Source organism: Brucella rhizosphaerae, from assembly GCF_002252475.1.
Lineage (GTDB): Bacteria > Pseudomonadota > Alphaproteobacteria > Rhizobiales > Rhizobiaceae > Brucella > Brucella rhizosphaerae.
In genome coordinates this window covers 225,483-326,053 of sequence record NZ_NNRK01000025.1, presented here as the reverse complement: position 1 = coordinate 326,053, position 100,571 = coordinate 225,483, and the positions used below count along the sequence as shown (strand labels likewise).

The window sequence follows — 100,571 nt, the reverse complement described above, 5'->3', positions numbered from 1 at the left end:
ACAGCCTCGCATCCAATGCAGAGCGGGTTATCGCGCTTGAAGGTTGTAGCGGCTTTGTCCCATCGTGAGGTGTAACCCCGATCGCGAGCGCTACCTCGCCTCACCTCATAATCAGCCTGTGCTTGTTTGACAGTGCCAAGATGTGCAGGCCTGAAGGATCTGGGCTTGGAAGCCATAGGCACCCTCAACAGCGTTTGCCTGAACTCATCACACAAGAAGTGAAACTCGATCAGATGGGAACTTGATTGATTGTCTGACGTTAGATTTGCAGGAGGACATCATCATGTCGGTAAGATTTCAGATTGCAGCGCTACTCAGCCTCATGGTCAACGCCGTTATTTTTGGTATAGGCGCAATCACGGTGCTTACCATCCCATCGCTTAATGCGGATGCAAAGTTCTGGTTGCCTGTCGCAGTCATCGCAAGCATTGTGCTCAGTCCGGGTATTTCGTGGTTTCTCGCCCCACGCTTGCGCAACCGATACTGGCAGAAGCGAACTGCCTCTAACTAGCAGTCGATAACTGGTCTGGTGTCGACATGTTGGATTAACTCAAAACTGAATGTTATGGCATTTCATGTTGCAAATCCTCGATGACAGGCGTTCAATTGAGCCTGGATAAAGGGGGAGTTAGCAACATGCCATTTCGTTCAGCAGGTATTCGAGGTGCCTATTCACCATCTGAAGTCCAAATCATGCGGGCAGCATATGATAGCTGTGTCACACAAGTTGGTCATTCTTCGGTCACAGATGAAGAGTTAGAGGATTTCGCTCGCATTATCATTCGTTTGTTTGAAGATGGAGAGCGAGATCCCGAAACAATTGCAGAGCGCTGTATAGACATCAGCAAGCTTATGCCGAGATGACGTGAGAAATGAATGCCTTTCCGTGCACATTCCTTTGTTGGCACCTACAATCCCGATCAGCTCAGAGCTCTACAAAGGGCATATCGTGAAACCTGCAATGTGCTCGGCAGATCATCTCTAACGGAACGCGAAGCTCAAACGCTCGCGAAGCGTGTTTACGGTATCTATGATAGCGGCATTGAAAACCCGAGCGAGATTGCGCGTATAATACATCACGCAGAAAGCATCTAATAAAAGAGCGCCTCAAAGGGCGCTCAAATTGTATGGTGAATTCCAGACATAGCTTACGCTCTGCACCTGAATCGGTGTCTCGTGATTGAGACTGTCAGGGCGGGGTCCGAGCGTGGGCACCTCAGGAGCTTCGCTCCCCACGTGCTACCGTGTATTGAGGATCACTATCTAAACCGGATCATCCAGAAGCCGATTTGAGTCATAGCGGCGATAGAAAAGCAAGAGGCATAATCATAGGAGTCGGCTGCCCAAAGATCTTGATTTCCACGACAGCAATCCCTTTTCCCTTGCCACCACCAGACACCAGTTCACCCTCGACACCTGTGAATACACCCTCGCGGATCCGTACTCGTCTCACGCCCGCGAACACAGCGTGCGGTACTTCATGATCAAACTCACCTTTTTCGGCTTTATTATTGAATTCATTAATCTTTGTTGCCTTGACGACATATGGCTTTTCATATCCTCCGAGGATAGAAACCACATGCTCGAAACCTAATAAAGTTGCATAATTATCGTCATTCATTACCACTCGCACCAGCACATATCCGATCATAACGGGTTGCTGTTTAGGAGCAATTTCACGCCCTTGACGCCTGATTTTTGGCCCCATTTTCATTGGTGATAAAACTTCGATATTCACAGCTTCAAGTGCAGCTTTTACGGAAAGCTCACGTCCAGTCATCACTCGAAGCACCAACCACGGCGAATCACTATTGGTACGAATAGCGGCCTTTTGAATCGCAGCTCGTCTGCGCTTGCGCTGATCCATGAAGCGATCCAGCTTTGCATAGCAACGTGTGAGGTCAATTTCTTCTGCCTGCTCAGTGAGACGCTTATCTGCCATCATCATCACCAATTCCCCTCAAAGCTGTTTCAAAGTCCTTCATTCCATCTGGGCCACCTGATGGGAAACAAACCCATTTCAGCCAGTCAGGGGATGGATACCAACGCCAGCCATGCTCTTCGTGGTATGCCTTCCATGCAAACCAACGCTCACTGCCGACGCTAACGGATTCCATCCGCTCGCGTAGTGGATCAAAGCGAGCAGACACAACGGCTGAACGACCCGTCACAGCACGTTCAAACATGCCCTCAACAGCGGTCCAGCCTTGTTTCACAAGCTTTTCGCGATAGATTTCGCCTTCGGTTCTCTCACCACGCTCGATCTGTGCACGCTCGAAAGCCGTAGGCGTGGAGATCATGCCCGGCGATGCGGTCAAGAAATTACGATAGACCTCGATACCGAAGAGTTTGCCGAACGGCTTAGCTTCAAGGCGAGTTGGAGCAGCACTTGCAGATACAGATGCATCAGGCACCTGTTCCCAAAGCTTGTTTTCGAAGTAAGTGCCGGGAACATGGATATGATCGCGACCATTCGAACGGAGTAACTCCACCCACCCATCGCGCTTCTCAGCAGCTGCAATGCGTTCTTCAGCGGATAGCGCCAGCCAACTATCAAACCACTTGGACTGCGGAGTGCCTTTAAGGTTCGGCCAGCTTCGAACGAGCTTCCAGTAAGCCAGTTCTATTTTCTTCCGATCTTCAAAATCGTTCGCGCTTGCGCCTCTCTCAGATCTATTATCAGTATTTTCTAGATTATCAGTTATTACTAGGGGGTGATTTACCGTCGCCGGTTTTTCCGTTGACGGATTTACCGTCGACGGTTTTTCAGTCTGCGGTAAAGATGCAACACTTTCAGTCACTTCGATTGCAAACGGCTCATCATAGATGACAAGTGACAAGGCGCTAAAACGTCCGCCGTCCCTCGCCTGCTCTTTTTGCGCATAGCCAAGCTCGACGAGCTCAGCAACCATTCGACGCGCCTTGTCACGACCGCAATTGCCCTTATTGATGATGTCGCGCAGCACAACGGTCCAATTGTCCGGCTTTGACAACAGATAGCCAAGAAGCCAGCGAGCCTCCATCGAGAGACGCACTTCTTCGAACACATGATTTGGAATCGCCGCATAACGCGCGTTTCGAGCGCCACGGCGGATTGTTGCCTCTTCCTTCATTCCGCGGCCTCCTGATAAGGAGACGCGCCATGGTGTACCGGCTGCTTAATGGTGCGCAATTCGGCCAGCTTGCGCTGATATTCGGCTTCGTCAAACAAGGCATCCATCTGGCGTAGTTGGTGATGTCTGCCGGTAATCGCGCCCGCGTCACGCTGCGCCTGACAAACCGCACTGGAAAGCGACTGGATGCTATTAACGCCGCCCTCAAACAGATTGCCAAATCTATTCACAAGACGGCGGATGCAGGTTGCCGCCGCATTGCGGCTTGGTAAAAGCCAGCCTACCGGCGTCAGAACATAGCCGCTGTTTTCATGGACGAGGATTAAGCCAGCCGTGACTTGTTCGCCGGGACGCTCGCCCCTGCGGCCACCATCAATCCAGCGCGCTATCGCTTGATCAGTTTTCAGTTCGTCAACGATTTCATGCTCAACGATAGCCAGTCCATTGCTGACATATCCCTGCATGATGCGCCGACCAGTGGATCTGGTTGCATCGCGCACGCTGACAGACTGGCGAATAAGCATATTGCTCATGCGTCACCCCCATCATTTTGTGTAAGAAGAAGAAGCGTTTGGCGTGCTTGATCGAGCGCCAGATTGACCAGCTCACCATTGCGGCGCGTCTGGTTCATGGCAGCGTAAAAGCACGTTAGATACTCGCAGCCAGCCTCAAAGCCATACTCAGAGCATGAACGCTCCAAGAATGGCTGATACTGGATCATGATGCGAATAGGACATACCAGCAGTACCAACGCGCGGTCAGCATCAGTTACACCGCTGATCATGGCCTGTAGGATTGGCAGAATATTATCGTTCATTCCGCCGACAAGGGTTGGGCTTGCGATCACAGAAAGCCCTCCTGTTTTGGACGCTCTGGTAAAGATGGAGCGACAACGAGCATGTCAAACTGGGCATGGGCCTTGCGGATCCGCTCACACGCGATCTCAAAATAAGGCTTGTGACGTTCGATGCCGATGAACGAGCGGCCAGCGGTTACGCAGGCAACGCCTGTCGAGCCGCTGCCCATAAACGGGTCAAGCACCACCTGCCCTGCAACGTTGCAGATGATCTTCGACATGACGGCCTGCGGCTTAACCGTTGGATGCGCGACATCGCTGTCTTGGCCATTCTTGGCGATGATGAAGCGCTTTTTCTGCTGGAGATCACCAACCGGATGAAAGCCGCTATTCCAGGCATGAACGTAAATTTCGATGTCAGGCCGATAGTGCTTATTCGCCACCGGCATGGCATTCGGCTTCATCCATGGGATGATTGCATAACGATCATACTGCGATGCGAGATACGGCAGTAGATCGGCCCACTGATCATTGTGCGCGAAGAACACCACGGAGCCGAATTGCTCGCTGGTAAAAACTCTATGATCAAAGCCTTGATCAAGACCGACTGCCGCAATTTGATCCATGTTTGGGCGCTTCGAGCGAAACTTGCCGCCGCCTGAAGTTTCGAACTCATAGGGCGGGTCAGACACAAGCGCGTCGATCATTCCGAGCGTGGGAATAATGGCATTGCAATCGCCGAGATAGAGCGTGCAATTGCCGATGACGACCTTGCGCGCATACGGATCGCGTTGCGGCCAATGCGTATCGCCACGCTCGCGCTTCACTTGGACAGCAAGGTCATAGCATTTTTTGGAATCGTCAGCCGGATCGTACTCACGCATGTCAGCGCTCTCCTGCGAACCAGATGATGTAAACGAGGAAAGCTGCGACTGGCGTTTCAGCCAAAACAGCGATGATGATGATCAAAATAGTTTCGCGTGGCGATAGACGATCATTCATCGTGCGCGCCGCACTGTGCGAAGGAAGCGACCGCTCTGCTGGCGCTTTTTGCGATAGTTACGGACGCCATAAATAATTGTTGAATGGTCGCGTCCGCCAAGCCTCACGCCGATTTCGACACTGCTAAGTGGGGTCAAACGAAGCGCCCAGTAATAGATCGCCTGACGAGGCAAAATGAGATCAACACGACGCGATTTTGAAAGGACATCGCGGGGCGATATGGAAAAGGCGCGACATATGCGGCGAACAATGGTTACGAGATCGGGGCGATATAGATCAGCAACTGGTAATGCACCCGCTTTGGCCACCTCACCAAAAAATCCAACCCACTTGTGGTTCACTCGACGAAGGATCACGTCATCGGCGATGGCATTGCTCACCTTCTTACGAGGAGTTTTCGTTGGGGTCGGTGCTTCAGCGATAACGACTGGTGCGACCTCAACCGGTGGTGCCAGCTTTGGCACAACCGGAGCTTTGCGTGCTTCCTCGCGCAAGCGCTGCGCGCGGATAGCTGCGGCAGTTATCGGATTGCTTTCTGTGCGGCGTGAGGAAGCGTAAAACATCAGCGTTCTGCCGAGCCTTCGAAGAATGGAAGGCCGGTTTTTGCAGCGGCTTCTGCAAGATCGCGCTGGACCTGCTCACGCAGCACGTTCTCCCAACGATAAAGCTGATAGAACCAGACAATATCGCCGCACTTAATGCGATACCGCAGGCGCGCCGGAATACGAACCTTGTCACCATCAACGAAGGCTGGCACAGAAATCATAAAGATGCCCGGAATAACGACCGGCTCACCCTTGGCATTCTGATGCTCTTCCTTAAATTCGACTGTACGTTCGCCGGTCTGCAACCGCGTGCCTTGCTTCACTGTTGCGCTGACAAATACTTCCAGATGACGGGCGAGCATGACCAGCTCGGAAGGTGTGGCCATCTTTTCGTTGAACAGGCGTTCGCACTCAGTCCGTTCGCCATCGGTCGGTGCGCACAATTCAACGGAATGCTCTTCAAGGAATAGCGAAAATTCTGCCTGTTCCATCGGCTGCGCGTTGTTCTTCACCCATGCGGTGAACTCTTCTGTGACCGGAAATGCGTATTCAACGCGATGCTCACCAAAGCGCGGCTCATTATCGAGATCGTGATAATCAATGATCGAGGTGAGTTTCGGGCTTGGCCAACTGGCCTTGCCGAAGATAACCGAGCCATCATCCTTGTGACGGTTCGTGAGATCAATGAAGCTTGCCAGAACATCGGTATGCGCAGTACCGCGTCGGCGTTCTGGCGCATTGCGATGCTCTTCGAGAAGGTTTTTGACCGAGGCAAACTTTTGATTATTGCGATCAAACGCCAGCGGCACTTCGTCGGCCAGCCCTTTGGCTAAGCCTTTCGTGGAAACGCTGATGATTTCCGGATCACTGGCCTTATTGGCCAGCCCGGTTAGTGTGAGAATTGCGGCATTGAGGCCGACAATGGATTTCGTATCTTCCATGGTTTTACTCTCCGGTTAAAAAAGATCAGCCTTCGGCGGCGGCGCTTGACGTTGGCCCGGCGTCACGAAGGAACATGTCAACTTGGCTTGGATGCTCGATGCTCAAGGCACCGTCCAAAGACCAGAACGGTGTTTTCATAAACTTGGCAGTATCGGGCAGCTTGACTTTGACCTTTGGATCAATGTCAATGCGACCCAGCTCATAGTTAAAATCGATGGTCACGGTCATCGTGGCCTTGCCCTTGTCACCGGGCATGTTTTCCAATGCCTCGATTGCAAGCGCCATTTCTTCATCAAGCTTGCGCGTGAAATCACCACGCGAAAGCAGTCCAAGCATTTCCCGGAACGAACGCATAACCCGGCTCATTAAAGTCCTCCTAAGACAGTGGGTGTTTGCTTTTTGGTGAGAGGTGAACCCGCCTCGACAGAACGGCGCGCAATGCGATCGGACTGATCGGGGAAGCGGGAAATCAGGTGGCGCGACCTATCGCAGCCGTAACGTGAAAACGGATGCCGCCAGCGCAGTGGCTGCAGCTTGCCGGTTTCATCGACGATGAAAAATTTGAGGACTTGCTTGGCGGTCATTGGTTGACCTCGCGTGCCTCAGCGGCAGCAAGGCGACCATCAATATCGGCATGGATTTTCGCAATCTGACGTGAAATCTTGCGCAATTGCTGCGCTTCCGATGGCGACAAAAAACCATCAGCCTTTGCGCGCACGGTTTCGACCATCATATTTCCGGTCAGCTCGACCAGATCAGCGTTGAGGGCAGACAGACAGGACGAAATCGAGTTGTTGACGACCGAACCGCCAACCTCTAGTCCCAGAAACTCGACCATGATGCCCGAAACGATCGGACGCCCGACATAGCCTTCCAATGCCATAACAACCGGCGTCGGCATGGTGTCGCGATCAACACCCCCATACCAACGCCCGACCTGACTTTTTGAAATGGCGAACTTTTCGACCACACGGCGACTGCCGCCATATGCGTCGATCAGATCCGTCTGAGCTGCCAGAACCCGCATACGCCAGCGTTCTGTAAATTCACGAGGTTCGTTGTCAGCCATAGCGCGCAGTCCTCAAGACAAAGCTTTCCCGCGCCGGGAAAACCCAGCGTCGTTTCCCGTGGTGGGAAGGTCAAAAATTTGAGAGTTTCAAACCGTCAAAACGGTATTAGGAAATTGAAATCATGGATCGCAACCTCGCCAGATCATCGAGCCACCTCCTCCGAATTAATCGCCATGGCGCGCTGACGGACTTCACAGCGCGCCATGGCTTCGCCCGATGGGAGGACTTCAGGCGAATTAGAATTATTGGCGGGACGCAGGGCAATTTCAGGCCACTCCTGCGCCCCTGTTTCGCAAGCGCCCTCGGTCACCTGCGAATTAGAATTACATACCGGAGCGCCACTTTGGGCGGGGGGCGTAATAAGCGCTCCGGCATCATCGCCCGCAGAGGAACTGACGGGCAATTGGGCTGAGTTCGAATGGACCGCATCTGTTGCAAGCCCGTAAATGTCGGGCCTCAGCTCGTGTCGAGAAATGCCAGTCACAACCTCAACAGTCAGCACATGCTTAGCAGGCACTCTATCCCATTGAGAGACAGCGCCTCGTGTGATTTTGCATTGCCGGGCAATCTCAGCCAGCTTAGCAGACTCTTGAAGAGTGTCCGTGAGTTTGATCATCGCTCTTTTTATCAACGTCAAATTATTCGTGGTCAAAACGTATAGTTTAACTAAACTTACGTCAAGTGAGACTAGCGACGATTTTCCCGTATCGGAAAGTTATGCTATGCATATGGACCTAAAAGATAGAATTTTATCGGCACGTGAAGCCGCGAACCTCACCCAGCAGGATCTGGCTGACGCCACAGGAAAAACACGTGGCGCAGTAGCTCAATGGGAGTCTGGCAAAACTCGCCCCCGTCACAACGTTCTTGTTGCGATAGCTTTGGCGACAGGAAAAGATATTACTTGGCTTGAGAGCGGGATCGACAATCTACAGATTGCGCCGACTAAGCCCAAACCTAATGCGAGCTTCCCTCCCCGCTATCAGTCGTTCCCTCAAGATCAATACATACCGTTGCTTGGACAAACAGCAGGCGGTGCAAACGGCAGATTTATTTTAAATGGCGCCGAAATAGGTAGAGTATTCTGCCCGCCAATGCTGGAAGGCGTCGAGGGCGCATATGCTGTTCTTGTATATGGCACTTCTATGGAACCACGGTTCTACGCTGGCGAAACAGTGTGGGTAAATCCACATCTGCCAGTCCGAGCAGGAGACGACGTTATAGCTCAAATTCTTGAAGACGGGGACGAACATCCTATTGAAAGTTATATCAAAAAATTCGTCTCTAGGTCTGGTAAAGTGCTTCGCCTTCAACAGTTCAATCCAGATGAAGGCGAGAGCAAAGACTTAGAATTCGATACTGATAAGGTTTTCTCGGTACACAAAATCGTATTTCATGCGACCGTCTGAACTACCTCATCGCAGCGCCAAAAGGGTCGGATTGTAAGATTACGGGCGTGAGGCGGCGAACGTGGACACTCGCCGCACCTTAATTTCCTACACAACTCTCGGTAACTTTGTACTCCGAGATCAGCAGCCCTCTTAATGTTATCTACCCCTAAATTTCTCGAATGGCCGCAGTCATCGCATGCTATGTAGATCGAGGACAATTCTACAATCAGCCTCTTACCATCGTCCTCAGCCCCCATATTCACCCGCATTATGTACCCCTGATACGCACTAAACCTGAGACAGGATGACTGATAAATTAGAACGGAACAAGAACTTATTTCCTTAAAAGTTAATATGGTCGTGACGTAACAACATCTTGTATAAGAGTCCATTACATAGCCCAGAGGTTGATCGTAGGACGCCGCAGACGCAACCCATGGCCTAAAAGGTGATTCCAATATCCATCGCCTACAAATTTTGTTTTGTACAGTTTATCTAAACTAGTTCATTTTTTGCTATTGCGGTATGTTTAGTTTAACTATACGTTTTCAGTCAATAGAAATGGCATTGGGTCATTCTTTGATGGAGAACTGATATGATACGTCTTAAAAAAAATACGAATATTCAGCCCAATCCCACCTGCCGTGAAAATGTCATCGCGAAGATGGCAGACGCTATGCGTGAAATGGCATTTGCTGGCGAAAGCGTTTCACCTGACACTCTTGCCTACCACGGGTTCACTCGTGACGTCGTAGAGAAATTTGGCGAGAGCGCTGTCGCACTTGCCCGCCGCTTATCTGTTCGACAGGTGGCCAATCATGCTTGATGAGCCAAAATTCAAAACAGAGGTTGATTGCGGCGGCTCTCATCTGCCCGCAGCTTATACTTCTCACAATCGGCGACTGAATCAAAAAGTTGCCATAACCTCTCTTATTGCAAGTGTGAGTGTAGCCGCCATTTTGGGCGCGCAGATCGTGGGCTTGATATGACCACACTTCGCAAAATCGTATCAATTATCCTTACCCTGCCATCTCAGTCTGTAGCCGTGAAAGGCGGATAGTAACATGCAAACCCAACACTCACCCGCTCAACACAGAAATCTTGACCACATTCAAGTGCCCCGGCTCCTCGATGTTAATGATGTTAAGCGCCTCACAACTCTGGGAAAAACGACAATTTATCAGTATGTGAAAGATAGTAAGTTTCCGAAGCCATTACGGCTGGGAGCAAACAAGATCAGATGGCGCGAGGATGAAATTGTTGAATGGCTGCAATGTCTTCCACGCGCCTAATAACCTATCGTTTTGGCCCTAGTAAGAGTTCTTCTGCTGGGGCCATTTTTTCAAGCAGCATATCAGCCCAAATCTGTGCCAGCTCACGCCGCCGCCCCATATGCATCGCTCGATTGTACGCGGCCTCAACCTTATCTTTCGGGACATGCGCAAGCATCAGATCAATTATGGCTCGATCGTTGGGGTAGTTTTCGTTCATGACTGTTGAGAAAGTTGACCTCCAACCATGCGGCACATGCTTTCCAGATAAATGCGCTCGCTTCAGCAGATAACTCAGTGCGTTTTCCGACATTGGCTTAAAACGGTGACGAACGTTTGGGAAAACATAGGTCGCTCCCCACGATTCTTTCTTAGCCGCTTCAATCACCTCAATTGCCTGCTTAGACAGAGGCACAAGATGATCGCGCCGCGCATCTCCCTTATGCTCCAACTTTAACTTCATCCGACTTGCCGGAATATGCCAGACTGGATTTTCTTTATCCAGATCAGCAAATTCCGTCCAAGGCGTCGTAATGAGCGTTCCGGGCCTTACAGACGTCAAAGCGAGAAGGCGCATTGCCAGCTTAGTAACTGGATGAGCCGTTTCCGCTTCAGCCCTGATCAGAACATCACGAGCATCTTTGAGAGTAATGACAGCGGGTTGCTTGTTTTTTCGCAACGGTGCCAGTGCGCCTTTTACAATATGGGCCGGATCGTTCGATGCTTGGCTTGATGATATGCCGTAAACAAAGATTGCTGAAATACGCTGCCTCACGCGCTTAGCTGTTTCAACGGCTGTCTTTTCGATCTCACGGAGCAGCTTCAACACGTCAGGCGGACTAATGTCGTCTGGATGCTTTGTACCGATAGAGGGAAAGACCCGTGCTTCTAAACTCTCAATCACATCATCAGCGTGCCGCTTCACCCACATTGGCCTCTGAAGCTCAAACCACTCACGCGCAAGCGCTTCGAAGGTAAGACCTTTGGAAGTTGATAGCGGTCGATTCGTTACGGCTTTAGGATCTCCACCGCTCTTAACGACCTTACGCTTTTCATCACGTAGATCTCGCGCATCTGAAAGAGAGAGGTCGGGGTATGAACCAAGCGACAGCAGATGCTCTTTGCCGTCACGCTGATAACGAAAGCGCCAGAGCTTCGAACCTGAGTTCGATACCAACAAAAAGAGGCCCTTCGAGTCGCTCAGTTTGTAGGGTTTCTCAGCCGATTTGGCTTTCTTTATTTGCATTTCAGTTAGCATGTCTACCGCCCGCAATCTTAATGCGCGAACGGATAGGGATTACGGTATCCGGTTTTCGTTTTTACGATATCCGGTACGTATCCAACTTGTTGCCGACTTCTAGCAATCATGCCCGAACGTGCTTGAAAGGAAATGTACACGCAAACTCAGGCTTTACAACGGTTTTTGAACGACAGCGAACGAGTGCGTATCTGCCTGAAAGCATAAATGGCGGAGGGGGTGGGATTCGAACCCACGGTACGGTCTCCCGCACGCCGGTTTTCAAGACCGGTGCCTTAAACCGCTCGGCCACCCCTCCGCATCTGCACGAAGCAGACTTGAACGCCTCTTTATCGCTATCAATTAGCAGCGTCAATCTGCCACTTGCTATCATCCGCTATTAAATCGCTGAAAGTCTTGCTCTCATTGTTAATGAAGTCTAAACTTGAGAATAATAGTCATAAAGAAAAGGGAACTCATGAGCCTGGAATCGGTCAAGGCGTTTTTCGCGGACAAGGCACCAGAAATCGAAGTGATCGAATTGCCGACCAGTACCGCGACGGTTGCCCTAGCCGCTGAAGCACATGGTGTGGAGCCAGGGCAGATCGCGAAAACGCTTTCCTTCGCGACGAAAGACCAAACCATTCTGATCGTTACGCGCGGAGACGCACGCATTGATAATCGTAAATTTAAAGACCGCTTTGGAACCAAGCCACGTATGCTGGATGCCGAAAGCGTGTTGAGCGAAACAAGCCATCCAGTTGGCGGTGTTTGCCCTTTCGGATTACCGAGCGCCCTCCCCGTCTATTGTGATTTATCGCTTAAGAATTTTGAAGAAGTGGTGCCAGCCGCTGGCGCCACAAATAGCGCAGTACGAATAACACCGCAGAGAATTGCCGAACTTGTTTCGGCGGAATGGATCGATGTTTGTCAATAAGCGCAATCATCGTCCGAGATAGCTGATCGCAATGACGTGATGGTTGAAGCGCTTTTTTTGCTCTTTAAAGGTGATAAAAGACTTCATATATTTTAAGAATAGTTCTAAAGTGGATTCGAAGCAAATGCATTCGCTTGGCACACAACCCTGAAACCCCGGGCATCCGGATGGGATTGTGACCTAACCAAAAGCAGAGTTTTCTGATTGGAAAATCAATCTGGAACACTTGAGGATGTATTGAAAGGAATAGTCGATGCGTCTTACTCGTCAGACAAATTATGCCATTCGCATGCTTATGTATTGTGCCGCCAATGATGGCAAACTGAGCCGCGTTCCGGAAATTGCCCGCGCTTATGGCGTATCGGAGCTTTTTCTCTTTAAAATTTTGCAGCCGCTTGTTGAAAACAAGCTGGTGGAAACAGTGCGTGGCCGCAATGGCGGCGTACGTTTGGGACGCGAAGCGCAGAATATTTCTCTGTTCGATGTTGTCCGCGTCACCGAAGAAAACTTCGCCATGGCGGAATGCTTCGAGAACGATGCCACTGAATGCCCGCTCGTTGATAGCTGCGGCTTGAATTCTGCACTGCGCGAAGCTCTGAATGCGTTCTTTGGCGTTCTGATGAAGTACAGCATCGCAGATCTGATTAAGGCACGTCCGAATGTTCGTGCCCTGCTCGGCATCGATGAAGTTGAAACAGAACGTGTTGCCAGCTGATCTTTGGCTGCAATCTTAATACAAAAAGGCTGAGAACCGGATAGTTCTCAGCCTTTTCTTGTTGTAAGAGCGTTTTATTGTGCTGCTGCATAAGCAGATTGCGGCAGAACGAACGGAACACCTTGCGCTGGCGGAACGCCCACTCGCAACGAACATTCATAAACGCGTTCAAGCCGATCATCGGTGAGAGCGTGTTGCGGTGTGCCGATAGTATCGAGCCTGCCCTTGTGCATTACAGCAATGCTGTCCGCAAACATCGCTGTCAGATTGAGGTCGTGAAGAATTGCAATCACGCCTCCACCAGATGCCGCGAAATCGCGTGCGATTTCCATCACGGTGATCTGATGCTTGATATCGAGGCTGGAAATAGGTTCGTCCAAAAACAGGTAACGTGGCTTACCGTCGACAACAGGCTTCCAGACCTGACACAACACACGCGCCAACTGCACGCGCTGCTGCTCACCGCCGGAAAGCTCCTGATACAGCCTGCCGCTGAAGCCCGCCAGATCAACTTTCTGCAAAGCAAGATCAGGAAGAGCTTCCTGTTCCGGGCCGGTTACACCGCTAAAACCACCGGTCAGTCCGATATGCACGATCTCGCGTACGGTGAACGGAAATGACAAAGCGCTGGCTTGTGGCAATACCGCACGACGTGCCGCCATGCGCCAGGGCTTGATCCTGGCGAAATCCTCACCATCCAGATAGGCTGAACCGGTATAGGGGAGATCGCCCGAAAGTGCGCGCAACAAGGTGGTCTTGCCGGAACCATTGGGACCGACGATTGCCGTCACTTCGCCCGGACGAGCAACAAAATCGATGTTCTCGATGATTTGATTGCTGCCGATGGAAACGCCAAGTTTTTTGGTTTCAATCATTCTCGCACCTCACAGATCAAGAACGCCGCGCTGACGCAGCAATATCCAGAGGAAAAACGGAGCGCCGCATACAGCCGTGATGATGCCAATCGGCAACTCAGCAGGTGCTACGATCGTTCGGCTTACAGCGTCTGCCAGTAGTAGCATAATGGCGCCCAGAAGTGCTGCGGAAGGTAGCAGATAGCGATGATCCGGCCCGATGCTCAGACGCAACATATGCGGAACAACGATACCGATAAAACCAATGCCGCCGGATATGGCCACAGTTGCGCCGGTCGCTGCCGCCACCGTAACAATTGCTACATTCTTGATGCGCTGTACGGGGATGCCAAGGTGCCCGGCTGCGGCCTCGCCTAAAGCCAAAGCATTAAGACCACGCGCCAAAAATGGCGTTGCGACAAGGACAACCGCGATGATTGGACCAGCAGTGCCGATCTTGCCCCAGGTCGCGCCGGCTAGAGAACCCAGCCCCCAGAATGTCAGGTCGCGCAACTGGCGATCATCAGAGATATAAACAAGTGCGCCTGTTGCAGCACCTGTAAGTGCTCCAAGGGCGATACCGGCGAGCAGCATTGTTGCAACAGATGTGCGACCACGTCTGGTCGCTACCCGGTAAAGAAGAAGTGTGGTGACAAGTCCACCCACAAACGCGGCCAGTGGCAGGGCATATAGGCCCAGCAGAAGATAAAGCGGCGCGAGAGTCGTTCCGCCTAGCACGATCATCGACACGGCACCTAGACTGGCACCGGCAGACACGCCAACCAGACCCGGATCAGCAAGCGGATTGCGGAAAAGTCCCTGCATAACCGCACCCGAAACAGCAAGTGCGGCACCAACCAGTATCCCCATGACGATACGTGGCAAGCGTATTTCCATGATGATCAAATGATCTCGCCGAAACGCTTCAACGCTTTCCTGAGTACCAAAAACAAGTGCACGCATAACACTCACAACAGAAGCGTCCGAAGCGCCCGCTGTAAGGCTGAAAAGTGCTGTCAGGCAAAGGGCTATAGCAAGAACTACAATAGCCAGACGTGCCCGCACGGAGCGATCTCCGGCATGCTTGCTGGCGGCTTGATCACGCACGGCAAAGCCCCCTGGTTTTGCCACGCGATCCTGGCTGGTCATTTCGATATGTCCTCATTGCGGGATTCCGCGATATGCCTGCTCACCAAAAATTGGAGCCGCCCACCTGATTTAATCAGATAAAAGCGCGCTCTAAGCAGGGATGCGTTTTAGTTTGCGGCCTGCTTGCCGTAGAGCTTTTCAGATAGCTCACGGCTGGCAGCCCCCGTGCGTGGACCAAAGCCAAGCAGATAGAGCGAATCCATCTGGACGATGTTACCGCTGCGCCCCGCTGGAGAATTGGCCAGAACCGGGTTCTTCAGAAGATCCTCTTTCTGAACACTGTCCTTGCCAATATTCATGGTGAGGATCAGATCAGGTGCTGCCTTTTCAACGGCTTCGTCGGTGAGCTGCTTGTAACCCGGATAAGAGTCAATAGCGTTCACACCACCAGCCAGCGTGATGATGCCGTTGGCACCCGTGCCAGTGCCAGACGCCATGATACGCCCTTCCTGTGCAGACATGATAAACAGCACGCGCTTACGTGGATTCTGGTTTGCAGAGATTTTCTGAGCTGCTTCGAGATCGCGCGACACATCTGCTGCAAGCGCCTTGGCTTTGTCTTCCAGCCCGAGTGCCTTGCCGACCGCTTCGATCTTGGCAATCACTCCCTCGCCCGTATGCTCCTCAGGAATCATGACGATAGGAACAGAAGCTTTCTTAAGAACCTCCAGCGCTTCCGGCGGTCCACTTCCTTCCGATAATAAAATGCCAGTCGGATTGATCGAGAGAACGCCTTCTGGCGACAAACGTCGCATATAGCCCACGTCGACCAATTCCTTTGCCTGTTCCGGATAGGTGCTGGTCTGGTCACGAGCAACCAGCTTATCGCCCGCTCCAAGCGCGTAAACGATTTCCGTTACTGCACCACCAACGGAAACAAGTCGCGATGTATCGGCGATTTTTTCAACTGTATCGGCTTTCGCGCTTCCGCCAAAGGCAACTGAAGCAGCCACGACAGCCAAAGCCGCGCAGCGTCCGATGCTTGATGAAATGATTGACATGTTCTGTTTCCCTAAAGCATGTCTCGGAAAATTGGGAACCGGCGTCCCGCTGGAGACATGCGTAAAAACTATGGTTCCGAGTGCATTCCGGAAATGATGACATTTCGGAATGCACATCAGAACAAAAAGTTAGCCGATCGTTTCTTAAGCAGCGGTCGACTGTGGCAGGCGCGGAAGGTTTTCAGCAATCATGCGCCAGTCAGCGAGTTCGACCTCACCTTCATGACGTTCACCGAAGAACTGGATGATCAGCTCACCATTGGCGTCGTAAGCCTCAAGTGACGTGACATGGCCGTCCTTCGTTGGCTTGCGAACAACCCATGCGTCTGCAATGTGATCCGCACGCAGATGCAGGTGGAACGTCGGATCAAGCACGTTGAGCCATGGACCCATCATCTTGATTTCCGCAATTGGTCCCGTGTGAATCTGAATACAGCCACGGCTGCCGACAAAGCACATGATTGGAATCTGTTCCTGAACGGCGTGGTTCATCATGGCTTCAACTGCCGAAAGATCAACACGCCACGCAAAGTCCTGACCGGCAAGATGCACAGCCTGATGACGATCGACACCAAAGTCCTTCAATAGTCCAACAAACTGGTGCACATCGGTCAGGGAACCCCAGCGCTCACGGAATGCATCGCCGTCAACGGTCGAAACGTCAGCTTTCGCTGCCTTTGCAGCAACTGGCTTCGTTTCAATTGCAGCGGTCTGATCGTCGAGAAGCAATTCGGAAACAAGCTGCTCATAAACTTCCAGATCAGATGCCGGACGCAGGTGAATTTTATGAACAGCTTCGCCTGATGCATCAAAGAACTGAAGGCTGCGGCGAACATGTTCACCATCAAGCTTTGCCACAGCAAAGCCGTGCACCCAATGCTTTGGGAAAATGCGAAGATCGATCTGCTTACCGAGCGTCAAAGACGCGTGTGGGCCCCATATCGTTTTCTCGAAAGGCCCAATCTTTTCATGCACAGCGCTTTCATTGCGCGTCAGCGCCATGACTTCGCCGAGCGAAGGCGCGTGTTTGAGCAAGGTTTCCACATCAGCGCGGATGCGGCGAGCGGAGATTGAGCTGTCATCACCGGCACCGGTGTAAGCCGCTATAAAGTCGGCTTCTGATATCCCGAGGCTTTGAGCGAAATCACGCTCGCGCATTTTCGGGTTATCTGCCCGTGCCTTGAGTATCTGCTCTGGGGAGGGCTTGGTCTGGGTCGTCATCTGTTGTTTGCCTATTTGTTCAGGATGAGCTTGCCTTGACGGGTGATCTTCAAACGATAGAGAGAGCCGCCATGCTCTATCGCCACTTCGCGGGAACCGTTGAAGAGTTCACGGCTGCCATAAGTCTGGAGCTGCGGCTCTAGCGGAGATTCAGAAGTGCGCGCTTTGATTTGTCCGTCCGCTGCAAGGCGGGACTGGATTTCGGGCATGCGGCTGGAGACGCGTTCCCGCGGCAACCGCACCTGCATGTCGATGTGAATACGCCTGTTCATTTTTCTGCCTCTGCGCCAGTTATGGAGCCGTCTTGTTAACTGACCGAATGTCGACCAAATCATTAGTTGACATCTAAAGTCATGTTTAATAATCACTGCCTTACTGGATTAAACGAGTCAAGTTTAATTCTTGTTTTTTCCAGAGCAAGCCCGAAGGTTTCCCCTTCCAGCCAGCGTTGACACTCCCCTCGGGATGGGGAGGTTGTAACCTATTGAGAAATTTAACTTTCTCACCTCCGACGGGCGTGAGAATTTTGCTTTGTCCTTCAGGAGAAACTAGGCAATGCGGGCAATAAACGGGGAACAAAAGCGGTCATTCTTGGCGAGCACAAGTCTTGCCGTCGTAATTTTGGCGATGACTTCAAACGCATACGCGCAGGAGCAAACTGCAGCGACCGATAATAATGGCGTTGAACTTAAGCCGATCGTTATCAAGAATACGCGGACAACCAGGGGCTCAGTTTCTGATACCCCACTGGCCAATGTCACAACTGCAGATGATATCCGCAAAAAAGACATCGATTCTGTCACCGATTTGAGCAACACGCTGGAGCCAGGTCTTGCCGTAAATACGACAACTGGCAGCGTAAATATTCGTGGCCTTCAGGACGATCGCGTACTGACGACTATCGATGGCATTCCAATTCCTTATCTTGATGCGGCTGTCCGCACGGATGTAAATGGCGGCGGAAGCGATGCATATGACATTTCCGCTCTCTCCGCATTTGACGTCTTATATGGCGCTGATGCCAGCCGCCTTGGTTCAGGGGCTATGGGTGGCGCAGTTGCGCTTAAGACATTGGAACCTGAGGATCTGCTCGCCCCCGGCAAGGCCTTTGGCGGTCTCGTCAAGCTCACCTATGATGGCTCGGACAAATCTTTCATCAGTTCGGGTGCTGTTGCACAAAAAATTCAGAACACATCTGTTCTGTTTCAAGGCTCGTACAAGCGCGGCCATGAAATTCAGGGCACTGGAGACATCGGTGGATATGGCGCAGCACGCACCGAGGCCGATCCAAAAGATTATGATCGCAGCAATCTCATGTTCAAGCTGCGCCAGGAGCTCGAAGGTGGGCACACCATCGGCATAACGGCTGAACGCAATCGTTATGACTCTGATACCAATCTGAATTCTGATGCTGGAACGACCTACGACAATCGAAACTATAATCAAAGTCGCAAGAACGATCGTGATCGCGTATCGCTGGACTATCGTTATGAAAGCCAGAGTGACGGCCTGGTAAACAATGCCTGGGCAACTGTTTACTGGCAGCGGATGACGCGCTCTTATGAGACAGACACAGTGCGTCGCGGGTCGGTAGCTGGGCCTTACAGCCGTAGCTATAAGCTAGAGGATGAGCGGTATGGCACCAGCGGTTATGCAAATCTCGGCTTTGACACCGGTACATTGTCTCACTCGCTGACCATTGGCGGCGATTTCAGTATCGGTAAGAACACGCAATCCATGACCGGCGACGACGCTTGTATCCGTGGCACCGCTACGCCTTCTGATTTGCAGCGCGTCTGCCCATTCCTGCATATCAATCAGGCGGACACACCAGATGTCGATTCCTATCGTCTGGGCCTGTTTGCTGAAGACCGGATCGAAATCGGGGACACGCCTTTCGCAATCACGCCGGGCGTACGGTTTGACTGGTTCAAGTATGAACCAGATTCAATAAGCGGATATGCCAACAATTCAGACAGCCGTATTTCGCCAAAGCTTCGCTTCTCGTGGCAGGCCACACCAGGTCTTGAGCTCTTTGCGCAGATATCAACGACTTACAAAGCCCCGGAAGTTGATCAGCTTTATGTCACCTACCTGTCTGCCGGGTATGGCACGATCGGCAATCCTGACCTTAACCCTGAAAAGGGATACGGCATTGATGTTGGCGCAAACTTTGGCGATCAGAATTCGGGCGGCAAGATCACCGCATTCGTGAACCGCTACAGTGATTTCATCGATACCGTGACCACCCGTACAACCCAATTCCCGCTGGGTCTGACCGAGTATCGTAACCTCGACAAGGCACGGATTGCCGGTATCGAAGTAAAAGCGCACCATAACTTCGTAAACGGCTTCAACGTGCATGGTACGTTGGCTTATGCGAAGGCTATGAACCTGGATGACAATATTCCATTGGCATCATCACAGCCTTTCAAGGGTGTGTTCGGTGTAGGTTATAACACCGAAACCTGGGGCGTTGACACCAGCGTTGTTGCAGCAGCCTACGTCAATCAGACCATTTCAACCCAAACCGGGACACAAACACGTCGTTTGCCAGGCTATGGTCTCGTCAATTTGACGGGGTGGTGGGAGCCAAAACAACTGAACGGCACACGTCTCCAGGCTGGCGTCTACAACGTATTCGACAAGACCTATTACAACGCTATGAACGTCAACAGCTTAGCTAACGTGACTGAGCGTTACTCAGAAGCAGGCCGTTACTTCAAAGTATCGCTGACGCAGAAGTTCTAACACTTTTCGGGAGGCACAGGACTCCCGAACACCAATCGTCGTGTCTACGAAGTCCACCCATCTCTGACCGCGGTTGTGGCCTTCATATCCCGAGATACGACGCGGCGAGTGCGGGCCCTACCACCGCACTCGCCGGAAAACCAGCGGGACACAACACAGCTTCTGTGCAATGGTCCCAGTCAATATCTGTAGCCAGTCCATCTTTGCAAGAAAGGATCAGCAATGTTCATCGCAATGAATCGCTTCAAGGTTCTCATCGGTAATGAAGCCGATTTCGAGACCGTTTGGCGGAACCGCGATTCCCAACTCTCCGAACTTCCGGGCTTTGAAAGCTTCAATCTGTTGCGTGGCGCGACCAATGAAGAGGAAGGCTATACGCTCTATTCTTCTCACACGGTCTGGCGCACGCGTGACGATTTCGCCTTCTGGACGAAATCTGAACAGTTTCGCAATGCTCACCGCAACGCTGGCAACAACAAGCCACTTTATGCTGGACCGCCACAGTTCGAGGGATTCGAAGCCGTCGAGGGTGTTTGAGCCATCGCAGCCTGGTGTTTTCCACATCATGCGGCGAAATAGCGCATAAGTTTAAAGCAGGGCAAAAGCTGCCCTGTTTTAACCCATGTAAAAGCCTATTTAACGTTTAAAGATGGGTGCTTAACTCATATTTAGAATAATTCTAAGTTGTTGATTTTTAGAACGTTTCAAAAACATAAAATTTGACAGAACCGCCTCGCCCCAGCCATAACCTGACTTAAATTGGTGGGTTTTTAAAGACTTGCCTAAGACTACCTTTGATGTTCGGGCCTTTAACCCCTGCGATTGGAGGAACCTTTGTTCGGTTCAACACGGTATTATGCCAATATTGAAGTAAAAATGAGCGCGATTAGCGGCATTTTTAATGTTGTTGATAGCAACGAACAAAGTGCGTCACTCCGCATTGTGAATTTTATACGATCACAGCGCATTGCAGATGCTGGAGTTTACTTTTCATGCTAGTCTGCAGCTGCAATGTTATTACCGAAAGAGATATTGAGATCGTCGTTACGCAGCTTCTGGATGAAGATTGCTGGCGATTAATCGTTCCTGGCACCGTCTATAACGCCATGTCCAAGAGCGGCCGCTGCTGTGGCTGCTTCCCAAACGTCGTAGAAACAATCATAAGGGTGACTGAAGAATATCATCTTCGTCACAATCAAATGGACGAAAACGTGATCCTGTTCATGGATCGTGTGCGTTCTCTACGAGACAAATTCGGGAGTTCTTGGAATGAAAGGCGAACCAAAGGTCATCGAGCGGCTTAACGAGGCACTGTTTCTCGAACTTGGCGCTGTGAACCAGTACTGGTTGCACTATCGTCTGCTCAACGACTGGGGTTTCACGCGTCTTGCTAAGAAAGAGCGCGAAGAATCCATCGAAGAAATGCAGCATGCGGATAAGATCATTGACCGCATCATCTTCCTTGAAGGCCATCCAAATCTGCAGCAGGTTGCGCCACTGCGTATCGGACAGGACGTCAAGGAAGTCCTGGAATGCGATCTTAAGGGCGAATACGACGCTCGCGCGTCCTACAAGAAGTCGCGCGAAATCTGCGACGAACTTGGTGACTACGTTTCCAAGCAGCTTTTTGATCAGCTTCTGGCTGACGAAGAAGGTCACATCGACTTCCTCGAAACACAGCTCGAACTGCTTGGTAAAATCGGTGAAGAACGCTACGGTCTGCTCAACGCAGCACCTGCCGACGCAGCCGAATAAGTTCGGTTGAGCGAAACTTTAAGCCGGGGCTTTGCTCCGGCTTTTTATTTGTTTTGGCTTTCGTAATGATATGCGAACGCATAGGCTTGTTTTTCAGAACCCAAGCCTGTGGAAGTTTCTCATGACCGATGCTCCTATGTCTATTCGCAAAGCCGTTCACGCCGATCTTACGGCAATTGTCGCCATGCTTGCGGATGATGCGCTGGGGTCCACTCGCGAAGACAGCAGAAGCCCGCTGAACCAATGCTACGCTGACGCGTTCCAGGCCATATATAGTGATCCAAACCAGTTGCTTGCCGTTGTCGAACATGATGGGAAAGCAATCGGCTGTTTGCAGCTCAGCTTTATTCCGGGACTATCACGCAAAGGCATGTGGCGCGGGCAAATCGAAAGTGTCCGCATAGCCAGTGATGCACGCGGCGGCGGCATAGGCAGGCACATGATCGAATGGGCAATTGAGCAGTGTCGCGAACGCAGCTGCAGTCTGGTGCAGCTTACGACTGATAAATCTCGTCCCGATGCTATACGTTTCTACAAGTCGCTCGGCTTCGTTGACAGTCATGAAGGTATGAAATTGTCGCTTTAGAGCACAATCCGACCGGAGTGAAACGAGGAGCGATAAGATTATGCTTCAAGTAAAATATATCAGAGTGCCGAACTGATTCAATCAGATCGAAACGCGCACTGAATAGCAAAAAGGGCGCCTGAAGCGCCCTTTTCTCTTTTAGGTGTCACAGCTTATTGCGGCAGTTTATCGTCAACGCCTGCAACATAGAAGTTCAGGCCGAGCAATGTCGCATCATCAGCCTGTTCGCCTTCCTTGAGCCACTCGGAGCCGTCCTGCTTCTTGATCGGACCGGTGAACGGCTTAAGTTCACCCGACTTGATCCTGGCTTCGGTTTCCTCGGCCATTTTCTTAACATCATCCGGCATGTTGGTGTAAGGCGCCATCTTCACGAGGCCTTCCTTCATGCCCCACCAGATGTTCTGGGTCTTCCACGAACCGTCAAGAACAGCCTTGGCGCGGTCGATATAATATGGGCCCCAATCGTCAACGATAGCGGTAAGCTGGGTTTCAGGGCCGAACTTGATCATGTCCGAAGCCTGACCAAACGCCTTGATGCCACGCTCATGCGCAACCTGAATTGGTGCGGTCGAGTCTGTGTGCTGGGTGAGAATGTCTACACCCTGATCGACAAGTGCCTTGGCAGCATCAGCTTCCTTGCCCGGATCAAACCACGAGTTAACCCAGATGACCTTGACCTTGAAATCAGGATTAACCGACTGTGCGCCGAGCATGAATGCATTGATGCCCTGTACGACTTCTGGCACGGGAACCGAAGCGATGTAGCCTGCAACGCCCTTGGTGGACAGCTTGGCAGCAATCTGGCCCTGTACATAGCGACCTTCATAGAAGCGCGCATTGTAGGCTGACATGTTGTCTGCTGTCTTGTAACCGGTTGCGTGTTCAAACTTCACATCCGGGAACTTGGCAGCAACCTTGAGTGTCGGATCCATGTAACCGAAAGAGGTTGTGAAGATCAGCTTGTTGCCTGCGCGCGCCAGACGTTCGATCGAACGCTCAGCGTCCGCACCTTCCGGCACATTTTCGAGGAAGGTTGTTTCAACCTTGTCACCAAGAGCTTCGATCATCTCCTTACGAGCGACGTCGTGCTGGTAAGTCCAGCCGAAGTCTCCTGGAGGTCCGATATAGATAAAGCCGATCTTCAGCTTATCTTCTGCATGTGCCGCTCCACCAAGCATAAAGCTGGCCGCGGTGGCGATTGCCAACAGCGTCTTTTTCATGTTCCCTGCGCTCCTTTTTCACCCTCAAAATAAAACGGCAGACCGTGGGAGCCGGGCCGCCGTTCAAAACCTGTTACCTGTCCGGCACGAAAGACTTGCCGAGCGACGCTGGCGTGTTCATCATCGTCAAACGCCTGTTGCGCGAGATGATGACCAGAACCACAATGGTCGCTATATAGGGCAAAGCCGACAGAAACTGCGATGGCAGCCCGAAACCAAGCGCTTGTGCATGCAGCTGACCAATTGTTACCGCACCAAACAAGTAAGCGCCGATCAGCACGCGCCACGGACGCCATGAGGCGAACACAACGAGCGCAAGCGCTATCCAGCCACGCCCTGCCGACATGTTCTCGACCCATTGCGGTACATAGACGAGCGAAAGCTGGGCACCAGCAAGCCCGGCGCAGGCACCACCAAACAATACGGCAAGATAACGGGTTCGCACCACATGCACGCCGAGCGCATGTGCCGAGCTATGGCTGTCTCCAATAGCACGCAATTGCAGGCCCGCTCGGGTGCGGAACAAAAACCACGTCACGCCAATGACCAGCAGAATGGAGATGTAGAAGATCGGATCCTGACCGAACAGGAACCGTCCTGCATAAGGAATATCGCTGAGATATGGAATGTCGATAGCTTCGAGCCGTACACCCGGCATTCCAACAAAGCTCTCACCAAGCATAGCCGAAGCGCCAATGCCAAGAATGGTCAGCGCCAGACCGGTCGCAACCTGATTGGTCACAAGCGTCAGCGTCAGGAATGCAAAGATGCCTGAAAAGAGACTGCCAACAAAGATAGCAGCAATCATACCAAGCCAAGCTGATCCGGTGAACTGGGCAGCAGCAAAGCCCGAAACCGCCCCCATCAGCATCATGCCTTCGACGCCGAGATTCAACACACCAGAACGCTCAACAACAAGCTCACCAATGGCTGCAATCAGCAAAGGTGTTGCAGCGGTTGCGATGGTAAGAAGGATTGCCTGTGTTAAATCCATTACTCAGGCCTTTCCTGCTGTGCGTCCCGCCACAAAGCGGATGCGATAATGGATGAGCGTGTCGCAGGCGAGTACGAAGAAAAGGATCATGCCCTGGAAAACACGGGCCGACTTTTCCGATATTCCGATGGCAACCTGAGCAGCTTCTCCGCCGAGATATGACAGCGCAAGTACAAAACCTGCTGCTATGGCGCCAAGCGGATTAAGCCTGCCAAGGAATGCAACGATGATCGCAGTGAAACCATAGCCGGGTGAAATGACCGGGCGAAGCTGACCGATAGCACCAGATGTTTCCGCAATACCAGCAAGACCGGCAAGAGCTCCCGACACAGCGAAAACGAAGAAGACCAGTTTTCCAGAGCTGAAGCCAGCAAAACGCCCGGCTCTTGGGCTCTGTCCGATGACCTTGACCTCGAAGCCTTTCAGCGTTTTGGCGAGAAGAAACCAGACCGCGACAGCTGCGACGATTGCAAAAACGAAGCCCCAATGAGCGCGACCTGATGCGCTCCAGATTTCCGGCAACACGGCACTCGGATTGAACTGACGTGTTTCGGGGAAATTATAACCTTCGGGATTACGCCAGGGTCCGCGCACCAACCAATCGAGAAACAATTGCGCGACATAAACCAGCATGAGGCTGGTCAGGATTTCATTGGTGTTGAAACGAACTTTCAGCAATGCCGGAATGGACGCATAGGCGGCACCGCCTGCCATGCCCATCAGCATCATCAGCGGCAACACGATCCAAAGCTGCAATTGTGGAAACATGACCGGCAAAATGGAGCCGGTTATCGCACCCATGATGAACTGACCTTCGGCTCCGATATTCCAGTTATTAGATAAGAAGCAGACGCAAAGACCAACAGCAATCAGGATAAGCGGCGTCGCCTTGACCAGCAGCTCATGCCACGACCACACATCGAGTAACGGCTCTACAAAGAAAACATAGAGCGCCTGAAATGGGTCCTTGCCCATCAGTGCAAAGGCAAGGCCGCCAAACACCATCGTGAGCGCCAGCGCCAGCAAAGGCGAAACTGCACTGAAGGTTTTCGAAGGCTGTGGCCGTTTAACGAGTTCTATCCGCATTATGCTGCCCCTGCCTGATCCGCACCGGAGATACCGCCCATGAGAAGGCCGATCTTTTCCAGCGTCACTTCGGCGATGGGCATGGGCTCAGAAAGCGCACCATGGTTCATGACAGCAATACGGTCGCTGATTTCAAGCAGTTCATCGAGGTCCTGACTGATGACGAGAACGGCAGAGCCGGAACGCGCCAGATCAAGCAGCGCCTGACGGATATGCGCCGCAGCACCAGCATCCACGCCCCATGTCGGCTGGTTCACAACCATGACAGAGGGAGCGCGATCAAGTTCCCGGCCAATAATGAATTTCTGAAGATTACCGCCAGACAGTGCAGAGGCTGGCGGGTTTTCAGCACTTTTGCGAACGTCCATCGTCTCGATAATGCGCTTCGCTGCGGCACGCAGAGCGCTTTCGGCGATCAGCTTCAGTTTACCGCCGCGCAAAAACGCCTTCGCATCAGTCTTATAGCGCGACAGGAAGAGATTATCCGTCAACGGCAAGGATGGCACCGCACCGTGACCAAGTCGTTCTTCGGGGACAAAAGCTGCGCCCAGCAAACGTCTTTCGCTGATACCAAGCTTGCCTGCGTCCTTGCCGCGAATGCTGACGGCAGACGCTGACGATTGAAGAAACTCCCCGGACACAGCTTCAAAAAACTCGCCCTGCCCGTTGCCCGCCACACCGGCGATACCGACGACTTCACCAGCCTTTACCGACAGAGAGATATTGTCGAGAGCGGTCGAAAACGGGCCGCGCGGTGCCTGAGACAGGTTCTTGATTTCAAACAGTGCTGTAGACGTGGTTTCAGCGACTTCAATCGGGCTGCGCGCTACGACTTTGATGTCATTACCAACCATCATTCGTGCCAGCGATGCCGCTGTTTGCTCTCGCGGGTCGCAATGCGCGACCACCTTGCCATGACGAAGAACAGTCGCGCGGTCACACAGCCGCTTAACCTCTTCAAGGCGATGACTGATATAAAGGATCGATTTGCCTTCTGATTTCAGGCGCTCCAGCGTCTCAAACAGCCGGTCAGCTTCCTGTGGTGTCAGCACCGAGGTCGGCTCATCGAGAATGATCAGATCCGGCTCTTGCAGGAGACAGCGCACAATCTCGATACGCTGGCGTTCGCCCACCGACAGATCACCAACATGCGCCTGCGGATCAATCGGCAAGCCATAGGCTTTTCCGATCTCGCGCGCACGCTTGGCCACATCGGAAAGCGACAGTGAACCATCGAGAGACAGCGCAATATTTTCGGCAGCAGTCAAAGAGTCAAACAGAGAAAAATGCTGGAAAACCATACCAATGCCCAGCTTTCTTGCTATGGCAGGCTGGGTGATCGTAACGCGTTCACCTTTCCAGACAATTTCACCGTCCAGCGGCTGCAGCGCACCAAACAGCATTTTAACAAGAGTGGATTTGCCAGCACCGTTTTCGCCCAGAAGCGCGTGGATTTCCCCTTCTGCAATGACGAGGTCTACCGCGTCGCAGGCTCTGAGTTGACCAAATACTTTCGTGAGCCGGCGGACATCTAAAAGAGGCCGGTCGGATAATGACGCTGACATTGTTCCCCGATTTTATTTTTTTAAGACCTTATCCAGCAACATCGCAATTGAAAAGCCAAAAAGAAAACGGCGGGGCACATATGCACACCGCCGATATTCTTGAAGCATGATCCCGCACAATTATGGAAGCAGGATGCTCGCGCCCGTCGTCTTGCGCGCTTCCAGATCTTCATGCGCCTTACGCACATCTTTGAGTGCATAAGACTGTTTCACTTCGATCTTAACCGCGCCACTTGCCACAACGTCGAAGAGATCGTTTGCGGTTCTCTCCAGGTCGGGTCGCTTCGTCACGTAATTGAACAAAGTAGGGCGGGTCGCGAACAGTGAGCCCTTCTGCGCAAGAACATTCAGGTCAAACGGTGGAATTGTACCCGAAGACTGGCCAAAACAGGCGAACATGCCTCGGGGCTTCAGCACATCAAGTGAACCCATGTAGGTATCACGACCAACCGAGTCATAGACAACATCCACGCCCTCGCCGCCGGTCAGTTCTTTGACACGTTCGACAAAATTTTCAGTGCGATAGTTGATGACATGGTCATAGCCATGTGCCTTGGCAAGCGCGATCTTGTCTTCAGAGCCCGCTGTTCCGATAACCGTCGCGCCAAGGTGCTTGGCCCATTGGCCTGCAATGAGGCCAACGCCACCCGCAGCCGCATGAAACAGTATCGTGTGGCCGGGCTTTACGACAAAGGTCTGACGCAGCAGATACTGCGCCGTCATGCCTTTGAGCATCATCGCAGCCGCAGATTTCAGCTCAATAGTTTCAGGAACATTCAGCAGACGATCCGCCGACAGGATGCGCTCATCGGCATAAGAACCCAGTGTCGCAGCATAGGCAACGCGATCACCGACCTTGACGTTATCGACGCCAGCCCCCACGGCAACAACAATGCCCGCGCCCTCGTTGCCCGGGATGAACGGCATCTGCGCGGCCTTGTAAAGTCCCGTGCGGAAATAGACATCGATGAAATTCAGACCAATAGCCTCGTGACGCACTTTCGCTTCACCTGGGCCCGGCTCACCAATTTCAATCTGTTCATATTGCAGAACGTCGGGACCACCTGTCTGATGGACACGAATTGCATTGATCATGGTGTTTCTCCAGTCGCTGTTTTCTTGGCACTCGCAGCCTCGGCAGCAATCACTGAGGCAGTTCGACCGAGATTGGGGAAGAACTGCATGATTGCGCCGATGAAGTAGATATAAAGCCCCGTCACCGTGATGCCGACGCGTACCCAGAGCGGTGCATCCAGCATATAATAAAGGCCAGCCGCGCCAAAAGCGCACCAAAGCAGGAAGACAGTGAGGTTCAACGGACGCAGACGCACCACGCGCACAGGATGCAGGAAGCTGATCGGCAGGAAGGAAAGGATCGCTGAAGCAACGACGATGGCAAAAGCCTCCCACTCGCCGGGTCTGACGATGAAGAGCGTGAACACCACCATATTCCAGACAACAGGGAACCCCTTGAAAAAGTTCTCTTTCGTCTTCATGCCCGTGTCAGCGTAATAAATGGCGCTCGAAACGACAATGATCGCACCAGATATGAAGGACAGGTTCGTCCCCATAAACCCGCTTTGGTAAAGCGCGAAGGCCGGTATCAAAACGTAAGTCACATAGTCGATGATGTTGTCGAGCAACTCGCCGGACCAGTTGGGCAGCACGTATTTGACTTCGAGCTTGCGCGCGATGGGGCCATCGATGCCATCGACAAAGAGAGCCAGGCCCAGCCACCACCACATTGCGGTGTAGCGACCATCGCTTGCCGCAACAATCGACAGAAACGCCAGAAACGAGCCTGATGCTGTGAGAAGATGCACAGAAAATGCCTTGGCCTGCGGCGCGGTCACTTTCTTGGCTTTGAGTTTTCCGGTCAGTCTGGTTTTCACGCCGTTCGCCATTTCTCTTGAAGGCCGCCCTCAATCTTCCAGCATTCTTCCTGCCAGGTGTGGGTCAGCCAATATGACTTTGAGGCCTTAAGCCACAAAGTCGTGATCTTGCGTAAAGCTTTCCCCGAATAAGGCGAAAAGAGCAAGTAAGTCATGAGACAAAACCGCCCTCATTCCACCAAAGATTAGGTTTTAATTAACGGGACATTGGCCTTTTCAGCCTATTTACGCTTAAGTGCGTGTGAACCAGAACGGATAAGAATCGCTTTCGGCCGGCTTTTTGGCCAAGGATAGAATACGATGAATGACGTTGTTGTCGATAAGCCCCTCACCGAGATCGTCATCAGCGGCGGTGGACCAGCCGGGATGATGGCAGCGCTTGCATTGAGTGCGAAAGGCTATCGGACGGTATTGCTTGGTCCCGAAACAGACAAGGGCGACCGTCGCACGACTGCACTTATGATGCCCGCAATTCGTTTTCTTGAAGAAATCGGCGTTTGGGGCGATATCGCTCCCGAGGCAGCTCCTCTCGCTTCCATGCGTATTGTCGATGCAACTCAGCGCCTCGTACGTAGCCCAGCGGTTACATTCCGTGCCGGCGAGATCGACGAAGTGGCTTTCGGCTACAACATTCCAAATGCAACGCTCAACCAGAAGCTCGCGGAAGCAGTTGAAAAAAATCGCGCGATTGAGCGTGTAACGCTTCCAGCCATCGAATATCGAAACAATAACGACCATGTGACGATCACACTTGCAGGTGGCGATACGCTACACACCCGTCTTGTTGTCGCTGCCGATGGCCGAAACTCGGCTGCACGCGAAGCCGCAGGCATTCGCACCCGGCGCTGGAGCTATCCGCAAACAGCCGTCGTTCTATCGTTCAGCCATACCGTCGATCATGAAAATATCTCGACAGAGTTTCATACCGAGGAAGGCCCATTCACACAGGTGCCACTCAAGGGCAAGCGGTCGAGCCTCGTCTGGGTGGTCAATCCCGGACGCGCAGAAACGCTGCTAACGCTGGATGATGAAACACTCGGTCAGCGTGTCGAAGAAATGATGCAGTCCATGCTCGGCAAAGTCACGCTGGACATTCGTCCACAGGCCTGGCCGCTGTCTGGTCTTGTTCCACATGCTTTTGCCGCCAAGCGCACCGTGCTGATCGGCGAAGCGGCTCACGTTTTTCCACCCATTGGTGCACAGGGCCTTAATCTAGGGACGCGCGATGTGGAAACCCTTGTGAAGGCAATCGGGACCGATCCTTCAGACCCAGGCTCGGACCGCGTCACACGTGCTTATGATCGCGGCCGCCGTCCTGACATTCTGGCGCGCACCGGATCAGTTGATGCGTTGAACCGATCACTGTTGTCATCGATGCTGCCGGCACAGATCGCGCGCGGCGTGGGACTTGAAATGCTGCGTTCCTTTGCCCCGCTCAGAGCGTTTTTCATGCGCGAAGGCTTGCGCCCCGGCAGTGGCTTTTCCCAGTTCATGCCTAAGCTTCCAAGCTTGTCCGATCGCGGAAAAGCCTCGCCAAAGCAATAAAACGTCTCAAATATCGATCCTGAAACCTCCCGCAGCTTTATTTCAGAGCGCGGTGAACTACATATGTCTTATGAGTATGGCACAGATAAAACACGCTAAGTTTCAGATTGGACAGGTCGTCAAGCATCGCCTGTTTCCCTTCCGCGGGATCATTTTCGACGTCGATCCGGAATTCGCCAATACGGAAGAATGGTATGAATCCATTCCCGAGGAAGGTCGCCCACGTCGCGACCAGCCATTCTACCATTTGCTGGCAGAGAACTCAGAGTCGGAATACGTGGCTTATGTTTCCGAACAGAACCTTATGCCTGATCTCAGCGAGGAACCACTTCGTCATCCGCAGATCAACGACATGTTTGACCGGCTGGAAAATGGAGCATATCGCGTAAAACTGCATGCAAACTGAGCTTTACTGGCTGTTTTTCATAAAATGGTACAACAAAAAGGGCGCTTTAAAGCGCCCTTTTGAGTTCATCACATTAGGCCAGCTTAGTTAGCTGCGCCCTTTGCCTTGGCCTGTTCAGCCTTCATCTTTTCTTCGAATTCCTTCTGGCGCTTTGCAACTGCGTCCTGAAGTTCCTTCTGGCGTTCTTCGAGTTCAGACTGCTTCAGGCCCGGGCCAGTAAGAGCAGACGAGAAACCGGTCAGTGCAACTGGAATCGGGTTCTGCTTGTTCTGGTAGTTAACCGAAGTCAGAGTGACCTTGCTGCCCTTCTTAAGCGCATTGATCAAATCGTCGGAAAGCGGAGCTTCCGCGATGCAGCGATCCGGGAAGCAGATGCCGTATTCAAGCTTGGTTGGCTTGTTGTTGTCGATCTGCAGACCAACACCAGCTGGAATCAAACGGCCGATTGGCACAGTGACCTGAAAAATCTTGCGATTGATCTTGCCCTTGATTTCGATGAGGTTGACAGCGGTCAGCAGCTGGCCTGAGTCAGCAGTGATAATGTTCTGCGTATTGCAGATGTCATTATCTTCCTGCTTCGAGCAAACCTTGAACCAGCCCTGTGGTGGCTGCTGCTGTGCGGCTGCAGGCATCGTCGCAGAGGCAAGCAGGGCGAACGCGCCAGCAAATGCAGATGCGGCAGCGATTTTCTTCGTGCTGGTCATGATCAACAGTTTCCTTTCAAGGCTTTGATCTTCCGTCTCTGGTTTGAGTCAGCGATAGACCGTCACTGATTTGAAAATGCGGCAACAGCGTGACCTCCGGGACTTATCATCCCAATCCGAGGGCCGTGTTACAACGACTTAAGATATGAATCCAGATGGTCGACTGCATTCAGACAGCAAAATACGCCATATTTTTTGTTTTAATCTGCACTGTCGCGCGCCAGACACGCTCTTAATCCGCACAAACGCAAGGTTCATGCTAATTTCGCCACACGAATCGATACTAAACTCACACTTATTTACAATGGACCTATTAAGTTGAACGGAGACGCGAGAAAGTTGACTGGATTGTTTGCTCTTTTCCGCAACACAGCTTTAGCAAGCCTTATCGGCATCTTTGCGAGCGTTGCTCCGGCACAGGCGGAAGATAATGCTTCGCCCGACTATGCGCTTTCAATGCATGGCGACGTTGCCCTGCCCGCTGACTTCACGCATTTTCCTTATGCGAACCCGGATGCGCCCAAAGGTGGCGCGCTTAAAATGGGTGTCGTCGGCACATTTGATAGTCTCAATCCGTTCGTCCTCAAAAGCATGCGCACAACCGCCCGTGGTCTGTTCGGCGATCTCGATTTCGGCAATCTGCTTTATGAAACGCTGATGCAGCGTTCACGAGACGAGCCGTTCACCCTTTATGGGCTGCTTGCCGAAAAAGTTGCTGTCGATCCTGAACGCAAATGGGTCGAGTTTACGCTTAATCCAAAAGCTAAGTGGTCGGACGGCGAGCCGGTCACTGTGGATGATGTGATCTTCACTTATGAAATCCTGACCGAAAAAGGTCGTCCGCCATACAACAATCGCATGAGCCGGATTGAAAAGATCGAGAAGACCGGTGAACGCTCTGTACGCTTTGTCTTCAATGACAAGTCAGACCGTGAGTTTCCTTTGCTCATTGCCGCAACCATGCCGGTCCTTCCCAAGCACGCTATCGATCCTGCGACTTTTGGCAATTCGACGCTTAAGGCACCGATCGGTAGCGGTCCTTACATGATATCCGGCATACAACCAGGCCAACGGATCATCTATAAGCGTAATCCCGATTACTGGGGCAAGGACCTGCCTGCCCGACGCGGCTTCGACAATTTCGAAACCCTGAGCATTGAATATTATCGCAACGAAACGGCACTTTTTGAGTCCTTCAAAAAAGGCCTGCTTGATGTGTTTCTTGAAGGCAATCCGACACGCTGGGAAAAATCCTATAACTTCCCGGCTGTGACACAGGGCAAGGTCATTAAAGAAAACTTCGAAAAAGGCACTCCTGCAAATATGCTGGGCTTTGTCTTCAACACACGTCGTCCGGTTTTCGAAGATCGCCGTGTGAGACAGGCGCTTGGGCTGCTGTTTGATTTTGAGTGGGCCAATCGCAATCTCTTTGCTGGTCAGTACAATCGCCTGCAAAGCTTCTGGGAAGGCTCAGAGCTATCATCCGTAGGCAAGCCTGCAAATGTGCGCGAACGTGAGTTGCTGGCGCCGTTCCCCGATGCCGTTCGCAAGGACGTTCTGGACGGAACCTGGCATCCCTCGACCACAGATGGAAGTGGTCATGATCGTGGACCTGCTAAAGCGGCCTATGAGCTTCTGATTGAGGCAGGCTTTTCTTTCGAGCACGGCAAAGCGATTGATCCCTCCGGCAAGCCGTTGCAGTTTGAGATCATGACACGCTCGCCAGATGAGGAAAAAGTAGCGCTGGCCTATAAGCGTAATCTTGGACGTCTTGGTATCGATGCCGAAATCCGCAGCGCGGACGATGCGCAATATCAACAGCGCCTGCAGACCTTCGACTATGACATGATCCTCGGCGCCCTGACCGGCTCGCTGTCGCCGGGCAACGAACAGTGGCAGCGGTGGGGCTCAGCATCACGCGATGCACAGGGCAGCTTCAATTATCCCGGCGTTGCCGACCCGGCGGTAGATGCCATGATCGATGCAATGCTCGCGGCACGTAAACGCGAAGATTTCGTGAGTGCTGTACGCGCGCTCGACCGCATTCTCATATCGGGCGACTACTATATCCCGCTCTATTACCTGCCTTATCAGTGGGTTGCGCGCTGGGATCGGATCGGACATCCGGAAAAGACATCGCTGTATGGTTATCAGCTCCCAACATGGTGGCAGGTTGCCAAATAGCTTCAGTTGATAAGGCCGTAATTCACCCTACATTTTAGAACTATAGAGATCAGCGAGCAGGAGGACGTTTCTCCTGCTCGTCGAACGGAGCACCTTTATGACAGCAAGAAAAATCACCATCGACGTTGTTTCAGATGTCGTCTGCCCATGGTGCTTCGTTGGCCGTAAAAGGCTTGAACAGGCCCTCGCACTGGCACCCGAAGTCGATGCCGAAGTTCGCTGGCGGCCCTACCAACTCGATCCTGCATTGCCTGCGCAGGGTAAGGAGCGTCAGACCTATATGCGCGAGAAATTCGGCACAGGCTCGAAGATTGACGACATTCACAAGCAGCTTACCGAACTTGGCGAAGAAAACGATATCGTCTTCGATTTTGAAGCCATCACACGTGCGCCAAACACGCTCGATGCACATCGCCTGATCCATTGGGCAGCACAAGCAGGCCCGGGTAAGCAGGATAAGCTCGTCGGCACGTTGTTCTCGCTCTATTTCGAGCAAGGGCAAGATATTGGCGACCACGACGTGCTTGTTGATGCTGCCGCCAGCATTGGCATGGAAGCACCAATTGTCGCGCGGCTTCTGCAAAGCAATGCCGACAAGGACACGATCCGCGAGGAAATTGACACCGCCAATCGCATCGGTGTCCGAGGCGTTCCGTGCTTCATTATCGATCAGAAGTATGCCGTCATGGGCGCACAGTCAGCCGCTGTACTTGCTGAAGCCATTCAGCAGACGGCAGAAGGCTTTGAACCGGGTATTGCGGAAGATCGCTGACAAGCAAAAACATCTCAAAACAAGAGCCCGTGCGTCCAGATGGAGCACGGGCTTTTTGTTTGAATATCAATAGAATGCTTACATGCTCTGATCAGACACACGAACCAGCGTCCAGCATGGCTGCTTGGCAAATTCATATTCCATATACTCGCCGCCGTCCGTGCCCTTGATGACAACGACCTTATTGCCATTGGCGGCATCTTTGTATTCAGCCTGAAGCTTCTGGCGATCGAGCGTTGCCATATCTGGCATCACCGGCCATTCGACATCAGCGAGTGGAACGTCCTTGCTTGTCTTCTTTGGCTCCGGATCAGCTTCCATGTCGAGGCCTTCAAAGATAACTGTCTTTGCGGTCTGAGCTTCCTGAATCACAATGCTATGGCTGAAACGGGTGACAAAATTCTCGATACCTTCAACTTTGCAGTTGAGTGTAGTCAGAGCGAAAGCCGATTGAGAAGCCAACACGAGTGCAGCAGCAGTACAGGAAATACGCAAAGCATTCTTAAGCATCAAAGTTCTCTCCGTTTTAAACCTCGAAACCAACACCGGCTTCGAGCCCTCAATGTTTAATCTCTGTGTGCCTCAGCCACCAGTAGCGATTTTTGCAAGCTGAGTCATGATAACTGCCGAGCCGTTGAGCCGCTTCTCTGGTGTTGCCCAGTCGCGGATGAAAACAATGCTCTGATCCGGTCTGATCTTGGCCATCGAACCCTGTTCGCCGATCATTTTCACAAGCCCAACCGGGTTTGCAAAAGTTGCATTGCGGAACTGGATGACAACGCCCTTTGGACCGGCATCGAGCTTTTCGACATTGGAGCGGCGGCACAATGCCTTGATATAAACAATCTTGAGCAGGTGCTGCACTTCTTCCGGCATTGGGCCGAAACGGTCGATCAGTTCTGCGCCAAAGGCATCGATATCCTGCGGCTCTGCCAAATCGGCCAGACGACGATAAAGCCCCAGACGCAACTGCAGATCCGGCACGTAAGCTTCCGGGATCATGACAGCCGTACCAATCGCAATCTGTGGCGACCACTGGCTGTCTTCGACCTCAATTGTGCCCTTGAGCGTAGCGACCGCCTCTTCCAGCATCTGCTGGTAAAGCTCAAAGCCGACTTCCTTGATATGGCCCGACTGTTCTTCGCCGAGCAGATTACCCGCGCCACGAATATCCATGTCGTGACTGGCAAGCTGGAAGCCTGCGCCCAAAGTATCAAGCGATTGCAGGACTTTCAGACGACGCTCGGCGGTGGCCGTCAATGTACGTCCGGCAGGGAGTGTAAAGAGCGCAAAAGCACGCTGCTTGGAGCGCCCGACGCGGCCGCGCAACTGATAGAGCTGTGACAGACCGAACATATCCGCACGATGCACGATCATCGTATTGGCCGTCGGAATATCGAGGCCCGATTCCACAATGGTCGTGGACAGAAGCACATCATACTGCCCGTCATAGAAAGCATTCATAATGTCGTCGAGCATGCCTGGCGCCATCTGACCGTGAGCAACAGCAACTTTCAGCTCAGGAACGTGCGCTTTGAGAAACTCCTCAATCTCCGTGAGATCGGCAATACGGGGACAGACATAGAAGCTCTGACCCCCGCGATAGCGTTCGCGCAGCAATGTTTCGCGGATCACAAGTGGGTCAAATGGCGAGACGAAAGTGCGCACGGCCATACGATCAGCAGGAGGCGTCGTGATAAGCGACAGCTCGCGCACGCCCGTCAGAGCCAGCTGCAATGTACGCGGGATCGGTGTTGCTGAAAGCGTCAGAACATGAATGTCTGACTTCAACTCCTTCAGCCGTTCCTTGTGCTTCACACCAAAATGCTGCTCCTCATCGATGATAAGCAGGCCAAGGTTTTTGATCTTAATCGAATTGCCAAGCAAAGCGTGTGTGCCGACTACGATATCGACAGTGCCGTCTTCGAGGCCCTTTTTGGTGGCCGCCAGTTCTTTTGCACCGACAAGGCGTGACGCATGAGCAACATTGACAGGAAGACCGTGGAAGCGTGCCGAGAATGTTTTGAAATGCTGACGTGACAGAAGCGTTGTCGGTACGACCACCGCCACCTGAAACCCGCTTAGCGCTGCAACAAAGGCTGCACGCAGTGCTACTTCGGTCTTGCCGAAACCAACGTCGCCGCAGATGAGACGGTCCATAGGCTTACCTGCCGCGAGGTCGTCGGCAATGGCATCAATGGCGCGCTGCTGGTCTTCTGTTTCATCATAAGGAAAGCGTGCGGCAAATTCTGCATAAAGCCCTTCCGGTGGCGTCATGGACGGTGCGCCGCGCATCTGACGTTCAGCCGCAATCTGGATCAGATGCCCCGCAATCTCAAGAAGGCGCTTCTTGAGCTTGGCCTTGCGCATCTGCCATGCGCCGCCGCCGAGCTTATCCAGAACGGCTTCAGACCCTTCCGACCCAAAGCGCGAAAGCAACTCGATATTTTCGACCGGCAGAAACAAGCGATCATCGCCTGCATAATGAATCTCAAGGCAATCATGCGGCGCACCTGCCGCCGTTATTGTCTTAAGACCAATAAACCGACCAATACCGTGATCGACGTGAACGACGATATCGCCCGCCGATAACGATGCCACTTCGGATATGAAATCCTGATCGCGTTTGCGGCGCTTGGTTCGACGTACGAGACGATCACCGAGAATATCCTGTTCGGCAACGACAACGAGATCGCCTGCATCAAAGCCGCTCTCCACGGCCAGAACCGCTGCTGTGATCTTGTCACGCGAAAGCGCTTTGACAGTCGACAGGCGGTCCACCGTCTCGATTTTCTCAAGCCCATGCTCTTCCAGCACTTGCAACAGACGGTCGAGCGAGCCTTCGGACCATGCAGCCACCAGAACTTTTTTGCCTGCCACGCGCAGATCGGCGATGTATTTCACCACCGCTTCGAAAAGGTTCACATCGGTTGCAGCACGTTCTTCTGCGAAGCTGCGGCCCTTATGTACGTCGGCATGAACAACCGTACGGCCCGAGACTTCTGGTGTAGCAAATGGTGTAAGATCGACACGCAAGCCAATCGACGCGGCAACCGCTTCAACTTCTCTTGGTGTCAGATAAAGCGCTTCCGGCTTGATCGGCTTGTAAGGAATAGCATCGCTGCCGGGTTCTTTGCCTTCCGCTTGCCTCAGGCGTGCCTCATAGTGATCGACAACCATCGTATGGCGCTCGGTCAGCGCCTCGTGCACCAGATGGTCGAATACAACTGGCATGTCACCGGCATGGTCAAACACGGTTTCCAGATTGTCGTAGAAAAGCGGCAGCCAGTGTTCCATGCCCGCAAAACGCCGACCTTCACTGATCGCCTGATAAAGCGCATCATCGCGCTGCGGCGCGCCGAACATGGCCACATAATTCTTGCGGAAGCGGCTGATCATATCCGGTGAGAGCGAGATTTCACTCATCGGCTGGAGGATGAACTCCTTGCGTGCACCCGTCGTACGCTGTGAAGCGGGATCGAAAGCGCGGATCGTTTCCAGTGTATCGCCGAAAAAATCGAGACGAAGAGGCTCTTCTGAACCCGGTGCATAAAGATCAAGAATGCCACCACGAACTGCATATTCACCAATATCGCGCACGGTCGAAACACGCTCAAAGCCGTTGCGCTCCAACCTCGCGCCCAGATCGTTCATATTGAGCTGATTGCCTGGACGCGCTGAAATCACCTGCTCGGCAATCGCCGCCTGAGGCGGCAGCTTTTGCAGAATGGCATTCGCGGTTGTGATGATGACTGCCGGATGCGGCGACTTTTTCAAAGAAGCCAAAGCAGCCAGTGCCGCAAGCCTGCGCGCGCTGGCATCCGCCCCCGGCGACACCCTATCATAAGGCAGACAGTCCCATGCCGGCAGATGCAGAACCGGAAGATCAGGCGAAACGAAATTCAGCACCTGCTCCAGATCGGCAATGCGCTGACCGTCGCGGACAATATACATGACAGGCCCGCGCTCGCCGATCTCCTCGACCAGACGCGCAAGGCAAAACGCTTCGAAACCATCGGCGACGCCATCGATGACGATATGCTTGCTGTTTTTAACGCTTGGACTGGCTTTAAGACCGAGTTTGCTGAATACGGGCATGGGGACTTAATCTCAGAATTCGATGCGGTCGCGAAAAGCGATGATATCGCGGAACAGAGGCGTATCATGTTCTTCGGGCGTCGGGCTTTCGCCTGTCACCCATTTCAATAGATCACGGTCGAGCACTTCAAGAATCTCCTCAAACTCGTCGAGCTGCGCATCGGAGAAGCCAGGAAGATACTGATCCGCATATTGCCCGAGGATCAAATCCATCTCGCGCATACCGCGGTGCCAGGCGCGAAACAGAAGCTTGCGACGCCTTACATCAAGATTTCCTGCCGCAAGTGTGCTGCCAGTCATTGTTTGAGCGCTCCATTTATAAAGTTCGAAGCCGGTATATAGCATCTGCTGCTCATGTGGGAACCCGTTTCCGCAATAAGAACAAAAATAGTACAAAACCATTTCAAAGACTTGCGCGGAAAAGCAAAGCAGTTAATGCTCGCCGCCATGCGTCCGTCTGTGCTCGATCCATTTTTCGCTTCCGTCCGCTCACTTTCAGGCATTGGCCCGAAAGTGGCTGCTTTGCTGGGCAAACTTCTGGGTACCGATGTACCCGGTGCCGAGCCAAGAGTCGGCCAACTTCTCTTTCTGCCTCCGCATAGCGTAATCGATCGGCGCAATCGTCCCGGCATCGCTTTTGCACAGGAAGGAGCCATTGTTACGCTGGAAGTGATGGTCGATCAGCATCAGCCCGCGCCGCGCGGAAGAGGCAATGTTCCCCATCGTGTGATAGCCCATGACGATACGGGGGAAATCATCCTCACCTTCTTTCATGCGCAATTGCCATGGCTTGAAAAAATGCTGCCGGAAGGTGAAACTGTCATAGTTTCCGGCAAGGTGGAATGGTTTAACGGGCGCGCCTCGATGGTGCATCCGGATTATATTGCGAGCTTGGAAGATGCGGCCAATCTGCCAATGGTGGAGCCTGTCTATCCACTGACGGCTGGCCTTTCACCCAAAACACTCGGACGCGCCATGAAAGAAGCGCTGACACGCGTGCCAGTGCTACCCGAATGGATTGATCCCCCGCTTCTCGCACGCGAGCGCTTTTCAGCTTTTCAAGATGCATTGAACACGATGCATCTGCCGGAAGACCCAAGTGATATTGCACTGGAAAGCATCACACGGCGCAGGCTTGCCTATGATGAATTCCTCGCCGGGCAACTGGCACTTGCTCTCGTGCGAGCCAAAACGCGCCGGCTTTCAGGTCGTCCGCTCGAAGGCAATGGACGTATCGTGAGCGAAATCATGCGCCACCTGCCTTATCGGTTGACGAACAGTCAGGATCAGGCGGTGCGCGAGATTATCACCGACCTTAAATCACCAGAGCGTATGCTGCGGCTTCTGCAAGGCGATGTGGGCTCAGGCAAGACGGTCGTAGGTCTGCTTTCTATGGCGCATGCAGCAGAATCTGGCGGACAATCGGCACTCATGGCACCAACGGAAGTGCTGGCGCGGCAGCATTTTGCAACGATTGCACCGCTCGCTGAAAAAGTCGGGCTTAAAGCTTCTCTGTTAACAGGCCGCGAAAAGGGCAAAGAGCGCGCCGCTGTACTTGAAGGCCTGAAAAGCGGCGAAGTCGATATCATTATTGGTACGCATGCGCTTTTTCAGGAAAAGGTAGAATATCACGATCTGGTCCTTGTCATTATTGATGAGCAGCATCGCTTTGGTGTGCATCAGCGTCTCATGCTGACCGCCAAGGGCAGCGCCCCCGATATGTTGGTCATGACGGCAACGCCCATCCCGCGCACGCTTGTACTGACGGCCTTTGGCGATATGGATGTCTCAAAGCTCACCGAAAAACCTGCGGGGCGTCAGCCGATCACCACAGCTATTCTGCCGATGGAACGTATGGGCGAACTCGTTGAGCGCATTCGCAAGGCGGTCAGTGAAGGGCAGAAAATCTACTGGATTTGCCCCTTGGTGGAAGAATCCGAACTTGTCGAGCTGACCTCTGCAGAACAGCGCTTTGAATCGCTTCAGACTGTTTTTGGCAACAAGATCGGCCTTATTCACGGCCGCATGAATGGTACGGAAAAAGACGAAGCCATGCGCGCCTTCAAGCAAGGCGACACCCGGCTTCTGGTGGCAACGACCGTTATTGAAGTCGGCGTCGATATACCGGATGCAACCATCATCGTCATCGAGCATGCCGAGCGTTTCGGCCTCTCGCAATTGCACCAGCTGCGCGGACGCGTGGGTCGTGGCGACAAGCCTTCTACTTGCCTTCTGCTCTACAAAGGTCCGCTTGGAGAAATCGGGCAGGCACGTCTCAAGGTGATGCGTGAAACAGAAGACGGATTCCGCATTGCTGAGGAAGATCTGAAACTGCGCGGTGAAGGTGAACTACTTGGTACCCGCCAGTCTGGCACTCCAGGCTTCCGCCTTGCATCCATTGAAGCCCATGGTGACTTGCTTGAAATAGCGCGCAAAGACGCCCGTTACATTTTGGCGAGCGACCCTGATCTTGAAGGCGAACGCGGGCAAGCACTTCGTGTGCTTCTCTATCTTTTCGGTCGTGATGAAGCGATCCGCTTGCTTCGGGCTGGATAACAGAAACAGAAATGGCCGCATCACTGCGACCATTTCTATTCATTTATGAGTGTCTATCTATAACAGACTGTTTTTCTTTTACTCTACAGTCACCGACTTCGCGAGATTGCGCGGCTGATCAACGTCCGTGCCCATGAGAATGGCAGTATGATAAGCGAGCATCTGGATTGGCAGCGCATAGACAAGCGGTGTGATGAACTCCGGCACATCCGGAAGGACGATAGTTGCCATTGTATCAAGACTTGCGGCCGCAGCACCCTTCTTATCGGTGATCAGAATAATACGCCCACCACGTGCAGCTACTTCCTGCATGTTGGAAACGGTCTTCTCGTAAAGACGATCCGATGGCGCAATGACAATAACCGGCATAGTCTCATCGATCAGCGCAATCGGTCCGTGCTTCAGCTCACCAGCCGCATAACCTTCAGCGTGGATATATGAGATTTCCTTGAGCTTCAGCGCGCCTTCCATGGCCAGTGGGAAGGATGTTCCGCGACCGAGATAAAGTGCGTGGTTGACCTTAGCCAGTTCATGGCAGACTGCCGCGATCTCGTCTTCAAGCTTCAACACCTGATTGATGAACCGTGGCGCTTCCGAAAGCTGGCGCACCAGTTCCTGTTCGCGCTTGTCGTCAATCGTGCCACGTGCTTTTGCAGCAGCAATCGCAAGTGATGCCATGGTTGACAGCTGGCACGTGAAAGCCTTGGTTGAAGCAACACCGATTTCGGGACCGGCAAGCGTCGGGAATATGGCATCCGATTCACGCGCAATCGTCGAGCCGGTGACGTTGACCACGGATGCGATCTTCAGTCCTTGCGACTTGCAATAACGCAAAGAGGCCAGCGTATCAGCCGTTTCGCCCGACTGCGAAACAAACATCGCAAGAGAGTCTTTCGAAAGTGGCATTTCGCGATAGCGGAATTCTGATGCAATATCGCTATCGACGGGCAGACGCGCAATCTGCTCGAACCAGTATTTACCCACCGATGCCGCATAAAATGCCGTGCCGCAGGCAGAAATCGTCAGACGATCAACCTTGCTGAAATCAATATCGATTGCTTCCTGACGAACCTTGCCTGTGGTGAAATCGAGATAGTTTGCGAGCGTATGGGAAATGACTTCCGGCTGCTCGAACATCTCTTTCTGCATGAAGTGGCGATGATTGCCCTTCGATACCAGCATATTGGCAGTTTGTGATTTCTGGACGGAGCGTTCCACCTGCGCATTGTTTTCGTCATAGACAGTCACGCTGTTGCGGGTCAGCACAGCCCAATCGCCATCTTCAAGATAAGCAATGGTGTCGGTGAACGGCGACAGCGCGATGGCGTCGGAACCAATGAACATTTCACCATCGCCATAGCCAACGGCCAACGGCGGTCCCTGACGCGCACCGATCAATGTTTCTTCATCGCCTTCAAACAGGAAAGCGAGTGCAAAAGCGCCCTGCAACAATGGCAGGCTGTCGCGCACGGCTTCAACCGGCGATTTGCCTTTTTCCAGTTCGCGCGTCACAAGGTGAGCAACCGCTTCAGTATCAGTCTCTGTCTCAAACTTGCGGCCTTCGGCTTCAAGCATGGTGCGCAGTTCAGCAAAATTTTCGATAATACCGTTATGCACCACAGCCAGACGGTTGGTGATATGCGGATGCGCATTGCGCTCGACTGGCTTGCCATGGGTTGCCCAGCGGGTATGGCCGATGCCAATCACGCCTGGAAGCGGTTCGCCCACAAGGCGATTTTCGAGATTAACGAGCTTACCCTCAGCACGACGACGATCAAGCTTGCCATTTTGGAGCGTAGCAATACCGGCAGAATCATAACCACGGTATTCAAGTCGCTTCAGCGCATCCACCAGACGCGGCGCGACCTCGTTATTTCCGATAATGCCAATAATTCCACACATAGGGTGCTCCAAATCCGATATTCACGCGTATAGCCGCGATTTAAAGATTTTAACGCAGAACGGCAACCCAAGAGATTACCGCGCTCTTCATCTGATCGTCGATTTATTTCGATGAGATTTTAGCCGCTTTGATGGCAGCATACTTCTCTCGCAAGGCCTTTCCCCGGCCTTTTTTGGTTTCCTGCCGGGCTCGGCCAAACGCCAGCGCATCTGCTGGCACATTATCGGTGATAGTACTGCCTGAAGCGATATAGGCATTATCGCCAATTTCAACAGGCGCCACCAGTGAACTGTTGGAACCTACGAATGCGTTTTCACCAATCACAGTCTTATATTTGTTATAGCCATCGTAATTACAGGTAATCGTTCCCGCACCGATATTGCTGGATGCACCAACGATCGCATCACCGATATAGGTAAGGTGATTGATCTTTGCACCCTTGCCGACCTCAGCGTTCTTCACTTCGCAGAAATTGCCAACCTTTGACTTTTCACCAAGATTTGCACCGGGACGCAACCGAGCGAACGGTCCAATCTCAGCCTTCTCACCAATCTTCGCGCCTTCAATATGTGAAAACGCATGTATCAGCGCGCCCGATGCGACATGGACGCCGGGTCCGAAAAATACATTCGGCTCGATAATCACATCAGCTTCAATCAATGTATCGTGTGAGAAGAACACGGTTTCAGGGGCGATCAACGTCACCCCTGCCAGCATCATGTCCTGACGCTTGCGGTTCTGCCAGATGTTTTCCGCCTCTGCCAGTTCCGCCCGATTGTTGATGCCAATGACATTATCGACGGGCACTTCAAGTGCCGTAACATTCAAACCCTTTTCGTGAGCCAGGCCCACGATATCCGTCAGATAATATTCACCTTTGGCATTCTTGTTGTCCACCGCATCAAGCAAGGCCAACGCATGCGCACCACGCACCGCCATCAGCCCACCATTGCAGAAACCAATCTTCTTCTGAGCGTCGGTCGCTTCTTTGTCTTCGACAATTGCAACCAGCTTGCCATTCTCTTCGATCAGGCGGCCATAGCCCTGTGGGCTGGCCGGACGAAAACCAATTACGACGACATCAGAACCCTCTGCGAGTTGACTGCGTGCAGCCTGCAACGATTGCGCTTCGATAAGCGGCGTATCGCCAAAGACGATCAGCAGATCGTCATAGCCACGTGCGATTGCTTCGCGTGCTGCCAGCACGGCATGGGCAGTGCCCAAACGCTCGGTCTGCTCAAAAGCGGAAACAGCATCTGCAACTTTTTCGACAGCCGTCTGCACTTTATCGGCACCACGCCCAACGACCAGCGCAACGTCGCTCTTTCCAGTACCCTGCACAGCTTTCACCACATGGCAGACCAGCGGGAGCCCCGCGACCTGATGCAGCACTTTCGGCAAGCTCGACTTCATTCGCGTGCCTTCGCCAGCGGCAAGCACGATGGAAAGGCAGGTACGGTCTGTCATTGTATCGTCCAGAATAATTGAAGGCTTATCTGCTCATAGCATCAAAGCGTATATGGAAATTTACGGACTGCTTAGCCCAATCGGCCCAATGCTGGGAAGGTTTCGAGTAACCAGAATGAAAACGACTGCATACCGCCCGTGAGGAAGAGCACGCCGGCAATAACGAGAAGTGCGCCCATTGCCTTTTCGACTTTTCCAAGGTGAACGCGGAACCTCGACAGAAACCGCATGAATGCGCCCGAAAAAAGGGCGGCGATCAGAAACGGAATACCAAGTCCCAGCGAATAAACGGCCAAAAGGGCAGCACCCTCACCCACTGTGCTGCTGCCGCCAGCCAATGTGAGAATTGGTCCGAGAACCGGCCCGATACAAGGCGTCCAGCCGAAAGCAAAAGCCAGGCCCATGACATAGGCCCCAAGCGGTGACGCAGGGGCATTGCGCGCCTGAAAGCGTGCTTCGCGAGACAAAAACGAGAACCGCAATATACCAAGGAAGTTAAGCCCCATCAAAATGATGACGACACCCGCCACCATGGCGATTTCCTGCTGCCACATGCGCAGAAATGCGCCGATGGACGAAGCACCAGCGCCAAGCGCTACAAAAACAGTGGTAAAACCGAGCACGAAGGAGATCGCAGCAAATGCCAGCGAACGGCGTTGTATGGACGCGGCGGCAATACGTGATTCCTTTTCAGCGCGAAAATCCTCAACGCTCACGCCTGCCATATAGCATAGATAAGGCGGGACCAGCGGCAGAACACAGGGCGATAAGAACGACAGCGCACCTGCGCCAGCAGCCGTCAGATAAGAAACACTGAGCACCAAAACCTCATTTTTCACATAGAACACTTCTTATCTGAACCAGATAAGCTGTTCTATTGATTTGTTTTTGATCAAAATGCGGAAAAAAATCTCGAACTTTCCGATTTCACTCAAAATGCTTGCGGCGAATGCCATTTGCTGGCCTTATAGCCCAACTTCGGCATTACTTTGAATATTTTCAATGCGGCATCTCGCTCGAACATAAGTTCGCCCTAAATCAAGATCACTTGCGCAATTTTAGATTGCTCCAACTGGACGACGCTCCGATGAGCTTAATTGAGAATGAAGAACCTTCTTCAGTACCTGCCAGACAGAATAAATCTTTCGGTTGGCTGAAGCGCTACCAGCATTTTCTGTTTCCCATAGCAGGCATAGCGATCGCCCTGCTTGCAATCTATATTCTGGAAAATCTGCTCCAGAATACATCGCGCAAGGACACGCTTGAGGCGTTTCATGCGATATCATGGACGACCATCGGGCTTGCAGTCTTCTTCACCATGCTAAGCTATGCAGCCGTTGCGCTGTATGACGTGGTTGCAGTGGACACCATTGCTCCAAACCAGATACCTCGCCGCATTGCAGCTGTGGCGGGTGCGGCAGGATATGCGATTTCCAATGCAATCGGCTTCTCACTTCTGACGGGAGGTGCGCTTCGCTATCGTATCTATGCGGCTGAAGGCATCAGTCTTGCAGATATCGGCAAGATTGTCGGCACGTCCTGGTTTGCAATCTGGTTTGCGCTCATCATCATGGTGGGAGCAGCACTTCTTATCGATCCGCAAGATGTACCGTGGATTTCAACGATCGACTCTCGCATCGATATTGTTGCGGGTATCGTCATTCTGGGCTGCATCGGCTGGCTGATCTACTGGCTTTCACATGGCGAACGCACGCTGCGCTTTGGATCGCTCAGCCTGCGCCTGCCTAACTCCAAAGGTGCAATCACACAGATTTTTGCGGGACTTGTCGATGTCGGCGCAGCTGCTGCAACGCTCTATGTACTGATGCCACAGGACGCGGTTCCAAGCTTTGCTGTCTTCTCACTCGTTTATGTCATTGCCATAGTGCTCGGCATTGCAAGCCACGCACCGGGTGGACTTGGTGCCTTTGAAGCGACAATCATTGCCGGTCTCGGCATTGGCGGACAACCCGATGCAATTGCTGCACTTCTTGCCTATCGCGTGATCTATACGGTCATGCCGCTTGTTGTCTCCACAGCTGGCATTCTGATCTGGGAAATCATGCGCCGCCGGCAAATGCTGGGACGGCAAGCCAAATTCGCCAAGCGCCTCGTCGAACCTTTGATACCGGGACTTTCTGCGAGTATCATCTTTCTTGGCGGCATCATTTTGCTGGTTTCAGGCGCAACGCCAGACCTGCATAACCGAACAAAAATACTATCAGGAATCGTACCTGAGTTTTTCGTTGAAACATCGCATCTTGCAGCAAGTCTCGTCGGTGTAGCACTGCTGATCGTTGCCCGCGGCCTGTTTAAACGGCTGGAACGCGCGTGGATCGCCGCTCTTGCCCTTCTGCTTTTTGGCGCCGTTTTCTCACTCACCAAAGGCCTCGACTGGGAAGAAGCAACCATTCTCTGCCTCTTTGCCTTTGCATTGTGGGGCTTCCGCGATTCCTTCTATCGACGCCCGATCTCCGGCCCGTTTGAACTGAGCTGGAGCTGGATTGCATCGGTTGGCACCACTGTCATTGTTTCCACATGGCTGGGTTTCTTCGTCTATCGCCACGTTGAATATTCCAACGATCTCTGGTGGGACTTTGCGTGGAATGACAATGCACCACGCTTCCTGCGTGCAACTATTCTGGTCTTTGCGGTGGTTGCCGCAGTTGGCCTCCACTCGATCATCAACAGACACAGCCAGCGCAAGCGCAAACGCGATTACTCCATTCCGGATGCTGTCCCCGCACTTGTGGCCGCTTGCCCGCATACAGATGCCGCTCTCGCCATGCTGGGCGACAAGCAGTTCCTGCTGGCACCCGATAAAAATGCGTTCATTATGTATGCGCAATCCGGGGGCAGTCTGATCGCCCTGGGTGAACCAATCGGAGATAAGCAGGCCGCCAGAGAACTTGCATGGTCTTTCCACGGCCTTGCCGATAAAATGGCATTGCGCACCGTGTTTTACGGCATTGGGCCAGAAAGCCTGCCGCTGTTTCTGGATATGGGACTTGTCGCACTCAAGCTCGGCGAAGTCGCACGTGTCGGTCTCACTGATTTCTCACTCGAAGGCCCTCGCCGCCAGCCATTCCGTTATGCCGACCGCAAGGTTGACAAGGATGGGCTGACTTTTGAAGTCATCGACGTGAAAGACGTACCGCCGCTCGTGCCTCGCCTGCGGGAAATATCCGATGCGTGGCTCGATCATAAATCCGGCAGCGAAAAGGGCTTTTCGCTCGGCTATTTCGATGATGATTATATGGAACGCTTTGACGTCGCCGTGATGAAAAAGGATGGCGAGATTGTTGCTTTCGCCAATTTGTGGCGCGGAGCTGACAAATACGAAATCACGGTCGACCTGATGCGTTACATGCCCGACGTGCATAAGCTTCTGATGGATGCACTTTTTGCCAAGCTGCTTATGTATAGTAAGGATCAGGGCTATAAATGGTTTAATCTTGGGGCGGCACCGCTCTCTGGCCTGAACCGTAGCAGACTTGCTTCACGCTGGAACCGTTTTGGTTCGTTCATCTATCGGCGCGGTGCGGACCTTTATCACTTCGACGGCCTCAAGGCCTTCAAAGAGAAGTTTGACCCTATATGGACGCCGCATTACATGGTGTGTCCCGGCGGCCTGGAAACACCACGTACACTTATTGATGCCACAACACTGATCAACGGTAGCCCTCTGGAGTTCATCCGCAAATGAAGAAGCGACGCATTCTTTTAACCGTTCTTGGGTTGGCGTTGATTGGTGGTGCCGGTGCCTATGCAGCGCTCCACCCCGGCAAGATTGCACGCCAATGGGCGCAATTCTTCAATGCCGATGAACCAGTCATTCATGCAAGTGCCGAGCGGCTGTCGAATATTCCGGTTTATATGCCTAAGGGCGATCCTGTCGGCCTTGCTATTCTTCTCAGCGATGAAAAGGGCATTGGCGACAATGAGCGTAGCTATATGGACGCTATGCTGGCACGCAATATCATCGTTCTGCCTGTTGAACTCGGACCCTGGAAGGCAGCGCTCGATAAAGAGGATGGCGAGTGCAACTATCTCGACTCCGATTTTGAAGCCATCGCAAAGGAAGCCCTTCGCGGACTTGATCTCGATGTCTATTATCATCCGGTCGTAACCGGCATTGGTCAGGGTGCAACGATTGCCTATGCGGCCGCATCGGATTCGCCCGATGCAACCATCGCAGGCGCTATCGCTCTCGACCCGTCACCTGCGAAAACACGTCTGCCTTCGTGTACGGAAGCAGCCGAAGCCACCAAAGCACCTGATGGCGGCTTCACCTACGGCTATGATGTAAATATGCCTGCCCCGACACTGGTGATCGCGCCCACAGGATCGCCGGTGAATAACCCGGTTGATGCGCGTCAGAAAAAAATTGCGGTGCTGCAATCGGGACCCGATTTCCCGGCACGTATGAAGATGGCTGTCGATAATGTCGTTGCCATGGCCGATCAGGATGCCAAGAACGAAGCATTGCCAATTGTCGATCTCCCTGCCAAAGGCGGCAAGAGCGATATGGTCGCTGTGTTCTATTCAGGCGATGGCGGCTGGCGCGATCTCGACAAGTCAATCGGCGAATGGTTACAGGCTCATGGCGTTCATGTAATCGGCGTCGATTCACTGCGCTATTTCTGGTCTGAGCGCACACCGGAAGAAATCGCACGCGATACAACTGCAATGATCCAGAAAGCCGACCCGACAGGCAAACTGCCAGTCGCAGTTCTTGGCTATTCGTTCGGGGCAGATACATTCCCATTTGCATGGAAATATCTTGACCCTGCACTTCAGGACCGCACGAAGATGGTCGGACTTCTCGGCGTTGAAACTACAACAACATTTCAGGTTTCTATTGAAGGCTGGCTTGGTATGGATGGCGACAAGGACGTTGTGCCAGCTATCACTACGATCCCACTGGATCGTGTTGTCTGCGTCTACGGCGAAGAAGAAGATGACACCGCCTGCACAGCACCTGAACTTAAAGGCGCTGACCTGATGAAGTTATCCGGCGGGCATCATTTTGATGAAAACTATGAGCCGATTGCCGCAGCCTTGCTCGACAAGATGCGCGCTCGCGCGGGCTTGCCACCACGCCCGGCAAGCTGAAACAGAAATGGCACCGACAAAGAATGTCGGTGCCATTATGCATCAAGCTTTAACAGCCCTCGTGTTGCTGAAGCGCCAGCGCGCCAGATCAACCAGCATAAATGCAATCAGGCTTAATCCGATCATCGGCAGAGCCCAGCCTATAGCGGCCGCGACCACCACAATCAGAACTCTCTGCGCTGCGTTGAGATAGAGCCAGCTCTGGATCAACGTTCGTGGCGTGGCCCCAACCGGTGGCCGTCGCTGCCACCAGATGCGATAGCCATAGATAATCATGCCTATCAGCGACAATCCGAGCAAAGCCATAACAACCTGATTAGCGACGCCAAACAGAACACCCATATGCAAATCAATTCCCCAGCGAATGAGCTTGGCAATGATCGGGAATGTTTCAAAATCGGCCCTGCTGATTACCTTCATGTCACGCGGATCAATAGCAATGGTATCAACCTGCGTTGGCCAGGAGCGATCATATTCACGGACGAGCCAGGCCTGATCGGCATTTCGCGGAAGACGAATTTCCAGCATTGGCGAGTCCAAACCAGATTGCCGCGACAAAAGATTTACAGCATCAAGCTGACTGACATAATCGATTGTCGATGCAACAGCACTGTGATCCTGATGACTGCCATGATCGTTGTGTTCAGCATGCGGATCAGCCGCTGCAGCTGGCTTATCGAGCGTTGCCGAAACGGAAGGTGTTATCCATCCGACGGCTGCACGAAAATCGTCAATCCGTCCACCTGCCAATTGCGACCATGTCATGCCAGTCGCCGAAATAAAGACTAACCCAACAGCAATCCATATCCCGATCTGGCTGTGCAGGCGCCGCGTGCGCAAGTGTACATTTTCTTTGGCCTTTGAACTGCGCCGGATATCCCGTTTCCACCACCAGAGCAGAACACCGCCAAGGGCCGCTACCCACAACCATGAGGCCGCAAGCTCGCTATAATAGCGGCCAAAATTTCCGAGCATCAGATTACGATGCAGATAGTCGATGGACGCGCGCAATGGCAGAACGCCGCTCGTACCATAGACGACCAGATCTCCCTTGATTGCCAAGGTAATCGGATCAACAAAGATTGCACGGCTCTCAGATTCACCAAGGCCCGGTTCGTTGAACATAACCCGTGAGTTCCAGCCCGGACCTGTCGATGGACGGATGGCAAAAAGCTTCGGCTCCTCACCGATAAAATCACGTGCGGCCTTCACCTGCTCTGCCAAGGGCTGCACTGTGCCCAAAGAAGACGTGCGCAATTGATCTCGGTAGATCATATTTTCAATCTGCGGCGTCAGCACATAAAGCGTGCCTGTGATCGCCGCGATCAGGATAAATGGACCAACGAACAGCCCGACATAGAAGTGCAGCCTTGTGACGAAGGCCCTAAGACCCGAACCGGCAACTCGCGCTGCATCGGCAGAACCGTTCTTTGACTGAGTTTTTGGTAGTATGGCATCGGTCATGGCCGCACCGCATTTCGTGCAGCACCTGCGTGCAGATAGAAAGAAAACATTGGCATCTCCAGCCTGTGTGAAAAAGCCGGACAGAACGCAACTGCGCTTCAATCAGAACGCGCAAAAGTTGCGAAACGCCGGATTTGATTCATGCATCAGCTGAAAAATGCGGGCGGACCTCTGGGCAAATAGGTTTCAGCCAGAAAATCAGGTGGGCCGTAAACCACAAGCCGCACGACATGATGACGGGCAACAAATACTGCATGGTAAGCAAAGGAAAGCGTTTGAGCTGCAATGCCCGCGCCGATAGCGCAAGCGGCCTGACAAAGCGTTGAACAGCACGAACGCGCAAGATCCTTAAGCGGAGCTTCATCGCCATTGGCCTGAGCTTCATGGATCGAGCAGATGACTGAAGTTTGGCCATTGGACCACGCAACCATAGAGGCTTGCGCGTAAGAAGTTACGATACCCTGAAACAGAATGACAAGCGCAATTGACGCGACCCAAAGGGCCGCTTCAAACTTGTCGCCGACTATTCTGGCTTTAAGGCTCATAACCGCTCATCTCATCCCTTAACGCGATTGTCACTGCGACAAATACGGGACCCAAACGGCGACGAGCTTAGTGAGCTCACGTTTTCGCCTTTCAAGCAGAAGGTTGGGCGGCTTGACGCCCAACTGAGGTTTTCGGCGAGGCGCATCTGAATAATCACACTGGTAGGGTAGCAGTGTTGGGATTGATGAGCGGGTATAAAACGACAACGCTGACGTCGCACAATCAGGCCAATTTTTCAAACATCGATGCAACGATGCCAATCCAGACGAATAAAGATTGACATCCTTGCCAAATGAGAACATTTTAAGAACATTCTTACTTTAAAGGTAGTTCAGCAGATCCATGGCAATAAAATTTACAAGCTCACCCGACCGCCAACCAGAACCCAAAGCAGGCAAGGGAAAAGCTATTAAAAAGAAGACCACGAATGGCCCCGAAGATAATGCGGAGCTTGACCTCGACAGTAAGGGAAAGTGAATTAAATGACGGCGGCTCGTCTTATCGTGGTTGCGGCATTTGACAGAAATGATGATGGTGAATTGGTTTCCGCTTTTGATCCAGTGGCCTTTGATACCGAGGGACGGGCGTTGCGTACAGCTCGATCACTGGAGGGAAAACATACCGGAATAGTCGCTTGGAGCAGAGAAGCTGATCCAGACATTGGTGAATATGGACCTCCAGCCATTATTTACCAGTATGGTGAAATCCCCGATATGGAATAATAAGCCGCCCAATGGGCGGTCTTTTTATGTTCCAGTACTTTGACGCGCTCAGCTAAAAAGATAATTCTCGTTCAGATCAATAGACGGCTGGCAGCGCCCTTTTGACCGGAGCGGACTAGAGCATATCCCGAAAAGTAGGTATCGGCTTTCGGGCAAGATGTGCGTAAAAACAAAAAGATCGAGCATTTCTAATGATTTAACTTAATCCAGAAATGCTCTAGGCGTTGAAGATGTTTCCGAGTGCAAACGACATGTTTTTGTTTAGTTCGTTCAGCTGTAAGCAACCATGGCAACTCGTGATGGCTGGTCGACCCACACCGTCAGATTCGATCAGGGATATTCTTCCCGCCTGCACAGCCTTCTGATGGATGGCGATGAAAAGGCTTTTGCGACATCATCGATCGTGGGATTTATCCCACCCATCACACAACGTCCCTCACCTTACGCTTAGGCTCTTCAAACTGCTCAGTTACAAGCCGGTCTGCGAGCAAGCCTCGCAGTGACGACAAGCGGTCTTTAACAAGTGGGCGGAATCGTCGGGCAGCAAAAGGCGGGTTTTCATATCCGAACTGTGGACATGTGCCGCGATCGACATTCTTAAGTCGCACGCCGATATAAGAGCCGTGAATGTAATGCTCAAAAGGTCCTATCCACTCGATTGTATAGACCTCGCCTTCCTTGATCTCCAGATATTGCTCGAAGCCGACAGCAGAATCGATGCAGGCGACCTGCTGACCTACGTAAAATTGGTTCAAGGCGTCTCCCCGAGCATCTCCAGAGCGGTCGTGTAACGCACTCTGCTTTCTTCGTCATCGCCGTAGCTGAGCAAGTTATCGCGCAGATCAGCGATCTTGACTGGTCGCGCGATGGGATTTGAACAGGCTCGCTTCACGTAGACGAAATAGTCTTCGTCATCACGCCGGGTAATCGCATTCAAAGCCAAAACGATGTCGTCGTCAAAGCCGAACGAGTAGACATCATTCAATGATGTATTGGTGTGCTCGATCATGTCATGCATAATCGCCAGAATCTGCGTTTCAAGCGTCTTCTGGGCCATCATAACACGCAGCGGATGCAGAATGTAGGGATCGCCGGAATCGCTCTTGTGATCCATGTGAGCCGCCGCAGCTACCGCAATTGCTGTTTCTAAATTGCTCATGAGTCGTTCCTTTGTGTTCTATTGAGCATATCAATCAACCGCATTCTTTTCACCGCATTCCGCAACGGCCGTCCAGCCGATCCAAATGAGTGAACCGGATGGATTTTATCCTTCGCTCAATAAACGCGGGGCATTCAAAATCTGAATGGGAAAGCATCCTCATCAAGAATTACCTTACAGGTCGCAACGTGATTGATGCGATGAGAAAGGGCACGACATAGAAGCCCAACTGTTAAGTATATGGCGTCCTGTAAAACCAATGTCTTTAGATAGGGCTAAGTCTTTGAAATTGGTGAGCGCGCAGGGATTCGAACCCTGGACCTACTGATTAAAAGTCAATGTATATGTTTTTATATTTCAATATGTTACTGACTTCATGTGTCATTCATGTGCCAATCAATCATCCTGCCAGCGTTTCAGCAATCTTGTCGAATGCGGCCTTATGATCATCCGATGGGAAAAGGTGGCCATATCGATTCATCGTGATCGCGTAGCTTGAATGACCGGCCAGAGTCTGAACCGCCTTCGGAGATAGCCCTGCCTCGATCCATGTTGAAACTGCATAATGACGCAGGGCGTGCCAACCCATATCCGCTACGCCGGCCTTCTTGCTTATCGGCTTCCAATCTCGCTTCATAAAGTTTGTATGGCGTACGAACCCGCCTTTGCTATCGGTGAAGACAAAGTCTTCCGAATCACCATGCTTTGTTACACTTTTCCATACCTTTAATTGATCAAGCATCGCCTTGCCGATTGGAACGGTTCGCCTTCCTGCAGACGACTTGGTTGTATCGAACTCACCATAAGCATCAACGCGAGTTTCAACGGAGACGTAACCGTTATTCAAGTCCAAATGCGCCCAGCGCAATGCCCATTGTTCTGAGGCTCGGAGACCCGACGAAGCTGCGAACCTTATGCGAAGTGCCAGTTGCTCATCGGATTTTTTTAGGATGCTAGCCAGCGTTAACTTTGATGGTGGCGTGACCTTTTCAGTAGCTTCAGCGCGTGTTCCGATAACTCGGACGCCCTTAGCGACGTTTATCCCCACTTTATCCGTCTCCACGCCGTGCTTCAGTATGCGGCTTAAGGTGCCGAGCACACGGCGGGTTGTAACCACGCCGGCTGATGCATCGCGCATGTCGTTCCTAAGTTTGATTACGTCTGATGTGGTCAATTCAGACAGCGTCTTTTGTCCAATGCCCTTCGTGAACCCGACAGCGCTTTCTTCTTTTGGGTCTATCCAATTGTCGATGTGCTGCTTAGTCGTGCGCAGATATGATTGAACAACGCTTTCGCCGCGCTTATTGCGCGTTTCCATTGCCTTATAAAAATCATCACATACGTCAACGACAGTTGTCGTTTGAGCCGCCTCTTTATACGTCGATGTCCCTGTCTCAGTTATGATCTCAGATAGTCGTGCTTCTGCTTCCCTCTTTTTTGCATATTGTTCCCGATGGCGTTTCCCATGCCTGTCAGTGAAATCCAACTGCCAAGCTTCATGTTTTCCGCTCGCGTTCTCCCACGAGCGCTTTTTTATTTTCGCCAAGAATGATCTCCTGATATTGTTGGCACATGATACCTCACGGCACACGTATCTGCAATCTTAACAGAATTATTGACTCCTACTTCAAAATAGAACAAAATAGGAACATTCGTTAATTCAGGAGAAATCCATGAATACCCTTGCGCAGAATTATGAAGCCGAAATTGAGATGGTTCTCGCCTACCATGGAGGCGATGTGCACGCGGCTATAGAAGCACTACTTAAAGACCGAGACTTTCTTGCACGTGAAATAGAACTCTCACATCTTGCGCTCACCCATGGCCAACGTGCTCCACTTTTTAAGAGGGCAGCGTAATGAATACGTTTCAAGTCGCCCTTCCTGAATCCTACGCATTGAAATGCGCGCGACATGAAGTGCACCGGGACGCAGGCCGTCTTGGTGCTAACTTGCCTCATCGCATGGCGCGCAAATCTGGGATCGATTTTTGCGTGTTTAGCTTCCCCTCTGAAAGGCGCATGAGCGCTTTCATGCGTCGTCATGGCGGCAAGCCTTTTGGCCATGGCAAATGGGAACGAATTTTCGTTCGATAAACCGCATGCCAAGGCCACCTTCACACGAGAAAATTGACGCGTTCACCCGCATTGCTGATCTGGAGCCGTGGGCGATTCTATGCGGACTGTGCACACGATGCGGATACATAAACGATCTGAATACAAAAGAAGTTGCACGCAAAATCGACAGGAACGAGCCGTTGCGACAGCATCAATGGAAACTTCGCTGTGAGGCCTGCACCATGAAGGGGCAGAGCGAATTCGTAGTTTATCGAGCGCCGAGGTAGAATGCCCGGATACAACAACGATAAAGCCCACGTCTCACAACCAGGCAAACTATTCGAGCATTGGTGCGATGATGTCGACTGCAAGGCTTGGGGTACATTCGGATATAAGACCAGCCGGGAACAATTTTGGTTCTGTCGCGCGCACAAACAGCAAGGCGAAGATTTGCTTGCTGGACGAAGATAAACTGCGCCCTATTCTCTTCCTGTCAGGAGGAGCGCATGTGTAATCTTTATAACATCACGACCAATCATGAGGCCATGCGCCGTCTGTTCCCAAAATTCGGTGATGTGACCAACCGTTTTGATCCGCAGCTCGACGTGTATCCCGATTATCCGGCGCCGGTTCTGCGCAATCTTCCTGACGGCGAGCATGAGCTTGCACACCTTCGTTGGGGCATGCCTACCCCGCCTATTTACGTGAAGGGCGAAGCTGATAGCGGTGTGACGAACATTCGCAATCTCACCTCCCCGCATTGGCGACGCTGGCAAGGCGTCGAGAGCCGCTGCGTTGTTCCAGCAACTTCTTTTTCAGAATACGGGCAAGAGCTTGACTCGAAGACGAAGCGAAAGCCTTTGCATTGGTTCGCCCTCAACGAGGAAAGGCCGCTCTTTGCGTTCGCAGGCATCTGGACCACATGGAAAGGTGTGCGGAAGAAAAAAGAGGGACCGGTCGAGGTCGATATCTTCGGCTTCCTGACAACTGAACCGAATGCCGTGGTCAAGCCTGTTCACCCAAAGGCAATGCCGGTCATTCTGCGCACAACAGAAGAAATCGACACGTGGCTTCGCGCTCCTTGGGATGAAGCCAAGGATATGCAGAAGCCTTTGCCCGATGCAGATTTGATCGATCTGACGCCAAGCAACGATAACGAGGAACAGACTTCACTGATTTAGGAGTTTATTTTTTCTAGAATGAGCAGTTTATCTGAACTTCGGCAAAACAAAATCTTAGGCTTCGGCCGAGGAACCAAGAGCATCCATGAACGTTGACTCTCCATGCAGGGGCATAAACTCTAATGGAGAGAAAAATGCCGAATTCCAAGGAAAAGACGCTCGACGATTTGTTCTACGACACGCTCAAGGACATTTATTATGCCGAGCGAAAGATCGTCAAGGCACTGCCAAAGATGGCAAGAGCGGCTGTCGCGCCTGAACTCAAAGCAGCATTCGAAAAGCATAAGGAACAAACTCAGGAGCACATCGAACGGCTTCAGCAGGTGTTCGAACTCCTCGGAAAGCGCGCTCAGGGTAAAACCTGCGATGCTATTGAAGGTATTATCGCTGAGGGTGAGGAAATTATCGACGAATTCAAGGGTACAAAGGCGCTTGACGCCGGTTTGATATCGTCCGCACAGGCAGTCGAACATTACGAAATTACAAGATATGGCACGCTTAAACGATGGGCCACTGAACTTGGTCACAAGGATGTAGCAAAGCTTCTTGACGCAACACTGCAAGAAGAGGGTCAAACTGATCACGACTTGACCAAATTAGCCGAAACTAAAATTAACTTGAAGGCTGCCTAGTTCCTTGAACCCCGCTTAGGCGGGGTTCTCTAATTTCGGGAGGATTAAATGGAAAAAAAGAAAAGCCCCTGGTCAGACCCTGACCTTCATAGAGAACATACAACAGTCGATCCTTCTCCGGTTGAACCCCAGGACCAGCACGAAAAACCTACTCATGAACAATCAAACGCTCCGGGCAATCCTAAGAAGAAGCTGCCTGATGAACCATATCCCGATCGGTCAAAGAATTAACTGAACAAAGCCCAAAAAGGGTGGAGCGACATACTAGGACAAAAACAGGCGGGCTTATACCCGGCGTCCCCGACTTGATTGCAGATGCCAAGGCAGCAGGTTGGCAAGAAGTCGAAGTGGCGAACGGTCATATTTTGATAAAGTATTTGACGCGCAGCTCGGTGGAAGCTGGGTCGTGAACGTTTCCGTGCCCCGTGATGTTAGCAGATGTTCCGGTTTTTTTATTTGCCTCAATCCGCAAGATCTTTCAGCTTCAGAAAAATAAAGCCCTTTGGTCCAAAAGACCAAAACGAAAGCCTTCACACAAGTAAATAAATTCACCGGATAATCCAAAAAAACGAAATCGCCATATCCGGACTAGTCTAAGTATTAATAAATTAATTAAATTTCATCTTCAATGAAACTTTTTACCGGCTCATGAGTTTTCTCAACAAGAGCGTAAAGCCCGATATTAATACACCCGATAATCGGGAATTGTTACTTATTTGAAGGAGATAACCAACATGAATTCCATCATCTATTTAGTAGGACTAGTTGTTATTGTGTTGTTCATCCTCTCTTTTCTGGGATTACGTTGATGGTAGATTCAACTGTTGTAGAAAATACGCCTGATCGCAGCTATGTCGATTGGGCGGCTATTTTTGCTGGCGTTACAGTCGCTTCGGGTGTGATGATTGTTCTGACGACATTCGCTGGTGGTCTTGGCCTAAGTTCATTCTCCGTCGATGGAGGTGGAGACATTAGTGCTGTATGGCTTGTCTTAACTGCACTCTTTATCATCATATCGATGGTGGCATCTTATATGCTTGGTGGATATATCACCGGCAGAATGCGTCGACCTACTGGAACGTCAACTCGCGATGAATCCACTATTCGGGACGGCCTGAATGGACTGGTGGTTTGGGGACTTGGTACTATCGTATCGGCCATGCTCCTCGTCAGCGTCGTTTCAGGCGGCGCTAAAGCGGTTGGAAGTGCTGCTGAAACAGCTGTGCAAACCACAGCCACGGTCGTTGGCGGCACCGCTCAGGGTGTTGGTCAGTTGGCTGGAGGGATTGTTTCAGGTGCTGGGCAAGCTGTATCAGGCTTGGCGCAAGGCGCCGGACAAGCGGCCGCTCCATCTGTTGAACAGATGTTGCCACAAGGATTGAAAACAAACCCGTTAGACTACCTCACTGATAGCCTCCTACGTACAGACGGTCAGGGTAACTCTGAAGTGGGTCAGGAAGCGCAGAATTTGGCGGGTTTTCAGCGTCAGATAAGCGGTATTCTTGGAAACCTACTTACTACGGGTGAAATCTCCGACGCGGATCGCGAATGGCTCACTAATCAGGTCGCTACTCGAACCGGCCTAAGTCAAAATGATGCTCAAACTCGTGTAAACCAGACGGTTGAACGCGTTCAGGCTTTGCGTACTGACGCTCAAAAAAAGGTTGAAGAAGCTCAAAAGACGATTGCTGACATACAGGCGCAAGCTGAAAAAACTGCAGAAGAAGTAAAATCGAAAGCAGCCGACGCGGCTGAAAAAGCGAGAATAACGGGCATCCTCACGGCATTCCTTCTCGCAGCATCTGCACTTGTTGCCGCAGTTGCCGCTTACATCGGAGCCGTTCACGGTGGTCGTCATCGCGAAGAAGGCAGAATTTGGGGTGGCTTGGCTTACCGCAAATAACAAACCAGAGATAACGATCTTAAAAAAGGGCTTCGGAGAAATCCGAAGTCCTTTTGATTTGCAATAATTGACGATGAGATTCCCGTCCGATGGGAGGTTTATTTAAGCTGCGCGCTGTTCCAACGCTTTGAGCCTTTCCGCAAAGAATATGATCTTGTTCAGATCATACAGGCGGCTGGCAGCGTCCTTTTCGCCAAAGCGATAGCAAGCTTTAAAGATGTTGCCGAGCGCAAAGGACATACCTTTGTGCTCGATAAGGTCGTTCAGTTCGCTCGCACCTTCTGGCAACTCGTAATAGCTGGTCGATCCGCCGTCGGATTTAATAGCGGACAGACCGTGAATGGTAATGTCGCCTAAATAGGTGGTTTGCCCTTTGTGGGCCATTATACACACTCCCTCACCTTACGCTTCGGCTCTTCGATCTTCTCTGTAACGGGACCGCCAGCGAGCAACCCGCGTAGGGCTGACAAGCGATCAGTAACAAGCGGACGAAATCGGCTCGCTGAAAAAGGCGGGTTTTCGTAACCGAACTGCGGACAGGTCCCGCGATTGATACCGGCCAGACGCACGCCGATATAAGAGCAGTGAATGTAATGCTCAAACGGCCCTATCCACTCGATTGTATAGACCTCGCCTTCCTTGATCTCGAGATATTGCTCAAAGCCGACCACAGAATCAATGCAGACCACTTGCTGGCCGATGTGGAATTGGTTCATGGTGCTAATTCCTTAATCAGGTCCGGCCGAAACCCTGCCCAATGTTTCGTTCGGCTCACAACGACAACAGGCAACGACTGATAGCCAAGACCACGAACCGTCGCCGCTGCATCTGCATCCTGCGTGATATCCACGAACGCAACCTCATGCCCGGCACGCTCAAGCGTTTTCTTTGTCGCAATGCACTGCTGGCAGCCGGGCTTTGTGTAGACGGTTAGTTTCATGCTGCTGCCCTCATCTCACTTGCCACATTATCATTCGCAGCCACTGGCACGCGCGAAGCACCCTGCACCATTTCAGGCCGGAGAATATCGCGACCGACCTCACCGAACTCTTTGCTATAAGTTATCCGCTTGGCTGATCTGCCCGACAGCCAACCACCTCCAGCCGCATACGCATCAGGAGCCGCAAGCGTTTCGTGCTGTTCGACATACATCAGCGTGCCCTTTCTAGCCTCGTCGCTATGTCTGTGTCCAATATGGACATAGGCTTGTAGCGACCGGCCAAACATTCCGCGGAACATGCCAGCAATCGTGCCTTCGATATTCGCAACACCTCGCTTATGGCCATGGTGATAGGCTAGCATCGTGCTGCCCCACTCGAACGCGTAATAGAGTGATGGTGAATTATCGACGGTGATGCGCGGCTCGTCTTCGTACATAACGGCCAGCATTTCACGCAGCCATGCAGATGAGGCAGGGTCGTGATTGCCCGACGCCATCACGACATGAACCCGCTCGTGCTTCTGCAACAGCATATCGATTATGCGACGGATCGTACGAATCACAATGCGAATGACTTTCTGCAGTCGGCTATCAGCGTCCAGAACGTGCTTGTGTGCAGGCGTGACGCTTTCAAGCGCATCGTGATGCATCAGGTCGCCGAGCTGCGCCAGAATGGCCGTGTGAGCGTCGGGCGCTTGCGCTACCGCTGCTGAGAACCAATCGAGCAACAACTGCTCAGCAATCCGCAGATCGTAATCGCTGCCGGTCTCTTCGCGCCACGACATCATGCCGAAATGGTTGTCGGTGATCGTGAACTGATTCAACAGGTCCTCGCGACGGCCCTTCGGAGCCGGCATGATCGATACGCGAGGCAACTCTTCTTTAAGGGCGGCAACCATAGCCGTGATAGTGGCGCGCTGTTGGTCGGCGTCCTCACGTTCCATGATGTGCTGGGTGACTATGCGGCCTTCGCTGTTAACAAGCGTCGTCTTGCCTTTGACCGCCAAACCGGCCGTGGCCTCATAGACCGGGCCAGCTTCTTTCGTCTGGCGCATATATGTGCCGTTTGGCGTCTCTGTCAGGCTTTTAATCGCGTAGCCCGGCAGCGTTGCTTTTGGGCCCATCAAGCCAAGCTCAGCCGCACGCTTGATGCTGTCGTGAAAGGTGGACTTCTTAACGCCACATGCGAGCGCAGCCTTCGTAAGTGTACCGTGCTGCTGATATGCAGCAACACGGCGCAATAGCTCTTCTTGTGAGAGGCGCGTGTTCGCCCGCTGTCTGTCATTGGACATACAGTCTCCTCGTGTTGGTTGGTTAGCGGGTTGGCGGCCAGCAATTTTTCATTGTGGTGGAAGTGAAAGGGGCGTCAACAGCAGCGCGCCGAAATAGCTCCAGAAATTACCTCGCTCAGCGTCTGACAAATATCTGGATCACCCGACCTTTTTTTGAACATTCGCCTGTTGTAAGTTTTTGAAATAATTCCCGAACAAATATCCGTACAAACATTATATATAATTCCATTTTCAAGAATAAAAATAAATATAATTTGACAAATTCAAGCTCACGCATTAAGTATTAATTATCGATATTTTCTTGATGAGTTTTGCTTTATTACGCGTTTAGCACCGCGTCCTGAACGAACCCCTTTTTAATAATCGTTATCACTTTACTTCACGCAACTGCGTGTTGCCCTCTATACTTCTATGAAAGGGTTTATTATGACCACTGGCACAGTCAAATGGTTCAACTCCACAAAAGGCTTCGGCTTCATTCAGCCTGATAACGGTGGTGCAGATGCCTTCGTTCATATCTCTGCCGTCGAGCGCGCCGGAATGCGCGAAATCGTCGAAGGACAGAAGATTGGCTACGATATGGAACGAGACATGAAGTCCGGCAAGATGTCGGCCTGCAACCTTCAGGCTGCATAAATAGGTTTTCTCCTTTCCTTTGACCACGGATGTACTGGCACTGTTGAAAGAAGTTTACTTTTAAAGGGTCGAGTGCACGCTCGGCCCTTTTTATTTGCGTGCTCATTGAATTAATAAATTTAACAGAGAGGCTCTTATGGAAAACCAACGAGACCATTCACGAAACCTCACAAATCAATCCAGTAAGATTGATATTTCGCCTTTGGATCAGTCCCGCTTGATGGGAAACATCTCAAAGCGCATTACTTCGCCGCGCGACTGGTCAAAACTTTCAAACGTTCTGAGACGAACTGCTGGCGGTTGTTCAAAAAGCCGAGCCCGTTAGTCATAGGCTTTATTTTATATTTGGAGAACATCGCCATGATAACCGAATACACAAAAGATACTCTTTTCAAGCGACTTAATAAGCACCCCGAGGTGCTCAAGTCGCGAATTGATCACACAGCTAAGTCTATTCTCAATGAAGAAAAATCCGCGACCTCCGCTAAGACTGATCGGTTGAGGGCAGCAAGAATAGCCCGTGATTCATCTTTGGAAGCTAGACGTTAGGAGCCGTTATGCAAGTTCTTGTCCGAGACAATAACATTGATCAAGCCTTACGTGTTTTGAAAAAGAAATTACAGCGTGAGGGTGTTTTCCGTGAGATGAAGGCCCGCCGTGCATTTGAAAAGCCTTCAGAAAAACGAATTCGCGAAAAGGAAGCTGCCATAGGCAGGGCCCGAAAAGAAGCGAAGAAAAAAGCACAACGTGAAGGATTACTGCCTAAGCCTAAGAGAAAGCCGTTCTCGGGGACTAATAGATCACCATCTCATAGCGTTAATGCTCTAACCGGGGCTTAAACGTGCTTAAAAACGGCCCAAAGACCGCTTTTTTACTACATCAGGATCGCGCCCGCGTCGTCTTCTGCTCAAACACACGATCCATGCGCTCGGTAAGCCCGTCAATGCGGTTTGCAACGCTTTCGATGGCACGCATGATCTGCGAGGTCTGCTCCTGCATCCCGGCCTTTGTTGCAAATGTTTCAGCCGCACGCAGCTTATAGTCTGAAAGCTCCTGCCTCGTCAGCGCGGCAAGTGCGGTAGCTGCGTCAGCTTTAACTCCGCATTCTGATCTCACCGTCCTGATGTGGCCTTCGATATATTTCCAAAGGCCAAACAGGAAGCCGAACAGCATCACGATAAAGCCGACAGCCCCCATGATTTCAGTGCCGGTCATTTTTCAATATCCATCAATTCGTTCATCACGGCCGCACCCCGCATAGCTTTTCCATTTTCTCATTCTCTGCCAGGATTTGGCGCTTGGTTTCTGATGTGTCGTAATGGCTGGCGTAGATCGCCCGCGCCATATTGCAATAGTTACCGCTTGTCGCGCATCCACTTAGCAAGCCGAGCGTCAACAGCGCTGTCATCAAGACGGCTGACTTCATTTTCTATCTTCCGTGCTTTGGTTGCCGATTGTGCGTCGCGCGCGGTCTGCGCTGTTTTGCTGTCAGACCGGCCTTTGAGATATGCGCCGACAAGGACGGCCAGAGCCGCAGCGATTGCCACGGCGTAGTCTGTAATCTTGGAGCGCAATGTTAAAAGCCACGTCACACCGCCATCCTCTTCAGTTCCAGCCTGCCTGTATGCCAAAGCCAGAAGCCACCACCTAAGGCAACCACGATCAAGGCAACGGTCAGGAATGCCCATGGATTGGAAACCGCACCAATAAGGCCGGTCACGAACGTGCCGCCACCAGCTGCGACGATGGTCTGCACCGCCTTATCCTTGAGGAGGGGCACGTCGTCAGGCTTGGCATCTTCAACAGCCACCGCTTTCATTTCGCGCGCAGCGACGAGGCTGTCGAGGAAATTGCGGTAATAGCCAGCAATCAACGTGGCCTTATCGGTGCCGTTGACGATAGCCCGCGCGCCTTCAGCATCGGCTTTACCCTTGCCGAAAAAGTCGCCCAGCTTCCGTCCCGTGAACTTACCCAGCACCATGCCTTCAAAGAGAATGCGGATTGCTGTGGGTAGCTCTAGCGCCTTCTCAGGTGCATCAGCAATGCCGAACTTCTTGTAGTTGTCCTCGCCTGTAATCTGAGGCAGGCCTCGCCCGCGAAAAAGCCAACCATCGTTAGCATTATCGTTGCCCATGCGTCCGCCGTAGACCTTATTGGCAAGTTTTTGAGGCTGGCGGACATAAAGCTCTGCGCTTGCGACGGTTGGAAATCGCGTCGGCCATGTCTTCTTGATCTGCGATGCAGTGTTGTAGTTTAGGTTCTCGACGACCGGCTGCATCTTGCCGCCTGTCTCGTGAAAGACAGTCGCTAGGATATACGCGATCTGCTCATCGGGTAGATTACGCTTGAGGGCTTCGGTCAATATAGCAGATGTGCCATCAACCTGCGCCTGCGAGAGACGGCCGCCAAAAGGCGCGCGCCTCGCATACGCGAAGAACGTTGTTTTGTTCATTGGATTGTCCTAGGAATTCAAACGAGAGAAAGCGCTGCAGCGATCACAGGATATTCAGAGTGTTAGGAGAGTTGACAGTAGCCACAGGAACTAAGGGGAACTGAGCTCGTTCAATTGAACGGTGGGCGCACAACCTTGAACGGATAGTTGCCATGTACAAGCTTACAGCAATCGCAGTGTTAATCATGTCGGCTGTCGCTTTTTCCGCTCCAGCACAAGCACAAAGCATCGAGGTCGGTCCGAATGGAATTCAAATAGTTCCAGATGGAAACCGTAGGATGGATCGGGATCGCCGACCAGATCGCGGAGAAATAAGCGAGCGTCGAGCCGCGAGAATTGCGCGGGATGAAGGAATGGATGAAGTCGAAAGTGTCTCACGACGCAGGAACTCTTATGTCATTCGAGGAATAGACCGCCGCGACAATGATATGCGTGTCGTTATTGACCGAAGCACCGGTGAAGTTCTCGAAGTAAGGTAACGTTGATGCCCAGCATCAAGAGAAGCGGGTTTGATTCAATGGTTCTGACCATTGTGTTTTCCTTACTTTGTGGGGTGATGATCGGGAGCGGTTGAAGCCCCCGCTTCAAGAACGCTCAGCCCCGGCTAGGCCCGCCTGTCGGGGCTTTCTATTTTAAAGAGTGATTGAACTTTTTTCCCGCTAAAGGCGTTTACTGAGCGGAGGAATTGTTATGGGTTGGTTCATTGGGTTTATGACGACTGCGTTGCTCGCCCTGATCGGCTTTATGATCTGGTCGGAGCATAATCGCAGATGACAATTTTCAATTTCACCTTTTCAGATCAGACCTTGCTCTTTGCTGGTGCCGTACTGGCAACGGCTTTGGCATGCATTCTACTGTGGTGGTTGCCACAATGATTAAAAGAAAATGCGGGCCAACCTTAACGACGCGACTGGAAGGCTCGCATTGCCCCGGCTCGGCACACTTCCGAGCCGGGGTTTCCTTTCGGCATGAAAAAACCGCCTCAAGGGCGGTTTGCTGTTTGTGATATCGTTTACGATTGGGTATGTCGGATGAATCGTTATCTGTGACGATGGTTTTGGATAATAGGTCGCCTCACACTATGCACCATGAGAATGCCAACAATGTAAGGGCGCGCATTTGCGCTGCGGTTTTTACCGCGCTTTTAATAAGCACTTTGTTTTTACTTATGTTTTATCCAGGTTTTCTATCGCGAGATAGCGCTAACAGTTGGCAGCAAGCAGTTACACAAAACTATGATACGATTAAGCCGCCGCTAATGGCGATAATCCAGAGAGCGTTTTTTCTTTCAACGTCAACCGGAGAGGCAGCAATTGCATCCTTTTCGTTCGTCCAGGGTGCCTTGTTATGGTCCGCAATCTTTGTTGTTATTGCGGTGTCAATTCGATCATGGTTTTCACTAGCAGTATGTTCTGCGCTAATGCTCTGTCTATTGCCGCTATGGGTGCATACCAATGTCCACTGGACAGACGTTTGGGTGTTTGCTTTCGCTGTGTTCGGACTGCTCGCTTTCAACACTTTTTATAAGAGCGGTTTCACACACACCAAATGGCTGATAATCGGAACACTGTTATTCTTTATTTCTATAAGCATCCGATATAACGCGATATCATCTTTGCCGTTAGTCGCAGTAGTTTGGTTTATCTACATCGGGAAGCGACACAACATTAATGGTCTTGCGCGAGTGGCTGTTGCAGCAGCCATCTGCGTCATTCTTGCTTTGGGTACAAAGGCATCCGTATTGATGCCTGGAGTAGAACAGCAAGGCTCAATGTTAAGGTTTGCACTGTTCAATCAATATCTCGGAACAATTGTCAACTCAAACTCTGAGTTGCAAGAGAAGCTGATAGCGCAAGAGAAACCGTATTATGACGCCGCTTTTGGCGATGGCGCGCTGGAAGCTTCAATTCCATTGTATTTATACAGTGGAAATGGGCTTATGTTTTGGCCAAAAGACGCGCTTATCGGATTCGATCGAATCTTGAAGAACGGTCAATTTATTATTGACCGCCTACCCATGCTCATATGGGAATCGCCCACAGGGTTCATCCGTCACAAATTCGCGTACATAAGAGGCCAAATTGCACATTCAGCAGAATACTTTCCGATGCACCCTTATGTGGATCCGAATATTCTCAACGTGACTTCCTCCCCGATAATTCCGGGGTACCGGTGGACAGTGGAAACACTTATATCACTTAAAACATCATTACTATTCAAGCATTGGCCGTCAATTTTGCTGGGGGTCATTGGTTTTGTTTTCTGTCTAAAAAACAGAAATGCTTTACCTTGTGCAGTCTATGTGTTTGGCCTGCTATACACCATTCCCTATCTATTGTCGGAGACAGGACTGGAATGGCGTTATCTTCTTCCCATGTACATCTCTGGATACTTGACTTTTTTTGTAGCGGTAGCGGATAGCATTGAACGCATTTTTGATAAAACTCGACCGATGAGCGGTGATATGAATCTGCTTTCACCTCAGCCGCTTTCATGAAGCTCATTCCGCTGGATTCTTAGTACTTCCTTACGGCACGGAAAACCGCTTCAAGGGCGGTGTGGTCGGTCCGATTGTGGGGATAGGTTAATTACGCAACGATCTGAAACGCTTCGGTAAAGAGTTGATCCACCTGATTTTCTGTCAAGCCAATCACATTAGCTAAGGCTAAGATTGTAGGGCTATCACGCCGAAACTCCTGAGCATCGCTCCATGCCATTTGCACAAGAGGCTCAGCCTCGGAAATGGCATTTTCAACTTGGGGCAATAGTCCTGCCGCAAATAATGCCGCTCTAGCCTGAAATCTCGAAACCACCTGCGGTGTCGGCGTAGGAGCAATAAATTCACCGCTGTCTCGGGCATGCAACCAAGCCGCATCGACTTCTACATATTCGCCGTCTTTCATAGCTTCTGCCATATCACGCTCCCGTCAAGATAAGTTTCCCGCTGGCAGCGTTGCCAGAATTAAAAAATACTCTGATGGTTGTGATCCGCTGCATTACTGTGATCAACAAACCCGCCGCTATCTGTAGTTTATAGCCGAAAGACGATTGCAGACCTGTGACCGATGACACTGCTGGACGACCTATAGGGCTACCAGGATAAACAGAAATTCTCGTTGAAAATCCGTGGACATTGGAGATGTCATTTCCGATTTGAACATTGTTTGTGATCGTGCCACCAGCAAAACCACCTGATGCTGTGCCCGTTACAGATATTGCACTGGTTCTATAATCTGCGCCTGTGTAGAAGCTCGATCCTCCATCGGTACTGAACTGGATCTGAAGGGCCACTGCATTATTAACTGGGATCAGTTCTTTTAGGTAAAGCTCAAATACATCAAAGCCGGATGGTATAGTTACATCGACATAAGCAACTGAAGACGCGACATTTGTAGTTGAAAGGTTGCGTACGGACTTATCGTCAACAAGCGCCACTTGCGAAGAACTGTTCGTTACAAGCATCTTGTTAGCGACTAATGACAACGGGGTGAGAGAGCCGTTAGCGTCTGTCTGTAGAATTTGCTTGGAAGAAAGAGTTATTGCCGTGAGATTGCCTGAACCGTCCGTTTGCAAAACCTGTCGGTTAGCAAGAGTTAGATCTGCCAACTTACCGAGACTGCCGTTCGGATCTGTCGGCACAGACTTTAACTCATACTCACCCGCCGCATTGCCGACAGGCGCCTTGCCATCCTCAACGCCAAGTTCAGCAATGTTGGACAAGACACCGTTTCCGAGAAGTTCGATCAGTGTTGTAGTTTGTGCTGTTACCCGCGCGCCGTCAGGCAAATATCTCGCTCTATACGGCGCATCCGTTAGCGAGGTGCCCGTCCAAGGCACGGTCAGTGTCAGCGATATATTGCTGTTCACACTGGCAATAACAGCCGTCAGGTTCTGGATTTGAAGCGTGTCACCTTCACGAAACTTCGCCACATTAAACAGTGTGCCGGTGCCGGTCACAGCCGTTGAACCATTGGCAAGCGTTATCGTGCCAGAGGTGTAATCTGACAAAACAGCCATTGTATTCTCCGATGACTAAAAGCTTAAAAATCTAGCAAGATCGTGCATTGTTCCCGCCTTATCGATCTGCGTTTGCAACGCCTGACGCTCCGTCTCGATGACAGCTAGGCGAGATTGCATTTCGGTATTCTTGGCTATGATGGCTTGAGCCTCTTCCGCACTTTCAATCAGAGGTGAAGGCATTCCGTTCATGTAGGCCAAAGCCGATGCATATTTCACAGCATAGAGCGCGGCTTTGTCACCTATCGCTTCGATTATCCGTGACTGAAATTGTGCATCCAGTCGAAGCCGTGCCTTTGACCGTTCCCAAGTCATGTCTTTTTTGAGTGAGAGCTTCATTCGACATTCACCTGTGCTTCAAATGGCAGGCATGGCCATGCATCGACCTTGATCACATACTCGCCGGGATATTCCGCTTCGAAGTTGAGAGTTTCATCTTCAATCGAATATTCCTCATCATCGATCTGGATTGTCGCTTTCCCACGCAATCCACTGACTTCGATCAGCTCGCCGACTTTCACAGTCGTTTTGGCAATGCTGATCGATGGCCGTTCCTTCAATGATCCATCTTCGACAAAGTGAGTTGCGACGACTTTAGAAGCATCGCACGGTTGGTCGTAGCGAATGAAACCGAGGCATTGCTCTGTCAGTGCATCCTCGTAATCATCAGCAGCGTGATAAGTTGATATAAACAGGATGCGTCCATCCACGTCGTGAACAATGAGCATTACGATGCCTCATTTCTGCAAATTACGAAGCTTGCGCTAGGTGTGGATGACAGCGCCCAATATGAATAGACGCGCAATTCCGAAACAGTAGTCTCCCACCAGATTTGCGGCTCACGTCGAACCACTGACCCGACGAGGCTCAAGTACATGGTGAGAGCTATCTCTCTGGTACCTCCAGCGTCGTTTGCCATGCAGTAAGCCACTGGAGGCTCAACGAAAGTCGTGCCAAATGGTACAACTGCCCTATTGTAGGTGCCGCCCATATCGCCCCCCGGATTGTAAGCTGCAAAGGCCGCACTCCCTGCCATTAATATCTGTTGTTGCGAGCCGATAGGCGAGAAGGATAATGCAGCTTCACCTTCTTCAATTTGCCTTCCAGGCTTCGCGATAAAAACACCATCTTTGCTAATACGCGCGCTCGTCATGACGGCCTCATGGTGATCAATTGTGCCCCGCGTAAAAAGGTTGGAGTTGGAAACTCAACGACAATTTGATTGCGAGTTGCAGCAAAGAAGAAGTGGTTTTGAAGCTGATTGCTCCCACCTGATGAGTAACTAGCTCGGGCGGGGAACGAGCGATTGTCCTCGCCAGAGTATCGTCCATAAGCCCACACCCTCGGTACAAATCCGTAGTCGATAATCGGCACCACAGAAACAGGACTACCCGAAACAAATGGTACGAATATCACCTGTAGAATTTGCGGGTAAATGACGCGCTCATCAACAATGAGCTGACTTTGTGTGGCGGTCCTAACATTTACTCCCGGCATAGAAACTCGGAACACGCTGCTTGCCAGATCAATCCATCCACGTTGAACCATCAGGAAGCCACCCGGAAAGCCATGTATGAAACATCAAACGGCAAGTTCAGTGAACCGGCACTGAGATAAATACCGTCTGCAGAAGCAAACATACGCGGATTGTTCGAAGTCCAAGGAACGACATTGTAATAAATCTCGCCGTTCGCAGCTTTGACATTGACGATTGTCATCGGAATATACCCGGGGCTTGGCCATGAAACTATTTTCAGATTTGTTCCAGCCGTAGCCACCCTTGCAACTCCCGTTGCCCAAGGCGTCAGATTGGTGGGGAATATGCTGTCGAACACCACAGCGTTGTAAGGCAGGTTTAGATTATTGGCATCATAGCCAGCTTTGACGATGCGAAGGCGCTTAACACCTCCTACATCCTTTAGGAAACCTCTCGACATTTAATCAAACCACTCGATTGAGCCGGCACGGAAGTCTAATCGGAAGCGACCATCTGGCGAAGTTCCAATGCCTGCTGTGAACTGACCAATATTCGCGACGTTAAGAACTGTGACACCTGACTGGACAACAAACGGATAGCTAAAGTTGCCCTGATTATCGGGATCAGCAATGGCAAATTGGTTCGCGATCACAATGAACTGACTGGTGGTTGGAGTGACATTCACAAACCAACCGGCTTGTTTCCAGCTATCGCCTGAACTAATGCGGGCAAAAGCTGAAATCCTCACTGAAGAACCGCCACTGCCCGCAATAGCTGTCATGCGCCAAGCCGCATTTGACACAGTGCCATCTACCGACGCATTGACTTCAGTCAGCGCATTTGAGACAGCCGTCATATTGCCTTCAACGCCATCAACACGGCTTTGTAACAACACGACAGTGCTTGCATCGGCTTTATCGCCGAGGCTTACATTGATCTGTGTCAATTGTTGACCAATGGCACTTGTCGGCCCTGTGGCGACAAAAATATCTTCTTTCCAAGATGCCTGAGCCGTACCAAACGTACTGGTAAGTTGACGACTAAGTCGCTGAATATTGGAATAGGCGCTGAGAAGCCCATCAGCAGATGAAGTGGCGTTCTCTTGCGCTTGTCGCACCAGTTCACGCCGGTCATCCGTCATCCAATTAACTAGGCCCTTAACGTCACCATCAAGCCGCTCGTAATCAACCAGACTATCATCACCAGAAGCGTCAAGAGTTCTTACCTTCTCGGCAACCGCCCAAGCGACTGGCCGTGTTCCCGCTGCAACTCGCAATCTGGTGCGGACCCACCAGTCAGATAGGCTGGTCAGGCCGTTGACAATCTGAAACACAGTCACATCACGAGTGACATAGTTGCTGAAAAGCTGCGATGGATCATTATCAGGCCAATACAGAATATCTACGCCTTCAACCGTTCCATCCTCAATCGTATCCCAGAACAGACGGATGCCGGGGTATTCCTGACCAGCTTCGCTTACTACCTTGTTCGGAATTGCATTGAAGTTCTGAACCTCTCCAAGATAATCAGGTTGACCGTTCGGGATTGGTATAGGAGGGTTGGTCGCATACGCAGTTGGATCGAAGATGCCGTCGCCCACCTCCTGCCAAGAGATCGAAACATCGCGAACGCTGTCACTACCCATTGCACCAAGAGACTTGGAATGGATTTGCAGCTTGATCGTACGGTTGTAACGATCAGACTGCCATTGCACCCACTGGCCTACCTGAAGCGCTAGAAACTTTGGATGAACCGTAAAGCTGCCGTTCGCTTGATAGCGCGAGGCGCGGATTGCGATGTCTGCCAACCGGTCGCCAACGCGATGATCGGTAACCGCCGTGTAATCGACCTTTGAAGCCAGTCGCTCACGATCTTGCGCCAAAGCAAGTGCATCTATACGCGTCGTCAGTGAAGTGGTTTCGTAGAATAAGTCTGGGCTCACATATGACGCGGCGACCGTGTTGACCAGTTCAGTTCTCGTGCGCGTGAGTGACAGCTGGAAAGGCTTTTCCCAAGCAATGTCATCATCACTGATTGTCGCGACAACCGCCTGATTTGCACCAACGATAGGATATTCACCTGTAACGGCTTCGATCCAGGAGCCTGCGCAACCTTCTCGCAAAGGCGTCATATTTGTTTCGTGGGTAACGCCGTCGCCAGAGGAAGCAATCAGGGCTGCACTATAGCGCTTGCTGCCGTCTGACATGACCTCATCGCAGATATTCATTGCGGTGAACCATTCAGACAAAGGCAGGCGGCTTGCAGCCACACCGCGACCGACAAGCTTCTCAGTACCGATGTATAGGCCTCGTTCGAGGTTAAACATCATCACAGCGTTATTGTTGCTGAACTCCCACGTACTCTGGTCATTCCAGCGATGTGTACCAAAGCCGCCGACAGAGCTATCTTTACGAGGGTCATAGAGTGGTGCGCCGCGAACCTCAAACATAAGGCTTGGAACAGCCGTAAGATTGTCCACGTCCGTCATTGTAGTGACAATCGCATAGCAAAGGCCAGCGCCGCGGTGTGCTGTTGTCCAGCGACCGGCAGGGTTTGCATAAGCGATCAGTGCCGGGTCGGCTGTCTGGTCAAACGCTCCCTGATAGAAGCGAACGAAACATTGTCCACCGTCCTTCACACCAAGGATGCGCTGACCATATATGCGGCCCTCGTCGCCCTGCTGATCAGGAGAAAGCGACTTCCATTCGCCATCCATCTGAACCCGCAGAAGTTCAAGGCAACGGAAGTCAGACAGCTTGAACACGTCCTGAACAATGTGGTTGCCCTTGTCGAACGCGTTTCGATAGATGTGGTGGCCCATTGTGCCAAAGACACCGAGGCCAACTTCGCGCACGAGGTTTTCGCCGTATTTGGTTTCTGTTGCCGAGGCTGACGATTTAGGCGTCTGCTGAAAGATCGATGTCAGCGCATACTTGGCAGCAACTAGAAGTCCGCCAAGCACAATATTCGCAAGAACCGTACCACCAAACAGCCAAGAGCCAAGGCCGACAATGCCTGTAACGAGTGAAACAGGGTCCGCCGCCGCGGGCGATGCCAGCAGCGCGAATAAAATCGCCAAAATGTAAAACATCAGGAAACCTTGAAGGCCCTCTCGGCCATTGTGCGCGGCAGGAAACGCAAACCGTCTTCGCCTTTCACCGCGAAGCCGTATTCGCAGAAGTAGCCGACCGTGTTCTGGTAAATACCAACATCGCCGCGACCAGCCATTGCGACCGGAGTTTCTGCAAAGCGATCAGCAAGGACGGCTCCGAGATTGTCATAGCCACGCTGTTTGATCAGGCGATAAGCACCGGCCTTGCTCTTGTACTTGCCGCGAATATCAGCAGCCGGATCGGTGCCGGTTATAGCTTCAATCGCGTCACAGGTGGTCAAGAGACAGTCCGATTTACCCCAGACCAGAGGCGTTTTTATGTGCGCCTCCGTGACAGCCACGAGGCGTTTTTCCCATTGCGGATGCATGGCAGTCCTAACTGTCAGGAGTGTTTATTGGTACGGCGTGATGTAGAAGTTCTCGCGCTTCACGGTCGAGGCATATTCAAAGAACTTGTCACCCGGTGATAAAAGCTGCTGATCTTCATGCGAAGCGGTGCGATAGCCATCACGATGGTTTTCCAGCGCTGACGTTTCCACGTTGGCTTTTAGAACCATCTCGCCGTCGTCAATGACGTGATCAATCGTGTCGATGTAGCCACGATACATCGGCTCGACATGCAGCAGTTCGCGGGTATCCGGATCGAAATAAGCGTCGGACAAGATGACCGTACGGCCCTTGTAATCCACGCTTTCTATCTGAGCGAGCTTATCAGGCGTCACGCCATAATCCGCTGCTGTCGGCATGGTGATCGTGATCGGAAGTGCTTCAGCACCCATCTGATACGGCGGCTCTTCAATCGCAATCAGCTGGTTCGGGATGTAAGTATTGCCGTTCCAAGTTAACTCGGATGAGCCGTTCCACATATACCAAAAGCCAGTGCCAAACTGAAATTCTCCGAGAGAGCGCACAACAATGCGCCCCTCCTCCAGCAATTGCTGTAAACGAGTTGGGAAAGCCATGAAGCCTCCTACTGATGATGATTGTGGGCTGGCTTCACTGAAGAATACGGATGATTAACCACACCGTTTTACGGAGCTTTAAGCTAAATACGCCATTAAAAGATCATGAGAAGACGATCCCGCTCGCCAATCGCAGAAACCGCAATAAGAAGCGCCATACTTGCCGCACCATTGGTGCTGGCAATGCTTGCCGTTTATTCGGCTTATGGCTCTGATAGCCGCGTGACCGTTGCGATAGACCAGACAGTCGCCGGGTCAATCAGCAAATCTCATCGTTGATACGGCTCTAAAAGTCGTCCTTCACTTCGGCACCTCAATCAACTGGAATGTCCCTGTCGGCCGCGGCCCCTTCGTCATCTGGAAGCTGTCTTTGACAAGCCGGGCGTTCATTTCTGGCTGCTTGAACCGAGCCGTAGCACCCGCTGCGATATAAGAGGCAATTGGTTGATCGACTTTGACGGTTATCGTGGTGCTGACAGCCGTTGCGCCACCACCATAAGCGACCTGTAAGAACTGCCTATAGTCGCCACTCTTTAGCGAGAACATGTCGCCGTCCATCAATTGAAGCCCGGGGACAACGCCCGTCAATTGGACCGAATAGCCGCCTGTCACAGTCCCGCGTGATGCTGTGCCAGTAATGTGCGTGTTATTCGGGTCGCCCCAATAGGCGCGCGGAATGCAGATATGCTTCGGACGATAAACAATCGTTTCCATGCCGCCCTTAGCAGCCGCAATGAAGGCTTGAAGCTGAACCGCCTCACTGGCCTTCATCGGCAGCGTTTCCATGTCAACGGTTCGATACGGATCAACAAACTCGACCGTCGATATAAGCCGACCGCCGAATTTCGTCTGGCTGGTCGGGTTGTTCAGCATCGGGTAGGACGGCACAAACCGGACGGTGGAAATAAGATCGATCATCGCACCAACCCCCGCCTTGAAGCCTGTTTACTGTCTCGAGCAAAGCGCATCGGGCCTGATTTGTCGTATTGCTTCAGACCTTGGCTGACACCATCACTGACCACGGATCGGATGTAATCGTCACCACTTGCGCTCGCGATGTTGATATTGATCTGTGGTGCGGCTTGCACTGCGCTCTGACGTTGAGGTGCTTGCAAAGTCGGCATCGAGGGCGCTCGCAGGCTTGGTGTTCCGGTCGCGAAAGCAGGTATCCTGTCCTCATTGATAGCTTCCAATAATCCGCGATGTTTGGCTGTCGAGCGAGCGTTTGTGATGAACTCTCTATTCGACACTCGCGCGATAATGCTGTCACTGCGACCTGTGCCGGGTCCGCGAATAAGGCCGGGACCTGGCTGCGATGGCGTTCCATTAGCAAACTTAGGCAGTCCGCCGTCTTTGAACCCCATGAACCCGCCGAACAGACTTCCCGACTTGCCGAACAAGCCGTCGAAAAGGTTGTTCAGCGTCATGTCGAGCAGCTTATCGATCATTTTTTGCAGTGCATCGGTAAGCGCCTCGACCGCATTCTTCCCAGAAGAAAGATCAGTCACCAGTCCTTTAAACGCATCAAACTCGGTGCTGCGCCATTCCGATGACTTCTGTCTTAGTTCACCTTGAGCTTGGTTAAGCTTGTTGGCTTCCGCGGTTGCGAGTGCCCACTGATCGGCAGTTTGAGCAATCTGCGATCGCAGTTCAGGCGTGATTGCAATGCCGGCCTTTTGAGCCGCGTTGAGTAGTTCCTGCTCCGTGCGTGCCTTTTCAGCTGCAAAGCCATAATCGTCGATCAGCGGGTTGATCTGACGAAGCGCCTCAGTCTCGGCGACCAATGCCGCTGTTCGGTCGTTGGCGTCCTGAACTGTCGTGTCGAATTTTTCAGCCGGAGTCTTTTTTTCTTTCTTCGGCTTCTTGCCTTCGGCAGTTCGGCTTTCCTGAGCAGCGAGATTGGCTTTCGCGATGCGGTCGATAGCTTCTTCCGTTAGTTTAGTGCCATCTTTGATTGCATCGTTACGAACACGAATACGCTCCATTTCCAGAGCGTGCTCTTTCTTGTTCAAAGACGCTTTGCGCAGCGCTTCTTTTTCGTAGTTGTTCGCCGCGATTGCATTCAAATCAACTCGGATAACATCATCTTTTGCTGATCGGCCCATGTCGGCACGCGTGTCTGCTAGCCTTGCCTGCAACAGACGGGCAGCTTGCTCCGCTTCCACCAGCTTGCCAACGAATAGTTCAACGGAACTCGTAAACGATTCCCACGCAGGATTTGCGCGTGTAATGCCATCAAGCTCTGATGCTAACTTTTGCGCAGTAATTGCACCGGAGCGGAACTGTTCGCCAAGTGATCTTACCTTATCGATTTCATCTTGTGGCACGCCTTCAAAACTAACATTTCGAAGGTTATCGAACTGATCCGTAACTGTTTGAGTAGCCTGCGCAATTTCCTCAAGTGAAACAGCTATGCCACCCTCAAGTTTATCCGGAAGGCCACGGGCAATCTTCCCACCAGCCTCTTCGACTGCGTCGCCTGTGTCTTTTGCCGCGTCCTGAACCTCTTTTAGAGCTGCGGCATAAACTTCTGAAGACTCGCTGGCCTTGCCGACGGTGTTATTGTAGAGGATCAGCGAGCCAACAACTGCCCCGCCGATGATCATCCCAACAGGTCCGGCAGCGGCTCCAAGGCCACCAAAAGCAGTTGCTAGCCCGCCCATAGTGCGTGCAGCGGCCAACGCCTTAGTGAAACTGGTGAGCGCAGTACCAGCCAATCCTAATGTACGGATCATGCCAGCGAGCGAACGCCCTACGAGAGCACCAGCGATGACCGCGGCAACTTGCAATCCAGCATCTGCAACCTTATCGAAGTTGTCAGCAATTATTACGAGTGCTTCGGAAATCTTCGCAGACACGCCAGCAGCGCTATCAGCATTGCCGACATACTGAAGCAATGCATTATTCAGAAGGGTAAAGCCATCGCCAATGGTTGCAGGCATATCAGCCGCTTCCTGCCGCAATTTCTCCATCTGGCTCGATAGACCACGCACAATATCGTTGCCGGTAATCTTACCTTCTGCGCCAAGCTTGCGCAGTCCGCCAACGGTTGTTCCAAGGCCTGCGGCGAGAGCTTCTGCAGCGCGTCCGCCTGAGTCAATCACCGTATTGAGGTTGTCGCCCTGCAACTTTCCAAGGGCCATTGCCTTAGCGAGAGCATCGATTACTCGCGCTGCTCGATCGCCTTTGGCGCCGGACACAACAAGCGCGTTATTCAGTGATTCTGTATAGTTGAGGGATTCATCAGTATTATAGCCAAGCTCTTTCAAAGCAGTGGCATTTGAAAGATAGCTTTCGGCAGTCTGAGTGAGGTCGGAATAGGTACGGCGGGCCATTTCGCCCAGACGGCCCATAACTTCCGTGCCTTTATCGATCGATCCAGCGGCCAGATTGACGCGGGACGTCATATCCGTCCACGTATCAGTCATCTGTCGCAACTGATCGACACCAAGGGCGGCTCCAATGCCAGCCAATGGCGCGGCAAGACCACTAAACGAACGTGTAAAAATGCCGTCCAGATTCTTGTTCATCTGACGCGCGCGACGCTCGATGGCTCCAAATTGCTTATTGGTGACGCCCTGAGCGCGGGCAAGGCCTTTTTCAAGCTGTTTGAAGTCAGTGGAAAGCTGAACAACCAGACTTTCAAGGTCAGTTCTTGCCATGGTCAACGATGTCCTGATAAGAAAAAAGCTCGCACGAATGCGAGCTTGGGGAAGCTGATGAAATTATTGATTGGTGCAGCCTGCATCGCGATTATCGCGTTCGTCGGCTACTATTTTTGGAATGAGCAAAAAAATGAACGACAGCAGTTCGCTGCCAATTGTCATTCAATTGCGCAGAACGGCCCACCAGATGAGACGCCAAGCGACAAGCGCCTAGCGTCAAAGAGAATTCAAGATTGCGTTGATTTTCTCAAAACCGGCAAAATGCCTTAACCCACTGCTGTATTCCGGCGCCAATATTTTACGGCCTCGGTTGAACATCCAACCTTTCGCGCGATTGCGGTCATGGTCATTCCAGTAGGCAGTAGTCGAAGAATGTCTTCCTTATATGGCGCTCGTGTTTTCGGCATCGCCTCATGATCAATGGTGGCACCCATATCTGGTAAGGCCGCCATTGGACGGCTTTGGTCTATGAGCATTCCAACAACCGCAACCGAATTGCGACACACGCCACCGTGCGGTGAGCGAAAGCGTTCGCCAAGTGCGGTTCGCGCTCCAAACGGACGTAAGCGAATCTGTTCTCGCTCAACATTCTGAATGCGCATGCGCCCGTCATGTTCAATAACAACCGCACGTCCATCGCCATCATATTTATTCACATCAACCCAAACTGGTTCGCCGTCGATAATCATAGCGCACACATTTTGAGATTTCAGTTCCGGCTGCTGTAACGAGGCTGCGACCTTTTCGAGTCTGTCGACATTTTGCTTAAGACGAAGCGCATCATCAATCTTCGTTGATGTGCGGCGATTGTGCGCCTGCACTTTGACGGGCTTTTCGGTTCGACCGAGACGGTATTCCATGAATACGTCGATCAGAGCTTTCCGAACAGCGGCGGCCGCAACCGTCTTTGCAAACATGCAAATAAGCAGGGCCTGCGGTTCATTCAAATAGTACTCTGTAAAAGCATTGCCGCGATAAGAGCCCCGCCGTGGGGCGCTAGAACCATAAACCTCTATTTCTTCAAGGTTTCTTTCGATTATCTCTCTTATTTTCCGAGGTCTAGCGAAGCCTAGAGCGGCACCGAGACGCACGTCAACAACGCGCGGTTCTTTGTCAATTTCGGTATTTAGGTCTGCGACAGAGATCAATCTTCTGGTATCAATCGTTTCGGCTCTGGTCATGTTTCAATCCTTCTGGGGCCAGCGGTGAGGACTGCTGCGAACAGCCTCACCGCAACTTGTGCAACATTCACACTTGCACAAGTTGCCATGAACAAATGAACATGTCAACAAACTTGCCCAAGTTGCAAACTTGGGTTATTTAATCGGTATGACAAAAGAGCTTAAAGATCAGCGAATTGCAGTTATGCTCACGCCTTCAGAGTTGGAGGCTGTTGATGACTGGTCTTTCGCGCACAGGATAAGGTCGCGAGGCGAGGCTATCAGGATATTGATAGACGCAGGCCTTATGATCCCGACACTCGCTTCGGCGGTGACAAGCTATGCTAACTCGTATGCAATCAAAGACGAGCCAGAATTGGCAAGTGGACTGCGTACGCTGGATAAAGCAGTGCGGTCTCACTTTGATAAGCTACCTATCGCACGTCAGAGTGAAGATAAATAGGTCGTCTCTTTGGTGAGGATCGCCCATTTATCAGCATTTCAATGTGGATAGTTCTCTAATTCTGCCAACAATTCCGATAGTTCTTCTTCGGTGAAGAATGAATCCAAAGATATTTCGAAAGACAAATCACTCGATGCACTTTGAGTTTCGCGGGTCACATTTGATCTCACGGGCAACAGATTAGGACGGATCTGCGCCGGGACTATCGCCCAGAAATCATCTTCGGACAAAATTCGTATGTCCTGACCTTTCAGTTTCAGTTCTTCGGATTTCCTATGCTTACTGCTCTTGTCGTATCCGCCGGTACGGGTTCTGTCATGAACTCCGGCACACAACACGGTCGTTCGCTTAGTCACACCTGCTTCGACATTAAAACCAAGGCGTTTAGCAATTTCAGATGCTTCAACGCGCCCCACACGCAAGCTTCCTGTAAATACTATGGTCTCTCCAAAGAAGGGCCCAGATTGATTGCCCTGCCCTAAAGCGCGACCTTGATCAAAGAAATTGTTACGGTGGTTCGCTAATGTGATCCAATCAGCAGCTGAAACTCCAGACTTTTCCAGCGCAAGGTTGAATATTTTCTGAGTAGTGAGAGCGTCTTCAAGTGCATCATGATGATTGAAATTTATCTTAAAATGGCGCGCAAGATTCTTAAGTGCATATCCACTGCTTGCAAACTCTTCCCACGTACGGCGAACCACTCTCTGGTTGTCCAACCATTGTACATCCAAGGGATCTAGTCCATATTTTTCGTAAGATCTGTTAAATGCAACCCTATCAAACGGCCCGTGATGCACTACAATTGCATCACGCAACTTAGGCAATACTGACGCGTAAATGTCTGAGAATGGCGGAGAGTCGCGCACATTATCTTCGGAAATTCCGTGGATTGATACGTTAAAAGAGTCGAAATAGTCATCTGGATTAATCAGGTGTGATTCTCGACCAACGACTTCTCCATTTTTGACTTCAACCAAACCAATCTGACAAATAGATGCATAATCGGCATTGGCTGTTTCAACATCAATTACAAAATAATTCATAAGCACCCCACCGCAACAAGTGGGATGCTATTCTAAGTCAACACTACTAGGCAAGCAGGTTTTAATCACCCAGCCTTAACCCAATCCCAAAGCTCGTCCTTTTCGGACTCGGACAGCTTACCCGGTTCATCGGGTGAATTGGCTTTGATATAACCGTCCAAAGCTGCCATATACTGCCACATCGACATTTTGCGAACGTCTTGCGGCGTATAGCCTATGACGGCTCCGTTTCCGTAGATGGCGGCAAATCTGATTTTCCCGTTTGGGAGACTGTCGATTGGGTCTGACTTGCCGCTCCCTGCTCCCCCACAGGCTCCTCCGGTACGCCTTGAATTCCCGCCTGCAGGATTGCGATGGCGAACAAAAGATTTTCAGCAGGCGGACGATTTTCGACATAACGCTGTACGAGCTTCGTCGCGTCAGTAGGTTTCATGTCGCCACCTATCAGGCCCTGCCTGATAACATGCGAAATATCGCCAACGTGGCATTGCTTGGATACTAGGCGCTCAAGAATTACCCATGGGCCTGCGCTGCAAGCCTCCTGTATCGCTTCCAGCTCGCCCCATCCAAGGCGGAAGGTGTAATCACCATCCGCCCAGGTTAGTTCAATCGATGCGTCGCGCATTAGCCACCAGCCGGTGTAGACGTACGAACCATGACGCCATCAGACTGAAGGCTGACGTTGTTCGTGGCACGCTGGCCGTTGGTAGCACCAACTTCCATGCTTTCAACATGCATGAAGCCGGTCCACACGATCGTCTTCAAAGGGAATTCCCATTCGATTTTCACGGGCACGGAGTCAATGCTGTCCACGGCTTCAAGCCATGCGTCAACACTTTCCGCAGCCAGCACACCTTCGCCACTCACGCTCATCGAAAGACTGGTTGCATCTCGACCCACCCAATCAACGAGGTCGGGATTCGTACAATCTGGAATATTGACCTCTTCAAGGCCCTTCGTGATGGTGATTGAGCGCTGCGTGAAACCGCAGGGATTTTCATAAACTGTCGGGGTTGCGTCATTGCCGAGCAATACGCGGATTTTACCCGATTTAATCGTGGTAGCTTGGGCCATATTGGTCCTCGTGTTTTGGTGGTGGTAAATTCCGGCTGATGCGGCTACGGCGTCTCGATGACTGCCGTGTACTGGATAGAAGCCTGATTGATGCCGGGCGCTCGTATATAGTCGGCGCGCCAATAATCGAACGTGACGAGAGCGTTCACCGCGAGCGGAGGCTCCCATCGCCTAAGCGCCTTGGTGACAGTGTCAGCTATTTGCCGAACTTGTTTCTGGCTCGGCATAGACGACCAACAATTGATCTGGAAAGTCACGTCTACCGCATCAATGCAGTCCGCACTGTCGTCAGATGCTGAAGCGCTGCCAAACGAAACATACGGATAGGTTGCGGCCGGTACATTCCCACTCGGATCGGCGGGAGGGTTGTCGTAAACCTTGTCAGAGCCGATGAGCGTTGTCAGTGCAGCATTCTGCGATAACCGCGCATATATCGCGGTTTGCAGTTCCCATACCGGGTCCATCCGTCAGCCTCCTGCGGCTACAGTTTTTGCGGCTTTGGTGACGGCCCGACGAATACGGCGCTTCACTTCCTTCTCCTTTGCTCGCCATGTGACGTAGAAGAAGGGCTGTTTGCCTTGTCCGGGATTTTTAGTGCCGGGGAACATGCCTTTATTGGCAAAACCCTGCGTACCAAACTCGATCCATCGAGCGTAGTAAGCTTCTTTGTTGCCAGCATAGATCGTGATCGTCCAATCAACTCCGAGGCTGGCTTCGACTGTCGCGATAACCATGCTGCCCTTTGGAGCTTTGCCCCAAGTCCAGCCGATACTATTGCGAAGGGCGCCGTCGTCCTCTGCAACACGACGTTTCATCATATCGACGATATCGTCTGCGCCTTGCTCCATTGCAGCTCGCACCAAGTCGCGAGCGACTTTTGGCAGGCGTTTGAACTTCTGTTCAAGCTTTGCTAGCCCGATAATCCGTGCAAAAACCGCCATCAACCACCACCCTGCAATACAACGCGCATTTCAATGTACTGATTGACCTCGTCGGGATTGGCGCAAGACTGGATCTCATAGAAGACACCCGTTCGCTTATTCCGAGCACGCCATGAAGGAGTAACGCCTCTTGTTCGCGGTTCGCTGCGGACAACAAGCGTATAGGGCTGGATACCTTGCGTGCGTGCCGCAATGTCGGTTTCAGAACCAAGGCGCGGCTGCAAACGAGCAGCAGTTTCGAACTTATCGACCCAATCCTGGCTCGTGCCGCCACCCTCGTCCCTCACCGCTTCACGCTGTTGGAAGACCACGATGTTGTTGAGCGCACTGGCTCCTTTGCGTGTCGCCATCCTTCTCACCTTTTCTCGGAGTTTTTAGCCGCACAGCTTTACTGCGTTCGATTGCAGCGGCTGCGCAAGGAGTGGTCACAAGGCCAGACCAGCCAGCCTTATAAGCGATGGTGGCTTGCGGAAGCGGCTTCCAGTCGAAGTCTTTGGAGAAGCGGACGTGGGGCATTAAGCTGCGGCGGCCTCAAGAGCTGCGATACGAGTTGCAAGCGCCTGTAGTGTGACCTGCAGATTACCAGCGGCGAGACCACCAGTGCCTGCAACAACTTGGAGCGCAGTAGCGACAGGGAGTGCGTGAACATGATCTGCACGGGCAGCTGTGGTGCCAGTACCGACAGCGGCGGCGATTGCCAAAGCTGCAGGAGCTGTGGTTGCTACGGCCAAACTCGACGTACCCGCTCCAATAGCAGTTCGCGCAGCGGCCTGATCAGCGCCAGCGGCAATTACTGCCGGCTTGCCCGTAATATCGGCCCAAGCAGTAGCACCGGCACCGCCGCCTTCAAGGCCTTCAACCGTTGCGCCATCCTCGATCACGAGTTTGCCGCCGACCACAAGCGTATCGCCGCCGTCGGTTTTGTAATTCTTTGGTTGCATTCTTTAATCCTCTTCAGTGATAGAACGCCAAACGCGCCATGGAGCGAGAAGTGCGCGCACGTGTCGAGGTAAAACAACCTCTCCCTGTGTAGCCATGTCAGGCTCTCTATTTTCGTACAGATCGGCCGCAACCAGTAAAATTGCCGCAACAATGGCGGGACCAACAGCGATGCCGTCCGGCAAAGCGGGCGATTCGCCGGTCGCGACAACTTCTCGATCGAGATATTCTGTAACGATTGATTCCGCTGCAGCCGCATAGATTTCTATTTGGCTGTCTTCGTCATCATGAAAAACACGCAAGTAGCGTTTGACTGTTTCAAGCTCTAATAGCGCCATTAAACCCTCCCAAAAGGGAGGGAGGCCGAAGCCTCCCAGCCGCTATTATTCCTCGACGTCGCCCTTAACGAATGCTTCAGGACGATATACGGCAAGAGCAAGGCGCTCTTCCACGCGGATCGTCAGCATGTTTTTGACGAAGTCGTCTTCGTTCTCACTGGAAAGCAGAACTTCAACGTCCTGACGGTCAAAAATCTGAGCGGCAAGATTAAATGCACCGGTCAGGAACTCATTGACTGCCATCGCCTGCGTCTGAACAACTGGAAGGTTCCAGAGGGTCGGAGCAGTAGCGCCCTGAGCATTGCCAATGATGTAACGACCTTCGCCGTCTTTGGTCAGTTCCAGCTTAGCCCAATCGGTTGGATTGAGAACGAAGCCTGTTGCTGGATATTCAGCGAGAATGACCTGCAACACGGCAAGGCGCAGGCGATCAATGCCGTTTGCGGATGCTGGCGTAAACGCTGGAGCAAAGGCGGTCGCCTGAGGCAGAAGTCCGTTCAGGTTCTGACCTGTACCATCACCGTTGAGAAGCTGAGCTTCTTCGACGAACTTCAGGCCATATGTACCGCGTGCATTGATGTACGAAGCAAGCGCTGGCGCATCATCCATGATCTGGCGGGAAGCCTTGAAGATATGAGCGATTGTGCGAACTGGCGTGGTTTCGAGGTTGAACGTGATGTCCGACTTCGGCTTTGGCGTGGTTGGGGCTTCCACCACTGGTGCGGCATTGTTGGTAAAGCCCGTTTCCTTCACATACTCGATACTGTTGCTGGAGGTTTCTCCCTGAGCCAGCAGATCGCGGATTGTAAAGGTACGGTTTGGTGGCGCGATGATTCCTGGGACGCGATGACCGGCAATAAGGCTAGTGCTTGCAGATCGGCCAGCACCTACAGTCGTGTTTGCCGAAGTAATATCAGCGCGCTCAGCTTTCACACGAACGGAACCACGACCGCCCTTATCCATAGCAAGAAACTTCTCGGACTCTACAAGATAGTCACCGAGGCCCTTGAAGCCAGCGTGTTCTACTTCCTTCTCGCGAGCTGCGCGCTTTTCAAGTTCGCCAATGCGGGTAGTTACATCGCCAAGCTCGCAAAGCGCCTTGTCGGTCCTGTCTTTCAGTTCTGTTGAGACGGTGCCAGCCTGTTCAAGCTTTGCAGTGTACTCAGCACCAAGATTGCCAACCTGTTCTTTGATGGAAGCAATCGACTGGCCAAGCTCGCCGATCTTATCGGCTAGATTAATTTCGGACATAAGTCCTCCTGATGTTAAATTTTGAACGATTTTGTTTCAGCGATAAGCTGATCTAGCACCGCCGAAACAGCAGCATCCGCATCGACATCAGGTTCCCCCTGATCAGACTTGAGGTAGAGCCGAGCGGCCCGCTCTGCCTCTGAATTCGAACAGCCAACAAGACCCTTGAGGCCGTTCTCGAACTCACGTTTAGAAATATCTGCACCGTCGCGAATCTTTGCGATCAGCGTGTCGGCATCCTGCGCACGCGCGGTGTTCGCAGCTTTGATGCGGCGGATAGGTTGGGGCGTGGTGTCGGAGCCATATCGAGCCAGTGTTTCGTCTAGCGTGGCGATCCGGTCAGCCATTCCACGGTCAATAAGTTCTTGAGCGAAGAATACGCGACCATTCCCGAATCCATCCTCTACTTTGGACTTCGTGACGCCGCGACCTTCAGCCACCGCCTCAACAAAACGGCGATAAGAATAATCAACACGATCCTGAATAAACTGGCGAGCATCTTCGCCTAAAGGCTCAACTTCGTTGCCTTCGACCTTGTATTTACCAGCAGAAATGTACGTGCGCTTCACGCCATTTTTTTCGAGATAAGCCGATACATCATCGTGCGATGTGTAAACGCCGATCGAACCTGCACGACCGGATGGGGTGACGACGATCTCGTCAGCAGCAGAAGCAATCCAATAAGCAGCACTGGCGGCAAGGCTGTTGACCTGCGCGATGATAGGCTTATCCCCTCCACGAAGGGATCGGATTTCCGCGGCAAGCTCGTCAGTGCCCGGTACGGCTCCGCCTGGACTGTCGATGTCCAGAATAACAGCCTTCACGTCGTCGTTTGCAAGAGCCTCATGAATACTGCGTTTCAGCGACTGGTATGAGACACCACCGCTTATCTCAGACATCAGGTCCATGCGCTGTGCCAAAACGCCATAAACGGGAATTACGGCAGTGGAGCCTTCCGTCTTAGCTAATTCATTCGCACGCTTATTGCTGATGCGCGCAGCTACTTCATCAGGAGAAAAGCTGCCTCCTTCTGCCTTAAACAGAAGGAACGCGGTCATCGCCTCCAGTTTTTCAGGCGCAATTGCCCACGGCTCGGCAGCGAATGCCGAGAGAATGTTCTGATATTTCATTTAATTCCCTTAAGCAGCGCGCGTTTCGGTCGCGCCATCAAGCGATGGCCCGCCGTTATGGCCGATGCCGTGCAACGGTTGCATTGTCCCGTTGACGATGAGCTCGTTACCGCCAGGCATTTCTGCCTTGTTTTCATAGGATCGCGCTTCATTCGGCGTATAAATGCCGTTCTGAACCATCCTTTGAAGGAATTCGGCACGCGCTTGGCTATCGCCTCGCAAGAGGCCTTCCATGTTAAACTTAACGACAGTCGTTTTGCGCGTTTTGGCATCAAGCAAGTCGCGATAGACCGCTGATTCAATACTACGCAGCAACGGTGTAAGGCAGGTCTTGGTAAACTGCAGGATTAGCTGCTCGATACCGCTCCCCCACGTCGTCGTTCCATTTGAAGCATGGCCAATCATGACAGGCGGAACGCCGAAGATGCGACAGATCTGCTCAACACTGAATTGACGCGTTTCCAGCATCTGTGCATCTTGGGGATTGATCGTCAGTTGCTTGTATTGCAGACCAGCTTCAAGAACGGCAATCTTTCCGGCCTTATCAGACCCGGCAAACTGACCTAGCGTCTCGCCAAGCTGCTTTCGCTGTTCGGCCTTTAATACTTGATCAGATGTAAGCACGCCCGCAACCTGCATACCGTTGGCAAACATCTTGCCGGCAGTCTTTTCACCCGCGAGCGCATTGCCGACAGTGTTCCTGACAACTCCGATAGGAGAAAGACCACGATCACAGCCAGGAATGACCATTCCCCGAACGTGAAACATCTTGTCTTCACTGACACGGCGGATCGTGCCTGACTTGCCTTTGGCGGTTTCAGTCACTTCGTAATAGCGGTTGTTCCTGTCGTCGCGGCAAACCTTAACCGCAAGAGGATGAAACGGGTTCAAAGCTGTAAGACGGCCTCCGATCACCTTCTTTTCGGCGAAAAAGTTACCATCAAGACAAAGGCACATGGCCACCATGGCCCAAAAATCAGACGCTGTGTCGTCAAGATTGGGCATATCATGAAGCAGTTCATACAGAACGTTTTCACGATCGATGGTGACGCCGTCGTCCTTGAACACGTTGCATGGCAGCGTCTTTACCGAATTAGCTACGAGATTTACGCATGCCCATACGGAATCGAGATCGAGGGCCTTTTCGTAAGTGACTGTTTCACCGGACGTTGTTTCAAGGCCAAAGAAACCTCTCCAGAACTCGCCGTCGGTGAGCTTGATGGGCTTTCCGACCCATCTATCAATGAAGCCCATTTTTGCTCCGTCGTGAGTTAAGCGATGACCACCATATTGTTGATGAAGTCATCGAGGTTTTGTTCCGGTTCAATCGGAGTGTCCATCGCAGCGCCAATAGCCATTGCCAAAGCGACGGCAGCATCGATGCGTACCGAGGCTTTGGTTTTAACAAACCATCGGTTTTCCTGCGGGTCGTGATCAAACGTGGCGCCCATCAGCGCAGTCATCAGCACAGGGTTTCGCCTCATGCGAATCCGACCGTCGATGATCATGTCTTCTAGCGCCAAGACCGATCCCGGCATCCACAAGCCTTGCGGCGCAGGAAGGCCAGCGGCTTTTGCGGCCTCGACTTTGGCGGGTTCAGGTTTTGCTCGAACCTTGCCACCCTGTGGGTGCGCAACGTGGTCGACTTCAATGCCGAGCGCATCAACCTCTTCGCGAAACTTGTCGTAAGCGTAGCGGTCGTAAGCGATGGCTTTGATTTCAAACTGCTGATCAAGTTGCTGGAGGCGTGCCGCAACAAAGTCGTATCGGACACGTTTACCGGGCGTGGCGTTAAGCCAGCCTTGCTGCACCCATAACTCATATGGCGCTTTGTCGGCCTGTGCTCTGGCTTGCAGCGTTTCCTGTGGCGTCCAGGCCTCAACCCACGCACCAAAGGTCGGCAGACTGACTATAGCTCCGTCTTCGCGTTCCATTTCCATGAAACCCGTAGGAACCACGCAGGCAAGAACAGTCATATCCTTGCTGCCCGAAAGATCGACACCCATGAAAACCGGCTTCTCAGCGTGTTCCTCTTCGGGGTCGAAGTCGTCCATGACGCTTTCGACAGTCTCACGCGGCATCCAAGCCTTATCGGCATCCGTCCAGCAGCAAAAGTGCAAGCGCAGAATGCCGTTTAGCTTGCCCGGCATCTGTTTGGCCTGAGAAACAACGCCTGCAAGATATTCATGCGTAAGAATCACACCGAGAAGTGGATTAGCTTTCTTCCAGCATGTCGGATCATTCAAAGGGTCATCGCCCTTATCTAGCGCGCAAACCCATGCAAACGTCGTATCGTCGATGACTTCACCGACGTAATTGAATCCCTCGTCTGGCGTCTGCGTCCCGGCTGCAACCCGAACTGCGTGCTCGTGCTCTTCCCAGCAGATGCTGTTCTTGTCACTGCCAGAGTTCGTGATCATCAGCAGCAAAGGCTGGCGACGAAACTTGAAGCCACGCTCCAGCATTTCCATCGTCGATCGATCTGGATGCTCATGCACCTCATCGCAGAGTGCGAAATGAGGACGCGGACCAGAACCCGATTTTCCCGAATCCTTTGAGATCGGACGGAAGAAAGACTGCGATTTGTGGTGCGCGATATTAAACTCACGCCCCATACCGCCACTGAACTTTACACGCTGCATCAAGGCTGGTGCAGCGCGCGCCATTTTCACAGCGTCCTGGAACAGAATTCCAGCCTGCTCTTTCTTGGCAGCAGCGGCGTAAATCTGAGCGCCAGCTTCCTTGTCAGCAATCAAGCCATACAACCCGACGCCACCAGCGAAAGGCGACTTACCGTTGCCCTTGCCTTCTTCGATGTAGGCGCGACGAAAACGGCGGGAACCGTCTTCACGTTTCCAACCGAATAACGATCCGAGCTTGAATGCTTGTGATGCATGCAGCTCAAACGGCTTGCCTTCAAACTGGCCTTCGGAGAGCTTCAAGCGCTCTTCAAAGAAACGGAACACACGATCTGATTCATCATCGTCAAACCAAAGCCCGCGCTCATGCCCTGTAGCCAAGTCATCGAAATGACGCTGGCAAGCGTTTCGAACGTGCGGGCCTGCAATCTCAGTACCGTCAAGGACAGCTTGCGCGTAAGCGCTCACACGCTCCAGCGCAGGCATATCAGTCAAGCAAATCATCCTTCTCGTCGCTGTCGTCGGCGGTCGCAACTTTCGATGCGTCGGCAGGCGTTGCGCCCATCTGGCCAAGCATCTGCCGCAACAGGTTCATTGCCTGCACGCCAACTTCCTGGCCAGCCATGATGCGACCCTGAATATTTGCTGCCATACCGACCAGCGTGCGGTGTGACTGATTCAGCCACGGCAGCTCTTTTTCAAACAGCTTCCAAGCAGCCTTGGCTTTAAGCTCCGGGGTATCCTTCAACCATGCGGGAGGATTGCCGAGCGGGTCGTCGGCCTTGGCGTCAGTACGGTTTTTGAAGCGCTGCGGGTTTTTCTTATCACTCGCCTCGACAGCCGCCTTGGCGCGAGGCGTTCTGGGCCTCGCCATGGCATAAATCCTTTGAAGGGGTCATATTTTGAATTGTGGATGCGTGCGCGATGGACCCTCGCCGTTCCGGCGTTTTCGACCTTCGTCGACTTTTTGATGCCCCGGGGGTCAAACCGGCCACCCGTCGGCCCCGAAGGTCACGATGTCCTGACCTCGCTCCATGCGCTGCTTGGTGCGGTCATGGCATGATTTACAAAGCGATTGCAGGTTGTCAGCATTCCAGAATAGAAACTCGTCGCCCTTATGTGGGATGACATGATCGCAAACCGTCGCTGGCTCGACGTCACCAACCTGCAGGCAGAATATACAAAGCGGTTGCTCGGTCATTTGTCGCTCGCGCATTCGCTTCCAGCGGGCAGTCTTGTAGAGGCGGAGCCAAGGGCGGCTTATGCCATCACGTGAATTAGCAGCATGTCTTGGCGCGTATTTTATTGACACTTACCATTCCCTCCTTAACTAGATCATCATTCTTGATCGGTGAAAAAGGGACGGGACATGCGTAAGATTGGATTTTGCTTGATTGCCTTGCTGGCGATCTCTGGCTGTACGTCAACTGAAAAAGACCTCAGCATCGGAACTGTCGCTGGCGCTGCCATCGGCGGTATTGCTGGCGGTGGTAAAGGTGCACTTATCGGTGCAGGCGCTGGTGCCGTAGGTGGGTTGCTGGTGCGCAATCTTCGTAATGGCAAATGTCAGTATCGCAATAGTAGGGGGCAGATATATACTGCTCGTTGTCGATGACAAATGACTGGCGGGTCAAGGTCCGCCATTCTTTTTAATTTGGTTGCGGCAGGTCGGATTCGAACCGACGATCTTCTGGTTATGAGCCAGACGAGATGACCACTTCTCCACTCCGCATGATTGTTCTTCATGAAACTGGTCAAGGTGGCAGGATTTGAACCTGCGGCCTTCAGTTTATGAGCCTGACGAGCTACCGGGCTGCTCCCAGAAGATACTAATCTTTTCGAAAACTTTGAAACCAAATGTATTCGTACACGTTCCTAATGAGCAAGCGGCCGTCGCTGCTGACCAATCATTTCAGAAGGAATATCCTCAATGGCCAACGAACCAGAAAACACCGTCGCCAATCAGATCAGCGAACTTCGTAGCCAACTGAGCAGTCTTTCATCACAACTAGCCGACCGTCTGGGTACCGCCACAGACAAGGCTGACAATGCACTTTCTTCGGCATCTTCCGTAATTGAGGATGTGGCTTCCAACGCTCGACATCAAGGTGAACGCGTTCTTCAGGCTGCCCGCGAAAATCCCGGCACTGCAACGGCTACATTGGCAGCCGTGGGTATTTTCGGCGTTCTTGCTGGCATGATCCTGGGCCGTTGTCGTCGTTAACGTGCATTGATTGCACACATACGTCTCAGAACTCCCTTTGCACATCCTGAACAAGGAGAAACAAACATGACCGATTCAGACCCGCAACGAGCCTGGGAAATCGCAGAAGATTCCCGCGTTTGCTTTTATGGATGGAATGGAAATCAGGTGCCAATGTCGCCTATCGTTCGTAAGGACGAAGGCGCTATCTATTTCCTCGCAGACGTAGACAGCGAGAAGGTAACTGATATCCAAGGACAGTCGGTTGTCCAGCTGACGTTCTCCAACGAATCCGCCAATGATTACCTTTTCGTTGCGGGCAATGCGCAAGTGTCTAACGACCGAGCTAAAATCAAAGAGCTGTGGACGCCTTTCGCCAAAGCATTTTGGGATTCTGAAGACGACCCGGATATTCGCTTGATTACAGTTTCACCAAATCACGCTGAATTCTGGGACGGTCCCGGCACGATCGCCGCAACGGCCAAGATGCTTTATGCATCCGTTACTGGCAATAAGCCTGACATGGGAGACAACCGGAAAACCGGCATGTAGAATTGATCGGCGGGGAGCAACTTGGTTCAGCACCAATATATTACTCAACCCGCCGTATCCCGTCTGCCGGAGGAGAAACGGCGCCGGGGATTTGTAGACAAGCGTCGTTGATCACACAAAGCATGCTGAACGATGATGGCTTGTCGTTGGATAGTTACGCCCGGTTCATCTCTGACCGAGCGTCTGTCGCTGGCATCAGCCTGTGCGCACAGAACTTGGAATAGTGTGGAAGATTGTCTTCCCACTATTACCAAGCTTTGAGCGGATCAGCGCATGCGTCAGGCGGCTATGTCTTGTCGCTGCAAATTTCCTAGAATATCTCGCAGCGTTATTAATGCCGTATGGACCAGCGCACGTCCTGCACCTTGCGCTCCGCTTCGATTGGCAATTCCGACTGTTGTTCCAACCTCCGCTAATGTCTTCCCGTCGATGCAGGCTAGTTCGAACGGCTCACACAGATGGCCCAATGCGGATTGCAGCCGACCAAGCTTATGTTGCGCGTCAATCATTTCATTGACAGGCACATCGCCCCTCCACGGCTTCGGTACACTGGTGTATCCGCTTTCGGATTTATCAGATGAAAGCTGCGTTTCGGAGTCGGTGATACTTTTCTTGCGAGATGGAATATCCACGCTGGCGGCAGTAGATTGCCTGACATGCTTGTAAGCGACGCTGCCATTCGGTCGGACATGAATATGCCGATCGATCGCCATCCCATCCCCTAGCATGACTGAAGACCCGCCAAGGACCGCATTGCTTTTAGCTGCCGTGTGAATGCGACGATACATCATTGCGTATTTCAGAAGGTCAGTGTTGCCTTCCTTAATTAGCGCGGTAGCCAGAGGCCACGCGATGTTGTCATTCGCAGCGCGACCATCCCAATCGTCGCCGATAGACTGGCGCTTTTCAATGCGTCGGCGCATTTTTGTTAGCGCCTTGACCTCACGGGCGCGTTCAAGCCGTATACGTTCTCTGGCGGCTTGCCTTTCGTCTGGGGTACGTTCAGGGATGTGCCAACCGTGAATGGCTGTCGTCGCGATCGTTGGTTTAATCTGCGTCATTAATGTTCTCCCCATGTGGTGTTGGTTGGTTTTCATTCGCCGCTTCCGGCACAGCAGCCTCCAGCAGCCAGCCTTTAACCAGCCTCACTGCCTGCGCTGCTGCATCATCCTCGGTAACTGCCCTGACCACCACGACTGGAAAGCCAAGAGCATCGAGCAACGGATGGCGGGTTATCTGGCTTGGTTCAAGCTTGGCTTTGCCGACCTTGTTCTCAATCTGGCGCAGCACACCGCCGTAGATGTAAATCCTCACGTCGGCCTCGCCTGGTGTAAGACCTGCCGCTAATGCCTCGGCTCTTGCCTTGGGGCCGCGCTTGGCTGCGTTTTGATCTCCAGCTAGTGTGAATGTTCCCGGTCGAACGTCTCGCGCTGTGTGGACGTACTCTGGCAATCTGCGCAGGCTGCGAACTTGTGCAGCTTGCAGTTCCCATTCTAAAGGCAGGGCTGCTTTTGTTGTGACCTTGCCGTTGCGTGTCGTGATGATTGTTCGGACGCCATTGATCCGGACAATTTGCGTTGTGGTTTTTGGCTTGCCGGATGACGCGCCGTTCAGCGCACGTCTTCGTGTCATTGTCTCTCCTCGTGTTCATGGTGTGTCAGCTTGGTGGGCTTCCGTTGGTAGCGGAACAATTCACATCATGGTGGGAGTGACACGTCGGTCAAGCGTCAACCGGTATAATTTCAACCAACCTCAAATCAGGTTGTATTTTTCAATCAGGAAATTTTCTAAAAAGTGCGTAGTTCTCAAACGGATAGAACTACGCGCTGCGCGCTTTGTGCGTAAGTTTCTATATAAGAACTCTTACGCACTAAAAGCAGCGTGCTTTTGCGCAAGTCTTTTCAGGTTTTTTGAGACTTACGCAGTATGACTTACGCGTTACCTATGATTGTATTTTGATTGTGACAGTGGGCTGTATATCGCTTGTGGTAAATAGCTCAGAGATGCCGCTTGTCTTCGATCAAAGAATGCAGAGGCGCCGATATTTCTGCTTTAAGCCCATTTGGCAAGTAGTCAGTCTTGACGCCACCAGACCCCAACAAGCCCATACGAATTAACTTTGATCCGAAGCCAGCTCGCTCAGGTTGAGCTACCTCGGGACCGTCAACTTCTTCCCAACGAATCGTCAGTATTTCGGAGCCATCCACAATCGAGGTTTGCAAAACAACGTTCACTCGACCAACGTCATTGGAGAGTGCACCGTATTTGATCGCGTTTGTTGCAAGTTCATGGATCAGAAGCGATACTGCAGTTCCGCCTTTGGGACCTATCAGTATATCTGGTCCCGCAATCGCTATGCGTTGATCAACAGCGAGGGCGGCTAACACGCCTTGCATGATCTGATTAATGGAACCGTTGGAACCTTTGCCAAGCCGCAGTACATCGTGAGCGCTGCTTAGGGCTCGCAGACGTTCAGAAAATGCTCGCAGGTTTTCGTAGTCTGATTCCGCAAATGTCTGACTGGCAATCGCGTTTATTATGCTGAAATTATTCTTTATTCTATGCGCGAGTTCGGCATTGAAGACTTCAGCGTTCTTTTCAGCTTCAACTTTGCCTGTGCTCTCTACGACGGTATCAATGAAACCTCCGACAGAGCCATCATCATTTCTGATGGGGCTGTAGCAGAAAGTGAAATAGCATTGTTCAGGATAGCCGTAACGATCGATTACTAACGGGTAATCTTCAATGAATGTCGCTTCACCCTTAAATGCTTTTTGAGCGATTGGAGCGATTTCCGACCATGCCTCAGCCCAAATATCGCTGAATGGCTTACCCATACAATCAGACTTATTGCCTAAGATTGGGCGAAATGCATCATTGAAAAAAGTAATATATTCGGAGCCCCAGCAGATCGCTTTAGGAAAATGCGATGCAAGCATCATCTGCAAAGCTATTTTAAGCGCCAACGGCCAGCTTTCAGAATTACCCAACTCATTATTGGCCCAATCAACTGATCGAATTTCTTCAACTGACTGACCAGTCGCGTGCAGAAAGAAGAACTTGTCTTCCATATCACCACCTAACCATAAACTAGCCAGCATTGGAGGGAGATGATTTGCTGCTAATACGACGAATAATATAGAGACGTGCGTAGGGAATGATAGATACGGCAGTCAGGCGCAGACGAAATATTTCCGACTTCTGAGCCTATTTTTAAACAAAAAAAACCGCCCAGATTTCTCTGAGCGGTAAAGTTGTGCGTGAGGTCCTGAAAAATCAGAACTTGTATGCGACGCCGAGACGAACTTCGTTAGTCTTGAACTTGTTGCGAACCGAGCCGTCGCCAAAGCCAAAGTCGTAATCCTTGTTGCCGTAATCGGTATAACGGTATTCAAGGCGAACGATGACGTTGTCAGTTGCTGCGTAGTCAATACCTGCGCCAGCGGTCCAGCCGGTGAGGGTCTTGCTCTGCGAGGCTTCGAACGAACCATCAGCACCAGTCGACGACAATGTGTTCTTTACGCTTCCGAAAGCAACACCACCAGCGATGTATGGAAGGAAGCGATCAACTGCGTAACCTGCACGGGCACGAACGGCACCCGACCAACGCAGCTTGCTTTCAACGCTGTCTGTTCCGTCAAGGAAAGTTTCAGAGTAGCTGTCCTTGAGGTTGTTGTAGGTTACGTCACCGTCAATACCCAGAACAACGCTGTTGCCGAGATCGAAGTTGTAACCTGCATAAAGACCGCCGAGGAAGCCATCTGGCTTGACGTTGACGCCACCGTCGAGGCGAACGCGACTTGCCCCAGCCGTAACCAATCTGGCCACCGAGGTAAGCGCCGTTCCAGGTGAAGGTCGGAGCCATAACAACTGGAGCTGGTTCTTCGTATTGAATTGCATCTGCAGCATTGGCTACAGCAAATCCAGTGAATACGAAAGTAGTGGCTAGCAAGATTGACTTGATGTTCATTTTATTCTCCCATCTCCAGCGGAGCGCTAAAATATTTTCTGAGCCTAAAGATATATCAACAATGCAAAAAGTCTGTAGTATTATGGCAACACCGATGCACATTGAAACTCGATAGAAATGTCCACTAGTATACAGTTAATAAACAACTAAATTGCATAGTACTCTGCTAATCACATTGCTCTCACGAACGTCATCGCCCTGCGCTGAACGGGATCTCGATCTTCCACTTTCATTAGAAAGCCCTCAGCAAACAGCGCCTTGGTGATCATGCTGACGCGCTTCTTGTCCGCTTCTTCATCAACGTCCAGCTGCAGTGCATAAGCAACGGCACGTCCTACCCAGTCCTTGGCCTGTGGTGCCGGCTTGTATGTACCGCCATTCACGACGCCCCGGATTGCTTCGCGCTCGTCATCAGTCAGGGTTTCGGCGACTTCCTCACTTGTCGGCCAAGCCCACGACGTTACGACTGGCGCATGATCTTGAGGCTTGGTAAGGCCCTGCCCGTTCCCCAGCGCTACACTCTCAAGCTTTCGCCAGTCAGCTTTATGCGAAAGAGGCGCGAGGTTAGCTTTTCCGTATGTCACAGAGAAATACGCAAACCGAGCTTCGTGTGTCAGGCCGGCCTCACTCGCCTGCGCTTCCGACATGCGGTTAAGCACGCGCACCGAACGCGCCGCACCTATCAGCGACACAGCACCGCGTGCGTCTTCGACGGTTGCTTCGCGGTCGCTTACCTTGCGCAGATGATGCACGATATCGATGGAGCAGTTCGTACGGTCGGCTACCTGAGCCCAGAGCTTGGCCACCTTGTCGATTGCGCCGTTGTCGTTTTCATTGACCTGGTGCGTCGACACGAACGGATCCACGATCATCACGTCTATGCCTAACTCAGAGATCGTTTCAACAACAGCTTCAACGACTGGCTCCTGAATACGCACGCCCTTCTTGTCATCGATCGCAATGACCAGTTCCTGCTCGCGACCGGTGTCGAGAAACAGATGCCCATCAATGTCAGCTGGCTTCAGATTGAAATGAATGCACGCTGCCATGATGCGGCGCTCAAGCTCATCGCGCGGATCTTCGGCATTGAACAGCCACACCTTCAGACGCTTCGGCGGCTTTGTGCCGTTGAGTGCTTTGCCTGATGCCATGGCCAGTGCTTCGATGATGCTGTTGGCCGTTTTACCAAGACCTCCTGGCGCGACCGTCACTGAAACGTACTTGCGAATGAAGTGCTTACCGAACGCAAATTCGCGCCTTGGCAGCGTAGACGGGTCTTTCCAGACGAACGGAGTCGCAATGATTGCTCGCACTTTTTCAATAAGTTGTACTGGTTTGATTATAGATGAATGGAGGTCGGCCTCTTGGGGCACTTCTTCGCTTTCGGAGCGCGCTTCTGCCTTAGCCAATCCATTGGCAATCATACGGCTGATATCGACCAGTCGCGTGTTGTCATTGTCGTTCTGTGGCACTGTTCGAGGACTACGTGCGCCGGCAGCAAGGCCGTTGTCGATTGTCTTAACGCAGCGCGGCCAGTCTCGGCCCCAGCCTCTGGCCACGTCCTGCAACAGCGCACGAGCTTCGGATTCAGCCAGAGCGCCAGCTCCGACAAATGTGCCCAAACGAAACGCGGCGTCGTTCAGTCGATTGTTGCGGTTACCCATCGGCTCAAGTGCAAGATCGTCCAGCTCAGACTGAACTGCACGCTCGACATAGCAGTCATTGATCGTGCCGCTAACAGACGGTGCTGCGGTGTATGTGCTTTCGTACGAGCGTGGCAGCACGAGATCCAGCAACCAGTCTGGCGCGTCGACCGGCTCTTGTTCCGATATCCAGCGATAAGGCAGGCCAACTTCCGGCACGCTCCCGGCCGCAATGACATAACCGCCGTCACCGCGTACATCGACCCCGGAACCAAGCGCGCCGCGATTGCGAACGCCCTGACGATGACGAAAGAAATAGTGACGGCCGCCGCTCGTCGTTTCTGCTGTTAGCGTTGTTGGGAGCGAGTCGTATTGCTGCTCAAGGAAGGCAAGCGTTTCGTCGCCGCCGTGTTTCGGATCAATGTCCAACACCCATGCACCTATAGGCGCACCTGTTGGCACGCCAATCATTGCGGAAGGGTTGCGGCGCCAGTATTCACGGACGATGCGCTCATTCAGCGTCGCGCCACGGAACCCGTTGCTGGTCAGCGGCGTTTTAGTAGCGAGGATTTCGATTTCGCCGGTGTGCTGGTCAATGATTTCTTCATCGCGGTAACGGCACGGAAAGACCGGCCAGTTGCGTGCCTGATAGGACAACGCGACGTCGAGCATTGGGTCTTCTGAGAACTGCCGACTGGAAATATTCTGCATGTGAACTCCTGAAGGAGGAAACTATGATTGAGAATGGCTATAAGGTTCGCCATGAACAGGACGGAACTTGGTCTGTTATTGAGTCATACAAAAATGAACCTGCCGAGTTCAAAGGTAAGCTTCAGACAGGGCTCACCGAGACAGAGGCGAATGAATGCCTGGTGCAAATTACCCGGACATTCATGGAACGGCAGCACGAAGGTGGAAGCGGACAATTGCCTTAAGCTGCGGTTGATCTTCTGCAACGCGCTGAATGATGTTATTCTGCATGAATAATCCTTGGAGCGCGTCCATGGCTGAAACCCGCTATGATATGAAGCAGATGCCAGACGGCACTTGGTCTGTGATTGATATTTTCACTGGCCTTGTGGCTATGGTAAATGACACCTATGTCACTGACCTCGATATTCAGGAGGCCGATGACATGATAGATTTACTGAACCGGCTTTATGCGCAGAGGCGTTCTGGCTCTGTGCAATGATTGTCATTGGCTGGTGACATCGGCATCAGGCGAGCAATCCTTTCGCCAATCCAACGGAACTTCGGCACTGCCCAGCTATTACCCAGAGCCTTGTAGCGCGGACCGTCAGGGCTATTAGGTTTGTTGCGCCAAGGGATATTGGTGTATTCGTCAGGGAAACCTTGCAGGCGCTCGCACTCGGTAGGTGTAAGACGGCGGACGGCCCATTGCTGCTGGATGTAGTCGCCACCCTGATTGCCGCCTACAGGTCCACCAGCCATCAAAGGCTGCGCGACGTCGACCTGAAGCGCCTTGTAATCCTTGCCGCTGTTCTGTGGCATGCTGGACCAAGCGACAGGTGCGCAAACAGCCACCTGACCACCCGCATTCTGATTGCCATCAACACTATTCATGGCCCTCAACGTTGGGCTAATTTCGCCAACCCCGAAACCACTTCGCCCTGATGCCTTGCAGTCGAAAGCTAGATAGGTTTGCTGATTCATTCCCGGTTCGGCCGCGAGTGCACCAGCTATTAAACCATCACCATTTACGATGCGCACTTCGTCGCGAGTATTCTGAGCGAAGGCAATCATCGTCTCAGTTTCATAGTCCTGTCGCCCCATGCCACCAGCATTCAGGCAGTGTGCCACACTGCCTGTTGATGAAATCAACCCACCATCTAAATCGAAGTCTGTTCCAAGTCCGCCACCGCCTGTAGGGCGTGCGCTAATTGTTGGGGCAATGTCTTTCCCCGTTTCTCGGCTCGGCGGAGTATTCCCTGACAAGCTCTTGCGCTCAAATAAAACCGCTGCGGGATCTGCGCCGTTTCCAAAATCTGCGATAACGACGACACGCTTGCGTCGTTGGGCCAATCCGAAATATTGAGCGTCGAGAATCCGCCAAGCGGCCCGTGCCCGCGGCCCGGCAACCATACCTGAGTTTGGCCATTTAGGCCCGTCTGGCGACTGCAAGGGATCATCTGCTCCGACAAGTCCTGCCAGGAAACATCCGAAGGCGTTGTCTTTTGTCGAGAGAACGCCGGGAACGTTTTCCCAGACGACGTTGCGAAGTCCATTTCCTGCTGCAAGCTCATGTGCAAGCTCCACAAAGGCTAGGGTTAAGTTACCGCGTGCATCGTCAAGCGACCTGCGCGCTCCCGCGATGGAAAACGCCTGACATGGCGTGCCACCGCAGAGGATATCGACGCGTCCGAGTGCGGACGTATCGATCTTGGTGAAATCTCCAAGATTCGGTACATCCGGATAATGATGCGCCAGCACAGCTGAAGGGAATTTCTCAATCTCGCTAAAAGCAACTGCCTTCCATCCGAGTGGATTCCACGCAACCGAAGCTGCTTCAATCCCGCTACACACGGACAAAAAGCGCAGTGCGTTATTGTCGTTCTCGTTTTTCATTATAATGGCGCCTTTCCTAAAAAGGAGCTGCTTTAAGAGCTTCCAGCATTCCTCGCCCGCAGCCTTCCCACGCGGCCTTCACCAGCATGCGCGCTTCGAGTTCGTCGCATTCAGCAAGGTCGGTTTTGCCTATAGTGCCAAGGAAAGCCCCAACAGCTTCAACACCCGTATCAAGGGCGCGCAGTTCGTAAGGGTCCAAGCGGCGGCGGTGCACGATGTGCTCAGCAATGTCTGCGCATTCCTTACATAACCAACGGATCGGTTCTTTGTGCTCCTGCACACCGAGACCGACAGCATGTCGGAGGCAGACGTGGCATTGGTCCGGATGGGTCATGCTGCGTCACCGAAAAGGCTGTGTTGCACTGGTTTTTGGACATTGTCGTTTGCTGGGTTCGGTTGCACTTTCTGGGCAACGACGGGCGCATCTGTAAATTCAACGCAAACGATCTCGCACATTGGAGAGACGCCTTTCCACTTATCGATGAAATAAGCAGTATCGACGCCGCAGCCTGTATCGAAATGCAGACCGGTCAACTCCTGGAACTTAACGGCTTTGCCACTGGTCTGACGTTCATAGCTA

At 52.1% G+C, this 100,571-nt stretch carries 112 protein-coding genes, 2 tRNA genes and 1 pseudogene (1 of these 115 only partly in view); 36 read left to right on the top strand and 79 right to left on the bottom strand.

The annotated features are described in order from the left end of the window. Window positions 1-283: 283 nt before the first annotated feature. Window positions 284-511, top strand: coding sequence for a hypothetical protein (locus CEV32_RS09255; RefSeq protein WP_094576455.1), 228 nt, complete (start codon window positions 284-286; stop codon window positions 509-511). Window positions 512-591: 80 nt separating this feature from the next. After that, window positions 592-864, top strand: a complete 273-nt coding sequence (locus tag CEV32_RS09250; RefSeq protein WP_167382777.1) for a hypothetical protein — start codon at window positions 592-594, stop codon at window positions 862-864. A gap of 430 nt (window positions 865-1,294) precedes the next feature. Here CEV32_RS09250 and nusG read toward each other — a convergent pair whose 3' ends face one another. From nusG to CEV32_RS09190, 11 genes are all read right to left on the bottom strand, one after another. Beyond that, entirely contained in the window at window positions 1,295-1,948 is a 654-nt protein-coding gene (gene nusG, locus CEV32_RS09240) for a transcription termination/antitermination protein NusG (protein WP_094576449.1), read from the bottom strand. Then, complete coding sequence (locus CEV32_RS09235; RefSeq protein ID WP_094576447.1) at window positions 1,932-3,113, bottom strand: helix-turn-helix domain-containing protein; 1,182 nt, start codon at window positions 3,111-3,113, stop codon at window positions 1,932-1,934. The genes nusG and CEV32_RS09235 overlap by 17 nt, the downstream gene beginning before the upstream one ends. Beyond that, entirely contained in the window at window positions 3,110-3,646 is a 537-nt protein-coding gene (locus tag CEV32_RS09230; RefSeq protein ID WP_094576445.1) for a hypothetical protein, read from the bottom strand. Before CEV32_RS09230 ends, CEV32_RS09235 begins: the two co-directional genes overlap by 4 nt. After that, on the bottom strand, window positions 3,643-3,960 hold the full coding sequence (locus CEV32_RS09225) for a hypothetical protein (protein ID WP_094576443.1): 318 nt from the start codon (window positions 3,958-3,960) through the stop codon (window positions 3,643-3,645). Before CEV32_RS09225 ends, CEV32_RS09230 begins: the two co-directional genes overlap by 4 nt. Beyond that, window positions 3,957-4,793: a DNA-methyltransferase gene (locus CEV32_RS09220; RefSeq protein WP_094576441.1), complete on the bottom strand. Its 837-nt coding sequence runs from the start codon at window positions 4,791-4,793 to the stop codon at window positions 3,957-3,959. Before CEV32_RS09220 ends, CEV32_RS09225 begins: the two co-directional genes overlap by 4 nt. Window positions 4,794-4,907: 114 nt before the next feature. Next, window positions 4,908-5,474 carry a helix-turn-helix domain-containing protein gene (locus CEV32_RS09215; RefSeq protein WP_094576439.1) on the bottom strand — a complete coding sequence of 189 codons (567 nt, stop codon included), beginning with the start codon at window positions 5,472-5,474 and terminating at the stop codon, window positions 4,908-4,910. Continuing rightward, window positions 5,474-6,397: a DUF2303 family protein gene (locus CEV32_RS09210; RefSeq protein WP_094576437.1), complete on the bottom strand. Its 924-nt coding sequence runs from the start codon at window positions 6,395-6,397 to the stop codon at window positions 5,474-5,476. The genes CEV32_RS09215 and CEV32_RS09210 overlap by 1 nt, the downstream gene beginning before the upstream one ends. Before the next feature lie 25 nt (window positions 6,398-6,422). Next, window positions 6,423-6,764 carry a hypothetical protein gene (locus CEV32_RS09205; RefSeq protein ID WP_094576435.1) on the bottom strand — a complete coding sequence of 114 codons (342 nt, stop codon included), beginning with the start codon at window positions 6,762-6,764 and terminating at the stop codon, window positions 6,423-6,425. Further along, window positions 6,764-6,982: a hypothetical protein gene (locus tag CEV32_RS09200; RefSeq protein ID WP_094576433.1), complete on the bottom strand. Its 219-nt coding sequence runs from the start codon at window positions 6,980-6,982 to the stop codon at window positions 6,764-6,766. Before CEV32_RS09200 ends, CEV32_RS09205 begins: the two co-directional genes overlap by 1 nt. Beyond that, complete coding sequence (locus tag CEV32_RS09195) at window positions 6,979-7,467, bottom strand: hypothetical protein (protein ID WP_094576431.1); 489 nt, start codon at window positions 7,465-7,467, stop codon at window positions 6,979-6,981. The genes CEV32_RS09200 and CEV32_RS09195 overlap by 4 nt, the downstream gene beginning before the upstream one ends. A 143-nt stretch (window positions 7,468-7,610) precedes the next feature. Beyond that, window positions 7,611-8,084: a transcriptional regulator gene (locus CEV32_RS09190; protein ID WP_094576429.1), complete on the bottom strand. Its 474-nt coding sequence runs from the start codon at window positions 8,082-8,084 to the stop codon at window positions 7,611-7,613. Here CEV32_RS09190 and CEV32_RS09185 point away from each other — a divergent pair. From CEV32_RS09185 to CEV32_RS24095, 4 genes are all read left to right on the top strand, one after another. After that, window positions 8,071-8,877 (top strand): S24 family peptidase, encoded by an 807-nt coding sequence (locus CEV32_RS09185; protein WP_143128811.1) that lies wholly within the window; start codon window positions 8,071-8,073, stop codon window positions 8,875-8,877. The genes CEV32_RS09190 and CEV32_RS09185 overlap by 14 nt on opposite strands. Window positions 8,878-9,454: 577 nt before the next feature. Then, window positions 9,455-9,685: a hypothetical protein gene (locus CEV32_RS09175; protein ID WP_094576425.1), complete on the top strand. Its 231-nt coding sequence runs from the start codon at window positions 9,455-9,457 to the stop codon at window positions 9,683-9,685. Then, window positions 9,678-9,848 carry a hypothetical protein gene (locus CEV32_RS23665; RefSeq protein ID WP_167382776.1) on the top strand — a complete coding sequence of 57 codons (171 nt, stop codon included), beginning with the start codon at window positions 9,678-9,680 and terminating at the stop codon, window positions 9,846-9,848. The genes CEV32_RS09175 and CEV32_RS23665 overlap by 8 nt, the downstream gene beginning before the upstream one ends. 75 nt (window positions 9,849-9,923) lie before the next feature. Continuing rightward, a complete protein-coding gene (locus CEV32_RS24095) occupies window positions 9,924-10,151 on the top strand; it encodes a helix-turn-helix transcriptional regulator (protein ID WP_094576423.1) in 228 nt (75 codons plus the stop codon). Between the two features lie 4 nt (window positions 10,152-10,155). Here the strand turns inward: CEV32_RS24095 and CEV32_RS09165 are convergent, their stop codons facing one another. Both CEV32_RS09165 and CEV32_RS09160 read right to left on the bottom strand, forming a co-directional pair. Continuing rightward, entirely contained in the window at window positions 10,156-11,388 is a 1,233-nt protein-coding gene (locus CEV32_RS09165) for a tyrosine-type recombinase/integrase (RefSeq protein ID WP_094576421.1), read from the bottom strand. A 208-nt stretch (window positions 11,389-11,596) separates the two neighbouring features. Beyond that, window positions 11,597-11,686 (bottom strand) — tRNA-Ser (locus CEV32_RS09160). A 159-nt stretch (window positions 11,687-11,845) separates the two neighbouring features. Between CEV32_RS09160 and CEV32_RS09155 the strand changes: the two genes are divergently transcribed. Together CEV32_RS09155 and rirA are read left to right on the top strand one after the other, a co-directional pair. Beyond that, window positions 11,846-12,304, top strand: a complete 459-nt coding sequence (locus CEV32_RS09155) for a YbaK/EbsC family protein (protein ID WP_094576419.1) — start codon at window positions 11,846-11,848, stop codon at window positions 12,302-12,304. A gap of 253 nt (window positions 12,305-12,557) precedes the next feature. After that, complete coding sequence (rirA, locus tag CEV32_RS09150; RefSeq protein WP_094576417.1) at window positions 12,558-13,019, top strand: iron-responsive transcriptional regulator RirA; 462 nt, start codon at window positions 12,558-12,560, stop codon at window positions 13,017-13,019. 74 nt (window positions 13,020-13,093) lie between these two features. On the opposite strand, the gene CEV32_RS09145 is transcribed toward rirA, so the two are convergent. From CEV32_RS09145 to hemP, 5 genes are all read right to left on the bottom strand, one after another. Further along, entirely contained in the window at window positions 13,094-13,894 is an 801-nt protein-coding gene (locus CEV32_RS09145) for a heme ABC transporter ATP-binding protein (RefSeq protein ID WP_094576415.1), read from the bottom strand. Window positions 13,895-13,903: 9 nt separating this feature from the next. Then, complete coding sequence (locus tag CEV32_RS09140) at window positions 13,904-15,022, bottom strand: FecCD family ABC transporter permease (protein WP_094576413.1); 1,119 nt, start codon at window positions 15,020-15,022, stop codon at window positions 13,904-13,906. A 107-nt stretch (window positions 15,023-15,129) separates the two neighbouring features. Next, window positions 15,130-16,023: a heme/hemin ABC transporter substrate-binding protein gene (locus CEV32_RS09135; RefSeq protein ID WP_094576411.1), complete on the bottom strand. Its 894-nt coding sequence runs from the start codon at window positions 16,021-16,023 to the stop codon at window positions 15,130-15,132. A gap of 144 nt (window positions 16,024-16,167) precedes the next feature. Beyond that, window positions 16,168-17,244 (bottom strand): hemin-degrading factor, encoded by a 1,077-nt coding sequence (locus tag CEV32_RS09130; RefSeq protein WP_094576409.1) that lies wholly within the window; start codon window positions 17,242-17,244, stop codon window positions 16,168-16,170. A gap of 11 nt (window positions 17,245-17,255) precedes the next feature. Further along, window positions 17,256-17,516, bottom strand: coding sequence for a hemin uptake protein HemP (gene hemP, locus CEV32_RS09125; RefSeq protein ID WP_024900274.1), 261 nt, complete (start codon window positions 17,514-17,516; stop codon window positions 17,256-17,258). A 319-nt stretch (window positions 17,517-17,835) separates the two neighbouring features. Between hemP and CEV32_RS09120 the strand changes: the two genes are divergently transcribed. The 5 genes from CEV32_RS09120 to CEV32_RS09100 all read left to right on the top strand — a co-directional run bounded on the left by CEV32_RS09120 (window position 17,836) and on the right by CEV32_RS09100 (window position 22,336). Beyond that, on the top strand, window positions 17,836-19,995 hold the full coding sequence (locus CEV32_RS09120; RefSeq protein ID WP_167382775.1) for a TonB-dependent hemoglobin/transferrin/lactoferrin family receptor: 2,160 nt from the start codon (window positions 17,836-17,838) through the stop codon (window positions 19,993-19,995). A gap of 222 nt (window positions 19,996-20,217) precedes the next feature. Continuing rightward, entirely contained in the window at window positions 20,218-20,532 is a 315-nt protein-coding gene (locus tag CEV32_RS09115; protein WP_094576405.1) for an antibiotic biosynthesis monooxygenase family protein, read from the top strand. Window positions 20,533-20,987: 455 nt separating this feature from the next. Further along, window positions 20,988-21,299: a (2Fe-2S)-binding protein gene (locus tag CEV32_RS09110; protein WP_094576403.1), complete on the top strand. Its 312-nt coding sequence runs from the start codon at window positions 20,988-20,990 to the stop codon at window positions 21,297-21,299. Continuing rightward, a complete protein-coding gene (gene bfr / locus CEV32_RS09105; RefSeq protein WP_094576401.1) occupies window positions 21,265-21,750 on the top strand; it encodes a bacterioferritin in 486 nt (161 codons plus the stop codon). Before CEV32_RS09110 ends, bfr begins: the two co-directional genes overlap by 35 nt. 121 nt (window positions 21,751-21,871) lie before the next feature. Further along, window positions 21,872-22,336: a GNAT family N-acetyltransferase gene (locus CEV32_RS09100; RefSeq protein ID WP_094576399.1), complete on the top strand. Its 465-nt coding sequence runs from the start codon at window positions 21,872-21,874 to the stop codon at window positions 22,334-22,336. Window positions 22,337-22,488: 152 nt separating this feature from the next. On the opposite strand, the gene CEV32_RS09095 is transcribed toward CEV32_RS09100, so the two are convergent. The 6 genes from CEV32_RS09095 to pcsA all read right to left on the bottom strand — a co-directional run bounded on the left by CEV32_RS09095 (window position 22,489) and on the right by pcsA (window position 29,105). Continuing rightward, window positions 22,489-23,556: a BMP family ABC transporter substrate-binding protein gene (locus CEV32_RS09095; protein ID WP_094576397.1), complete on the bottom strand. Its 1,068-nt coding sequence runs from the start codon at window positions 23,554-23,556 to the stop codon at window positions 22,489-22,491. Window positions 23,557-23,629: 73 nt separating this feature from the next. Continuing rightward, entirely contained in the window at window positions 23,630-24,550 is a 921-nt protein-coding gene (locus CEV32_RS09090; RefSeq protein ID WP_094576394.1) for an ABC transporter permease, read from the bottom strand. A gap of 3 nt (window positions 24,551-24,553) precedes the next feature. Next, on the bottom strand, window positions 24,554-25,636 hold the full coding sequence (locus CEV32_RS09085; protein ID WP_094576392.1) for an ABC transporter permease: 1,083 nt from the start codon (window positions 25,634-25,636) through the stop codon (window positions 24,554-24,556). Further along, window positions 25,636-27,201 carry an ABC transporter ATP-binding protein gene (locus tag CEV32_RS09080; RefSeq protein WP_094576390.1) on the bottom strand — a complete coding sequence of 522 codons (1,566 nt, stop codon included), beginning with the start codon at window positions 27,199-27,201 and terminating at the stop codon, window positions 25,636-25,638. Before CEV32_RS09080 ends, CEV32_RS09085 begins: the two co-directional genes overlap by 1 nt. A gap of 120 nt (window positions 27,202-27,321) precedes the next feature. Then, window positions 27,322-28,296: a quinone oxidoreductase family protein gene (locus CEV32_RS09075; RefSeq protein ID WP_094576388.1), complete on the bottom strand. Its 975-nt coding sequence runs from the start codon at window positions 28,294-28,296 to the stop codon at window positions 27,322-27,324. Beyond that, entirely contained in the window at window positions 28,293-29,105 is an 813-nt protein-coding gene (pcsA, locus tag CEV32_RS09070) for a phosphatidylcholine synthase (RefSeq protein WP_094576386.1), read from the bottom strand. The genes CEV32_RS09075 and pcsA overlap by 4 nt, the downstream gene beginning before the upstream one ends. 288 nt (window positions 29,106-29,393) lie before the next feature. Between pcsA and CEV32_RS09065 the strand changes: the two genes are divergently transcribed. Continuing rightward, a complete protein-coding gene (locus CEV32_RS09065) occupies window positions 29,394-30,638 on the top strand; it encodes a UbiH/UbiF family hydroxylase (protein WP_094576384.1) in 1,245 nt (414 codons plus the stop codon). Window positions 30,639-30,708: 70 nt separating this feature from the next. Continuing rightward, window positions 30,709-31,044, top strand: coding sequence for a heat shock protein HspQ (hspQ, locus tag CEV32_RS09060; protein ID WP_094576382.1), 336 nt, complete (start codon window positions 30,709-30,711; stop codon window positions 31,042-31,044). 83 nt (window positions 31,045-31,127) lie between these two features. On the opposite strand, the gene CEV32_RS09055 is transcribed toward hspQ, so the two are convergent. After that, window positions 31,128-31,748, bottom strand: coding sequence for an invasion associated locus B family protein (locus tag CEV32_RS09055; protein ID WP_094576380.1), 621 nt, complete (start codon window positions 31,746-31,748; stop codon window positions 31,128-31,130). A 456-nt stretch (window positions 31,749-32,204) separates the two neighbouring features. Here CEV32_RS09055 and CEV32_RS09050 point away from each other — a divergent pair, with 456 nt between their 5' ends. Then, the gene (locus CEV32_RS09050; RefSeq protein ID WP_094576510.1) at window positions 32,205-33,932 is read left to right on the top strand and encodes an extracellular solute-binding protein; all 1,728 of its coding nucleotides are present in this window, start codon (window positions 32,205-32,207) and stop codon (window positions 33,930-33,932) included. A gap of 97 nt (window positions 33,933-34,029) precedes the next feature. Next, window positions 34,030-34,704, top strand: coding sequence for a DsbA family oxidoreductase (locus CEV32_RS09045; protein WP_094576378.1), 675 nt, complete (start codon window positions 34,030-34,032; stop codon window positions 34,702-34,704). Between the two features lie 78 nt (window positions 34,705-34,782). Here the strand turns inward: CEV32_RS09045 and CEV32_RS09040 are convergent, their stop codons facing one another. The 3 genes from CEV32_RS09040 to CEV32_RS09030 form a co-directional block, all read right to left on the bottom strand. Next, window positions 34,783-35,214 carry a hypothetical protein gene (locus CEV32_RS09040; protein ID WP_094576376.1) on the bottom strand — a complete coding sequence of 144 codons (432 nt, stop codon included), beginning with the start codon at window positions 35,212-35,214 and terminating at the stop codon, window positions 34,783-34,785. 72 nt (window positions 35,215-35,286) lie between these two features. Then, window positions 35,287-38,802: a transcription-repair coupling factor gene (gene mfd, locus CEV32_RS09035; protein ID WP_094576374.1), complete on the bottom strand. Its 3,516-nt coding sequence runs from the start codon at window positions 38,800-38,802 to the stop codon at window positions 35,287-35,289. 12 nt (window positions 38,803-38,814) lie between these two features. Continuing rightward, window positions 38,815-39,102, bottom strand: a complete 288-nt coding sequence (locus tag CEV32_RS09030; protein ID WP_094576508.1) for an FAD assembly factor SdhE — start codon at window positions 39,100-39,102, stop codon at window positions 38,815-38,817. A gap of 135 nt (window positions 39,103-39,237) precedes the next feature. Here CEV32_RS09030 and recG point away from each other — a divergent pair, with 135 nt between their 5' ends. Further along, window positions 39,238-41,358, top strand: a complete 2,121-nt coding sequence (gene recG, locus CEV32_RS09025; protein WP_208620830.1) for an ATP-dependent DNA helicase RecG — start codon at window positions 39,238-39,240, stop codon at window positions 41,356-41,358. A 78-nt stretch (window positions 41,359-41,436) separates the two neighbouring features. Here the strand turns inward: recG and glmS are convergent, their stop codons facing one another. The 3 genes from glmS to CEV32_RS09010 all read right to left on the bottom strand — a co-directional run bounded on the left by glmS (window position 41,437) and on the right by CEV32_RS09010 (window position 45,549). Further along, entirely contained in the window at window positions 41,437-43,260 is a 1,824-nt protein-coding gene (gene glmS, locus CEV32_RS09020) for a glutamine--fructose-6-phosphate transaminase (isomerizing) (RefSeq protein WP_094576372.1), read from the bottom strand. 103 nt (window positions 43,261-43,363) lie between these two features. Beyond that, window positions 43,364-44,728, bottom strand: a complete 1,365-nt coding sequence (gene glmU / locus CEV32_RS09015) for a bifunctional UDP-N-acetylglucosamine diphosphorylase/glucosamine-1-phosphate N-acetyltransferase GlmU (protein WP_094576370.1) — start codon at window positions 44,726-44,728, stop codon at window positions 43,364-43,366. Window positions 44,729-44,799: 71 nt separating this feature from the next. Continuing rightward, on the bottom strand, window positions 44,800-45,549 hold the full coding sequence (locus CEV32_RS09010) for a cytochrome c biogenesis CcdA family protein (RefSeq protein WP_094576503.1): 750 nt from the start codon (window positions 45,547-45,549) through the stop codon (window positions 44,800-44,802). 266 nt (window positions 45,550-45,815) lie between these two features. Between CEV32_RS09010 and mprF the strand changes: the two genes are divergently transcribed. Next, window positions 45,816-48,434, top strand: a complete 2,619-nt coding sequence (gene mprF, locus CEV32_RS09005; RefSeq protein ID WP_094576368.1) for a bifunctional lysylphosphatidylglycerol flippase/synthetase MprF — start codon at window positions 45,816-45,818, stop codon at window positions 48,432-48,434. Further along, window positions 48,431-49,843, top strand: coding sequence for a virulence factor family protein (locus CEV32_RS09000; RefSeq protein WP_208620829.1), 1,413 nt, complete (start codon window positions 48,431-48,433; stop codon window positions 49,841-49,843). Before mprF ends, CEV32_RS09000 begins: the two co-directional genes overlap by 4 nt. Before the next feature lie 42 nt (window positions 49,844-49,885). Here the strand turns inward: CEV32_RS09000 and CEV32_RS08995 are convergent, their stop codons facing one another. Both CEV32_RS08995 and CEV32_RS08990 read right to left on the bottom strand, forming a co-directional pair. Then, window positions 49,886-51,307, bottom strand: a complete 1,422-nt coding sequence (locus CEV32_RS08995) for a PepSY-associated TM helix domain-containing protein (RefSeq protein WP_094576366.1) — start codon at window positions 51,305-51,307, stop codon at window positions 49,886-49,888. Between the two features lie 146 nt (window positions 51,308-51,453). Beyond that, the gene (locus CEV32_RS08990; RefSeq protein ID WP_094576364.1) at window positions 51,454-51,852 is read right to left on the bottom strand and encodes a hypothetical protein; all 399 of its coding nucleotides are present in this window, start codon (window positions 51,850-51,852) and stop codon (window positions 51,454-51,456) included. 483 nt (window positions 51,853-52,335) lie between these two features. Between CEV32_RS08990 and CEV32_RS08985 the strand changes: the two genes are divergently transcribed. Beyond that, window positions 52,336-52,575: a hypothetical protein gene (locus CEV32_RS08985; RefSeq protein ID WP_094576362.1), complete on the top strand. Its 240-nt coding sequence runs from the start codon at window positions 52,336-52,338 to the stop codon at window positions 52,573-52,575. Window positions 52,576-52,997: 422 nt separating this feature from the next. Here CEV32_RS08985 and CEV32_RS08980 read toward each other — a convergent pair whose 3' ends face one another. The 3 genes from CEV32_RS08980 to CEV32_RS08970 form a co-directional block, all read right to left on the bottom strand. After that, on the bottom strand, window positions 52,998-53,330 hold the full coding sequence (locus CEV32_RS08980) for a hypothetical protein (RefSeq protein WP_094576360.1): 333 nt from the start codon (window positions 53,328-53,330) through the stop codon (window positions 52,998-53,000). Beyond that, window positions 53,327-53,734, bottom strand: a complete 408-nt coding sequence (locus CEV32_RS08975) for an HD domain-containing protein (RefSeq protein WP_094576358.1) — start codon at window positions 53,732-53,734, stop codon at window positions 53,327-53,329. The genes CEV32_RS08980 and CEV32_RS08975 overlap by 4 nt, the downstream gene beginning before the upstream one ends. Window positions 53,735-54,134: 400 nt before the next feature. Beyond that, on the bottom strand, window positions 54,135-55,280 hold the full coding sequence (locus CEV32_RS08970; protein ID WP_235818777.1) for a tyrosine-type recombinase/integrase: 1,146 nt from the start codon (window positions 55,278-55,280) through the stop codon (window positions 54,135-54,137). Window positions 55,281-55,407: 127 nt separating this feature from the next. Between CEV32_RS08970 and CEV32_RS08965 the strand changes: the two genes are divergently transcribed. The 5 genes from CEV32_RS08965 (at window position 55,408) to CEV32_RS08945 (ending at window position 59,506) form a co-directional block, all read left to right on the top strand. After that, complete coding sequence (locus tag CEV32_RS08965; RefSeq protein WP_094576356.1) at window positions 55,408-55,593, top strand: CUE domain-containing protein; 186 nt, start codon at window positions 55,408-55,410, stop codon at window positions 55,591-55,593. A 703-nt stretch (window positions 55,594-56,296) separates the two neighbouring features. After that, window positions 56,297-56,971: an SOS response-associated peptidase gene (locus CEV32_RS08955; RefSeq protein WP_094576352.1), complete on the top strand. Its 675-nt coding sequence runs from the start codon at window positions 56,297-56,299 to the stop codon at window positions 56,969-56,971. A gap of 134 nt (window positions 56,972-57,105) precedes the next feature. Continuing rightward, complete coding sequence (locus CEV32_RS08950; RefSeq protein WP_094576350.1) at window positions 57,106-57,603, top strand: YciE/YciF ferroxidase family protein; 498 nt, start codon at window positions 57,106-57,108, stop codon at window positions 57,601-57,603. A 48-nt stretch (window positions 57,604-57,651) separates the two neighbouring features. Further along, entirely contained in the window at window positions 57,652-57,834 is a 183-nt protein-coding gene (locus tag CEV32_RS23395) for a hypothetical protein (RefSeq protein ID WP_143128809.1), read from the top strand. 577 nt (window positions 57,835-58,411) lie between these two features. Then, window positions 58,412-59,506 (top strand): hypothetical protein, encoded by a 1,095-nt coding sequence (locus tag CEV32_RS08945; protein ID WP_094576348.1) that lies wholly within the window; start codon window positions 58,412-58,414, stop codon window positions 59,504-59,506. A gap of 102 nt (window positions 59,507-59,608) precedes the next feature. Here the strand turns inward: CEV32_RS08945 and CEV32_RS08940 are convergent, their stop codons facing one another. The 4 genes from CEV32_RS08940 to CEV32_RS08925 are packed head-to-tail and all read right to left on the bottom strand — an operon-like array spanning window position 59,609 to window position 61,738. Beyond that, window positions 59,609-59,890: a hypothetical protein gene (locus tag CEV32_RS08940; protein ID WP_235818776.1), complete on the bottom strand. Its 282-nt coding sequence runs from the start codon at window positions 59,888-59,890 to the stop codon at window positions 59,609-59,611. Next, on the bottom strand, window positions 59,890-60,222 hold the full coding sequence (locus tag CEV32_RS08935; RefSeq protein WP_094576346.1) for a hypothetical protein: 333 nt from the start codon (window positions 60,220-60,222) through the stop codon (window positions 59,890-59,892). The genes CEV32_RS08940 and CEV32_RS08935 overlap by 1 nt, the downstream gene beginning before the upstream one ends. After that, the gene (locus CEV32_RS08930; RefSeq protein ID WP_094576344.1) at window positions 60,219-60,446 is read right to left on the bottom strand and encodes a glutaredoxin domain-containing protein; all 228 of its coding nucleotides are present in this window, start codon (window positions 60,444-60,446) and stop codon (window positions 60,219-60,221) included. The genes CEV32_RS08935 and CEV32_RS08930 overlap by 4 nt, the downstream gene beginning before the upstream one ends. Beyond that, window positions 60,443-61,738, bottom strand: a complete 1,296-nt coding sequence (locus tag CEV32_RS08925) for an oxidoreductase (protein WP_094576343.1) — start codon at window positions 61,736-61,738, stop codon at window positions 60,443-60,445. Before CEV32_RS08925 ends, CEV32_RS08930 begins: the two co-directional genes overlap by 4 nt. 426 nt (window positions 61,739-62,164) lie before the next feature. Between CEV32_RS08925 and CEV32_RS08920 the strand changes: the two genes are divergently transcribed. After that, entirely contained in the window at window positions 62,165-62,374 is a 210-nt protein-coding gene (locus CEV32_RS08920) for a cold-shock protein (RefSeq protein WP_094507679.1), read from the top strand. A gap of 557 nt (window positions 62,375-62,931) precedes the next feature. Continuing rightward, complete coding sequence (gene rpsU / locus CEV32_RS08910) at window positions 62,932-63,213, top strand: 30S ribosomal protein S21 (RefSeq protein ID WP_094576339.1); 282 nt, start codon at window positions 62,932-62,934, stop codon at window positions 63,211-63,213. A gap of 40 nt (window positions 63,214-63,253) precedes the next feature. Here the strand turns inward: rpsU and CEV32_RS08905 are convergent, their stop codons facing one another. From CEV32_RS08905 to CEV32_RS08895, 3 genes are all read right to left on the bottom strand, one after another. Further along, window positions 63,254-63,589: a hypothetical protein gene (locus CEV32_RS08905; RefSeq protein WP_094576337.1), complete on the bottom strand. Its 336-nt coding sequence runs from the start codon at window positions 63,587-63,589 to the stop codon at window positions 63,254-63,256. Between the two features lie 140 nt (window positions 63,590-63,729). Beyond that, on the bottom strand, window positions 63,730-63,966 hold the full coding sequence (locus CEV32_RS23660) for a hypothetical protein (RefSeq protein ID WP_094576335.1): 237 nt from the start codon (window positions 63,964-63,966) through the stop codon (window positions 63,730-63,732). Next, entirely contained in the window at window positions 63,963-64,826 is an 864-nt protein-coding gene (locus tag CEV32_RS08895; RefSeq protein WP_094576333.1) for a chitinase, read from the bottom strand. Before CEV32_RS08895 ends, CEV32_RS23660 begins: the two co-directional genes overlap by 4 nt. 1,024 nt (window positions 64,827-65,850) lie before the next feature. Between CEV32_RS08895 and CEV32_RS08885 the strand changes: the two genes are divergently transcribed. Further along, window positions 65,851-67,323, top strand: coding sequence for a hypothetical protein (locus CEV32_RS08885; RefSeq protein ID WP_143128807.1), 1,473 nt, complete (start codon window positions 65,851-65,853; stop codon window positions 67,321-67,323). Between the two features lie 91 nt (window positions 67,324-67,414). On the opposite strand, the gene CEV32_RS08880 is transcribed toward CEV32_RS08885, so the two are convergent. From CEV32_RS08880 to CEV32_RS08840, 9 genes are all read right to left on the bottom strand, one after another. After that, complete coding sequence (locus tag CEV32_RS08880) at window positions 67,415-67,741, bottom strand: hypothetical protein (protein ID WP_094576327.1); 327 nt, start codon at window positions 67,739-67,741, stop codon at window positions 67,415-67,417. Between the two features lies 1 nt (window position 67,742). Continuing rightward, window positions 67,743-68,843: a hypothetical protein gene (locus CEV32_RS23820; RefSeq protein WP_208620827.1), complete on the bottom strand. Its 1,101-nt coding sequence runs from the start codon at window positions 68,841-68,843 to the stop codon at window positions 67,743-67,745. A 15-nt stretch (window positions 68,844-68,858) separates the two neighbouring features. Next, entirely contained in the window at window positions 68,859-69,182 is a 324-nt protein-coding gene (locus CEV32_RS08870) for a hypothetical protein (protein ID WP_094576325.1), read from the bottom strand. After that, on the bottom strand, window positions 69,179-69,571 hold the full coding sequence (locus CEV32_RS08865) for a hypothetical protein (RefSeq protein ID WP_094576323.1): 393 nt from the start codon (window positions 69,569-69,571) through the stop codon (window positions 69,179-69,181). Before CEV32_RS08865 ends, CEV32_RS08870 begins: the two co-directional genes overlap by 4 nt. Continuing rightward, complete coding sequence (locus CEV32_RS08860) at window positions 69,571-69,996, bottom strand: hypothetical protein (RefSeq protein WP_094576321.1); 426 nt, start codon at window positions 69,994-69,996, stop codon at window positions 69,571-69,573. Before CEV32_RS08860 ends, CEV32_RS08865 begins: the two co-directional genes overlap by 1 nt. A 394-nt stretch (window positions 69,997-70,390) precedes the next feature. Continuing rightward, window positions 70,391-70,780 (bottom strand): hypothetical protein, encoded by a 390-nt coding sequence (locus CEV32_RS08855; protein WP_094576319.1) that lies wholly within the window; start codon window positions 70,778-70,780, stop codon window positions 70,391-70,393. Continuing rightward, window positions 70,781-73,411 carry a phage tail protein gene (locus CEV32_RS08850; protein WP_094576317.1) on the bottom strand — a complete coding sequence of 877 codons (2,631 nt, stop codon included), beginning with the start codon at window positions 73,409-73,411 and terminating at the stop codon, window positions 70,781-70,783. Beyond that, the gene (locus CEV32_RS08845; protein ID WP_374883336.1) at window positions 73,411-73,800 is read right to left on the bottom strand and encodes a DUF6950 family protein; all 390 of its coding nucleotides are present in this window, start codon (window positions 73,798-73,800) and stop codon (window positions 73,411-73,413) included. The genes CEV32_RS08850 and CEV32_RS08845 overlap by 1 nt, the downstream gene beginning before the upstream one ends. A 24-nt stretch (window positions 73,801-73,824) precedes the next feature. Then, window positions 73,825-74,394 carry a hypothetical protein gene (locus CEV32_RS08840; RefSeq protein ID WP_094576313.1) on the bottom strand — a complete coding sequence of 190 codons (570 nt, stop codon included), beginning with the start codon at window positions 74,392-74,394 and terminating at the stop codon, window positions 73,825-73,827. 105 nt (window positions 74,395-74,499) lie between these two features. Between CEV32_RS08840 and CEV32_RS23655 the strand changes: the two genes are divergently transcribed. Next, window positions 74,500-74,673 carry a hypothetical protein gene (locus CEV32_RS23655; protein ID WP_167382774.1) on the top strand — a complete coding sequence of 58 codons (174 nt, stop codon included), beginning with the start codon at window positions 74,500-74,502 and terminating at the stop codon, window positions 74,671-74,673. Window positions 74,674-74,694: 21 nt separating this feature from the next. Here CEV32_RS23655 and CEV32_RS08835 read toward each other — a convergent pair whose 3' ends face one another. Next, window positions 74,695-75,312, bottom strand: a complete 618-nt coding sequence (locus tag CEV32_RS08835) for a hypothetical protein (protein WP_094576311.1) — start codon at window positions 75,310-75,312, stop codon at window positions 74,695-74,697. Beyond that, window positions 75,309-78,056: a tape measure protein gene (locus CEV32_RS08830; RefSeq protein WP_094576309.1), complete on the bottom strand. Its 2,748-nt coding sequence runs from the start codon at window positions 78,054-78,056 to the stop codon at window positions 75,309-75,311. Before CEV32_RS08830 ends, CEV32_RS08835 begins: the two co-directional genes overlap by 4 nt. A gap of 57 nt (window positions 78,057-78,113) precedes the next feature. Between CEV32_RS08830 and CEV32_RS08825 the strand changes: the two genes are divergently transcribed. Further along, the gene (locus CEV32_RS08825) at window positions 78,114-78,329 is read left to right on the top strand and encodes a hypothetical protein (RefSeq protein ID WP_094576307.1); all 216 of its coding nucleotides are present in this window, start codon (window positions 78,114-78,116) and stop codon (window positions 78,327-78,329) included. Here CEV32_RS08825 and CEV32_RS08820 read toward each other — a convergent pair. The 16 genes from CEV32_RS08820 to CEV32_RS08740 form a co-directional block, all read right to left on the bottom strand. Beyond that, window positions 78,326-79,006 (bottom strand): hypothetical protein, encoded by a 681-nt coding sequence (locus tag CEV32_RS08820; protein WP_143128805.1) that lies wholly within the window; start codon window positions 79,004-79,006, stop codon window positions 78,326-78,328. The genes CEV32_RS08825 and CEV32_RS08820 overlap by 4 nt on opposite strands. A 714-nt stretch (window positions 79,007-79,720) precedes the next feature. Continuing rightward, on the bottom strand, window positions 79,721-80,725 hold the full coding sequence (locus tag CEV32_RS08810) for an exonuclease domain-containing protein (RefSeq protein WP_208620825.1): 1,005 nt from the start codon (window positions 80,723-80,725) through the stop codon (window positions 79,721-79,723). A 65-nt stretch (window positions 80,726-80,790) separates the two neighbouring features. Further along, entirely contained in the window at window positions 80,791-80,913 is a 123-nt protein-coding gene (locus CEV32_RS23980; RefSeq protein WP_268876677.1) for a hypothetical protein, read from the bottom strand. A gap of 26 nt (window positions 80,914-80,939) precedes the next feature. Beyond that, a complete protein-coding gene (locus tag CEV32_RS08805; RefSeq protein WP_094576301.1) occupies window positions 80,940-81,350 on the bottom strand; it encodes a gene transfer agent family protein in 411 nt (136 codons plus the stop codon). Continuing rightward, the gene (locus CEV32_RS08800) at window positions 81,350-81,799 is read right to left on the bottom strand and encodes a phage tail tube protein (protein ID WP_094576299.1); all 450 of its coding nucleotides are present in this window, start codon (window positions 81,797-81,799) and stop codon (window positions 81,350-81,352) included. The genes CEV32_RS08805 and CEV32_RS08800 overlap by 1 nt, the downstream gene beginning before the upstream one ends. A gap of 44 nt (window positions 81,800-81,843) precedes the next feature. Beyond that, window positions 81,844-82,263: a DUF3168 domain-containing protein gene (locus CEV32_RS08795; RefSeq protein ID WP_094576297.1), complete on the bottom strand. Its 420-nt coding sequence runs from the start codon at window positions 82,261-82,263 to the stop codon at window positions 81,844-81,846. A gap of 3 nt (window positions 82,264-82,266) precedes the next feature. Further along, window positions 82,267-82,740, bottom strand: coding sequence for an HK97-gp10 family putative phage morphogenesis protein (locus CEV32_RS08790; RefSeq protein WP_094576295.1), 474 nt, complete (start codon window positions 82,738-82,740; stop codon window positions 82,267-82,269). Then, window positions 82,740-83,090: a head-tail adaptor protein gene (locus tag CEV32_RS08785; protein WP_094576293.1), complete on the bottom strand. Its 351-nt coding sequence runs from the start codon at window positions 83,088-83,090 to the stop codon at window positions 82,740-82,742. The genes CEV32_RS08790 and CEV32_RS08785 overlap by 1 nt, the downstream gene beginning before the upstream one ends. A 165-nt stretch (window positions 83,091-83,255) precedes the next feature. Further along, the gene (locus tag CEV32_RS08775; RefSeq protein ID WP_094576289.1) at window positions 83,256-83,681 is read right to left on the bottom strand and encodes a hypothetical protein; all 426 of its coding nucleotides are present in this window, start codon (window positions 83,679-83,681) and stop codon (window positions 83,256-83,258) included. 3 nt (window positions 83,682-83,684) lie between these two features. Next, complete coding sequence (locus tag CEV32_RS08770; protein WP_094576287.1) at window positions 83,685-84,017, bottom strand: head-tail connector protein; 333 nt, start codon at window positions 84,015-84,017, stop codon at window positions 83,685-83,687. A 45-nt stretch (window positions 84,018-84,062) separates the two neighbouring features. Next, window positions 84,063-85,268, bottom strand: a complete 1,206-nt coding sequence (locus tag CEV32_RS08765; protein ID WP_094576285.1) for a phage major capsid protein — start codon at window positions 85,266-85,268, stop codon at window positions 84,063-84,065. Window positions 85,269-85,282: 14 nt separating this feature from the next. Further along, window positions 85,283-86,398: a signal peptide peptidase SppA gene (gene sppA / locus CEV32_RS08760; RefSeq protein ID WP_094576283.1), complete on the bottom strand. Its 1,116-nt coding sequence runs from the start codon at window positions 86,396-86,398 to the stop codon at window positions 85,283-85,285. A 9-nt stretch (window positions 86,399-86,407) separates the two neighbouring features. Continuing rightward, window positions 86,408-87,652, bottom strand: coding sequence for a phage portal protein (locus CEV32_RS08755; protein ID WP_094576281.1), 1,245 nt, complete (start codon window positions 87,650-87,652; stop codon window positions 86,408-86,410). A gap of 17 nt (window positions 87,653-87,669) precedes the next feature. Further along, window positions 87,670-89,523 (bottom strand): terminase large subunit, encoded by a 1,854-nt coding sequence (locus CEV32_RS08750; RefSeq protein WP_094576279.1) that lies wholly within the window; start codon window positions 89,521-89,523, stop codon window positions 87,670-87,672. A gap of 1 nt (window position 89,524) precedes the next feature. Next, on the bottom strand, window positions 89,525-89,911 hold the full coding sequence (locus CEV32_RS08745; RefSeq protein ID WP_094576277.1) for a hypothetical protein: 387 nt from the start codon (window positions 89,909-89,911) through the stop codon (window positions 89,525-89,527). Between the two features lie 108 nt (window positions 89,912-90,019). After that, window positions 90,020-90,238: an HNH endonuclease gene (locus CEV32_RS08740; RefSeq protein ID WP_328587913.1), complete on the bottom strand. Its 219-nt coding sequence runs from the start codon at window positions 90,236-90,238 to the stop codon at window positions 90,020-90,022. A 168-nt stretch (window positions 90,239-90,406) separates the two neighbouring features. Between CEV32_RS08740 and CEV32_RS08735 the strand changes: the two genes are divergently transcribed. Further along, window positions 90,407-90,652: a YMGG-like glycine zipper-containing protein gene (locus tag CEV32_RS08735; RefSeq protein ID WP_094576273.1), complete on the top strand. Its 246-nt coding sequence runs from the start codon at window positions 90,407-90,409 to the stop codon at window positions 90,650-90,652. 40 nt (window positions 90,653-90,692) lie between these two features. On the opposite strand, the gene CEV32_RS08730 is transcribed toward CEV32_RS08735, so the two are convergent. Then, window positions 90,693-90,769: transfer RNA gene (locus CEV32_RS08730), tRNA-Met, on the bottom strand. Window positions 90,770-90,967: 198 nt separating this feature from the next. Between CEV32_RS08730 and CEV32_RS08720 the strand changes: the two genes are divergently transcribed. Then, window positions 90,968-91,261 (top strand): hypothetical protein, encoded by a 294-nt coding sequence (locus CEV32_RS08720; protein ID WP_094576271.1) that lies wholly within the window; start codon window positions 90,968-90,970, stop codon window positions 91,259-91,261. Between the two features lie 66 nt (window positions 91,262-91,327). Further along, the gene (locus CEV32_RS08715; RefSeq protein WP_094576269.1) at window positions 91,328-91,792 is read left to right on the top strand and encodes a pyridoxamine 5'-phosphate oxidase family protein; all 465 of its coding nucleotides are present in this window, start codon (window positions 91,328-91,330) and stop codon (window positions 91,790-91,792) included. A 278-nt stretch (window positions 91,793-92,070) separates the two neighbouring features. Here CEV32_RS08715 and CEV32_RS08710 read toward each other — a convergent pair whose 3' ends face one another. The 5 genes and pseudogenes from CEV32_RS08710 to CEV32_RS08690 all read right to left on the bottom strand — a co-directional run bounded on the left by CEV32_RS08710 (window position 92,071) and on the right by CEV32_RS08690 (window position 98,116). Next, window positions 92,071-92,853 carry a hypothetical protein gene (locus CEV32_RS08710; RefSeq protein WP_094576268.1) on the bottom strand — a complete coding sequence of 261 codons (783 nt, stop codon included), beginning with the start codon at window positions 92,851-92,853 and terminating at the stop codon, window positions 92,071-92,073. Next, window positions 92,840-93,424, bottom strand: coding sequence for an oxidoreductase (locus tag CEV32_RS08705; protein ID WP_094576266.1), 585 nt, complete (start codon window positions 93,422-93,424; stop codon window positions 92,840-92,842). The genes CEV32_RS08710 and CEV32_RS08705 overlap by 14 nt, the downstream gene beginning before the upstream one ends. 365 nt (window positions 93,425-93,789) lie before the next feature. Next, a complete protein-coding gene (locus CEV32_RS08700; protein ID WP_094576498.1) occupies window positions 93,790-94,863 on the bottom strand; it encodes a PAS domain-containing sensor histidine kinase in 1,074 nt (357 codons plus the stop codon). A 205-nt stretch (window positions 94,864-95,068) separates the two neighbouring features. Further along, window positions 95,069-95,762, bottom strand: a pseudogene (locus CEV32_RS08695) (outer membrane protein). A gap of 170 nt (window positions 95,763-95,932) precedes the next feature. Then, window positions 95,933-98,116 carry a bifunctional DNA primase/polymerase gene (locus CEV32_RS08690; RefSeq protein WP_235818775.1) on the bottom strand — a complete coding sequence of 728 codons (2,184 nt, stop codon included), beginning with the start codon at window positions 98,114-98,116 and terminating at the stop codon, window positions 95,933-95,935. A gap of 23 nt (window positions 98,117-98,139) precedes the next feature. Here CEV32_RS08690 and CEV32_RS08685 point away from each other — a divergent pair, with 23 nt between their 5' ends. After that, a complete protein-coding gene (locus CEV32_RS08685; RefSeq protein WP_235818774.1) occupies window positions 98,140-98,340 on the top strand; it encodes a hypothetical protein in 201 nt (66 codons plus the stop codon). 68 nt (window positions 98,341-98,408) lie between these two features. Next, entirely contained in the window at window positions 98,409-98,597 is a 189-nt protein-coding gene (locus CEV32_RS08680) for a hypothetical protein (protein ID WP_094576262.1), read from the top strand. On the opposite strand, the gene CEV32_RS08675 is transcribed toward CEV32_RS08680, so the two are convergent. The 3 genes in view from CEV32_RS08675 to CEV32_RS08665 are tightly spaced (at most 16 nt apart) and all read right to left on the bottom strand, a layout consistent with a single transcriptional unit that may run on beyond the window. Next, the gene (locus CEV32_RS08675) at window positions 98,564-99,991 is read right to left on the bottom strand and encodes a DNA cytosine methyltransferase (protein WP_094576260.1); all 1,428 of its coding nucleotides are present in this window, start codon (window positions 99,989-99,991) and stop codon (window positions 98,564-98,566) included. The genes CEV32_RS08680 and CEV32_RS08675 overlap by 34 nt on opposite strands. A gap of 16 nt (window positions 99,992-100,007) precedes the next feature. Next, the gene (locus tag CEV32_RS08670) at window positions 100,008-100,325 is read right to left on the bottom strand and encodes a DUF6511 domain-containing protein (protein WP_094576258.1); all 318 of its coding nucleotides are present in this window, start codon (window positions 100,323-100,325) and stop codon (window positions 100,008-100,010) included. Beyond that, window positions 100,322-100,571: the 3' end of a methyltransferase gene (locus CEV32_RS08665; protein WP_094576256.1), read on the bottom strand. The gene runs 575 nt beyond the window's last position; the window shows 250 of its 825 coding nt (coding positions 576-825); its start codon lies off the right edge, out of view; the stop codon is at window positions 100,322-100,324. The genes CEV32_RS08670 and CEV32_RS08665 overlap by 4 nt, the downstream gene beginning before the upstream one ends.

Coding starts and splice junctions, on each gene's coding strand:
- CEV32_RS08670 (WP_094576258.1), bottom strand. CDS start 100,325: ATGACCCATCCGGACCAATGCCACGTCTGCCTCCGACATGCTGTCGGT.
- CEV32_RS09095 (WP_094576397.1), bottom strand. CDS start 23,556: ATGAAAAAGACGCTGTTGGCAATCGCCACCGCGGCCAGCTTTATGCTT.
- CEV32_RS09115 (WP_094576405.1), top strand. CDS start 20,218: ATGTTCATCGCAATGAATCGCTTCAAGGTTCTCATCGGTAATGAAGCC.
- sppA (WP_094576283.1), bottom strand. CDS start 86,398: ATGAAATATCAGAACATTCTCTCGGCATTCGCTGCCGAGCCGTGGGCA.
- CEV32_RS23665 (WP_167382776.1), top strand. CDS start 9,678: ATGCTTGATGAGCCAAAATTCAAAACAGAGGTTGATTGCGGCGGCTCT.
- CEV32_RS08785 (WP_094576293.1), bottom strand. CDS start 83,090: ATGGCGACACGCAAAGGAGCCAGTGCGCTCAACAACATCGTGGTCTTC.
- CEV32_RS08840 (WP_094576313.1), bottom strand. CDS start 74,394: ATGGCTTTCCCAACTCGTTTACAGCAATTGCTGGAGGAGGGGCGCATT.
- CEV32_RS24095 (WP_094576423.1), top strand. CDS start 9,924: ATGCAAACCCAACACTCACCCGCTCAACACAGAAATCTTGACCACATT.
- CEV32_RS08750 (WP_094576279.1), bottom strand. CDS start 89,523: ATGCCTGCGCTGGAGCGTGTGAGCGCTTACGCGCAAGCTGTCCTTGAC.
- CEV32_RS09085 (WP_094576392.1), bottom strand. CDS start 25,636: ATGCGGATAGAACTCGTTAAACGGCCACAGCCTTCGAAAACCTTCAGT.
- CEV32_RS09140 (WP_094576413.1), bottom strand. CDS start 15,022: ATGACCAGCCAGGATCGCGTGGCAAAACCAGGGGGCTTTGCCGTGCGT.
- CEV32_RS09100 (WP_094576399.1), top strand. CDS start 21,872: ATGACCGATGCTCCTATGTCTATTCGCAAAGCCGTTCACGCCGATCTT.
- CEV32_RS08705 (WP_094576266.1), bottom strand. CDS start 93,424: ATGACACGAAGACGTGCGCTGAACGGCGCGTCATCCGGCAAGCCAAAA.
- CEV32_RS09200 (WP_094576433.1), bottom strand. CDS start 6,982: ATGACCGCCAAGCAAGTCCTCAAATTTTTCATCGTCGATGAAACCGGC.
- CEV32_RS08795 (WP_094576297.1), bottom strand. CDS start 82,263: ATGGACCCGGTATGGGAACTGCAAACCGCGATATATGCGCGGTTATCG.
- rirA (WP_094576417.1), top strand. CDS start 12,558: ATGCGTCTTACTCGTCAGACAAATTATGCCATTCGCATGCTTATGTAT.
- CEV32_RS08930 (WP_094576344.1), bottom strand. CDS start 60,446: ATGAAACTAACCGTCTACACAAAGCCCGGCTGCCAGCAGTGCATTGCG.
- CEV32_RS08770 (WP_094576287.1), bottom strand. CDS start 84,017: ATGGCGCTATTAGAGCTTGAAACAGTCAAACGCTACTTGCGTGTTTTT.
- CEV32_RS08825 (WP_094576307.1), top strand. CDS start 78,114: ATGAAATTATTGATTGGTGCAGCCTGCATCGCGATTATCGCGTTCGTC.
- CEV32_RS09230 (WP_094576445.1), bottom strand. CDS start 3,646: ATGAGCAATATGCTTATTCGCCAGTCTGTCAGCGTGCGCGATGCAACC.
- CEV32_RS09050 (WP_094576510.1), top strand. CDS start 32,205: ATGCATGGCGACGTTGCCCTGCCCGCTGACTTCACGCATTTTCCTTAT.
- nusG (WP_094576449.1), bottom strand. CDS start 1,948: ATGATGATGGCAGATAAGCGTCTCACTGAGCAGGCAGAAGAAATTGAC.
- CEV32_RS08685 (WP_235818774.1), top strand. CDS start 98,140: ATGATTGAGAATGGCTATAAGGTTCGCCATGAACAGGACGGAACTTGG.
- CEV32_RS09205 (WP_094576435.1), bottom strand. CDS start 6,764: ATGAGCCGGGTTATGCGTTCGTTCCGGGAAATGCTTGGACTGCTTTCG.
- CEV32_RS08710 (WP_094576268.1), bottom strand. CDS start 92,853: ATGACGCAGATTAAACCAACGATCGCGACGACAGCCATTCACGGTTGG.
- CEV32_RS08880 (WP_094576327.1), bottom strand. CDS start 67,741: ATGGCAGAAGCTATGAAAGACGGCGAATATGTAGAAGTCGATGCGGCT.
- recG (WP_208620830.1), top strand. CDS start 39,238: ATGCTCGCCGCCATGCGTCCGTCTGTGCTCGATCCATTTTTCGCTTCC.
- CEV32_RS09130 (WP_094576409.1), bottom strand. CDS start 17,244: ATGACGACCCAGACCAAGCCCTCCCCAGAGCAGATACTCAAGGCACGG.
- CEV32_RS09040 (WP_094576376.1), bottom strand. CDS start 35,214: ATGCTTAAGAATGCTTTGCGTATTTCCTGTACTGCTGCTGCACTCGTG.
- CEV32_RS08865 (WP_094576323.1), bottom strand. CDS start 69,571: ATGCTCATTGTTCACGACGTGGATGGACGCATCCTGTTTATATCAACT.
- CEV32_RS09250 (WP_167382777.1), top strand. CDS start 592: ATGACAGGCGTTCAATTGAGCCTGGATAAAGGGGGAGTTAGCAACATG.
- CEV32_RS09135 (WP_094576411.1), bottom strand. CDS start 16,023: ATGTCAATCATTTCATCAAGCATCGGACGCTGCGCGGCTTTGGCTGTC.
- CEV32_RS08680 (WP_094576262.1), top strand. CDS start 98,409: ATGGCTGAAACCCGCTATGATATGAAGCAGATGCCAGACGGCACTTGG.
- CEV32_RS09255 (WP_094576455.1), top strand. CDS start 284: ATGTCGGTAAGATTTCAGATTGCAGCGCTACTCAGCCTCATGGTCAAC.
- CEV32_RS08830 (WP_094576309.1), bottom strand. CDS start 78,056: ATGGCAAGAACTGACCTTGAAAGTCTGGTTGTTCAGCTTTCCACTGAC.
- CEV32_RS09080 (WP_094576390.1), bottom strand. CDS start 27,201: ATGTCAGCGTCATTATCCGACCGGCCTCTTTTAGATGTCCGCCGGCTC.
- CEV32_RS23820 (WP_208620827.1), bottom strand. CDS start 68,843: ATGGCTGTTTTGTCAGATTACACCTCTGGCACGATAACGCTTGCCAAT.
- CEV32_RS09235 (WP_094576447.1), bottom strand. CDS start 3,113: ATGAAGGAAGAGGCAACAATCCGCCGTGGCGCTCGAAACGCGCGTTAT.
- CEV32_RS08965 (WP_094576356.1), top strand. CDS start 55,408: ATGAATACCCTTGCGCAGAATTATGAAGCCGAAATTGAGATGGTTCTC.
- CEV32_RS08850 (WP_094576317.1), bottom strand. CDS start 73,411: ATGTTTTACATTTTGGCGATTTTATTCGCGCTGCTGGCATCGCCCGCG.
- CEV32_RS09220 (WP_094576441.1), bottom strand. CDS start 4,793: ATGCGTGAGTACGATCCGGCTGACGATTCCAAAAAATGCTATGACCTT.
- CEV32_RS08905 (WP_094576337.1), bottom strand. CDS start 63,589: ATGACCGGCACTGAAATCATGGGGGCTGTCGGCTTTATCGTGATGCTG.
- CEV32_RS08920 (WP_094507679.1), top strand. CDS start 62,165: ATGACCACTGGCACAGTCAAATGGTTCAACTCCACAAAAGGCTTCGGC.
- CEV32_RS09030 (WP_094576508.1), bottom strand. CDS start 39,102: ATGACTGGCAGCACACTTGCGGCAGGAAATCTTGATGTAAGGCGTCGC.
- CEV32_RS09055 (WP_094576380.1), bottom strand. CDS start 31,748: ATGACCAGCACGAAGAAAATCGCTGCCGCATCTGCATTTGCTGGCGCG.
- CEV32_RS08990 (WP_094576364.1), bottom strand. CDS start 51,852: ATGAGCCTTAAAGCCAGAATAGTCGGCGACAAGTTTGAAGCGGCCCTT.
- CEV32_RS08845 (WP_374883336.1), bottom strand. CDS start 73,800: ATGCATCCGCAATGGGAAAAACGCCTCGTGGCTGTCACGGAGGCGCAC.
- CEV32_RS08940 (WP_235818776.1), bottom strand. CDS start 59,890: ATGGCCCACAAAGGGCAAACCACCTATTTAGGCGACATTACCATTCAC.
- mprF (WP_094576368.1), top strand. CDS start 45,816: ATGAGCTTAATTGAGAATGAAGAACCTTCTTCAGTACCTGCCAGACAG.
- mfd (WP_094576374.1), bottom strand. CDS start 38,802: ATGCCCGTATTCAGCAAACTCGGTCTTAAAGCCAGTCCAAGCGTTAAA.
- CEV32_RS08925 (WP_094576343.1), bottom strand. CDS start 61,738: ATGTCCAATGACAGACAGCGGGCGAACACGCGCCTCTCACAAGAAGAG.
- CEV32_RS09215 (WP_094576439.1), bottom strand. CDS start 5,474: ATGTTTTACGCTTCCTCACGCCGCACAGAAAGCAATCCGATAACTGCC.
- CEV32_RS08870 (WP_094576325.1), bottom strand. CDS start 69,182: ATGAAGCTCTCACTCAAAAAAGACATGACTTGGGAACGGTCAAAGGCA.
- CEV32_RS09210 (WP_094576437.1), bottom strand. CDS start 6,397: ATGGAAGATACGAAATCCATTGTCGGCCTCAATGCCGCAATTCTCACA.
- CEV32_RS09000 (WP_208620829.1), top strand. CDS start 48,431: ATGAAGAAGCGACGCATTCTTTTAACCGTTCTTGGGTTGGCGTTGATT.
- glmS (WP_094576372.1), bottom strand. CDS start 43,260: ATGTGTGGAATTATTGGCATTATCGGAAATAACGAGGTCGCGCCGCGT.
- CEV32_RS08975 (WP_094576358.1), bottom strand. CDS start 53,734: ATGAGCAATTTAGAAACAGCAATTGCGGTAGCTGCGGCGGCTCACATG.
- CEV32_RS08765 (WP_094576285.1), bottom strand. CDS start 85,268: ATGTCCGAAATTAATCTAGCCGATAAGATCGGCGAGCTTGGCCAGTCG.
- CEV32_RS09165 (WP_094576421.1), bottom strand. CDS start 11,388: ATGCTAACTGAAATGCAAATAAAGAAAGCCAAATCGGCTGAGAAACCC.
- CEV32_RS08800 (WP_094576299.1), bottom strand. CDS start 81,799: ATGGCCCAAGCTACCACGATTAAATCGGGTAAAATCCGCGTATTGCTC.
- CEV32_RS09045 (WP_094576378.1), top strand. CDS start 34,030: ATGACAGCAAGAAAAATCACCATCGACGTTGTTTCAGATGTCGTCTGC.
- rpsU (WP_094576339.1), top strand. CDS start 62,932: ATGCAAGTTCTTGTCCGAGACAATAACATTGATCAAGCCTTACGTGTT.
- CEV32_RS08690 (WP_235818775.1), bottom strand. CDS start 98,116: ATGCAGAATATTTCCAGTCGGCAGTTCTCAGAAGACCCAATGCTCGAC.
- CEV32_RS08855 (WP_094576319.1), bottom strand. CDS start 70,780: ATGTCGAGAGGTTTCCTAAAGGATGTAGGAGGTGTTAAGCGCCTTCGC.
- CEV32_RS08935 (WP_094576346.1), bottom strand. CDS start 60,222: ATGAACCAATTCCACATCGGCCAGCAAGTGGTCTGCATTGATTCTGTG.
- bfr (WP_094576401.1), top strand. CDS start 21,265: ATGAAAGGCGAACCAAAGGTCATCGAGCGGCTTAACGAGGCACTGTTT.
- CEV32_RS08835 (WP_094576311.1), bottom strand. CDS start 75,312: ATGATCGATCTTATTTCCACCGTCCGGTTTGTGCCGTCCTACCCGATG.
- CEV32_RS09145 (WP_094576415.1), bottom strand. CDS start 13,894: ATGATTGAAACCAAAAAACTTGGCGTTTCCATCGGCAGCAATCAAATC.
- CEV32_RS08810 (WP_208620825.1), bottom strand. CDS start 80,725: ATGAATTATTTTGTAATTGATGTTGAAACAGCCAATGCCGATTATGCA.
- CEV32_RS23980 (WP_268876677.1), bottom strand. CDS start 80,913: ATGTCGATGTGGCAGTATATGGCAGCTTTGGACGGTTATATCAAAGCC.
- pcsA (WP_094576386.1), bottom strand. CDS start 29,105: ATGGCGAACGGCGTGAAAACCAGACTGACCGGAAAACTCAAAGCCAAG.
- CEV32_RS08885 (WP_143128807.1), top strand. CDS start 65,851: ATGTCGGATGAATCGTTATCTGTGACGATGGTTTTGGATAATAGGTCG.
- CEV32_RS09155 (WP_094576419.1), top strand. CDS start 11,846: ATGAGCCTGGAATCGGTCAAGGCGTTTTTCGCGGACAAGGCACCAGAA.
- CEV32_RS08950 (WP_094576350.1), top strand. CDS start 57,106: ATGCCGAATTCCAAGGAAAAGACGCTCGACGATTTGTTCTACGACACG.
- hemP (WP_024900274.1), bottom strand. CDS start 17,516: ATGAACAGGCGTATTCACATCGACATGCAGGTGCGGTTGCCGCGGGAA.
- CEV32_RS08740 (WP_328587913.1), bottom strand. CDS start 90,238: ATGACCGAGCAACCGCTTTGTATATTCTGCCTGCAGGTTGGTGACGTC.
- CEV32_RS23395 (WP_143128809.1), top strand. CDS start 57,652: ATGGAAAAAAAGAAAAGCCCCTGGTCAGACCCTGACCTTCATAGAGAA.
- CEV32_RS08675 (WP_094576260.1), bottom strand. CDS start 99,991: ATGAAAAACGAGAACGACAATAACGCACTGCGCTTTTTGTCCGTGTGT.
- CEV32_RS08775 (WP_094576289.1), bottom strand. CDS start 83,681: ATGCAACCAAAGAATTACAAAACCGACGGCGGCGATACGCTTGTGGTC.
- CEV32_RS09110 (WP_094576403.1), top strand. CDS start 20,988: ATGCTAGTCTGCAGCTGCAATGTTATTACCGAAAGAGATATTGAGATC.
- CEV32_RS08985 (WP_094576362.1), top strand. CDS start 52,336: ATGACGGCGGCTCGTCTTATCGTGGTTGCGGCATTTGACAGAAATGAT.
- CEV32_RS08790 (WP_094576295.1), bottom strand. CDS start 82,740: ATGGCGGTTTTTGCACGGATTATCGGGCTAGCAAAGCTTGAACAGAAG.
- CEV32_RS08715 (WP_094576269.1), top strand. CDS start 91,328: ATGACCGATTCAGACCCGCAACGAGCCTGGGAAATCGCAGAAGATTCC.
- CEV32_RS08700 (WP_094576498.1), bottom strand. CDS start 94,863: ATGGAAGACAAGTTCTTCTTTCTGCACGCGACTGGTCAGTCAGTTGAA.
- CEV32_RS08755 (WP_094576281.1), bottom strand. CDS start 87,652: ATGGGCTTCATTGATAGATGGGTCGGAAAGCCCATCAAGCTCACCGAC.
- CEV32_RS08735 (WP_094576273.1), top strand. CDS start 90,407: ATGCGTAAGATTGGATTTTGCTTGATTGCCTTGCTGGCGATCTCTGGC.
- CEV32_RS08945 (WP_094576348.1), top strand. CDS start 58,412: ATGGTAGATTCAACTGTTGTAGAAAATACGCCTGATCGCAGCTATGTC.
- glmU (WP_094576370.1), bottom strand. CDS start 44,728: ATGACAGACCGTACCTGCCTTTCCATCGTGCTTGCCGCTGGCGAAGGC.
- CEV32_RS09065 (WP_094576384.1), top strand. CDS start 29,394: ATGAATGACGTTGTTGTCGATAAGCCCCTCACCGAGATCGTCATCAGC.
- CEV32_RS08955 (WP_094576352.1), top strand. CDS start 56,297: ATGTGTAATCTTTATAACATCACGACCAATCATGAGGCCATGCGCCGT.
- CEV32_RS08895 (WP_094576333.1), bottom strand. CDS start 64,826: ATGAACAAAACAACGTTCTTCGCGTATGCGAGGCGCGCGCCTTTTGGC.
- hspQ (WP_094576382.1), top strand. CDS start 30,709: ATGAGTATGGCACAGATAAAACACGCTAAGTTTCAGATTGGACAGGTC.
- CEV32_RS08805 (WP_094576301.1), bottom strand. CDS start 81,350: ATGCGCGACGCATCGATTGAACTAACCTGGGCGGATGGTGATTACACC.
- CEV32_RS23655 (WP_167382774.1), top strand. CDS start 74,500: ATGAGAAGACGATCCCGCTCGCCAATCGCAGAAACCGCAATAAGAAGC.
- CEV32_RS09195 (WP_094576431.1), bottom strand. CDS start 7,467: ATGGCTGACAACGAACCTCGTGAATTTACAGAACGCTGGCGTATGCGG.
- CEV32_RS08720 (WP_094576271.1), top strand. CDS start 90,968: ATGGCCAACGAACCAGAAAACACCGTCGCCAATCAGATCAGCGAACTT.
- CEV32_RS08745 (WP_094576277.1), bottom strand. CDS start 89,911: ATGGCGAGGCCCAGAACGCCTCGCGCCAAGGCGGCTGTCGAGGCGAGT.
- CEV32_RS09175 (WP_094576425.1), top strand. CDS start 9,455: ATGATACGTCTTAAAAAAAATACGAATATTCAGCCCAATCCCACCTGC.
- CEV32_RS08995 (WP_094576366.1), bottom strand. CDS start 51,307: ATGACCGATGCCATACTACCAAAAACTCAGTCAAAGAACGGTTCTGCC.
- CEV32_RS09090 (WP_094576394.1), bottom strand. CDS start 24,550: ATGGATTTAACACAGGCAATCCTTCTTACCATCGCAACCGCTGCAACA.
- CEV32_RS09075 (WP_094576388.1), bottom strand. CDS start 28,296: ATGATCAATGCAATTCGTGTCCATCAGACAGGTGGTCCCGACGTTCTG.
- CEV32_RS09190 (WP_094576429.1), bottom strand. CDS start 8,084: ATGATCAAACTCACGGACACTCTTCAAGAGTCTGCTAAGCTGGCTGAG.
- CEV32_RS08860 (WP_094576321.1), bottom strand. CDS start 69,996: ATGACGAGCGCGCGTATTAGCAAAGATGGTGTTTTTATCGCGAAGCCT.